Origin of the sequence: Microbacterium sp. zg-YB36, from assembly GCF_024623575.2 — a bacterium.
GTDB lineage: Bacteria > Actinomycetota > Actinomycetes > Actinomycetales > Microbacteriaceae > Microbacterium.
In genome coordinates this window covers 733,094-843,270 of sequence record NZ_JANJFD020000001.1, presented here as the reverse complement: position 1 = coordinate 843,270, position 110,177 = coordinate 733,094, and the positions used below count along the sequence as shown (strand labels likewise).

Genomic DNA, 110,177 nt, shown 5'->3' with positions numbered 1-110,177 from the left:
CCAGCTCGTCGGTCTTGGACCGGGAGCGGTTGAACACCGCCACCGTGTTGCCCTCACGCGAAGCCAGGTTGCGGGCGAGGTTCGATCCCATCACCGCAAGTCCCACCACACCGATGTTCGCCACTGCCTCGGTCACACGCACTCCTGTCGTCGGTGTGTTCCAGCCTAGAGTCTGGCGTTGCTACTGTGCTCATCGTGACCGAACCCGCCGTGCCGCTGCCGCCACTGGTGGTCATGGGCGTCTCCGGAAGCGGCAAGTCCACGATCGGCTCCCTGTTGGGGCAGCGCACCGGAGTGCCGTTCATCGACGGGGACGCGCTGCATCCGGCATCCAACGTCGCCAAGATGGCCGCGGGGGAGCCGCTGGATGACGACGACCGGTGGCCGTGGCTGCAGGCGATCGGTCACGCCATCGCCGACGGCGTCGAGGTGGGGTCGCCCACGATCGTCGCGTGCTCCGCGCTCAAGCGCCGTTACCGCGACGCGTTGCGCGCGGCAGTGCCGGAACTGCGGTTCGCGCTGCTGACCAGTTCGCGGGACGTCCTGGACGGGCGGGTGCGCGGCCGCGGCGACCACTTCATGCCGGCGACGCTGCTGGACAGCCAGCTGGACGCACTCGAACCGCTCGAGCCCGACGAGGCGGGTGTGATCGTCGACAACACCGGGGATCCCGAGGAGGTCGTGGCGCGGATCGTCCGGGCTTTCGCCCGCTGAACCGCGCTCGGCTCAGCGCTTGCCGTAGCCCTGGCGGCCCATCGACCACAGTGCGCCGACGGCGCCGATGGTGGTCGCGACAGTCATGGCGCCGACGAGCCACAGCAGTGCCTGCGAGATAAAGCCGTATTCCATGGGGTCCTCCGTCGGCGTGGGCGAGCGTTTTCATGGTACCTGGGTCGCTGGTAGACTCGACACCGAACTTCGGCGAGGGATGCAGCGCGCACTGCGCACAAGCATCCGTGATCGACGCGGTGATGCAGGCCTTGCGGCTTTCCTCACGCCCATGCGTTCGAGTCGAACCACAGACCCAGATCTGGGCTGAACAGCCCGCAAGGAGAATCACCATGTCGACTGAGACCGACACCAAGGTCACCGCATCCAAGCGCGAGAATTTCGGTAAGGGCTTCGCCCGCCGTCTGCGCGCATCCGGCCAGATCCCCGCCGTCATCTACGGGCACGGCACCGACCCGGTGCACGTCGCACTGCCCGGCCACCAGATGCTGCTGCTCATCCGCCGCGCGAACGCGGTGCTCGAGCTCGACGTCGACGGCAAGCAGCAGCTCACGCTGGTCAAGGACGTGCAGAAGGACCCGGTGACCCAGATCATCGAGCACATCGACCTGCTCGTGGTGAAGAAGGGCGAGAAGATCGAGGTCGACGTGCCCGTCACCCTGCTCGGCGAGCCCTTCCCCGGCACCATCGCGAACCTCGACGCCGTGAGCATCCTGCTCCAGGTCGAGGCCACCCACATCCCGCAGCACATCGAGGTCGACGTCGAGGGCCTCGAGGAAGGCACGCACATCACCGCGGCCGACCTGAAGCTGCCCAAGGGCGCGACGCTGGTTGCCGACCCCGAGACGCTCATCGTGGCGATCTCGGTCCCGGCATCCACCCTTGCCGCCGTCGACGAGATCGAGGCTGCCGACGAGGCCGTCGCCGAGGAGCAGTCGGACGAGGCCGAGGCCGAGGCCGAGTCCGAGTCCGAGTAAGACACTCTTCATGGCGAGGGGGCGCGGATTCCGCGCCCCCTCGCTGTATCACCGGGACGCTCGGGCAGGATGGAAGACATGGCACAGACCTGGCTGGTGGTGGGGCTCGGTAACCCCGGACCCCGCTACGAGATGACCCGACACAACATCGGGCAGCTCGTCGTCGACGAACTCGCCGCCCGGCGTTCGGAGACCTTCCGTGCGCACAAGGCGGGTGCCCGAGCGGTCGAGACGTGGCTGCGGCCGGGGGCGGACAAGCTCGTACTGGCCAAGCCGAACAGCTTCATGAACGTCTCCGGCGGACCCGTCGCCGGACTCGCGTCGTACTACGACGTGCCGCCGGAGCGGGTCGTGGTCGTCCACGACGAACTGGACATCCCCTTCGACACGATCAAGCTGAAGATCGGTGGCGGCAACGGCGGTCACAACGGCGTCCGCGATGTGGCGAAGGCACTCGACACCCCCGACTTCCCGCGGGTGCGGGTCGGGATCGGCCGGCCGACCGGTCGCCAGGATGCCGCGGACTGGGTGCTCGACCCGTTCGGCCCGACCGAGCGCAAGACGCTGCCGATCCTGGTGTCGGATGCCGCCGACGCCGTCGAGCAGCTGGTGGCCGAGGGCCTCCTCGCCGCCCAGCAGCGCCACCACGCCCCCCGCGAGTGAGTATTCGTGCCCTCGAGTGAGTATTCGTGCCCTCGAGTGAGTATTCGCGTGAATACTCACTCGGCGACGTGAATACTCACTCGGCGGCGTGAATACTCACTCGGGAGTCAGGCGAAGGGGCCGGCTCCGCCGACGCTGAGCGCGGCCACGACGGCGACGCAGAACACGACCGGGCCCGCCGCGGCGATGACCACGGCGGCGATGCTCACACCGCGACCCCGCTGCTGGACCATCGCGATGATCCCCTGCACCAGCGCCCACACCCCGAGCGCCGTGCCGATCCAGAAGCTCAGCTCGCCGACCATCACCGCCCCGCGCGCGGGGGCGAGGGCCGACCAGTCGAACGCGCCGGACGGACTGGCGAGCATCGCCGCGGCGAGGACCTCCGCGATCCGCAGTCCCGCGACCGCGGCGACGATCGACGCGCCCACGGTCGCCAGCAGCGCCAGCACGAGAGCCACGATTCCCAGGGTCGCCGGGCGCTGCGGTGCCGGGCCGGGGGCGGATGCCGGGTACACCGCACCCGGCGAGGCGTACGGTCCGGTGTAGGGCGGGGGGACGACGGGCGGCGTCGGAAATCCGGGAGGCGTCGCGGGGGCGGGTTGGTCGCTCACGGCCCCATCCTACGAGCGCCCGTGTCAGCGGCCGCACGTAGACTCGTAGGGTGACAGTTCCCGGGATCGTGCGCGCCCTCATGCAGGCCGAGTCCTTCCGGGAGGCGGTGGAATCGGCATCCGTCGACACCGACTTCTCGATCGTGGAGGGTCTCGGCGCCCCGCTGCTGGCAGGGCTCATCGAGCGCCGCCGTGAGGCGGGAAAGCCCGCCGCGTTGCTGGCCATCGCCCCGACCGGCCGCCGCGCGGAATCCCTCGGCACCGCCCTGGGTGAGCTCCTCCCCGGCGCCGTGGTGCACCACTTCCCGGCGTGGGAGACGCTGCCGCACGAGCGTCTCAGCCCCAGCGCCGAGACCGTCGGTCAGCGCCTGGCCGTGCTGCGCGACATCGCCGCGTGGGACGGCGCCGTGCCGCTGGTCATCACCGCGTCGGTGCGCAGCGCCGTGCAGCCCATTGCGGCAGGTCTGGCCGATGTCGAGCCGGTGCACCTGATCGCCGGTGGTCGCGGTCACGATCTCACCGATGTCTCCCGACGACTCGTGGAGCTGGCCTACCACCGCGTGGACATGGTGTCGCGCCGCGGCGAGTTCGCCGTCCGCGGTGGCATCCTCGATGTGTTCCCGCCGGTGGCCGACCACCCCTACCGCGTCGAGTTCTTCGGTGACGAAGTCGACCAGATCCGCGCGTTCTCGGTGGCCGACCAGCGTTCGCTGCCCGGCGAGGTGCGCGAGGTGTCGCTGATCCCGAGCCGCGAACTGCTGCTGACCGACGCGGTGCGCGAACGCGCCCGCGGCCTCGCCGGACAGTACCCCGGTCTGGCCGGCATGCTCGAGAAGATGGCGCAGGGCATCCCCGCCGAGGGCATGGAGTCGCTGCTGCCGGTGCTCGTCGACGAGATCGTCACGCTGGTGGACTATCTGCCCGCCGGCACCGCCGCCGCCCTGGTGGATCCGGAACGCTCCGTCACCCGGGCGATGACCCTCGGCGACACCAACCGCGAATTCCTCGAGGCGGCGTGGAGCGCCGCGACCGCCGGCGCCGACAGCCCCGTCGACCTCGGCGCGGGGGACTTCCTCACGCTGCCGCAGCTGGAGCAGGTCACCCGCGACCGCGGCGGGGTGTGGTGGACGCTCAGCGCCTTCGACTCCGGTGCGGTGGATGCCGCGGCCGAAGGGCTCGTCGACGTCGATGTCGCGCTGCAGGATGCCGCGGTCAAGCGGGTCGACGCGCGGTCGGTGCCCTCGTTCCACGGCAACGTGGACGGGGCGACGACCCACATCGGCACCCTGCTGGCCGACGGCTGGCGCGTCGTGGTCGCCGCCTCCGGCACCGGGCTCGTCGAGCGCGCCCGCGACGTCATGGCCGAGCGGGGGATCGCCGCTCGAGAGGTCGTCGACGTCCACGCGGTCCCGGAACCCGGGATCGCGCTGACTGTCGTGTCGCGGCTGGAGCGCGGGTTCGAAGTGCCCGATGCCAAGCTGGCGGTGCTGACGGAGTCGGAGTTCTACGGCCGCACGATCGGCAGTGACGGCCGGGTGGTCAAGAAGCTCGCCTCGCGTCGGCGCAACGTCGTGGACCCGCTGCAGCTGAAGGCCGGCGATTACGTCGTGCACACCACGCACGGCATCGGCAAGTTCGTCGAGCTGGTGCAGCGGGAGGTCTCCAGCGGCGGGCGCAAGGCGGTCAAGACCCAGCGCGAGTACCTGGTGCTGGAGTACGCCCCCTCCAAGCGCGGCTTCCCGGGCGACAAGCTGTACGTACCCACCGACCAGCTCGACATGCTGTCGCGCTACGTCGGCGGTGAGGCGCCGACCCTGTCGAAGATGGGCGGCAGCGACTGGGCCCAAGCCAAGGGCAAGGCCCGCCGGGCGGTGCGTGACATCGCGGTGGAGCTGGTGAAGCTCTACTCGGCTCGGATGGCGGCCAAGGGCCACGCGTTCGGGCCCGATACCCCGTGGCAGCGTGAGCTGGAGGAGGCGTTCCCGTTCGCGGAGACCCCCGACCAGCTGCAGACGATCGATGAGATCAAGGCCGACATGGAAAAGCCGGTCCCGATGGACCGGCTGCTGTCCGGCGACGTCGGCTTCGGCAAGACCGAGGTGGCCGTCCGTGCCGCGTTCAAGGCCATCCAGGACGGCAAGCAGGTCGCGATGCTGGTGCCGACGACGCTGCTGGTCAAGCAGCACATCGAGACGTTCACGGAGCGGTTCGCCGGATTCCCGGTGAAGGTGCGCCCGCTGTCGCGGTTCCAGACCGACAAGGAAGCACGCGAGACCGTCGCGGGTCTGCTGGACGGCACCGTCGACCTCGTCATCGGCACCCACCGCATCCTCACCGAAGGTGTGATCTTCAAGGACCTCGGGCTGCTGATCATCGACGAGGAGCAGCGGTTCGGCGTCGAGCACAAGGACCAGCTGAAGAAACTCAAGACCAACGTCGACATCCTGGCGATGAGCGCGACGCCCATCCCTCGTACGCTCGAGATGGCTGTCGCCGGCATCCGGGAGATGTCGACGCTGCAGACCCCGCCGGAGGACCGGCATCCGATCCTCACGTACGTCGGAGCGCGCAGCGACAAGCAGATCGCCGCCGCGATCCGCCGCGAGCTGCTGCGCGAAGGGCAGATCTTCTACGTGCACAACCGGGTGTCGTCGATCCAGCGGGTCGCGGCACACCTGGCCGAGCTCGTCCCGGAGGCACGCATCGCCGTCGCGCACGGCCAGATGGGGGAGCACGCCCTCGAGAAGGTCGTGGACGACTTCTGGGAGCGTCGCGCCGATGTGCTGGTGTCCACGACGATCATCGAGACCGGGCTGGACATCGCCAACGCCAACACGATCATCATCGACCGCGCCGACAAGTATGGCCTCAGCCAGCTGCACCAGCTGCGCGGCCGCGTCGGGCGAGCGCGCGAGCGCGCCTACGCCTACTTCCTCTACGACGAGCAGAAGCCGCTGAGCGAGACGGCCGCCGACCGGCTTGAGACCATCGCGGTCAACAACGACCTCGGCTCGGGCATGCAGGTGGCGCTGAAGGACCTCGAGCTGCGCGGCGCGGGCAACCTGCTGGGTGCCGAGCAGGCCGGGCACATCGCCGGGGTCGGGTTCGACCTGTACCTGCGCATGATCGGCGAGGCCGTCGCGTCCTTCCGCGGCGAGGACGTCGAGGGCGGCACCGAGCTGCGCCTCGAGCTGCCGGTGCAGGCGCGCATCCCGGAGTCCTACATCGACAGCGAGCGACTGCGCCTGGAGGCCTACCAGAAGCTGTCCGCCGCGGCGTCCGCCTCGGCCAAGGACGACGCGATCGACCTCGTCATCGAGGAGCTGACCGACCGGTACGGCGAGCTCCCGCCGGAGACGGAAGGTCTGTTCGCGGTGGCGCGGCTGCGTCGCCGGGCCGCGCAGTCCGGGCTCACCGACGTCGTCGCGATGGGTCCGAACCTGCGGATCGCCCCGGCGCACCTGCCGGATTCGCTCCGGGTGCGCCTGCAGCGGCTGTACCCGAAGGGCAAGATCCTCGCCGGCGGCGAGGCGATGGTGGTGCCGCTGCCGACGGCCGGCGGCGAACAGGTCGCCGATCGCGACCTCATCGCGTGGGCGGCGGACGTGCTGAACCAGTTCTTCCCGCTGCCGGCACCCGATGACAAGGCCGCACCGCCGGCCTGATCGCGCACCCCCTCGCTTCCGCCGCCGTGGCGTCGTACCGTGGCGGCAGGAGGTGGTCGACGATGAAGACCGCAGTGGGGGATCGCATCCGCATCCATGGCCGCACGGTGGGGGCTCCCGAGCGTCAGGGCGTCGTGAAGGAGGTCCACGGAACCGACGCATCGCCGCTGTTGACCGTCATGTTCGACGACGGTCACGAGACGATCCTCGCGCCGGGGGCGGACTGCGAGATCACGCACGCGGACTGAGGCCCCGGCACCCCTCCCCAGAACAGGAAGACTCCCGGCAACAGGACGATTCCGGCCGAAACGTCCTGTAGCGGGGAGTTCTCCTGTGTCGGGGAGACGCCGGCTTAGATGACGCCCTGGGCCAGCATCGCGTGGGCCACCCGCTCGAAGCCGGCGGAGTTCGCCCCGACCACGTAGTCGCCGGGTCTGCCGTACTGCTCCGCCGCCTGGAACGCCGCGTCGTGCACGCCCTTCATGATGGCGTGGAGCTTGCGCTCGCTGTCGGCGAAGCTCCAGCGCTGCCGCGCGGCATTCTGGCTCATCTCCAGCGCCGACGTGGCCACACCGCCGGCGTTGGCGGCTTTGCCGGGGCCGAACAGCACGCCGGCCTGCTGGAACGCGGCCACCGCGCCCGGCGTCGAGGGCATGTTGGCGCCCTCGGCCACGGCGCGCACGCCGTTCGCGATGAGCGCGCGGGCGTCGTCCTCGTCGAGCTCGTTCTGCGTCGCCGAGGGGATGGCGATGTCCACTGGCACCTCCCACGGGCGCCGATCCGGCACGAACCGTGCGCCGGGGCGCTGCGCGGCGTAGGCGAAGATGCGCTCGCGGTCGATCTCCTTCACCTGGCGCAGCAGCGCCAGATCGATGCCGGCGTCGTCGACGACGTACCCCGACGAGTCCGACGCCGTCACCGGGATCGCGCCCAGCTGGTGGGCCTTGTCGATCGCGTAGAGCGCGACGTTGCCGGAGCCGGAGACGGCGACGCGCTTGCCGTCGAGGGAGTCGCCCTTCACCGCCAGCATCTCCTGCGTGAAGAACACCGCGCCGTACCCGGTGGCCTCGGTGCGCACTTCGGCGCCGCCCCACTGCACGCCCTTGCCGGTGAACATGCCCGACTCGTGGCGGTTGGTGATCTTGCGGTACTGGCCGAAGAGGTAGCCGATCTCCCGGGCGCCCACGCCGATGTCGCCGGCGGGCACGTCGGTGTGCTCACCCAGGTGCCGGTACAACTCGCTCATGAAGGCCTGGCAGAACCGCATGATCTCGGCATCCGACCGCCCGTGCGGGTTGAAGTCGCTGCCGCCCTTGGCGCCGCCGATGCCCTGACCGGTCAGGGCGTTCTTGAAAATCTGCTCGAAGCCGAGGAACTTGATGATCGACAGGTTCACCGACGGGTGGAACCGCAGGCCGCCCTTGTACGGCCCCAGCACCGAGGAGAACTGCACTCGGAACCCGCGGTTCACCTGCAGCCGGCCGGCGTCGTCGACCCACGGCACGCGGAACAGGATCTGCCGCTCCGGTTCGACGATGCGCTCCAGGATGCCGCCGTCGACGAACTGCGGATGCCGCTCGAGCACGGGAACGATGGACGAGAGTACCTCGTGCACCGCCTGCAGGAACTCGGGTTCGTGCGGGTTGCGCGATACGACGGTGTCGTACACGTCGCTGACGGGGGCGGGAAGGGCGACGAGGGTTTCGGGCACGGTGGAGCTTTCTGGCCGACGGGTGAGGCAGGGCCGCGTGTGTCGGCCCGCTCCACTTTAGCGGCGGAATCTGGACGCTCGACGCGTACCGCGGCGGCCCCCTACGCTGGCGGGGAGAGCGCGCCCCGTCGCGCTCACCAGGAGGCGACGTGCGGTTCGAGCACCTCGGGGCCCAGCCCCGCATCCACCCCGACGCGCAGGTCGCGCCCACGGCGGTCATCAGCGGCGACGTGCACATCGGGTCTGATTGCCAGATCCTGCACGGTGCCGTCCTCACCTCCGAGGGCGGTCCGCTCACCCTCGGTGCGCATGTGATCGTGATGGAGAACGCACTGGTGCGGGCGACGTCGACCAACGCCGTGCACATCGGCGATCACACCCTCGTCGGCCCGATGGCGAGCATTTCGGGCGCGACGATCGGGGAGGAGGTCTTCCTGGCCACCGGCACCCGGGTCTTCAACGGCGCACGCGTCGGCTCCCGTAGCGAAGTGCGCATCAACGCCGTCGTGCACCTGCGCACCGTGCTGCCGGAGCGCTCGGTCGTCCCGATCGGCTGGGTCGCGGTGGGCGACCCGGCGCGCATCCTCTCGCCCGACCGGCACGAGGAGATCTGGGCGCTGCAGCAGGAGCTGGACTTCCCCGGCTACGTCTTCGGGCTCGACCGTGACACCCCCGACCTCATGGCGCAGCTCACCGAGCGGTATGCCCGCTCGCTCGCCCGCCACGAGCACGACCGCCGCGTGGTCTGAGCCGGCTCACCCGGTGTTCTGCAGGCCAGCCGCCACGCCGGACACCGACAGCAGCAGCAGGTGACGGTTGTCGGCACCGTCCGCCTCGGACAGCCGGTCGTCGCGCAGTGCCCGCAGCGCCCGCAGCTGCAGCAGCGACAGCGCGTCGACGTACGGGCTGCGCATCTTCACCGCACGCTGCAGCACCGGCTTGTTGCCCAGCAGGCCGCCGCCGGTCAGGCGCTGGACCCAGTCCCGCGTGAGCGTCATCTCCGCCAGCACGAGTTCGGCGAGGTCCGGCCGGTCACCCAGCTGCAGGTACTCCCGCGCGATGCGGGTGTCGGCCTTGGCGAGGCTCATCGCGACATTGTCCACGAGAGTGCGCAGCAGCGGCCAGCGCGTGTAGGCGCCGCGCAGCAGCTCCTCGTCGCCCACGGCCTCCAGCGCCGAGCCGAGCCCGAACCAGCCGGCCAGGTTGATGCGCGCCTGCGTCCACGCGAACACCCAGGGGATCGCCCGGAGATCCTCGAGGGACTCCACCGACAGTCCACGGCGGGCCGGGCGTGACCCGAGGGCGAGCAGCCCCACCTCTTCCATCGGCGTGACGGTGGCGAACCACGATGCGAAACCGTCGGCTTTCACGAGCGAGAAGAACCGCTCGCGTGAGGCGGCATCCATCGTCGCCGCGACATCGGCGTACTGGGCGGCGGCGGCGCTGTTGCGCTGCTCGATGGAGGGGGCGGATGCCAGCAGCACCGCCGCGGCGACCTGGTCGATGTGACGCATCGCGATGGCGGGGTCGCCGTAGCGGGCGAAGATCACCTCACCCTGCTCGGTGAGCTTGAACCGGCCGTCCACCGAATGCGGCGGCTGGGCGAGGATCGCCGAGTTCGCGGGGCCGCCGCCACGACCGAGCGCACCGCCGCGGCCGTGGAACAGGGTCAGCTCGATGCGGCTCTCCCGCGCCCACGCGGCGATCTTCGCCTGCGCCTCGTAGAGGGCCAGGTTCGCCGCGACCGGTCCGACGTCCTTCGACGAGTCGGAGTAGCCGAGCATGACCTCCAGGCGCCTTCCGGTGGCATCCAGCCGTGCCCGGAACTCGGGGTGTTCGACGATCTCGGCCAGCACCGCGGGCGCTGCCTGAAGGTCGGCGAAGGTCTCGAACAGCGGGATGACGTCCAGCACCGGGGGAGTGCCCGCAGGTCCGACGGCGTGCCGGGCCAGCCGGTGCACGTTGGCGAGGTCCTCGGCGGTGCGCGTGAAGGACACGATGTAGCGGCCTGCGGCACGCACGCCGTAGCGCTCCTGCACGAACGCGACGGCGCGGAAGGTGTCGAGCACCTCTTCGGCCTCTTCGCTGCGTGCGTCGCCCGCCTCGAGCTCGGCGAGTACGCGGGCGTGGATGTCGGAGTGCTGGCGCACCTCGAGCTCGGCCAGGTGGAAGCCGTAGGTCTCGACCTGCCAGATCAGCTGCTGCAGCGACCCGTATGCCTGGCGGGCAGCCCGGCCCTGCACGAGGGAGTCCTGCAGGATGCGCAGGTCGGCCAGCAGCTGCTCCGGGTCGCCGTAGGCGAGGTCGGCGTTGCGGGCGCCGGTCGCGGCGATGCGGCGGGCGATCAGCAGCAGTACGCGGCGGTGCGGCTCGGCGGGGGAGCGCTTGGCGATCTCGGCCGCGGCGTCCTCGTCGGCTGCCCGCAGGCGATGCCACAGGGCGATGAGGTCGTCGCTGGGCGGGGTGGTCGCGGCATCCAGCGTCAGGCTGCGGCCGATGCGGTTCGCGGCGCGTTCCAGCCCCAGCAGCACGTGCTCGCTCGCGATCGCGGCGGCCTTGCGGGTGACGGACGCCGTGACGAACGGGTTGCCGTCCCGGTCGCCGCCGACCCACGTGCCCAGGCGCACGAACGGCGCGACCACCGGAGGACGCCCGCCCGCGAGCGGGCCCTGCAGTGCGTCGTCGATGCGGCGGTACACCTGCGGGACGGCGGTGAACAGGGTGTCGTCGAAGACGGCCATCACGGCACGCACCTCGTCGGTGGGGGCGGGTTTCTCGGCGCGCAGCGGGGCGGTGCGCCAGAGCGTATCGATCTCCTCCAGCATGCGGCGCTCGACGCGGCGGCGGTCGGTGCCCTCGGGCAGGGTCGTGTCGTGCTCGCCCAGCAGGTCGGCCAGGCGACGGATGCCGGTGGACACCGCGCGACGACGCGCCTCGGTGGGGTGGGCGGTGAAGACCGGGTGGAACCGCAGCGCCTGCAGCCGGGACAGCGCCGCGTCGTCGCCGATCTCTTCGGCCAGTCGCCCGAAGGCCGCCGCGACGGAATCGACCGCGCTCTCGCGCTGCGGGCTCGCGTCACGTTCGCGCAGGATCCGCACCCGCTGGTGCTCCTCGGCGAGATTCACGAGGTGGAAGTACACCGTGAAGGCCCGTGCGACCTCTTCGGCGCGGGCCAGCGGCAGCTCCTCGGCGATCGCCGCGGCGCGCTCGTGGGCCTGGTCGGTCTCGTCGGTGTAGGCCTGGATCGTCGCGGTGCGCAGTCGCTCGACGTCGTCGTAGAGTCCCGGCGTGCCGCTCTCGCGCAGCACGTCGCCCAGCAGTCCGCCCAGCAGACGCACGTCGGCGCGCATCTGCTCGGGCAGTTCTTGACCGGCTTCGAAACGGCCGACGAGATCGATGGCCTCGGTGGGGGTGACATCACGCATGCCCTCAACGCTACGCGGCGAGGGAGCAGGCCACGTCCGGCACCCGGGTCGGTACGATGGGTCTCGGTGCGCCGGGAAGTCTGGTCGGCACGTCCCCGGATGTGGGGACGGACGCCCCTACCCGACCCCGGGAGGTCCCATGTCTCTGCTGCGCTCCGCACGATTCCCGGCGATCGTGCTGCTGCTGGCCGCCGTCGCCGGCGTGGTCATCGCGAATTCCGCATGGGCGGATGCCGCGACAGCGGTGAAGAACGCTCCGCTGGGCATCCCGGGCGTGTGGGAGCTGTCGGTGGGTCACTGGATCCAGGACGGCCTGCTGGCGGTGTTCTTCTTCGTCGTCGCCGTGGAGCTGCAGTTCGAACTCACCCAGGGCGAGCTGAACTCGGCGCGCCGCGCCCTGCAGCCGGCGATCGCCGCCGCCGGGGGAGTGCTGGTGCCCATCGCGTTGTACCTGCTGATCGCCGGAGGCGCGGTGACGCGGGATGGCTGGCCCATCCCCACCGCCACCGACATCGCCTTCGCCCTCGGGGTGCTGGCGGTCTTCGGCACCGGGCTGCCCGCCGGCATCCGGGTCTTCCTCCTCGCTCTGGCGATCCTGGACGACATCGTGGGGATCGTCTTCATCGCGGTGCTGTTCACCGCCGACGTGGACTGGGGCATGCTCGCAGCTGCCCTGGTGTCGGTCGTGCTGTTCGCGGTGCTCAGCCGCCAGCTCGACACGCGGGCGCGGGTGCCGATCGCCATCGCGCTGGTGCTCCTCGCGGTGGCCACGTGGGTTTTCGTCCACGAATCCGGCGTGCACGCCACGATCGCCGGCGTCGCGCTGGGCTTGGCTATGGCCCAGCGCCCCGCGCTACGGGTGCGGCACGCCTTGGAACCCTGGGTCAACGCCGTCGTGCTGCCCCTGTTCGCGCTGTCCGCCGCCCTCGTGGCGATCCCCGCCGTCTCCGCCGGGCCGCTGTCGCCCGCGTTCTGGGGGGTGGCCGTGGCGTTGCCGGTGGGCAAGATCGTCGGCATCGTGGCCGCCGGTGCCCTCGCGCAACGGATGATCGCTCAGCCGGGTGCGCCGCGGCTGCCGCTGGCCGACCTGCTTGCGGCGGGCGCGCTGGGCGGGATCGGCTTCACGGTGTCGCTGCTGCTGAGCGAACTGGCCTTCGCCGGGGATGCCGTCACCCGCGACCAGGCGACGCTGGGGGTGCTCGCCGGTTCGGTGGTCTCGCTCGCGCTCGCCGCCGGGCTCGTATCCTGGCGGGCATGGCACTACAGGCGGCAGACGGTGACGGCGTGACCGGGACGGACGCGCTGCGCGAGGCGGCACAGACGATGCGGGCAGTGCGCGATCGGTGCGTGTGGACGCAGCAGATCGACCACCGCGCGCTCGTGCCGTATCTGGTGGAAGAAGCCGCCGAGCTGGTGGATGCCGTCGAGGCGGGGTCCCGCGCGGACCTCCGCGAGGAACTCGGTGATCTGCTGTGGCAGGTGCTGTTCCACGCCGAGATCGCCTCGCGGGATGACTCGGACCCCTTCGACATCGACGACGTGGCACGGGAGCTGACGGCGAAGATGGTCCGGCGGCATCCGCACGTCTTCGCCGGGGCGGTCGCGACCACGCCCGAAGAGGTGCTCGTGCACTGGAACGCCGCCAAGGCGGCCGAGAAACACGCCCGCACCAGCGTGCTCGACGGAGTGTCCCCCCACATGCCCTCGCTCGCTCTCGCGCAGAAGCTGCTGGGAAAGGCCGCGTCCGTCGGCGTCACGCCCACCCCCGCGACGACCGCCCCGACCGACGAGGCAGAGCTCGGCGACGCCCTCCTGGCGCTGGTGGCCACCGCCCGCGCGCAGGGCTGGGACGCCGAGCGTGCCCTGCGGGAACGACTGCGCACGCTGGAGGCCGATGTCCGCGCGGCCGAGCAGCCGCCGGCTTCCTGAGAGAATCGTTCCGTGGCATCCGTCAATCCGCCGCGCGGCATGCGCGACTTCCTCCCCGCAGACAAGTCCCGTCGCGAGCGTGTGCTCGCCGTGATCCGTGAGCGCTACCGCGCGCATGGGTTCGACGAGATCGAGACCCCCGTCATGGAGGAGTACGGCCGGCTGCACGCCGGCATCGGCGGCGACAACGAGAAGCTCGCCTTCAATGTGCTCAAACGGGGACTGGATGCCGCTGCGCTCGCCGCCGCCGCAGACCAGTCGACCCTCGATGTCGCCGCGCTGGCGGATCTGGGGCTGCGCTACGACCTCACCGTGCCCCTGGCCCGCTTCTACGCCAGCCACCGCGCGGAGCTTCCCACCGTGTTCCGGTCGATCCAGATCGCCCCGGTATGGCGCGCGGAGCGCCCGCAGAAGGGGCGCTACCGGCAGTTCATGCAGTGCGACATCGACGTCATCGGCGACGCCACGCCGCGCGCCGAGGCCGAACTCATCGTCGCGAGCCTGGACACCCTCGACGCGCTCGGGCTCGAGGGCGGCACGATCCGCATCAACGACCGCCGCGCGCTGGACGCGATGCTCGACGTCTTCGGCTTTGCCCCCGACGAGCGCCCCGGCGTGCTCATCACGATCGACAAGCTCGACAAGATCGGCCCCGAGGGGGTGGCCGCGGAGTTGCGCGACCGCGGCGTGACGCCTGCCGCGGTCGACGCGTTCGCGGAGTTCCTGGGTCGGCCGCAGACCCTCGAATACCACCCGTACGGCGAGCGTCAGATCCGCAAGGCACTGCCGGCCGGCATCGCCGACGAGGTCGTGGCGCACCTGGTGACTCTCGGTGAGACCGTCGCGGCGGCGCGTGGCGACGCCGCAGACATCCCGCTGGTGTTCGACCCGTTCCTGGTGCGCGGGATGGGCTACTACACCGGCACGATCTTCGAACTCGCCCACCCCAGCGTCGGCTACTCGCTGGGTGGCGGCGGTCGCTACGACGGCATGATCGGCCGGTTCCTCGGCCAGGACGTGCCGGCCGTCGGGTTCTCGATCGGCTTCGAGCGGATCGTCGACCTCGTCTCGGATGCCGACGAAGCGGACGGCTCCGCCGTCGTGCTGGTGCACGACCGGGACGTGCCGATGACGCAGCTGCTGGCGCTGAAGGCCCGGCTGGTCGCCGGCGGCTCCCGGGTGCGGCTGGAACAGCGCACCAAGAACCTCAAGGCGCTGCTGGAGCGCGCCGCTGCGGACGGCTACACCTCGTTCGCGACGGTGTCCGCCGCAACGACGGCGGCCGAGCTGGAACTCAAGCCGCTGAACTGACCTCGCCGGATCGCGACGAGCCCCGCCGAGCCGGGTGGCTGAGGGTCACGCCGCCTTCATGCTGGCCGGAAGACCGATGCGAGGAACTCGCGCAGGTCCTCGGCCATCCGCGCCTCCACGGCGGGCTCTGCCGCCGTGTGCGTCATCGGGTAGAGGCGAAGGTCGGCCCGTCCGCCCTGCGCATTCATGCGCTCTGCGAGCAAGGACCCGCCGCGAGCGACCTCGTCATACTCCGCCTCCGCGACGAACGTCGGCGGAAGCGTCCCCAGCGCATCGTGGTGCGCGGGGGAAAGCCACGGGTCGTGCCGCGCGACGTCGCCGGCGTAAGCGCGCAGCAGCTGCTCCCGGTCGCCGGTGAGCGGGCCGGTGAGGTCGACGGAGGGAACGAGCAGGCCAAGCGCTGCGAGCGGACGCGCGGGGGCGCGCGCGGCGTCTGCGAGGGCGCATGCCGCGGCAGCGTTGCCGCCTGAGCTCGTGCCGACGACGGCGATGCGCGTCGGATCGAGGGGCAGGCCCGAGATGCCGCGCCGAATCGCGTCCACCACCTCGAGGGCGTCCACTATCGACGCGGGGAAGGGATGCTCGGGAGCCAGCCGATAGTCGACGTCCAGCACGAAGGCGCCCAGCTGCGAGGCGAGGAAGTCATGCAGGGGACGGCTGGTGACCGACGAGACGGTCCCGCCTCCCATCCAGTACGCGCCACCGTGCAGGACGACGATGACGGGCGCAGGCTGACGGGGGGTCTGCGGAGCTGTGACGCACACGGGGACGGCGTCCTCCGGTCGGGACGGCCCCTCCCCGCCGGGGGACCCGCTCGGAAGCAGCGCCGCAAGGCGGCCCGTGAGCGAGGCGCGGCCCGGTGTCGGGAGGTCGAGCACCTGCCGCGTCACCGGCGCCGCCGGTGCGAGGAGGTCGGCCAGCGTGGCGCCGGTGATCTCTGCAGCGGCGGCGTCCAGGGCGGCGCGCCACGCGAGCGCGTGCGCGTCGTGCGCTGCCCGCGCCGTGCGGAGGCGTGCGAGCCAGTCAGCCGCGGCCTCCGTCGCTGCCGGCGCGAACGGCCGGTCGACGGGGGCGTCGCCGACCGGGATGCGCTCGCGCGCGCGGCGGATCATCTCGGCGAGGCGGGGCGGCAGTTGCCCGGGCAGGGATGTGATCTCCTGGCCTGGAGTCAGCGCGCTCACGAGGTGATCCCTTCGGCGAGCACCGGCGCCAAGACCACGCGTTCGACTGGGGCGGTGGGGTTGTGCAGCAGTGCGACGAGGCGCTCGGCGCCCGCCCGGCCCGATTCGACGAGTGGCTGACGCACCGTGGTGAGCCCTAGCGCCTCGACGACCTCGCCGCCGTCCCACCCGATCACCCCGACCCGGTCGGGGACGGCAACACCGCGGCCGCGCAGCCCGGATAGAACACCGGCAGCGAGAGTGTCGTGCCCGCAGAGCACCCCCACGCGGCCCTCCCTCGACAGGAGAGCGACGTGCTCGGCGGCGGCCTGGCCCGCCTTCGCGTTGCCGGATGGCGCCGTTATGCAGTGGATGGCGCTCTCTGCCACGCCCCGCTCCCGCAGCGCGTTCACGAACCCGGTCAGGCGGCGCTTGCCCTGCGAGACGTAGTCCTTGGAACGCTGCCCTTCCGTGACGTAGACGAACTGCTCGAACCCGCGTCCAATGAGGTGCTCGGCGGCCAGGGTCGCACCGCGCTCCTCGTCGAGCACGACGGATGTGAATTGCGGATGCCGGGAGTCGACCAGCACCGTCGCCAGGCCGCGCGCGAGCAGACGGTCCGCGATTCCCGTGTCGATAGGCACGCCCATGATGACCAGGCCGTCGAGGTTGCCGGAGAACGGCAGGCTCGCGAGACGGGGCGAGGGGGAGCGGCTCGCGGAGGGGTGGTCATAGACGATGGCTTCGAGATTGTCGGCGCTGAGGACGGTGAGTGCACCCTGGATGCGTGTCGCAAACGAGGCGTAGGTCGTGAACGGTGCGATGATGCCGACGCGAGAAGTCGCCGTGCGCGCGCGATGCGCCGCGACGGCATGGGGTATGTAGCCCAGGCGATCGGCCACGGCCAGGACGCGGGCGCGGGTGTCGGCGGCAACCCGGCCGGGCCGGTTCATCGCGTTGGACACCGTGGCCGGTGATACTGCCGCCTCCCGGGCGACGTCGTGGATCGTCACGATAGCGCTCACGGTACCCACCGTTGCACGCTGACGGAGCGGCCGCGCTGCACCGACGGGTCGGGCACCGGCGCCGCATCCAGCAGAGATCGGGTGTACGGGTGTGCAGGGCGCGCCACGACCTCCGCGGTCGCCCCGCGCTCGACGACTTCACCCCGGTACATCACCGCGACCTCGTCACAGAAGCTACGTACGACGGACAGGTCGTGCGAGATGAAGAGGTAGGCCATACCCAGGTCGTCCTGAAGCTCCTGCAACAACTCCAGCACCTGCGCCTGGATGGACAGGTCGAGCGCGCTCACCGGCTCGTCGCACACGATGAGGTCCGGCCGGAGCACGACGGCCCGGGCGATGGCTATGCGCTGGCGCTGACCGCCTGAGAACTGCGCCGGGTACCGGCTCGCCGCAGCAGCGGGCAGGCCGACGCGCTCGAGCGCCTCGCGCACCGCCCGCTCGGCGGTGACCCGCGACATCCCGTGTGCCAGGATGAGCGGTTCGGCGAGGGTCGAGCCGACCGTGCGGACCGGGTTGAGCGATCCGTACGGGTCCTGAAAGATCATCTGGACCTTCGTGGCCAGCTCCCGACGGCGGGCACGGCCGGTGCCCACCAACTCCTCGTCACGGAGCCGAATGCTGCCTGCCGAGGGCGTCACGAGCGAGACGACCGCATTGCCGACGCTCGTCTTGCCCGACCCCGACTCGCCGATCAGCCCGAGTGTGCGGCCGGCGCGCACCGTGAGGTCGAGGCCATTCACCGCCGTGGTACGGACGGGGCGGCCGGCGGCATCCTTCGAGTTGTACGCGATCTCAAGGCCTTCGATCCTCAGGAGCGCGGGGGCAGGCGGCCGGGGGCCGCGCACCTCGAGATGGGCGGGGTCAGCGGCGAGCATCGCGCGGGTGTGGGGGTGCTCCGGTTCGGTGAACACGCGCGCGGCGTCACCTGATTCGATGAGCTGGCCGTCGTGCAGGACGACGATGCGGTCGGCGATGTCTGCGACGACGCCCCAGTCGTGCGTGATGAGCAGCAGCGCCATGGAGTCATCCGCATCGCACAGGTCGTGCAGGAGTGCGAGGATCTCGGCCTGCACGGTGACGTCGAGGGCGGTCGTCGGCTCATCGGCGATGAGGATGCGTGGCCGCGCGCTGAGCGCCGCCGCGATCACGACACGCTGCGCCATGCCGCCGGACAGCTGGTGGGGGTAGCGCCGCGCGACCATCGCGGCGTCGGGGATGCGCACACGTTCGAGCAACTCGAGGGAAATGCGCCGGGACTGCGCGACGTCGACCCCCTGATGCAGCCGCACGAGCTGGGCGAGCAGGTCGCCGACGCGCATCGACGGGTCTAGGGAAGGCTGCGGGTCCTGCGTGATGTAGCCGAACGTGTTCGACCGTAGCTGTCGCAAGGCCTCGGGGGAGAGCGCTCCGATGTCGGCGCCGTTGACGAGGACTCGCCCGCTGGTCTTGCGGAGCCCTCGGGTGAGGCCGAGCACCGCGAGCGCGGTGACCGACTTGCCGGACCCCGACTCGCCCACCAGCGCGACAGTTTCACCGGGAAGGATGCGGAACGAGACGCCCTCCACGATCGGCACCTCGCCTGTCGCGTGGTCGGCGACGATCGTGAGCCCGTCGACGACGATCACGGCATCGTCCTGCGCGGCACCCACCGTCATCGCCGCTGGCGCCGCCGGACGGGGGCGGCGCCGGCGCACCGCGGCCCCGGTCCAGCGGTCGGCCACGGCGTCGCGGATGCCGTCGCCGATGAGCATGAGCGAGAGGATCGTCACGATGATGACGCCGCCGGTGGGGATCAGGAGCCACGGGGCGCGCGTGATGTTCTCGCTCGCCGTCTGGACCATGTTTCCCCAGCTGGGGTGGGGCAGGCGCACGCCGAAGCCGAGGTATCCGAGTCCCGTCTCGGTGAGGATTACGGCACCGGAGAAGATCGTGAGCTGAACAATGATGGGGCCTGCGAGGCGGGGGAGCACGTGACGCAGCGTGATCTGGGTCTCGCTCAGACCCATGATGCGCGCCGCGCGGACGAACAGCTCTCCGCGGACGGACTTCGTCGTTCCCCGGACCACGCGCATCAGCAGGGGACTGGTGAGCACGCCGATCGTGACCATCGCAAGCGTCATGTTGCCCGGGGCGATCGACAGGGTCACGAGGAGGATGATGAACGCGGGCAGGCTCATGAGGATCTCGGCGGCCCGGACGATCGCGGTGTCGACCCAGCCGCGACCCATGCCCGCCACCAGGCCCAGCCCGGTGCCGACCAGAAGAAAGACCACCAGCGCCTGCAGTACGCCAAGCATCGTCACGCGGCCGCCGTGGAGCAGGCGGGATAGGACATCGCGGCCGAGATCGTCGGTGCCCAGGAGATGGGCGGCGGACGGTCCCTGAAGCGTCGCGGTGAGATCCTGCTCAAGTGGTGGGTACGGCGCGATGATCGGGGCGAGGGCGACCAGCGCGACGAGGATCAGGATGATCGCGGTGCACGTCGCGAACACGGGCCGGGCCAGTAACTGCCGCCAGAGCGGCACGACCGTGCGGGTGTCGCGGGCTGGGGGTGCATCGGCGGGGGCGACGACCTCGGCGGGGGTCGCGGTCACTGGGCTGCCTCCTTGACGTTGAGCCTGGCGTAGAGCATCTCCACGACGAGGTTGGTGGCGATGATGACGACGGTGAACAGGAGCGTGATCGCCTGCACGACAGGCAGGTCGTGCAGCAGCGTCGCGTTCACGGCGTAGCCGGCGAACCCGGGGATCACGAAGACGCTCTCGACGAGCACTGTGCCGCTCGTGAGCCCGATGATCTTCATCCCCAGGATCGTGACGATGGGCACCGCGGCGCCGCGGAGCGCGTGCCGCCAGAGAATGCGTCGCTCGCTCACGCCATGCGAGCGCAGCAGCACGATGTACGGCTGGGCGAGCTGCTCAGCCACGGCGTCACGGGTCTGTTTGGCCAGGAGCGCCGTTCCTCCGATGGTGAGGGTCGCTATCGGCAGGATCATGTGCGACAACCATGGCCCCAGGCCGTCGACGAGCGGTGTGTACCCGCTCGTGGGTACGAGTCGCAGCTGTACGGCGAAGACGGCCGACAGCACGAGCCCGATCCAGAAGGTCGGCACGGCGGATCCGACGACGCTCGCGAGGTCGGCGGCCTTTCCTGCCGCCCCGGGACGAGACGCGCCGATGACGCCGAGCACGATCCCCAGGATGGAGGCGCAGACGAACGTGCAGAGCATGAGGGCGAGGGTGGGTTCGACGCGGTCGGCGAGCACCTGGGTCACCGGCACCCCCGAAACGAGCGACCGGCCGAGGTCGCCCTGCAGGAGCGATGTCAGCCAGCGCAGGTACTGCTGCCAGAGGGGCAGGTCAATCCCGAGCTCGACGCGCACCTGCTGGTAGCGCTCCTCACTCGCTGTCGGCCCGACGATTGCGCGGGCGGCATCGCCCGGCGTCAGCGAAACGAGAACGAACAGGAGCGCAGAGATGACGAAGAACAGGATGACGCTCATCACGAGCCATCCGACGAGTCGGCGTCTGAGCACGGGGATTCCTCCGGTAGGTGGGACGGCCCGGGTGGGGAAGGAGCCGGGCCGGCCCCTCCCCACCCCGATCACTCGGCCGGGGCCAACTCGGTCAGCGGTGCCTGCGGGCGCGCCTCGGTGGCCTCGACCGGGGCGAGCTCCGCTGAGGCGTAGTAGAAGACCGGAGCGAAGACGGCCGGCGCGAACCACGCCTGCTCGACCAGTTCACGCTGGATTGCCTCGTACAGGGCCGTCGCCTCGGCCTCCGGCGCGACGACTGCCTTCTGGTAGTCGTCCTCGATCGCCGCGCTGGTGGACGCGAGCGGGTTGAATATCGCCGCCGGACCGAAGAGCCCGTCGTACTCCATCGGGATCGGCTGCGATCCGTACCCCACGACGGCTGCGGCGAAGGTGCCGCTCGTCATCGCCTCGAAGTAATCGGCGCTCGGCCGTGCGTCCAGTTCCACGGTGATCCCGACCTTCGACAGCTGGTCGACGAGCACCTGCGACAGGGTCGCCGCCGTCGCGGACGTGCTGGCGATGACGGGGATGGAAAAGCCGTCGGCGTATCCCGCGTCGGCGAGCAACGTCTTGGCCTTGTCGGGGTCGTAGGCGTAGTGCCCCGCCAATTCGTCGACGAAACCGGGCTCGCTCGGCACCACCGTCTGCTCGGTAGCGAAGCCGTAGTCGCCCAGGAGCGCGGTGGCGATCGTCTCACGGTCGAGCGCGTAGTTGATGGCCTGGCGTACCCGAACGTCGGCGAGCGGCGAACCGAGTGTGCCGTCGCGGTCGAGCAGGCTCAAACCGTAGAAGACCGTGGGCGCCGAGAGCACCTGCAGGCCAGCGTCGGCGGCGGCGTCCGCGGTGCCCAGATCTCCCGCGGCGTAGTCGACCTCACCAGTCTTGAGGGCGTTGAGTCGCTGCTCGGTGTTGTCCATCACGGTGATGACGATCTCGTCCCAGTGCTGCGCGTCGGGATTCCAGTAATCGTCGCGTGCGGTGTACACGTAGCGCGAGCCGGCGACCGTCGCGGATGCGTCCAGCGTGTATGCCCCCGCGCCGGCCGTCTGCGTGGCCAGTCCCGCGGCATCGGCGGCGATGGCATCCGGGGAGATGACCATGCCGGCAACCCAGCGCTGGGTGAACGCCTGTGGTGCCAGCGGATGCGGTGTCTCCCAGGTGATGCGGACCGTGTCTTCATCCCGCGCTTCGTAGGTGCCGTTGTTGACGAGGGTCACGACGTTGCTCTTGCCGGTGTCGAGGTATTCCAGGTGGGTCACCAGTCCCTCGGCGTCGAGCTCGGCGCCGTCGGAGAAAGTCACGCCGTCCCGCAGGGTGATCTCGAACACCTTGTTCTCGTCGTCGATGAAACCCCACTCGGTCGCGAGGCCCGGTTCGAGGGTTCCGTCCGTGGCGACGTTGATGAGGGCGTCGTAGGCGGGCTGCGCGAAGGGGCTCGTGGACTGCTCCATGTTGGCCGGGTCAAGGCTCGACGGCGCCGCCTCCAGGGCGACCCGTAAGGTCCCGCGGGCGGCGTCTTCATCTGCGGGCGCGTTCTGCTGTGACGCCGCGCACCCACTGAGCGCGAGCACCGCCACACTCGTCAGTACGGTGACGCTGCGTATGCGTCGGGTTCTCTCGCTCATCGGACCTCCTTGTCCAGAAACTGCGGCTCTTGCCGCGATCGGCGGTCTCGGTGAGACGCCTTCCGCAGTGAAGCACAGCGCGAACGAAGGTGTAAACAGTTTGATGTAAAACGCTTTACATGGCCGAATAGTGCGCATCGTTCGGTGCCTGAGGCGGCCGCAACCGCCATCCGTCAACAGTTCCTTGACGCCTTGGCGGTGTCAACGATATCTTGACGGCATGGAGAATTTGAGCAATCGGGCGTCCGCCGCGATCGGACGGGTCAAGTGGGTCGCGATTGTGGGCATGCTCCTCGGAGCGGTGCTTCTCATCCTCGCGATCGCGCTGGAGTGGCGCGGCTTCTGGGGCGGAGCCGTACAGGGCACCGGCATCGGCATGATCGCTGTGGGCGCGTACTTCTGGGGGTACGGCAACGGACTCGGGCGCGCGGAGCCTGTGGCCGCGTGGCTCCCCAGCAGGGATGACCGGACGTGAGCGATCTGGCCGACGCCGTCGGCCGGGCCGTCCTCGCGGCCGCGCAGGTCGACGACGGCGCCGCCCTCGGCGTGGACGACCACCTTGCCCTCATCAACGGGGCCGCGCGCGCCGAGGCGGAGGCCCGCGGGATCCTGCAGCGATCGGTCGCCGCCGCCCGCGGCGGGGGAGCGAGCTGGGCCCTCATCGGCGCGGAGCTCGGCATGTCGCGCCAGGCCGCGCAGCAGCGATTCGGGGGCTCGTCGGATACCGCCTCCGAAATCGCCGACCAGTCCGACGCCGACGAGCGCTGGCTCGGGCCGGTGACGGCCTTCGACGAGATGGCCGAGCTGGACGCCGCCGGCCGCGCCGGCTGGCGCACGGTGGAGGCGGGAATGCTCGCGCACCGGATGCAGCGCACCGACACCCAGTGGGAGCATCGCCGTGTCCTCTGGCGGACGCCACCGGCGGACATCCGCGAGGGCTGGCAGGTCGCGTGCCGGGCGTTCCCGTGGATCTACCTCGTGCGCGACCGCGGCATTCCCCCGGAGGTGTGAGTCAGCCGGATGCTGCCGCGGTGGTGCGCCGCTTCTCGCGCACGTAGACCTCGCGGCGCACGCGGGCGACGACGTCGCCGGCGGCATCCGTGACGTCGGTCTCGAACCACTCCAGCACTTTCGCGCCGCCGCGGGCGCGCTCACGCAGCTCCTCGGCCTTCTCGCGCGGCACCTCGAATTGGGCCGTCAGCACGCCCTTGCCGGGCTTGAGGAACTCGATCTCGCCGCGCGTGTCCCAGACGACGTAGTCCCGCCCGAGCTGGTGCATCACCAGCATGAAGAAGTACGGGTCGGTCATCGCCGACATCGAGCCGCCGAACGCGGTCTTGACGTAGTTGCGGGTGATCAGGTTGACGTGCAACTCGACCGTGGCACTGGTCCAGTCGTCGGAGAACCGGCGCACGCGGATGCCGCTGAACAGGTTGGGAGCCCACAGGCTCATGCCGAGGGCGAGGCGCTGGGGGGTGACACGCATGGACACATTCTGGCGGATCGCCGCCGAGTGAGTATTCGTGCCCGTGAGTGAGTATTCGTGCCCGTGCTTCCACGCGCGGGCGTGCCGGTTCTTCGGAGAACACCTCAACCTCGGATCCTCTCGCCCGCAGGCATCCGGAATGGCGCCGTTCTCCGAAATCGCGGCGGGTGGGCGGGCGGACTCAGATGCCGGATGCTGACACTCACGCGCCCTGCCGGTACGCGTCACTTGACGCCGCCCGGGGGCGCCGCGACCCTGGGTGGGTGAACGAGCCCACCGAAGAGTCCTGGCAGCGCGTCGACCGCTACCTCACCGACACCCTCGTCGGGCACGATCCCGCGCTGGAAGCAGCCGTCGCGGCCCAGGATGCCGCCGGCATGCCGTCGATCGAAGTGGCACCGGTCAACGGCAAGCTGCTGCACCTGCTCGCCCGCATGACCGGCGCGCGGCGGGTGCTGGAGATCGGCACTCTCGGTGCGTACTCCACGATCTGGCTCGCGCGCGCCCTGCCCTCAGGCGGTCGGGTCGTCACGATCGAGGCGGAACCGCAGATCGCCGCTGTCGCCCGCGAAAACCTCGAGCGGGCCGGCGTGGCCGACAGGGTCGACGTGCGCATCGGCCGCGGTGAGCACGTGCTGCCGACGCTTGCGGGCGAGGATCCGTTCGACCTGGTGTTCATCGACGCCGACAAGGAGTCCAACACGCTCTACCTCGACTGGGCCGCCCGGCTCGGCCGCCCCGGCACGGTCGTGGTCGTCGACAACATCGCGCGTGCCGGCCGCGTCGCCGACCCCGCAACCACCGACCCGCAGGTCATCGGCGTGCAACGGGGCCTCGAGATGCTGGCCCGCGATCCGCGCTTCGACGCGACCGCGCTGCAGACGCTCGATGCGAAGGGCTGGGACGGCGTCGCGATCGCGATCGTGCTCTGACCGCCCCTCTTGCACGGCGCGGGGCCTGTGGTGTCGATACCGGCCTCACTAGAGTGGACACAGCGGACCAATGACGCTCCCCAGATCCACCCTCAACAAGCAAGGAGTCATCCGTGGCACTTATCGAGGCTGTAGGCGCGCGAGAAATTCTGGATTCGCGCGGCAACCCGACCGTCGAGGTGGAGGTGTTGCTCGACGATGGAATCGTCCAGCGCGCTGCCGTCCCCTCCGGCGCATCCACCGGCGCATTCGAAGCGACCGAGCTGCGCGACGGTGACAAGAGCCGGTACGGAGGCAAGGGCGTTCTCAAGGCCGTCGCCGCCGTCATCGACGAGCTCGGCCCGGCTGTGGAAGGTGTCGAGGCGAGCGAGCAGCGCATCATCGACGAGATCCTCATCGAGGTCGACGGCACCGAGAACAAGTCGCGCTCCGGCGCCAACGCGATCCTGGGCGTGAGCCTGGCCGTGGCCAAGGCCGCCGCCGACAGCGCCGACCTGCCGCTGTTCCGCTACCTGGGCGGACCGAACGCGCACGTGCTGCCCGTTCCGCTGTTCAACGTCATCAACGGCGGCTCGCACGCCGACAACGGCATCGACTGCCAGGAGTTCTTCCTCGCGCCCATCGGCGCGTCGAGCTTCGCCGAGGCGCTGCGCTGGGGTGCGGAGACGTACCACGTGCTGCGCAGCGAGCTGAAGGCCGCCGGCTACGCCACGGGCCTGGGCGACGAGGGCGGCTTCGCCCCCGACCTGCCCAGCAACCGCGAGGGCCTGGACTTCCTGGTGAAGGCGATCGAGAAGGCCGGTTTCACCCCCGGCACCGACATCGCGCTCGGTCTCGACGTCGCGGCGACGGAGTTCTTCAAGGACGGCGTCTACCGCTTCGAGAACAAGGACTGGTCGGCCGAGGAGCTGACGGATTACTACATCGACCTCGTCGACTCGTTCCCGATCGTCACGATCGAAGACGCCCTCGCCGAGGACGACTGGGACGCGTGGAAGCACCTCACCGAGAAGCTCGGCACGAAGACGCAGCTCGTCGGCGACGACCTGTTCGTGACCAACCCGACGCGTCTGGCCGACGGCATCGCCCGCGGTGTCGCCAACTCGCTGCTGGTGAAGGTCAACCAGATCGGCACGCTGTCTGAGACGTTGGATGCTGTCGACATGGCGCACCGCGCCGGTTACACGACGATGTTCTCGCACCGTTCCGGCGAGACCGAGGACACCACCATCGCCGACCTCGTCGTCGCGGTGAACTCGGGTCAGATCAAGAGCGGCGCGCCCGCCCGCAGCGAGCGCGTGGCGAAATACAATCAACTCCTGCGTATCGAGGAGGAGCTGGGCGATGCCGCGACCTTCATCGGTCGTGCCGCGTTCCCCCGGTTCAAGGGCTGAGCGCTGATCAGACACTGACGAGAGGGGGAGCCGTGGCGAAGACGACGGCTCCCCCTTCTCGTACCCAGAGCGTCGATGTGCGCGCCTGGCTGGGCGGCATCCGCCTGTCCGGCTTCATGGTCATCATGCTGGGCCTCGTGGTGCTGGGTGCGCTCGTGCTGGTGCCGACGGTGGGCACCTACCTCGACCAGCGTCAGCAGATCGCGGCGCTGGAGCGGTCGGTGCAGTTGGGCGAGGACGAGGTCGCCGAGCTCGAGGCGGCGCGCGACCGGTGGGAAGACCCGGCCTACATCACCACCCAGGCGCGCGAGCGGCTGTACTACCACCACGTCGGCGAGGTCGTCTTCCTCGTGGACAACGATCTGCCGGCCGTCGAGGTGCCGCGGGAGCAGGCCCGGGTCAGCGCCGACGTCGAAGAGACCCAGAGCGACTGGATGACACGCCTGGTCCGCTCGGTGGCGGCAGCGGGAGTGGCGCAGACCGTCACGTATGAGATCGGCGTGCCCGACGCGCCCACCGAGGCACCCACACCGTGATCGGCATCCGCTCAGCAGCCTCACGGTAGCCTGTTCGGGTGAGCACCCCGCCGTTCGACCCCGCCGACGACGTCGACCTCGCGGTGCTCCGCGAGCAGTTGGGCCGCCCCGCCCGCGGGGTGCTGGGCATCGCCGCGCGCTGCGTCTGCGGTAACCCCACGGTGGTCGCCACCGCGCCGCGCCTGCCCGACGGTACGCCGTTCCCGACGTTCTACTACCTCACCCACCCCGGCGCCACGGCTGCGATGTCGACACTGGAGGCGGAGCAGGTGATGCGGGAGCTCTCCGATGAGCTCGCCGCCGACGATGACCTCGCCGCGCAGTACGCCCGGGCCCACGAGGCATACCTCGCCGATCGCGCCCCCCACGGGGACGTGCCGGAGATCGAGGGCATCTCCGCGGGTGGGATGCCGACGCGCGTGAAGTGCCTGCATGCGCTGGCAGGTCACGCCCTCGCCGCAGGGCCCGGCGTCAACCCGATCGGCGACCGTGCGCTGGAGCGCTCGGAATGGTCGCCGCAGCGATGCACCTGCGCGCACCCCGGCGGACGCACGCAATGAGGCGCAAGGTGGCCGCCGCCGCTCTCGTGCTGGCATCCATCGCGATGCTCGGCGCGGCACCGGCACCGGCGCCGGCACCCGAACCGGAACCGGCTACCGTTCCCGACCTGCGGGCGCTGGAGTACTGGCTCGACGACTACGGCATCCGTGAAGCCTGGCAGACGACCCGCGGCGAGGGGACCCGGATCGCCGTCATCGACACCGGTGTCGCCCGGGGCCCGGTGGAGTTCAGCGGCGTCGTCGACGGCGCCGACTTCTCGGGGCTCGGCGCCGCCGACGGACGCACCCCGGTGGGTGCCGTCGACGCCGCCCACGGCAGCTACGTGGCATCGCTGGCCGCCGGACGTGGCACCGGAGCGGACACCGGGATCATCGGCGTCGCGCCCGGTGCCGAGCTGCTGTCGGTGTCGCTGGGCTTCGGCGCGGCCGCTGCGACACCGTTCGCCGATCAGGTCGCGTCCGCCATCCGGTGGGCCGTCGACCACGGCGCCGACGTCATCAACCTCTCCTTCACCACCAATACCCTCGACTGGCCGGAAAGCTGGGATGACGCGTTCCTCTACGCATTCGAGCGCGACGTGGTGGTCATCGTGGCTGCGGGGAACCGCGGCAGCGGAACCGACCGCGTCGGTGCGCCCGCGACGATCCCCGGCGTGCTGACCGTCGGCGGCGTCGATCGGTCGGGGGCGGCGAGTGTGGATGCATCGACGCAGGGGATCACGATCGCCGTCTCGGCGCCCAGTGAGGACCTCTTGGGCGTCTCACCCGACGGCTCGCCCGTCATGTGGGACGGCACCAGCGGCGCGGCACCGATCGTCGCCGGCATCGCCGCGCTCGTCCGGGCGGCTCACCCCGACCTCGACGCCGCCAACGTCATCAACCGCATCATCAGCACCGCCCGCCCCGCACCCGGTACGACCCGGGAGCGGGACGCGCTCTACGGCTATGGCCTGGTCAACGCGGCCGCGGCGGTCACCGCGCCGGTGGCGGCGGTGACCGAGAACCCGATGGGAAGCCTCAGCGAGTGGATCCGGCTGTATCGGCGGGCGGATGCCACGCCTACCCCGGAGCCCTCGGCGCAGCCGGTGGAGGTCCCGCCGCTGCCGGCTCCGGAGGCCGTCACCCGCACCCAGTCACCCCTCCTGCCGACCGAGAACACCCTGCTGTACGGCAGCCTTCCGCTGACGGCGGCGACAGCGGCCGGTATACTGGTGGCGCTCGGTGTCACCGCTGCTACCCGGCGCATCCGATCGGCTCGGACCCCTCGCCAGCCGACCCGCCCAATCTAGGAGTTCTTCCCCGTGACTGTCACCGTGCCCAGAATTCTCGTCGTCGGCGGCGGGTATGCGGGCTTCTACACCGCGTGGAAGCTCGAGAAGCACCTCCGTAAAGGCGAAGCAGAGGTCACGATCGTCGACCCGCTGCCCTACATGACCTACCAGCCCTTCCTCCCCGAGGTTGCCGCCGGTGAGATCGAGGCGCGCCACGTGATCGTGGGCCTGCGTCGTCACCTGAAGAAGACCCGCGTCATCACCGCGAAGGTCACCGGGATCGACCACGCCAACAAGGTCGCCACCATCACTCCCGCCGTCGGCGACCCGTGGCAGGAGCAGTACGACCAGATCGTCGTGACCGCCGGTGCGGTCTCGCGCACCTTCCCGATCCCCGGCATCGCCGAGAACGCGATCGGTCTGAAGACGATCGAAGAGGCCGTCGCGATCCGCGACCGCATCTTCACCAACTTCGACCGCGCCGCCAACCTCCCCGCCGGTCCCGAGCGCGACCGCCTGCTGACGGTCGTCGTCGTCGGCGGCGGTTTCGCCGGCATCGAGGTGTTCGCAGAGATGCGGGCGCTGGCATCCTCGCTGCTGAAGGACTACCCGCAGCTGACGTTCGAAGACACCCACTTCCACCTCATCGAGGCGATGAGCCGGATCATGCCCGAGGTGTCGCTGAAGACGAGCGAATGGGTGCTGAAGGATCTCGCCAAGCGCGGCGCGAACGTGCACCTGGACACCCAGGTCAAGGGCGCCGTCGACGGCAACGTCGAGCTCTCCACGGGCGAGGTCATCCCCACCGACCTCATCGTCTGGACCGCCGGCGTCATGGCCAACCCCACCGTCGTGCGCGGCAGCGACCTGCCGGTGGAGGAGCGCGGTCGCATCCGCACCCGCGCCGACCTGCGCGTCGGCACCGAGGCCGAGGTCGTCGAGGGGGCGTGGGCCGCCGGTGACGTCTCGGCCGTTCCCGACCTCACCGGAAAGGGCGTCGGCGGCTACTGCGTTCCCAACGCCCAGCACGCGGTGCGTCAGGCCAAGCTGCTCGCGAAGAACCTCACCGCGGTGATCCGCGGCGAGCTGCCGACCGAGTACGTCCACCACAACCTGGGTGCCGTTGCGGGCCTGGGTCTGTACAACGGCGTGTTCCAGTCCGGCAACATCGCCCTCAAGGGCTTCATCGCCTGGCTCGCCCACCGCGGCTACCACGGCATGGCGATGCCCTCGTGGGAGCGCAAGTGGCGCGTCATCGGCGACTGGTGGCACAACCTGTGGCTGAGCCGCGACAACGTGTCGCTGCAGACGGTGCAGAACCCCCGCTACGTGTTCGAAGAGTTCGCGGCGCGGCCTCGTCCGGCAGCGAACGCCCCGGCGCCCGCCCCCGCGATCGACCCGAAGACGGTCGCCGCGGAAGACGCCGGCAAGGCACCGGCGCAGTCCGCCGCGTCGCGCTGAGCACCGGCCGGTCCACACGGCGCTAGGGTGGGCGGCGGCGCTCGCGCCGCGCCCCCGTAGCCCAATGGCAGAGGCAGGCGACTTAAAATCGCTCAAGTGTGGGTTCGAGTCCCACCGGGGGTACCAGCGGACGCGCTCGTCGCGGCATCCCGTCTCCCTGTCTCCGGGAGAACCCGCCCGGCGGGTCGCTTCGTCAGTGCGACTGGAGTTCCGGCAGCAGTTGGTCCACCCCGGCCGTCCACGGCGTGCCGTGGCCCGGTAGCACCCAGCTCGCCTGCAGGCAGTCGAGCACCGCGAGCGAATCCAGCGCCTGCTGCGGATCGTCGGTGAACGGCGCCGGCTGGGCACCCCGGCACCCGGTGAGCACATGCCGGGTGGTCAGGGCGTCGCCGACGAACAGCGCGTCGACGGCGGGTGAGTGCACGGCGATGCTGCCGGGGGAGTGACCGGGCAGCGCGATGATGCGCGGGTCGCCCGGAAGGTCGAGCACCTCGCCACCCTGCAGCTCGATGACCTCGCTGAGGGGGGTCGTGCGGAGGCCGCCCTTGCGGAGGCTGTACCCGATGAAGCCGAGCGTCGGACCGAGGCGCATCCCCGGCCACGGTGTCTTCGGGGGCTTCTCGCCGCGAGCCCGGGCGGCATCGGCGGCGTGGATGTAGACCGGCACGCGGTGGTCGCGGCGCAGTCGCTCGGCGAACCCGACGTGGTCGCTGTCGCCGTGTGTGAGGATCAGGCCGCGGATGTCCGCCGGCGACCGGTCCATGGCGTCGAGTTCTGCCAGCAGGTCGCGCCAATGACCGGCCAGCCCGGCGTCGATGACGGTGACGCCGGCATCCGTGGCGATCAGATGCACGGCGATGATGTCGTTGCCGATCCGGTGCAGTCCGGGCCTGAGCTTCATGGTTCGCTTCCTTCGCAGGGAGGTGTGGGTTGATGGCTACGGTGCATAGCCTACATGGCTATGTGTCATAGCGATAGGGTGGAATCCGGAAAGGAGCACCCATGCCCACCCCCGCCCGCACCTCGCTGGACGGCATCGTCGCCGCCGGCCGCGCCATCCTGGCATCCGATGGTCTGGCCGCGTTGACGATGCAGGCCGTCGCCGACCGGGTGGGCGTGCGCGCCCCGTCGCTGTACAAACGGGTCCGTAGTCGCGACCAGCTGCTCCGCCTCATCGCCACCGCCGCCGCCCACGAGCTCGGCGACCGTCTCGACGCCATCGTGGCCCGCCGCACCGGCGGCCCGGACGCGCGCGCGCAGCTCACCGAGCTGGCCCACGAGGTGCGCTCGTTCGCGCACGCGCGCCCCGAGGAATACCGGCTGGTCTTCGCCCCGACCTCCGAAGCGACCCGGCCCGACCCGGAGGCGCTCACTCACGCGGTCGCCCCGCTGCTGCACATCACCACCGAGCTTGCCGGTGCGGACGACGCGCTCGAGGCGGCCCGCACCGTCACGGCCTGGGCGACGGGGTTCATCGGCATGGAGTTGGCCGGCGCCTTCCGGCTCGGCGGGGACGTCGACCGCGCCTATGCCTTCGGCATCGCCCGGCTGGCGACGGCCCTCGCCGGCTGACCGGCCGCGCCGCTGCGGCATCCGTCTCCCGGAGACAGCGCGCACCCCGTTGACCATCGGATGCCGCGGGGGTAGCTTCCCCGGTATGCCGAGCCTCCGCCATGTGTGGGCAGAACCGGTCTTCCAGCGCGGGGGAGCGACGGTGCACTGGACGTGGGAGATGGGCGAGCGGGAGCACTACTGGGGCTTCTCGTTCCGGCCGTGGCAGGCAAACGAGCCGCGCGCGCAGATCCTCGAGCAGTGGACGTCGTCCGACAACGATCTGCACCACACCGAGCACTTCGTCACCCGCGTCGAACACGGCAACCTCTACCGGTTCAGTGCGATCTGGGTGGCGGGGCGATGAGGGTCATCGTCGTGCACGATGCCGCCGGCACGATCCTCGCCGGCGCGGTCATCGAGGAGGACGACGGCCCGGTGCCGGTGGCGGCACAAGGGCAGCGCGTGGCGATCCTCGACGTCACCACCGAGGGGCGGTTCGACCTGCGGACGGTATGCCTGCGGCACCGGATCGATCCCGACACCGGTGACCTCGTCGCGCTGGACGACGACACCCGCACCGACGCGAGTCCCGCCGGCGCGAGCTGACCGGCCGGGCGCGCCCGCGGGCCGTAGGCTGGCGTCGTGCTCGACCTTCTCGGCGATGATGCCGCCGCGCGCCCCGTCCCTGCGACCCACTGGGAGGCGATGACGTCCGCCGTCGCGCACCTGTCCGGGCCCATCGCCGCGATCAGCGTGCCTGCCCTCCGCTTCAACGCGCTCGACCTCGTGGTGCGCGCCGGGGGCGTCCCGATCCGCGTGGCCAGCAAGTCCATCCGGGTCCGCGAGGTGCTGGAGGCCGCCCTTGCGGTCCCGGGATACGGCGGCATCCTCGCCTATACGCTTCCCGAGGCGCTGTGGCTGGCCGAATCCCATCACGATGTCGTGCTGGGCTACCCGAGCGTCGACCGGGACGCGATCGCCCGGCTCGCCGGCGACGAGCGGGCCGCGGCGCGCGTGACGTTGATGATCGACGACCTCGCGCAACTGGACCTGATCGACGCGGTCGCCCCGCCCCCCACCAGGCCGACCCTGCGCGTGGCGATGGACGTGGACGCGTCGTGGCGCGCCCTCGGTCTCGGACACATCGGGGTGCGGCGGTCGCCCCTGCGCGACGCCGGCGACGCCACCCGGCTCGCGCGCGCGGTGGCCGACCGCGACGGTTTCCACCTCGTGGGCGTGATGATGTACGAGGCGCAGATCGCCGGACAGCCGGATGCCGTCGGGTCGGGGGACCGTGTGATCCGGTGGATGCAGCGACGCTCCGGCGAGGAGCTGCGTGAGCGCCGCGCCGCGATCGTGTCGGCGGTGCGCGAGATCGCCCCGCTGGAGTTCGTCAACGGCGGCGGCACCGGGTCGCTGGAGTACACCGCCGCCGACCAGTCGGTCACCGAGCTGACGGCGGGAAGCGGTCTGCTGGCCGGTCACCTGTTCGACGGCTACCGCACCTTCGCGCCGGCACCGGCCGCGGCATTCGCGCTCGAGGTGGTGCGCAAGCCCGAACCCGACATCGTCACGGTGCTCGGCGGCGGGTGGATCGCGTCCGGTCCGGCGCTGCCGTCCCGCCAGCCCGCGCCGGTGTGGCCGCGGGGCCTGGTCACGATGACGAGGGAGGGCGCCGGCGAGGTGCAGACCCCGCTGCGCGGCGAGGCGGCGCGTGGGCTGCGGGTGGGCGACCGCGTCTGGTTCCGCCACGCCAAGAGCGGTGAGCTCGCCGAGCGCGTGGACCGCTATCACCTGGTCGACGGCGCCGAGGTCGTGGGGGAGACCCCGACCTACCGCGGCGAGGGGAGGAGCTTCCTGTGACACGTCCCGGCGGCACCTGGCAGAACTGGGGGCGCAGCGAGAAGGTGCGCCCGCAACGGGTGGAATATCCCGCGACGGTTGCGGCGGTGCGCCGCGGCGTGCAGGCCGCGGCGGCGCGGGGGCTGCAGCTGAAAGCGGTGGGATCGGGGCACAGCTTCTCCGGCATTGCGGTCGCGCCCGGAGTGCTGATGGATCTGACCGACCTCAGCGGCCTCGTTTCCGTCGACCGCGACCGCGCGCAGGTGCGCCTGCTGGCCGGGACCAAGCTGCACCACATCCCGCAGCTGCTCGCGCCCTACGGCCTCGCGATGCAGAATCTCGGCGATATCGACCGGCAGTCGATCGCCGGCGCCATCTCGACGGGCACCCACGGCACCGGCGCCCGCTTCGGCGGCATCGCCACCCAGGTGGTCGGGGCGACGCTGGTCACCGCGGACGGCGAACTGCTGCACGTGGACGAGACCGACAACCCCGAACTGCTGCCGGCGGTCGCACTGGGGCTCGGCGCCCTCGGGGTGCTGGTGGACGTGACGCTGCAGTGCGTGCCGATGTTCGTGCTGCACGCGGTGGAGCGCCCCGAACCGCTGGGCGAGGTGGTCGCCGAGCTGAGCGGGCGGGCCGATGCGGCGGATCACTTCGAGTTCTACTGGTTCCCCCACACCGACGTCGCGCTCACCAAGACGAACACGCGGATGCCGGAGAGCACGCCCCGGCATCGGCTTCCGGTCGTGGGGCGCTGGATCGACGAGACGCTGCTGGCCAACGGCGTGTACCGCGTCACGTGCGCCGCCGGCACGGTCGCGCCCGGCATCGTCCCCGCCGTCAATCGCCTCGCGACGCGGCTCACCGGTGACCGCGAGTACAAGGATCTATGCCCGGTGGTGTTCACGCAGCACCGCGGGGTGCGGTTCCGCGAGATGGAGTACGCGGTGCCGGTGGGGCGCCTGGCCGCAGCGTTCGGCGAGCTGCAGGCGCTGGTGGCTGAGCGGCGCTGGCGGCTGTCGTTCCCGGTCGAGGTGCGGGTGGCGGCGGAGGATGACCTGTGGCTGTCCACGGCGCACGGACGGGCGACCGGGTACATCGCCGTGCACCGCTATTGGCGCGAGGACCCGGCGGAGTATTTCGACGCGGTCGAGGAGATCATGCTGCGCCACGAGGGGCGGCCGCACTGGGGAAAGATGCATACGCTGGATGCCGGGCGGCTGCGGCACCGTTATCCCCGGTTCGACGATTTCACCGCTTTGCGCGACCGCCTGGACCCGACCGGGATGTTCCGCAACGCGTATCTGGACCGCGTGCTCGGTGGGTAACGACTGGGAGTGCCCGAACCGGCGACGTCGGGCGGTGCGCACCCCACTAGGATGGGGAAACACTCTGAGGGGAGCCACGGACACATGTGGGAATGGTTGATCCCGGTACTAATCGTCGTCGCGCTGGTGGTCGCCGTCGGCGTCTACCTGTGGGCGACCTATAACTCGCTCGTCGCGCTGAATGTACGCGTGGATGAGGCGTGGAGCGACATCACGGTGCAACTCAAGCGCCGCGCCGATCTGCTGCCGAATCTCATCGAGGCGGTCAAGGGCTATGCCGCGCACGAGAAGGCGGTGTTCGAGAACGTCACCCGCGCCCGCGCGGAGACCCTCGCCGCTGCCGGCCCGGCCGACGCGGGCGTGGCCGAAGGGCACATGCAGCAGGCGCTCAAATCGCTGTTCGCCGTCGCCGAGGCCTATCCGCAGCTGCAGGCGAGTCAGAACTTCCTGCACCTGCAGCAGTCGATCGTCGACACCGAAGACAAGATCCAGGCTTCGCGCCGGTTCTACAACGGCGGTGTGCGGGAACTGAACACCAAGATCCGCGTCTTCCCGAACAACCTCTTCGCTCGCAACCTCGGTTTCCACGAGCGCGAGTTCTTCGAGGTCGTCGACGGCGCCGCGATCTCGGAACCTCCCCGCGTCCAGTTCTGAGTAGGGCCGCAAGGCACCACTGAGCGGAGGCACTGTGTACTCCGCGATCGCGCGCAACAAGCGCAACACGTGGTTCATCCTCATCGGCTTCGTGCTGCTGCTGGGCGGGCTCGGACTGCTGGCCGGGTGGCTTGCGGGGAACAACTGGTGGATCACCGCGTTCGTGCTCGTCTTCGCCGGCGGCTACGCGACGGTGCAGTACTTCGTCGCCGACCGTGAGGCGCTTGCGCTGTCCGGGGCCGTAGCGGTGTCGCAGCAGGACGCGCCGCGTGTGTACCGGATCGTCGAGAACCTCTGCATCGCCACCGGCACCCCGATGCCGAAGCTGTACGTCGTCGACGATCCCGCGCCGAACGCGTTCGCCACCGGTCGCACCCCGGAGCGGGCGTCGATCACCGTGACGACGGGTCTGATCGACCGATTGACCGACCGCGAGCTGGAGGGCGTGCTGGGCCACGAGCTCGCGCACATCCGCAACTACGACATCCGCGTCTCGCTCGTCGTCTTCGGGCTCGTCGTGGCCGTCGGGCTGCTGGCGGACATCGGCCTGCGCGTGGCGTTCTTCAGCCGCGGCGGGCGCGGTGGCAACAACCGGGCACAGGCGGTGCTCATGCTGTTCGGGCTCATCGCCGCCATCCTCGCGCCGGTACTCGCCGCCGTGGTGCAGTCGGCCATCTCACGGCAGCGGGAGTATCTCGCCGACGCGACGAGCGCGCTCACGACGCGCGACCCCGACGCCCTCGCGTCGGCGCTGAGCAAGCTGGACGAGTACGCCCAGCCGCTGCGCCGGGGCAACACGTCCATGGCGCACCTGTGGATCGCCGATCCGCTGCGCAAGGGCAAGGTCGACCGCCTGTTCGCGACTCACCCGCCGATCCCGGACCGCATCCAGCGCCTGCAGGCCATGGGCGGGCAGTTCTGACATGGCCGCACCGCTCCGGCTCTCGCAGCGCGACGCGCGGCGGCTGGCGGTGCGTGCTCAGCTCCTGTCCGCGCCCCGCCCCGCGGGCATCATCGAGACGGTCTATGCGCTCACCTCGGTGAACATCGAACCCACCGCGGCGATCATGCCCAGCGCCGATCATCTGCTGTGGAGCCGCCTGGGCTGGCCCTACCAGCCGGCCGATCTGCGCCGCGCGGTGGAGGTGGACCGCGATCTGTTCGAGTGGGACGGCGCCTACCGGCTGATGTCGGATCTGCCCCTGTTCCGCGCCCGGATGGCCCGGCGACCGGAATACGTCCGGGCGCGCGAATGGCTGCAGGCCAACGCCGCCTTCCACCGCGACGTGCTGGGGCGGCTCCGCGCGGAGGGCCCGCTGCACGCCGCCGACATCCCCGACACCGCCGCGGTGTCGTGGCAGTCGACGGGCTGGACTCACAGCCGCAACTCGATGCAGATGCTGGAGATCCTGCTGGCCAAGGGCGAAGTGGCGGTGTGGGGTCGTGATGCGAAGGGCCGGCTGTTCGACCTCGCCGAGCGCGTGTATCCGTCCGATCTGCCCGAGGTCGCCGACGACGACGCGCATCACGAACTGGTCGAGCGGCGGCTGGCGGCCCAGGGCATCGCCAGGCTCAAGAGCATGGACGACGTCGCAGGCGTCGTGGCGGTCGTCGAGGGCGTCGCAGGACAGTGGCAGGTGGATGCCACCGCGCTGGCGGACCCGGCACCGTTCAACGGCCGAACCGTGCTGGTCTCGCCGTTCGATCAGGTGGTGTTCGACCGCGCGCGCCTGCAGGACCTTTTCGGGTTCGAGTACCTGCTGGAGATGTACAAGCCGGCATCCGCTCGCCGTTGGGGGTACTTCGCGCTGCCGATCCTGCACGGCGACCGGTTCGTGGGCAAACTCGACGCGAAGGCCGACCGCAAGTCCGGGGTGCTGCGGGTCGATGCGGTGCACGAGGATGCCGGCTTCGACGACGGGGTGCGCGAGGCGGTGGAACAGCAGATCGGCGACCTGGCGGCGTGGCTGGGGCTGGACGTGCAGGGCCTGGCGTGAGGCGGCTCAGAAGACGGTGAGCACCATCTCGTCGCCGTGGAACGCCACCGCACCGCGCAGCGTCCAGGCGTCGGTGCGATAGGTGAAGGACTCCTCGGTGCTGGCGCGGGTCGTCCCGGTCGCGGTGGCGACGATGGTGCCGTCAACGGCCGTGAAGGTGAGCGTCGCCGGGTCGATCGACAGCCGCGGGTACGCCTCGATCCGCAGCCGCAGCGACGCCAGTTCGGCGAGGTCGGCCGGCCACGGCACCTCCAGAGCGCACCGCTGCGGCACCGCGGTCGCGGGCGCGGCGCACGCGTCGGCGTAGGCGTCCAATTGCGGTTGCGCCCGGGCAGCGGCGTCGGGGACGAGCGCAGCCTCGATGGCCGCCGACGGCTGTCCGTGGGTTGCGGCGACCGTGGCGGCGCCGTCGAGGAAGTCCACCGGCGCGGCGTGCAGCGTGTACAGCGCGGGCAGCACGTGCACGACGCCGTCGGGGGCGAGCGGCACCAGGGCGTCGCCGATCTGCACCGCGTCACCGAGGGTCGTGGCGACATCGATCGTGACGACGTGGTCGTCTCCCGCGAGCTGCCACCGGCCCGCCTCGGTGCTGAGGGCGAACTGGATGGTGCTCGCGGTGCCGTCGAGCTGCACGCTCGCCTCGGCGACCGTGCGGTCACCGTCGACGGTGGTGCCGGTCAATGCGGCATCCTCGACGTATGCATCCGCGCCGACGAAGGATGCCAGCAGCGCCTGGGTCTGCTGCCCGTCGGGCAGCAGCGGCGCCAGTGCACCGGCGTCGCCGGATTCCAGGGCCTGCAGATAACTCTCCGCGGCGTCCTGGGCCGAGGCCGGGCGGCTGAACGCCCACCAGGCGGCACCCGCGCCGATGAGCACCGCGGCGCCTGCCGCGGCGACTGCGATGACGGCGCCGCGCTTCACACCTCCACCGTAGCCGCGACCGGTTCGGCCACTGCGGGCCGATCGTGCCGGAATGCCGCGCCCAGCGCCGCGGCGACGTCGTCCGCCGCGTCGCCCCACCGGCCGATCGACACCCGCTCCAGCCCCTGCCACCGCGCCGCAGACCTCAACACCTCGGCGAGCCGGTCGGCGGCATGGCCGGGGCGGCCGTGCTCCCACCACGCCGACTGCACGAGAAGGGTGGAGCCGGCGCGGTCGGCCTTCAGATCCACCCGACCCACCACGTCGTCGCCCACGAGCACGGGCAGCGAGTAGTAGCCGTAGCGGCGCTTGTTCGCGGGGGTGTAGATCTCGATGCGGTACTCGAAGTCGAACAGACGCTCGGCGCGATCGCGGAACCACACCAGCGGATCGAACGGAGTGAGCACGGTGGCCGCCTCCACTCGGCGGGGGAGCGTCGCGTCGCGGTGGCGCCATGCCGGGAGCGCCCGGCCGGCGCGTTCCCAGCCCTCGACGGCGACCGGCTCCAGCGTGCCGGCGTCGACCAGGTCGCTCACCGCCTGCAGCACCGCCGCGCGGTCGGCGATGCGCCAGTAGTCGGCCAGATCGGTCGCCGTTGCGACGCCGTAGGCCGCGGCGGCGCGGGCGACGAGTTCGCGGATGGCATCGGCGCGGGGGACCGGGACCCGAGCGGCATCCGGGATCACATCCGCCACCAGCCCATACCGCCGCTCGAACCCGCGTCGCCCGGCAACGGCGACCTCGCCGAACAGCCACAGGTACTCCAGGGAGCGCTTCACGACGTCCCAGTCCCACCAGGCGCCCGTCGGTGCGGTCTTGGCGGCATGCTCGATCTGCGCGGGCCGCAGCGGGCCGCGTGCGGCCAGCTGCGCCCGCACATCGTCGACCACCCCGCGATGGGCGTGGAACCAGCGGTCGGCGCGCTGCCCGTAGCGGACCTGCAGATCCTCGTGCCGGAACGCGAACAGTCCCCAGTCGGCCGTCGGGATGAAGGACGCCACATGCGCCCAGTACTCGGTGTACGGCCCGCGGCGCGCGAACAGCAGGCGCTCCAGCAGCGCCGGGTCGTACGGCCCCAGGCGGGAGAACAGCGGCAGGTAGTGCGACCGCGCGAAGACGTTGACGGAGTCGATCTGCAACGTCGCCATTCGGGCGAGGGCGAGGTTAAGCTGACGGGTGCCCACGACGGCGGGCCGCGGCCTGGCGAATCCCTGCGCAGCCAGGGCCATCCGCCGTGCCTCGTCCCGGCGGAGGGTGGCGGAGCGGGGAGCGGGGCGGATCGTGGACACGGCCGAAAGCCTAGCGACGTGGCCCGACACCGGCGGGGTGGGCGTCGTGGTCGCCGGCTGGCGACTCTAGAATGACCTGGTGACCGGCTCCGAAGAAAGGCCGCGCAACGTCTTCTTCGACGCAGTGCGCCGCAAGAGCGTGACTGACGACGTCACGACCGCTCTTCCTCGCGGGCTGCGGGTCGCCACGGCATACTCATGGCGGTTCCTGGTGATCGCGGCGGCGATCGGCGTGGCGATCTGGCTCGTCATCCAGCTGAAGCTGCTGGTGATCCCGCTGCTGATCGCGATCCTCGTCTCGGCGCTGCTGTGGCCCGTCTTCGGCTTCATGCTGCGCCATCGCTTCCCCCGCTGGCTGGCCATCGTGATCTCCCTCATCGGCACAATCGCCGTCGTCGGTGGTCTGCTGTGGCTGGCGATCTGGCAGATCACCCGCCAGTGGTCTTCGGTCCAGGCCAGCACGGTGGCGGCGGCCGACCGGCTGCGGGGCTACCTGATCGCGGGGCCGCTGAACCTCACCGGTGAGCAGATCGACGGCTTCCTCGAGCAGGGGGTGGACCTGCTCGAGCAGCAGGTGCAGCTGCTGTGGACCGGCGCCCTGGCCATCGGCAGCACGGTCGGGCATGTCGCCACCGGCACGCTGCTGGCGGTGTTCATCCTGCTGTGCTTCCTCGCCGACGGTGCCGGAATCTGGCGCTGGACGGTGCGGCTGTTCCCGGAGCGCGCGCGTGCGGCCGTCGACGGGGCCGGTCGGGCCGGCTGGGTGACGGTCGTCAACTACGCGCGCACCCAGCTGCTGGTGGCCACGATCGATGCGGTGGGCATCGGCCTGGGCGCGTTCCTGCTGGGTGTCCCGTTGGCCATCCCGATCGCCGTGCTGGTGTTCCTCGGCGCGTTCGTACCGTTCGTCGGCGCCGTCGTGACCGGCGCGCTGGCGGTGTTCCTGGCCCTCGTCTACAACGGGCCGTGGATCGCCCTGTGGATGCTCGTGGTCGTCCTCGGCGTGCAGCAGCTGGAAAGCCACGTGCTGCAGCCGCTGCTGATGGGGTCCGCCGTCAAGGTGCACCCGCTCGCCGTCGTGCTCGTCGTCGCCGGCGGAGCGATGGTCGGTGGCATCCCGGGCGCGTTGTTCGCCGTGCCGCTGGCGGCGTTCGTGAACGTTTCCTGGATCTATCTGTCCCGGCGTGGCTGGGAAACCGGGGCGCCTCCGCGCCCCGACGATCTCATCTGGAGCACTGTGCCCCGCGACTGGAGGACCCCCGCGTGACCACCCCCACCCTGGCGGAGATCGAGGATGCCGCCGAGGCGCTGCGCGGCGTGATCGTGCGAACCCCCCTCGAAGAATCCGATCACCTCAGCGATCTGCTCGGCGCCCCCGTGCAGCTCAAGCTCGAGAACCTGCAGCGCACCGGATCGTTCAAGATCCGCGGTGCGACCTACCGGCTGTCGCGGCTGACGGCCGAGGAGCGCGCGCGGGGTGTGGTGGCGGCATCGGCGGGCAACCACGCGCAGGGTGTCGCGCTGGCCGCGCAGAAGCTCGGCATCGCAGCGACGATCTTCATGCCGCTCGGGGTGCCGGTGCCCAAGCTCCTGGCCACCCGCGGCTACGGCGCGGACGTGATCCTCGAGGGCGACACCGTCGAGACGCCGCTGCGGCTGGCAGCGGAGTTCGCCGAGCGCACCGGCGCGGTGCTGATCCACCCGTTCGACCACCGTGACGTCATCGTCGGCCAGGGCACGATCGGCCTGGAACTGTGGGACGACGTGCCCGACCTCGACACCGTCATCGTCGGGATCGGTGGCGGGGGACTGGCAGCCGGCGTCGCCGCCGCCGTCAAGGGGCGCGCGGCCGCCGAAGGTCGCACAGTGCGGGTGATCGGCGTCCAGGCGGCCAACTCCGCCGCGTATCCGTCGTCGCTCGCGGCGGGCCACCCGCTCGCTGTCGAGACCGTGCCCACGATCGCGGACGGCATCGCCGTCGCCCGCCCCGGAGACGTGCCGTTCGCGATCATCCGCGACCTCGTCGACGACGTCGTGACCGTCACCGACGACGACATCGCCCGGGCGCTGCTGCTGCTGCTCGAGCGGGCGAAGCAGGTGGTGGAGCCCGCGGGCGCCGCCGGCGTCGCGGCGATCCTCGCCGGCAAGGTGCACGCCACCGGCACGACGGCGGTGGTCCTCTCCGGCGGCAACATCGACCCGCTGCTGCTGCAGCGCGTCGTCTCCCACGGCCTGGCGGCATCCGGGCGTTACATGACGCTGCAGATTCCGCTGCCCGACCGCCCCGGCCAGCTCGCCAGGGTGTCCGAGCTGCTGGCGATCGCGGGCGCGAACGTGACCGAGGTGCTGCACACCCGCCACGGGCAGGGCCTGCAGATCAGCGAGGTGAGCCTGCAGCTGAGCGTCGAGACGCGGGGTGCCGAGCACCGGGCAGTGGTGATCCAGACGCTGGCGGATGCCGGCTACACCCCCACGATCCTGCCCGACTGAGTCGGGCAGGAGCTGTCACTGGCCGGTGTAGGTCTGGACTGAGACGATCTCGACGGGGATCTCGCGCCCGTTGGGGGCGGTGTACTTGGTCGAGTCGCCCTCCTTCAGACCGAGGATGGCAAGTCCGAGCGGCGATGCCTCGCTGTACACGTCCAGTTCGGAGTTCGCGGCGATCTCGCGGTTGCCCAGGAGAAAGACCTCTTCGCCGCCGGCGACGATCGCGGTGATGACCGTACCGGGTTGCACGACACCGGTGCTCTGCGGGGCTTCGCTGACCGTCGCGGTCTTCAGCAGGTGCTGGAGTGTGCGGATGCGCGCCTCCTGCTTGCCCTGCTCGTCCTTGGCGGCGTGGTAGCCGCCGTTCTCCTTCAGATCGCCCTCTTCGCGCGCCGACTCGATGCGCTTGGCGATCTCTTCGCGGCCCGTGGTCGACAGGTGCTCCAGCTCGGCGACGAGGCGGTCGTAGGCGTCCTGGGTGAGGAAGGTCTCGGGGGCGTCGGTGGACACAGCGGCTCCTTCATGGGGCGGTGATGGCGCATGGGCCTAAGCCAAAACGCCCCGGCGACAGCCGGGGCGCGATGCGTGTGGGAAATGCTACGCGAACCAGCAGGAGTTGAGCAAACCAGTCGTCGCGCCCGCGACGGTGGGGATGGTGTCGGTGAACGCCTGCGCCTGACCGGCCTGCACCGCGTGCTCCACGACCCGCCAGCCCACTACGCCGTGTTCGACGTCCTGCGCCTCCAGCGCACACGCGACGGTCGCGTCGGTGGGTGCGACCACCTGGTAGGTGACGGTGACGGTGCGCTCGTCGACGACTTCGTACCCGGTGGCATCCGCGTCAACCGATGCCATGCTCGTGGCGACCGTGGACCAGCCCAGCGCCGTGGTGGCGGCCACGGCGACGACGGCGACCGTGATCCACCAGGCCCGCGTGGCGCGGCGGGAGGTGCGACGTCCGTATCGCTCGTCCAGCAGTTGCTGCGTCGTCATGTCGGGCTCCGTGAGATTAGGCTTGATTCAAGGTTAGGCGCTGCGGCGCGGAACGAGGTTCTCCATGCATGCTGCCGTCGACGCTTTCGCTGTGATCGTGGCATTCGTGCCCACTCCGGTCTCGACGGTCGACCCCGATCTGGTCACCCCGGGGCCCTGGGGCTTCGCCGCGATCCTGTTCATCGCGTTGGCCGTGACGCTGCTGGTGTGGGACATGCTGCGCCGAGTGCGCCGTGGCCGGTACCGTGCCGAGGTCCGCGAGGAGCTCGACGCGGAGCAGCACCAGCAGCAGCAGGATGCCGCGGACGCGGAGCGTCCCGATGACACCGGAACGTCCCGCTCGTCCTGATCAGCCCTGGCGGAACGCCGGCTGCAGTGCGATGAGCAGGCAGGCGGTCCAGTGGCACAGGAATGCCAGCACGGTGCACACGTGGAAGATCTCGTGGAACCCGAAGTGCCCCGGCCACGGGTTGGGTTTCTTGATCGCGTAGACGATCGCCCCGCCGGTGTAGAGCAGCCCGCCGATGATGACGAGCACCATCATGGCGACGTTGGCATGCAGCAGGTCGCCGAGGTACATCACCGCTGCCCACCCCAGCACCAGGTACAGCGCGACGTACAGCCACCGGGGTGCGTCGATCCAGAAGACGCGGAACAGGATGCCGAGCACGGCGCCGCCCCACACCACCGACAGCAACAGCACTGTCTTGGGCGTCGGCAGTGCCAGCACGGCGATCGGGGTGTAGGTCCCGGCGATGAGCAGCAGGATATTGGCGTGGTCGATGCGCTTGAGCATCGCCATGGTCCGCGGTTCCCAGTGGAAGCGGTGGTACAGCGCCGAATTGCCGAACAGCAGCAGCGACGTGAGCATGAACACCGCCGATGCCCACTTGGCCGGCGCGCCCTGTGCCAGTGCGATCAGCACGATCCCGGCGACGATGGCGACAGGGAACGTGGCGGCATGGATCCAGCCGCGCCATGTCGGCTTGAGTTCCGCGTGCGCGCTGGCAGCGGCAGCGTCGATGAGCGGGAGTTCGGGCATCTCGGCGCCCTCGGTTCTGATGCGTCGGGCCACGTGTTCAAGCGTACGCGCGCTCACATGCGGCTTCGCACATGTTCCCCTCGGGCAAGAGCGCTAGCGTAAGAGCGTGACGATGCGCGGGGCGAACGAGGGGCGTGGCCTTCTCTACCGGTTGTACAGTTCCCGCTTGCGTCGTCAGTTGGCCGGTGCGACCGTGCCTCACCATGTGGCGATGATGATCGACGGCAACCGTCGCTGGGCGCGCCAGCTGGGATATCCCAGCGCGGCGCAGGGCCACCGTGCCGGAGCGGCGAAGATGCACGAGTTCCTGCGCTGGTGCGACGAGCTGAAGATCCCGGTGGTGTCGCTGTACCTGCTGTCCACCGACAACCTGAAAAAGCGCGATTCGCAAGAACTTTCCGACCTCATCGAGATCATCGCCGAACTCGCCGAGGAACTCTCCCACGAACCCGGGTGGCGGGTGCGACCGGTGGGACGCACCGACCTGCTGCCGCCGGAACTGGCCCGAGTGCTCGCTGACGTGGACGCACGAACGCGCGACAACACCGGACTGCACGTGAACCTCGCGGTCGGGTACGGCGGTCGCAGCGAGATCGTCGACGCGGTGCGCAGCATCATCGCCCAGCACGACGACAACGGCGGGTCGCTGGAGGAGTTGGCGGCCAGCCTCACGCCGGAGCAGATCGGCGAGCACCTCTACACCGGGGGACAGCCGGACCCCGACCTGGTGATCCGCACGTCGGGCGAGCAGCGGCTGAGCGATTTTCTGCTGTGGCAGTCCGCCCACAGCGAGTTCTACTTCGTCGAGGCGCTCGGCCCGGATCTGCGCGAAGTGGACTTCCTGCGAGCCATCCGGGACTACGCCACGCGCGACCGCCGCTACGGCGGGTGAGCGGGTGCCCGTTCTCACACCGGGCGGCGTGAGAGGATGTCGGGATGACCGGGCTGGAGTCGTTTCTGGATTCGTTCGACGCGGAGCCGGGGTATCTCGACTGGGCCGCGTTCGGGCCGCTGTCCCCGTCGGTGCGCGCAGAGGCGCACGCCGATGCCGAGCTGCTGAGCGCGGGGCGCCCCAGCGGCATCGATCTGGTTTTCTCGCGCGCCGACGAGGCCCGCGCGCTGCTGGCGGATCTGCTGGGCACGACCGCTGAGCGCGTGACGCTGCAGCCGTCGACCACCCACGGTCTGCAGCAGGCCATGTACGGGCTGTCCGGTGCGGTGCTGATGTCGTCCCGCGAGTTCCCGAGTCTCACGGTTACGGCGCAGCGCGCGAGCGCGCTCGGCGGTGCACAACCCCAATGGCTCGACATCCCGGACGGATTCGTCACGCCCGAGGCCATCCGCGACGGGCTCACCGACGACACCACCGCGGTCGCCGTCAGCGTGGTGGATTACCGCACCGGCTATCTCGCCGATCTGACCGCGCTGCGCGATGTGATCGGGGACCGGCTGCTGATCGTGGATGCCATGCAGGGCTTCGGCGTCGTCGACGCCGACTGGGGTGCCGCGGACGTCGTGGTCGCCAACGGCTACAAGTGGCTGCGGGCCGGGCGGGGCACCGGCTTCGCCGCATTCTCCGATCGCGCCCTGGAGCGGATCACGCCGGTGCTGTCGGGGTTCGCCGCGGCCGGCGGTGTGCTCGGGACCTTCCCGGTCTCGTCCCCTGTGGAGGGCGCGCAGGCGTTCTCGGTGACCTTCCCCGACCACCTCGCGACCGCGCGGCTGGCGACGGCCGTGCGCGATGTGCGCGACGTCGGGGTCGCGCAGATCGCCGAGGTCGTCCGCCAGCGGGCGGATGACATCGCGACGGTCGCCGAGCAGTTCGGTCTGCCGATCGTCACGCCGCGCAACCGCCAGCGTCACGCCGGCATCGTGTCGCTGGCGCCGTCGCCCGATGACACCGCGCCGCTGGCCGCAGCGCTGGCCAACCACGGCATCGCGGCGTCGCTTCGCTCCGGGCTCGTGCGCATCGGCGCGCACGCCGGAACCGGTGCCGAGTCGGTGCGCCTGCTCACGGACGCGCTGGCGGAGTTCGCCGGCTCCCGCAGACACGGGTGAACATCACCTCAACGTCACAGTGTGCGGGCGTGTCGGAAACGTCCTGGTGACACACGCGACGTACCTTGATGCCATCGGGCAAGGCGCCCGTTCGGGTCGGCCTCCAGGATCGCGACTCGTGACCCCTGGTCGACTCGCGACTGCCGGGAAAGCACCCGGGTCGGGAGTGGGTTGTGACCACACGAGCACCACACAAGCAGCAGGGCCGGATCGCACACACCGCCATCGCGGATGATCAGGATCTTCGTACCTACGTGCTCGACACGTCGGTGCTCCTGAGCGATCCGCGAGCCTTCTTCCGTTTTGCGGAGCATTCGGTCGTCATCCCTGTCGTCGTGATCACCGAGCTCGAGGGCAAACGCCATGATCCGGAGATCGGCTATTTCGCCCGGCAGGCGCTGCGCCACCTCGATGAGCTGCGTGTCGAGCACGGCCGGCTCGACTTCCCCGTGCCGGTCGGCACCGGCGGCACGTTGCGGGTCGAACTGACCAACACCGACCCGTCGATCCTGCCGGTGGGCATTCGCCTCGGCGACAACGACACCCGCATCCTCGCCGTCGCACTGCATCTCGCACATGCGGGGCAGGAAGTGACGGTGGTGTCCAAGGACCTGCCGATGCGCGTGAAGGCCGCGTCCCTCGGCATTCCCGCCGAGGAATACCTCGCCGAGCAGGCCGTCGACTCCGGCTGGACGGGCATCTCCACACTCGATGTCTCGGGTGACGATATCAGCGACCTGTACGAGACGGAGATCGCCACGAGCGACGAGGTGGCGGGGCTGCCGGTGAACACCGGCCTGATCATCCATTCCGAGCGGGGCTCGGCGCTCGGCCGCGTCACCGGCGACGGCGGATACCGGCTGGTGCGCGGTGACCGGGAGGTGTTCGGCCTGCACGGCCGCTCCGCCGAGCAGCGCATTGCGATCGACCTGCTGCTGGACCCGGAGGTCGGGATCGTGTCCCTGGGCGGCCGGGCAGGCACGGGCAAGTCGGCGCTCGCGCTGTGCGCGGGGCTGGAGGCGGTGCTCGAGCGACAGCAGCAGAAGCGCATCATCGTGTTCCGCCCGTTGTTCGCTGTGGGCGGACAAGAGCTCGGCTACCTGCCGGGGGACCAGCAGGAGAAGATGAACCCGTGGGGGCAGGCGGTGTTCGACACCCTCGGCTCGATCGTCTCGGGCAACGTCGTCGAAGAGGTCATCGCCCGCGGCATCCTCGAGGTGCTGCCGCTGACCCACATCCGCGGCCGCTCGTTGCATGACGCCTTCGTGATCGTCGACGAGGCGCAGTCACTGGAGCGCAACGTGCTGCTGACGGTGCTCAGCCGGGTGGGACAGAACTCCCGCGTCGTGCTCACCCACGATGTGGCGCAACGCGACAACCTGCGCGTGGGCCGCCACGACGGCATCGCGTCGGTGATCGAGACGCTGAAGGGGCACGACCTGTTCGGTCACGTCACCCTCACCCGCTCGGAGCGCTCCGCGATCGCGGCCCTCGTGACAGACCTGCTGGAAGCGGCGGAAATGGGCTGAATCGAGGGCACCGCATGAGAATAATCTCATCGCTGAGGACTCCCATCGAGCGCCCGCATGCGTGAACATAGGGTTACCGCTTAAGCGGCAAGCGCGAAGACCCCCAGCTTCGCCTCACGAGAACCCTCGGCGCTCAACGCCCGAGGGTTCTCGGCTGCCCGGGCCGCGGTTCACTCCCAGCGGTAGCCGGCGCCGCGCACGGTACTGATGCGATGGGCGCCGAACTTCGCCCGCAGGTACCGCACGTACACGTCGACGACGTTGGAACCGGGATCGAAGTCCAACCCCCACACCCGGCTGAGGAGGGTCTCGCGGCTGAGGACATCGCCGGCGTGACGCAGGAACTGCTCGGCGAGGGCGAATTCGCGTGCCGACAGGTCCACTTCGCGGCCGTCGATCGTGGCCCGCCGGGCCAGCACGTCGAGGGTGACCTCGCCGCGGACGATGACCCCGGCCGCTGCGGCGCTCTCGCGCAGCCGTGAGCGCACCCGCGCCAGTAGCTCGGCCACGACGAACGGCTTGGAGACGTAGTCGTTCGCCCCGGCATCCAAGCCGTCCACGGTGTCGCGGGTGCCCGACCGCGCGGTGAGGATGATGACCGGGACCGTCGACCCGGACGCACGCAGTCGCCGCAGCACCTCAATCCCGTCCATGCCGGGCAGGCCCACGTCGAGCACGACGAGATCGACGTCGGGGTCGACGGCGCGCACCAGCGCGTCAGGCCCGTTGTCGGCGACCTCGACGTCGTGCCCCTCCGCGGTCAGGGCGCGCCCGACGAGCGCGGCTATGTGAGGCTCGTCGTCGACGACCAGGATGCGGGTCATGCGCTTGCCTCTCTCTGGAGCACGACGTCGCCGGCGCGTACGGGTGCGGGTGGGGCGGCGCCGGTGCCCAACGGCACGGCGATGGTGAACGTCGCGCCGCCACCGGGTGTGTCCGCCACCGTACAGTGCCCGCCGTGCGCGCGGGCGATCGTGTCGACGATCGCCAGCCCCAGCCCCGACCCGCCGACGCTGCGTCTGCCGGCGGCGCGGTCGAAGCGGCGGAAGATCCGGTGGCGGGAGGCCGGGGGGATGCCGGGGCCGTGATCGCGCACCCACAGCTGCGCGCCGCTGGAGTGCATCGCGCTGCCGATCTCGACGGGGGTGCCGTCGGGGGTGTACTTGGCGGCGTTGTCCGCCAGCTGCAGCCAGGCCTGCAGCAGCCGGTCGTGATCGGCGCGGATGCGGCCGGTGCCGCGATGCTCGATGGTCCAGGAGTGGTTCGGGATCACCGAGACGAGCTCGCCGACGCGCTGTGTGAGGGCGGCGAGGTCGATGAAGGAGAACGAGTAGGAATCCCCATCCACCGCCGCCAGCAGGTCGATGTCGTTGACGAGCCGGGTCATGCGGTCAAGCTCGGCGATGCCGATGTCGCGGACAGCGACGACATCGGCGGGATCGGCGGGGTTCATCGTCTCCAGATGTCCTCGCACGATCGTGATCGGCGTCTTCAATTCGTGGCGCACATCGTCCAGCAGGCGCCGCTGCGCGTCGAAGGATGCCTCCGACTGCTCGGCCGCGTCGCCTTCGGCCGGCGGCGCATCGGCATCGGGCTGCACCGCCAGCCAGTACGCGGTGCCGATGGCGGCGAGGGCGAGGAGTGCGGCCAGCAGGTAGACGCCGCCGGCGATCAGCAGCCGGGTGGGCTCGGTCGCGCCGTCGGCCGCGAGGATGACGGCCCCCACGGCGCCGGCCATCACGAAACCGGCACCGCCGACCCCGAGGACGATCCCCAGGATGCGACGCTGCGCGCGGCCGTGCCGTGGCGTGCGGTTCACCCTCCGATTATCAACCCGGGCGGGTCATCGAGAGCAGGTCGAGTTTTTCGTCGAGCTGCGCTTCGGTGATCTCACCACGCTCGACGTATCCGAGTTCGATGACCGCCTCGCGGACGGTGATGCCCTGCGCCACCGCGTGCTTGGCGATCTTGGCGGCTGCTTCGTACCCGATGAGCTTGTTCAGCGGGGTGACGATCGACGGTGACATGCCCGCGAACGCCGCGGCACGCTCGACGTTGGCCTGAAGGCCGTCGATGGTCTTGTCGGCGAGCACGCGCATCGCGTTGGACAGCAGCCGGATCGACTCCAGCAGCGCCGTTCCCATGACCGGGATCGCGACGTTCAGCTCGAACGAGCCGGATGCGCCCGCCCACGCCACGGTCGCGTCGTTGCCGATCACCCGGGCGCACACCATCAGCGTCGCCTCGGGCACGACGGGGTTGACCTTGCCGGGCATGATCGACGAGCCGGGCTGCAGGTCGGGGATGTTCAGTTCGCCGAGCCCGGTGTTGGGGCCCGAGCCCATCCAGCGCAGGTCGTTGTTGATCTTCGTCAGCGACACCGCGATGGTGCGCAGAGCACCGGATGCCTCGACGAGGGCGTCCCGGTTGGCCTGGGCCTCGAAGTGGTCTTTGGCCTCGGTGATGGGAAGCTCGGTTTCGGATGCCAGCAGCGCGATGACCTGCTGCGGGAACCCCAGCGGGGTGTTGATGCCGGTGCCGACCGCGGTGCCGCCCAGCGGCACCTCGCCGACGCGGGGGAGCACCGACTGCACGCGCTCGATGCCGAGGCGGATCTGGCGGGCGTAGCCGCCGAACTCCTGTCCGAGGGTGACGGGCGTGGCATCCATCAGGTGGGTGCGGCCGGCCTTGACGACGTCCTTCCACAGCTCGGCCTTGGCCTCGAGTGCCACGGCGAGGTGGTCCAGCGCCGGGATGAGGTCGTCGATGAGCGCCTGGGTGACAGCGATGTGCACCGAGGTGGGGAAGACGTCGTTGGATGACTGTGACGCGTTGACGTGGTCGTTCGGGTGCACCGGTGCACCGAGCTTTGCCGTCGCCAGCGTCGCGAGCACCTCGTTCATGTTCATGTTCGACGACGTGCCACTGCCGGTCTGGTAGGTGTCCACCGGGAAGTGCTCGTCGTACTGGCCGGTGATGACGTCATCCGCGGCAGCCGCGATCGCGTCGGCGATGGCACCGTCGAGCGTGCCCAGCTGCTTGTTGGCCAGCGCTGCGGCCTTCTTGATGCGCGCCAGCGCGGCGATCTGCGTCGACTCCAGACCGCTGCCGGAGATCGGGAAGTTCTCGACAGCTCGCTGGGTCTGCGCGGCGTACAGCGCGTGCTTGGGCACGCGCACCTCACCCATCGTGTCGTGTTCGATCCGGTATTCGATGTCTGCCATGGCGGTCACGTCCTCGTTTCCTTGCTTTGAGAGTTCTGGTCAGGCGTCGGCGACGACCGCGCCGACGATCACGTCGGGGATGGCGGTGCCTTCGGCCAGTCGGTAGTTCGCGCCGACGACGGCGACGCGGCCCTCGGCCACGGCCTCGCTGATCAGCTCGGACGACTTCAGCAGCGCCGCGATCGTTTCCCGCAGGTGCTCGCGTCCCACCTGTTCGGCGTCGACGGTGGCGGGCGTGACGCCCGCGTCGGCACCCTGCAGCAGCACCCGACGCGCGATGGGCACGATCGGGGCGATGTGTCGCCACACATGCACCGGGAGCAGGGGCGCGTCCAAGGCTGTGGAGTCGATCGCGGCGCGCACCGCGCCGCACGCGTCATGGCCGAGCACGACGATCAGCGGCACCTCGAGCACGGCGACGGCGTATTCCAGGCTCCCGACGACGGACTCGGAGATGACCTGACCGGCGTTGCGGATGACGAACAGGTCGCCCAGGCCCTCGTCGAAGATGATCTCGGCTGCGAGCCGCGAATCGGAGCAGCCGAACAGCGCGGCGCGGGGGAATTGCGAGCCTGCCGTCTCGTGCCGGCGCTCGACGTCCTGACGCGGATGCCGCGGCTCACCGGCCACGAAGCGCGCATTGCCCCGCTGCATCTCCTCCCAGGCCTCCTGCGGAGCCGGCCGGGCGGATTCGGCGGTCACGGTGCGTCCTCACGGAGTCGGCGCACGTCGTCGGTGAGGCTCTCGGCGACCTCGGCGGCGGTGCCGGCGTCGGTCGCGCCGTAGACCATGACCGTGTCCGTTCCGGCAGGCGTGCTCAGCGCATAGGAGATGTTCGCCGTTTCGTCCGGGTCGGAGATGTCGTAGACGGTCCACTCGACGCCGTCGATCGTGGCTTTCCCGGTCGCGGAACTGCCGGCGAGCACGCGGGTCGGCCAGGATTCGTCGGCGTCGAACCCCTGAGCCACGTTGACGAAGCCCTGCGGCGGGGCGTACACGACGGTCCACGCCTGCACGCCGTCTTCGCCGTCGACGGTCGCCCGGTTGACCGACCAGTCGTCGGGGGTGTCCGGGGCGATGACCGGTCGATCCAGCGCGGTCTGCGCTTCGGCGGCCTCGGCGGCGACATCGATCGGTTCGGCCGGCGGCGCCGTGCCTCGCGGCACGCCGATGACGACCACCAGCACCACCCCGAGGGTGACCAGGAGCGCGGCGACGCCGTTGCGGATCGTGCGGCTGTTGCGGTGGAGGCGTGAGGACTCCGCCTTGCGGGCGGCGGTCTCTTCCGGCGTTTCGGGTCGCCCGAGTTCGGCGACGATGCGGGGGGAGGCGGCCATCAGGACGCCTCGGGTGCCTGAACCTCGGCGCGTGCCGCGTCCAGACGGCGCTTCGCGCCGAGCAGCCACTGCTCGCAGTGGGCGGCGAGGGCTTCGCCGCGCACCCAGAGGGCAAGCGACTGTTCGAGGGTCGGCGCGCCCTGCTCCAGTTCGGCGACGACGCGGACGAGTTCGTCACGCGCCTGCTCGAACGAGAGGGCGGCGACGTCGGTTGCGTCGTCGCTGGCTGTCATGCGTTCCATCTTAGTTCGCCCCTTCCGGCAGGCCTGCCGTGGCCGACTCGAGCACCTCGCCCTGCGAGTCGGCGGTGAACGAACCCCGGCCGACGGTCACGGTGACCTCGGTGCCCGCCGGTGCCTGCGCCGCATCCCGCACGATCACGCCGGCCGGCAGGTGCGCGATGGCGTAGCCGCGGGACAGCGTCGCGGCGGGGGACAGCGCGCGCAGCGACGCCCGCAGCTCCGAGGTGGCGCGCATCGCGGCATCCACCCGACGCTCGACGATCTCGCGGCCACGAGACGTGTGGAACCACAGCTCCTGCGCGCGGCTGGTGAGCATGGTCTCCGGCTCCCGCAGCACCGGGCGCGACCGCAGCTGCTGCAGCTGCGCGATGTCGTGGCCGATGCGCTGGGTCAGCCGGCTGCCGGCGCGCGAGCGCAGCTGGCGCACGACGGCGCGCTGTTCGGCGACGTCCGGCACGATGCGCTTGGCGGCATCGGTGGGCGTCGACGCGCGCAGGTCGGCCACGTCGTCCAGCAGCGGGTGGTCGTTCTCGTGCCCGATCGCGCTGACGACGGGGGTGGATGCCGCAGCGACCGCCCGCAGCAGCGCCTCGTCGCTGAAGCCGAGCAGCGTCTGCGGGTCGCCGCCGCCGCGGGCGATGACGATGACGTCGACGTCGGGGTCGGCGTCGAGCTGCTGGAGGGCGGCGACCGTCTCCGGGACGCACCGCTCACCCTGCACGGCGACGTGGATGGTGCGGAAGCTCACCGCCGGCCAGCGCAGCTCGGCGTTGCGGTGCACGTCCTTCTCGGCGTCGCTGCGCTCCCCGGTGATGAGGCCGATGCGGTGCGGCAGGAACGGCAGCGGCCGCTTGCGGGACGCGTCGAACAGACCCTCGGCGCGCAGCTTGGTGCGCAGGCGCTCGAGCTTCTCGAGCTGATCGCCCAGGCCCACGTGCTTCATCGCCGAGACGATGAAGCTGAAATCGCCCGTCTTGACGTAGAACTCGCTCTTGACGCACGCCACCACGTGGTCGCCCGACTTGATGTCGGACGGGATGCGCTGCCGGGTCGTGGACCACAGCCGGAACGACAGCGAGGCGTCGGAGGAGACGTCCTTGAGGCGACCGAACACGTTGCCGCCGCGGACGTTCCACGAGGTGATCTCGCCCTCGACCCACACCGCGCCCCACTTCTGCACGAAGTCGCGGATGGTCTCGTTCAGCCGCGACACCGACGTGGGCGCCTCGGGTGAGGACGAGCCGGGATGCACGGCATCGGCCGGTGGTGTCTGCCCCGGTGCGGGTTCGAACGTCGTCATGTGCCTCTTCCGTCGCGGTGACCGGCCGATGCTCAGGCGCTGACTCCTAGAATCAAGGGGTGAGCACCTCAGCAGTTCGACTGCCCATACCCCGTGTGCCGGGGCGGCGTGGCCTTCTCCAGGATAGGCCGGTGGCCGGACGCAAGCGGGTGCTGCTGGCATCGCCCCGCGGCTATTGCGCGGGAGTGGACCGCGCCGTCATCGCTGTGGAGAAGGCGCTGGAGCGCTTCGGCGCGCCGGTGTACGTGCGCAAGCAGATCGTGCACAACATCCACGTCGTCACCGAACTCGAGTCCAAGGGCGCGATCTTCGTCGAGGAGGTCGACGAGGTGCCGCCCGGGTCTCACGTCGTCTTCAGCGCCCACGGTGTGTCGCCGGCGGTGGTGTCTGCGGCATCCGATCGCGGTCTGCAGGCGATCGATGCGACCTGTCCGCTCGTGACGAAGGTGCACCGCGAGGCGGTGCGCTTCGCCCGCGACGACTTCGAGATCCTGCTGATCGGTCACGCCGGCCACGAAGAGGTCGAGGGGACCGCCGGTGAGGCGCCCGAGCACGTCACGATCGTCAACTCGCCCGACGACGCTGACCGCGTCCAGGTGCGCGACCCGTCGAAGGTCGTGTGGCTGTCGCAGACGACGCTCTCGGTCGACGAGACGATGGAGACGGTGCGACGCCTGCGCGAACGGTTCCCCGAGCTGCAGGATCCGCCCTCGGACGACATCTGCTACGCGACGCAGAACCGCCAGGTGGCGATCAAGAAGGTCGCCGTCGGTGCGGATCTGGTGATCGTGGTGGGTTCGGCGAACTCCTCCAACAGCGTGCGCCTGGTCGAAGTGGCGCTGGAGTACGGCGCCAAGGCGGCCTACCGCGTCGACTACGCGCACGAAGTGAAGCAGGAATGGCTCGACGGCGTCGAGACCGTCGGCGTGACCAGCGGCGCATCGGTGCCGGACGTGCTGGTGCAGGAAGTGCTCGAGGACCTCGCCGGTGCGGGCTACCGCGACGTGGAGGAAGTGCGCACCGCCGAGGAGGACCTCATCTTCTCGCTGCCGAAGGAACTGCGTCAGGATGCCTCGGGCAAGCGCGACGAGCGCGCTCTGGGTGGACGGAACCGACCGTGAGTGACGTCGATCCGCGTCCGCGCCCGCAGTACGGCGAGTACGCGACCCCCGAAGAGCAGCGCGCGCGCATCGCGCGGCCGGATGCCACCGACGCTCTGGAAGCCGGCGTGTCGCCGGAGGCCGTCGCGTCGGACCACGCCGTGCCCGCGGCACCGGCGGCCACCTCGGCCGCGCGCCCGACGCGCACCGCCGACCGCATCATCACGGTCATCCTGCTCGGCTACGGACTGCTGACGGTACTGGTCTCTGCACCGCAGATGATCGATGTCGGCACGTTCGCGCAGACGCTGTTCCAGACCCTCGGCGTCGACGCTCAGCTGGCCGAACCGGAGGGCGTGCGCGCCTGGGGGATCGCCGGTGCGTCGGTGCTGGTCATCGGGTGGCTGCTGACGGCGTGGGTGTCATGGCGGAGCCTGCGGGCAGGCCGCCTCACCTGGTGGATTCCGCTGGTCGGCGGCATCGTCTGCAACCTCGTCTCGGGCATGCTCATGGTGATCCCGATCATGAACGACTCCGCCGCGTGGGAGGCACTGCAACGCACCGTCTCGGGCTGACGCCGAGGCTCTAGGCTGAGCCGATGCCGAGCCTTGTCGCCGTCTGCTCCGTTCACGCCCTGCGCCCCGACGCCGGACCGGTGGGGGTCACCGCGATCGACAAGCGTCCGGCGGCCGGCGCGGTGCGCATCGGCCTGTACGGCGTCTACGCCGATGTGCAGGCCAGTCGCAAGCATCACGGCGGGCTGGACAAGGCCGTCTACGCGTACGCGCAGGAGGATGCCTCCTATTGGGAAGGCGAACTGAATCGGCCGCTCGCCCCGGGCTTCTTCGGTGAGAACCTGCGCACCGAGGGCATCGACGTCAACGCCGCACGCGTCGGCGAACGGTGGCAGATCGGCCAGGACGTCGTGCTCGAGGTGACCATGCCCCGCACCCCCTGCCAGACGTTCGCCCGCTGGGTGGGCGGCGAGGAGGAATCCGGGTGGGTGAAGCGCTTCGCACAGGCCGAGCGGCCGGGTCCGTACTTCAAGGTCGTCAAGACCGGGCGGGTGCAGGCCGGCGATGAGATCACCGTGGTGAGCGTGCCGGCTGGGGCACCGACGATTGTGGACGTGATCCGCGGCATCCGCTGAAAACACGGATGCCCCGACCCGGCAGGGTCGAGGCATCCGTGGTGGTGAAGAAGCAGCGGTGTTACGCGCCGAGCGACTTGCCGGCGGAGCCGAGCTGACGCGTGGCCTCGACGACGCGCACGGCCATCGCCGACTCGGCGACCTTGCCCCACGCACGCGGGTCGTAGGCCTTCTTGTTGCCGACCTCGCCGTCGATCTTCAGCACGCCGTCGTAGTTCTGGAACATGTACCCGGCAACCGAACGCGTGAACGCGTACTGCGTGTCGGTGTCGATGTTCATCTTGACCACACCATTGGCCACGGCCAGGGCGATCTCCTCGGACGTCGAGCCGCTGCCGCCGTGGAAGACGAGGTCCAGGGGCTTGGGGCCGGTGCCGAAGCGGGCGGCGATGCCCTCCTGGATCTCACCGAGCAGTTCGGGCTTGAGCTTGACGTTGCCGGGCTTGTAGACCCCGTGCACGTTGCCGAAGGTGAGCGCGGCGATCCAGCGGCCGGCGTCACCGAGACCGAGGGCCTCGACGACCTGCGCGACGTCGCCGGTGGTGGTGTACAGCGCGTCGTTGGTGCCCTCGTGGGCGACACCGTCCTCTTCGCCGCCGACGACGCCGATCTCGACCTCGAGGATGGCGTTGATGTTCTTCATGCGGGGGAGCAGGGACTTGGCGATCTCGATGTTCTCCGCGAGCGGCACAGCCGACCCGTCCCACATGTGGGACTGGAAGATCGGGTTGCGGCCGGCCTTGACCTCTTCTTCGGAGGCGGCGATCAGCGGCAGCAGGAAGTCGTCCAGCGCGGGCTTGGGGCAGTGGTCGGTGTGCAGCGCGACCGTGATCGGGTAGTTCTTGGCGACCTCGGTCACGAACTTCGCCATGGCGATCGCGCCGGTGGCGCGGCCCTTGACGGTGTGGCCGGCGAAGTAGTCGGCGCCACCGGTGGTCACCTGGATGATGCCGTCGGATCCGGCCTCGGTGAGCCCCTGCAGCACGGCGTTGATCGACTGCGAGCTGGCGGCGTTGATCGCCGGGTACGCGAAGCCGCCGGACTTCGCGCGGTCCAGCATTTCGGCGTACTGGTCGGGGGTTGCGACGGGCATGTCTGCTCCTAAAAGTCGGCGGGTGTTCACGTCCACTCTAGCGAAGGGGGTCCTCGCGGTCCTGGGGAGCGCCGTGCGAATAGGGCCGGCGGGCGCAATTGCCGGGGGCGAAAGAACCCCACTTCCTTCGTGCGCCACCCCACCGGAGGGGCCTGTGCGCGAGGACCTGCGGCAATAGGCTGGCCTACATGGTGAGTCTTACCGCGGATATGAGTCCTTTGCACCCCGACCGCAACCTGGCGCTGGAGTTGGTGCGTGCCACGGAGGCTGCCGCGATCCGGTCCGTGCCCTTCATCGGCCGCGGCAAGAAGGAACTCGCCGACGGTGCCGCCGTCGATGCGATGCGCGCGTTCCTCACCACCGTGAACTTCGACGGCGTGATCGTCATCGGCGAGGGTGAGAAGGACAACGCGCCCATGCTGTTCAACGGCGAGCACGTCGGCACCGGGCGTGGCCCGCAGTGCGACGTCGCCGTGGACCCCATCGACGGCACGACCCTGACGGCCGCCGGCCGCAACAACGCGCTGTCGGTCCTGGCCGTCTCCGACCACGGCACCATGCTTGACGCGTCCAGCGTGTTCTACATGGACAAGCTGGTCACCGGGCCTGCCGGTGTCGGCGTCGTCGACATCCGTCTCCCCATCGGCGAGAACATCCGGCTGCTGTCCAAGGCGCTGGGCAAGCCGGTCGACGAGATGGTGGTGTCGGTGCTGCACCGCCCCCGTCACGACGACCTGATCGAGCAGATCCGCGAGGCCGGCGCCGGCACCCGCCTGATGAGTGACGGCGACGTCGCCGGCGGCATCAACGCTGCCCGGCACAACGCGAGCACCGACATGTGCGTCGGGATCGGCGGCAGCCCGGAGGGCATCGTCACCGCGTGTGCCATCAAGGCGCTCGGCGGTCACATCCAGGGACGGCTGTGGCCGCGGGACGACGACGAGAAGCAGAAGGGCGCGGATGCCGGCCTGAAGGTGAACGGCGAGGTGTACGAGGCCGACGATCTGGTGCGCGGCAAGAACACCATCTTCGTCGCCACCGGCGTGACCAACGGTGAACTGGTCGCAGGCGTCCGCCGCGAGGGCGGATTCATCTACAGCGAATCGGTCGTGATCCGCGGCGCATCGGGGACGCTCCGCCGCATCAACTCGGAGCACCTCACCTCGAAGTGGCTCTGACGTCGGTCGGCGCCGCGCCGCAGCTGTGACCTCTCTGTGACCGTTCTTTCAGCAACGTCTCTGGCAGAATGAGAAGCGGTGTCGACGATGATGCAGATCATCGTTCCGAGTCCCGAGGGGATCCCCGCATGAGCACTCAGGCACACGGCCGTCCGGCCACCCAGCCCCATGTCGTGGTCACCACCGACCCGTCTCGTCGCCCCGACGTGCTGTTCCGGCGCCGCACGCCGGACGGTCACCAGGTGAGCGCATGGTGGATGATCGGTGCTTTCCTCGGTGTCTCCTTCGGAATCATCGGCCTCATGACGCTGTTCCCCGGCGGGTTCTGACCCGAACCGGCTGTCACTACGGCTGTCAACAGGCCTCGCTACAGCGAAGCGTCGGGGGCCACGCGCTCCCGCACGTCGCCGAGGTCGGCGGTGAGGTGGGCTTCCGCGGTGATGGCTGCGTCGTCCGCGACGAACTCCGGTGCGGTGAGACGCCGCGGAGTGCTCGTGATCGCGGCGGGGCCGGCGACGGCATCCAGCTTGGTCTCGTCGATCCCCGGGAACCGGCGGGCAGTCACCAGCACCCGGCTCTCCAGCGAGCCGACGAGCTTGTTGTAGGTGTCGACGGTGCGCTCGATCGCCCGGCGCAGGTCGTCGGCGTGTCCGGTGAGGGAGCCGAGCCGCTCATACAGCTGCGTACCCAGCGCCAGCAGCTCCCGCGCCTCCTGCGAGACGTCCTGCTGCGTCCAGGTGTACGCCACGGTCTTGAGCACCGCCCAGAGGTTCACCGGGGAGGCCAGCGCGACCCGCTTGCCGAACGAGTAGTCCAGCAGTGCGGGATCCTGCGCGAGCGCCGCCGAGAGTAGTGACTCGCTCGGGACGAAGCAGATGACGAACTCGGGGCTGGCATCCAACCCCGCCCAGTACGCCTTCTTCGACAGCGCGTCCACATGCGCGCGGACCGCCTTGACGTGCCGGTCCAGCAGCGACTGGCGGCGTGCTCCCTCTTCGCCCTGCGCGGTCTCGGGGATGGCGCTGGCTTCGAGGTAGGCATCCAGCGGCACCTTGGCGTCCAGGGCGAGGGCCTTGCCGCCCGGGAGCCGGATGATCATGTCGGGCCGGCCCGCCCCGGCATCCGAGGTGATCGAGGCCTGCAGGTCGAAGTCGACGTACCGGGTCAGCCCCGCGGACTCCACGATGCGCCGCAGCTGGGTCTCGCCCCACACCCCGCGGGTGGAGTTGGACCGGAGGGCCCCGGCGAGGGACTCGGTGGTGGAGCGCAGCGCCTCGTCGGATTCCTGCGCGCGGCGCAGCTGCTCGGCGAGCGAGCCGTACTGGTGCTGCCGTTCGCGTTCGAGCTCTTCCACCTTCTGCTGCATCGACGACAGCGACTCCTGCACCGGGGCGAGGGCGCGCAGCACCGACTGCTCCCGCCGCTCGCGCTCGTCGCGCGCGGCCTGCTCGGTGCGCGCCTGCAGGCTCAGTTCGCGCTGCAGCGCACGCTGCTGCTCGAGCTGGCCGGAGAGGGTGTCGCGTGCCGTCTCTGCGGCGGCCACGCGCGCAGCGAGCTCCGACCGCTCGCGGCCGGCTCGCTCGCTCGCGCGGGCGGAACCGGCGAACCAACCCGCCAGCACGCCGACCATGACGGCGGCGAGGAGGAAAAGGGGGAGGGTTGCGGCATCCATGTTCCGAGGATGTCACCGGCCGCCGACATCGGCGGCGCGACGCTCAGGCGACGGCAGCCACGGCTGCGACGGGGACGGCAACCGGCACCGGGGCGGGAGCCGGGATCTGGCCCACCCGCAGGCCGAGGGCCGCGGCGAGCTCGGTGATCTCGGTGACGCCCGCACGTGCGGCGGCGTCGATCATGATGTGGGCGCAGGCGAGGGCGTCGGCGGTCGCATCGTGGTGCGGGAAGTCGAGGAAGCCCACTGCGGCGGCCACCGACGGCAGCCGGTACGAGTCCAGTTCGTAGGTCTTGCGGGCGACCTGCAGGCTGCAGACGTACCGGTAGGGCGGGCACGAGTCGCCGGTGACCTCGCACGCGCGGCGCATGACGGTCATGTCGAATCCGGCGTTGTGGGCGACCATCACGTCGGTGCCGGCGAACGCGGCGATGTCGGCGAGCTGGGCCGACCAGCTCTTGGCACCGATGACGTCGTCGGCGCAGATGCCGTGGATGCCGGTGTTGAGGCTGAAGAACCGGTCGTGACCGGCGGGCGGCTGGATGAGCCAGCCGGCCGAGGCGACGACCTGGCCACCGCGCACCCGGGTGAGTCCGACCGCACATGCCGAGGCGCTGGAGGAGTTCGCCGTCTCGAAGTCGATCGCGGTGAAGTCCAAGGGCACGGCTCCACCTTCACCTGTGGTCCCGGCGGGGCGGGGGAGGGCGCGCCGCGGGCGGGGGAATCAGAAGCGGCGCGTGCCTAGTGTGGAGGCATGAACCGCGACCAGGCGACCTCGTTCGGATCGGCGGCGGGCACGTACGAGGCCGGCCGCCCGGACTACCCGCTGGAGGCGGTGCAGTGGCTGCTGCCGTCGATCGTCGGGCGAGCCGTGCGCGTGGCCGATGTGGGCGCCGGGACCGGCAAGCTCACGCGGGGCCTGCGGGACCTGGGCGCCGATGTCGTGGCGATCGACCCTGATCCGGCGATGCTCGAGGCGCTCCGCGCGGCCAGCGGCGGCATTCCCACCTTCGTCGGCAGCTCGGAACGGCTACCGCTGCCCGACGCGAGCGTCGATGCCGTCGTGTTCGGGCAGGCGTGGCACTGGGTTGAGCCGGATGCTGCCTCGGCCGAGGTCGCCCGCGTGCTCCGGCCCGGCGGGGTGCTGGGACTGGTGTGGAACATCCGCGACGAGAGCGTCGACTGGGTGCGGCGGCTGACCGAGATCATGCGGGGCAGCAACGCGGAGGAGATGCTCGCCGCGGGGGAGCCGCCGGTGTCGGCGCCGTTCGGCGCGCTCGAGCGCGCGAGCTGGCGGTGGACGCGGCCGATGACCCGCGACGGGCTACGGGCGATGGCGTTCTCGCGCAGTTACATCATCACCGCTTCCGAGTCCGAGCGGGCGCGCATCGACCGCGACCTGGCGGAACTGTTCGACGAGATCGGCGCCGTGGGGGACGCGGTGGTGTCGCTGCCGTACGTCACGTGGGCCTTCCGCGCGTCGATCTGACTGCTTGCGAGGTCAGGGCCTGACGCGGGCGCGTCCGGGGCATGTCGGAATTCAGGCTCACAGGCACAAACCCACCGCCGGAGCCCCGTCACGTCCCCTCAGCCTGAATTCCGACCGTCCTTGGGGTGTGCCACCCCCACGTAGACTCGAGTCCCGTGGCTCTTACCATCGGAATCGTCGGACTGCCCAATGTGGGCAAGTCCACCCTGTTCAACGCCCTGACCAAGAACCAGGTGCTCGCAGCGAACTACCCGTTCGCGACGATCGAGCCCAACATCGGGGTGGTGAACCTTCCTGACAAGCGCCTCGAGGTGCTTGCGGAGATCTTCCACAGCGAGCGGATCCTCCCCGCCGCGGTGTCGTTCGTCGACATCGCCGGCATCGTCCGCGGCGCGAGCGAGGGGGAGGGGCTGGGCAACCAGTTCCTCGCCAACATCCGCGAGGCCGACGCCATCGCGCAGGTCGTGCGCGGGTTCGCCGACGACGACGTCATCCACGTCGAGGGCAAGGTCGACCCGAAGAACGACCTCGAGACCATCAACGCCGAGCTGGCCCTGGCCGACCTGCAGACCCTCGAGAAGGCGATCCACCGCTACGAGAAGGAAGTGCGCGGAAAGAAGATCGACCCCAGCGTGCTCGAGTCCGCACTCGCCGCGAAGGATGCCCTCGAACGCGGCAAGCTGCTTTCGGGTGCCGACATCGACGTGGAACCCATCCGCGAGCTGGGGCTGCTCACTGCCAAGCCCTTCATCTACGTCTTCAACGTCGACGAGGCCGTGCTGACGGATGCCGCGCGCAAGGCGGAGCTCGAAGCGCTCGTCGCCCCGGCGAAGGCCGTGTTCCTCGACGCGAAGATCGAGTCCGAGCTGATCGACCTCGACCCCGAGGATGCCGCCGAGCTGCTGGCATCCACCGGTCAGGAAGAGTCGGGCCTGGACCAGCTCGCCCGCATCGGTTTCGACACGCTCGGTCTGCAGACCTACCTGACCGCAGGTCCCAAGGAAGCGCGCGCCTGGACGATCGGCAAGGGCTGGAAGGCGCCGCAGGCCGCGGGCGTCATCCACACCGACTTCGAAAAGGGCTTCATCAAGGCCGAGGTGATCTCTTTCGACGACCTCGTCGCCACCGGCTCCGTCGCCGAGGCCCGCGCCAAGGGTAAGGCGCGGCTCGAGGGCAAGGACTACGTCATGCAGGACGGCGACGTGGTGGAGTTCCGCTTCAACGTCTAGATCTTGACCGGGAAAGGGCTGGTTTGGCAGTGCGTAACTGCTGAACCAGCCCTTTCTTTGTACCTAACCGCTGTGGGATTTCCGGGCGGTATTTTCTGTGGCTGTGTCTCCGAGTCTCGTGAGGGTCACTCGCTGACCTGCGATTCGATTGATCGTGGCGAGAAGAGCTTTGAACGTCTTCTTTCCCTCCGGTGTGAGCCTGACCAAGGTAGTGCCGTAGCGGGAGCGGCGTTTCTTGGTCACCTCGACCAGTCCCCGCTCCTCGAGGTCACGGATGATTTTCGAGAGGTCGTGCGTCGACAGGCCGGTTGTTTCTTGCAGCGAAGAGTAGTCGGCCTGCTCTACTTGGTTTAGATGCGCCATCGTGACGAAGCCCTTTGGGGCGACCAGGTGCGCGTCGAGTTCGGTGTGGACCATGCGTGCCTCAGCGTCGGATCAGCAGGATGATATAGAACGCCAACCAGAATGCCGGCGCGAGACCGGCGAAGAGGAAGGCTTCAGGGAAGGGGATCGTCTCCCCATGAGTGATGCCTCTCCAGACGGGGATGAGTAACCATGCGGTGAAGGCCGCGATGACGATGGCCAGTTTGAGGCGAGGCTCGTTCGCTCGTGACAGGCGGCTTGCGATCCAGTGATGTGAAGTGATTAGTGCGCAAAGGGTGGGAACGATTGCCCACCAAGGATGTCCGCTCAGCGCAATCAGCCCTGCAAGAAACGAACAAGCTACTGTTGCTGCGGTGCTTAAATGGTCACTGATCGAGAACTGTCGCCGCGGTCTTTTCGGCACGGCAGCGAGGAGCCGCCGAGCCTGATCGGGTGTAGTGATTTCTTGGTCTTGAGGATCAGTGGGGAAATGAGCCTTCATCCGTTAACGCTTGCGACTACTTGCAGTATTTGCAAGTAGAGGTTTCAGGAGAGTGTGCTTCTGCGCTTCCTCGCATCGCTCAGACGTTGCTCTGTTTCGGAACGTGGTGGAGTTCCGCTTCAACGTCTGACACGGCGTGAGCGCTCGCGGCAGCCGGGCCCACCGACCTTCGCCTGCCACGCTCGCCCGCCGTGTGACGATGGGGGTATGACTCTGCACGTTCTCACCGGGGCCGGCTCCGGCATCGGCGCCGCCCTCGCCGCGCGCCTGCATGCGCGCGGCGACGACCTCATCCTGTTCGCACGCAGCGACGCCCGTGCGACTCAGCTGCGGGAGCGGTTCCCGGGCGCGTACACCGTCGTGGCAGACCTGGCGGCTCCGCGCGATCTGGCCGCCGCGCTCGCACGACACGATCTTCCCGCCCGCCTGGACTCGCTGCTCCACGTCGCGGGTGTGGTCGACCTCGGCCCGGTCGCCGAACTCACCGTCGACGCATGGTCGTCGCAGCTTGACGTGAATCTCGTCGCGCCGGCCGAACTGACGCGGCTGCTGCTGCCCGCGCTGCGCGCGGCGAAGGGACAGGTGCTGTTCGTCAACTCCGGCGCGGGCCTGCGTGCGGCACCCGAGTGGGCGGCCTACGCGGCATCCAAGCACGGGCTGAAGGCGCTCGCCGACAGCCTGCGCGCCGAGGAGGCCGCGCACGGCGTGCGGGTGTCGACGGTGTACCCCGGGCGCACCGCGACGGCGATGCAGGAGCGCGTGCATGCGCAGGAAGGGCGGGATTACGACCCGACCGCCTTCATCGACCCTGCGTCGGTGGTGACGAGCATCCTCACCGTGCTCGATCTGCCGAGGGACGCGCAGATCCCCGATCTGACGATCCGTCCAGGCTTCTGAGGCTCAGGAGCGACTCGCACAGAGTCACCCCTCTGGCACCGTGCTCACCTGCTTCGCCGGCACCCCGACGACCACCGCGCGCGGCGGCACGTCCTTGGTGACCACGGCCCCCGCACCCACGACCGCCTCGTCGCCGATCGTCACGCCAGGCAGCACCGTCACGTTGGCCCCGAACCACGCGCCGCGCCCGACGATCACGGGAGCCGGGTGCATGTCGGCCCGCCGCTTGGGCGAGAGGTCGTGGTTCAACGTCGTGATGACGGCGTTGTGGCCGATGAGGGATCCATCGCCGATGTCGATCCCACCCTGGTCCTGGAACCGGCAGCCGCTGTTGACGAACACATTCTCGCCGAAGCGGATGTTCTTGCCGAAGTCCGCGCTGAACGGCGGGAAGAGGGTGAAGGATGCCGGGACCTTCATCCCGGTCAACTCGCTCATCAGGGCACGTACTTCCTCGGGGGAGTGATAGCGCCCGTTGAGCTCGGCGGTGATGCGTAGTGCCTCCTGGCTCGCGGCGTGCATCGCGGCGTGGTGCGGCGAACCTCCGGGGATCGTCTGTCCCGAATTCAGGGCCTGAAGAAGTGCGTCGAGTCCTTCGATCTCAGCCATGCAGCCACGGTATCTCGGCGTGCAACCCGCCGAAGGGGACACGAGGTGTTCTTGGCCGCGCCGCCCGGCATCGACATCACCCCGCGGTGATTCGCTGCGGCAGCGCCGGCGCCGGTGACGCGCTTTGCGGCCTCAGTCCCACAGTGATGAGGGTGATCGCGAACCAGATCTCGAAGGCGAAGATGGGCACGGCGCACAGCCCCGCGATCGTTCCGCCCTGCGGGATCAGCCCGAAGAGCTGCGCCGTGTTGCTGGCCAGCACCAGCGCGCCGCCGACCACGCCGAGCGCCGCCAGCGCGCGCGGAACGGCGCGCGCGTCCAGAAGCAGCCAGCCCAACACGATCGTGTTCACGCTGATCACAAGTCCCTGCCCGACGAGGAAGGCGGCGGTGTGCAGCGCGAGAAGCACTTCGGTCGCGGGGGCAGTCACTCCCGACGTCAGCGCGAGCATCGGGAGGGTGCCCGCCGCGATCACCGCTGCTTCGAGCGCGCGCAGCCCTGCGAACGTCGCAGCACGCGCCGGACCCATCGACCGCAGCAGCAGCGCCAGCAGGATGCCCGTGCCGAGACATCCGGCGGCGAGCGTCAGCTCGAGTACGACGCCGAGTGCGATCGTGCCGCCGGCGTAGGCGGCAACCGCTGTGACAGAGGTCACGTGTGTGACGAGGTAAAGGATGCCGGCCGTGCGGGCGTAGGAGTGCGGGCGTCGAGTCATGGCGTTCCCATCGATAAGGGTATACGCCGTACACCGACGCGGTATCACTTTAGGTATACGCTGTACACGTGTCAACCGCCGTTCCGCGCCGCCCACTCGATCGCGAGCGGGTGCTGGATGCCGCGATCACCTTTGCCGACCAATTCGGGCTCGAGGGTGCCAGCATGCGCCGCGTCGCGGACGTGCTCGGGGTGACCCCGATGGCGCTCTACAAGCATGTCGCGAACCGTGATCAGCTGATCGACGGGATGCTTGACCGGCTCGTCGCAAGCATCGATGCTCCAGCGACAGGCCTGCCGTGGCAGGAGGCGTTGCGCGCCCGCATACGCTCCGCCCGTGCCGTCATGAACGCGCACCCGTGGGCGCAGACCGCGATCGAGACGCGGGCAACGGCGAGTCCTACGGTGCTGGCATACATGGATTCGCTGATGGCGATCATGTTCGAGGGCGGGTTATCCGCGGACCTCGTGCACCACGCCATGCACGCTCTGAGTACGAGGATGTGGGGCATCACTCGGGACGTGCTTCCTACACCGGCGGTTCCGGAAGATCCGATCGCGCGTGCCCAGGCGATGGCGGCATTCGCCGGGGCGTACCCGGCGATCGTGCGTATGGCCTCGACGGCGCCGCACGCGGGCGCAGCGTGCGACGACGACGCCGAGTTCGCGTTCGCGCTCGACCTGTTGATCGACGGATTCGCACGGCTCCACGAGCAGGGCTGGGCGTCCACCTCCGCGCCGGGGTCGGGACACCGTATTCGCTGAACCGCGATTCACTGCGAGCGTGGTCGAGCCTCGCGGGCGGCCATGATGTATTCATGTCAGCAGCGGGAAACACCGTGAGCCCGATCCCGCATGTCGTCCGTCGCGGCGCCGGCACGCCGGTGCTGTTCGTCCATGGCAACGGCGTGGACCACCGGATGATGCTCGCGCTGGATGCCGCCTTCGACGCGTCCGGGCCGTGGGAACGCCTCTACGTCGATCTGCCTGGATTCGGTGCCACCCCTGCGCTGGATGCCCCGGGCGGTCTGCCGGAGGTCGCGGACTGGCTCGACGCGGCGGTCGCAGACATGCTCGGCTCGACACCGTTCGCGGTGGTGGGCACTTCGCTCGGCGGGCTGCTCGCCCGGGACCTCGTCGCACGCAGGCCGCAGCAGTGCCTCGGCATGGCGCTGCTGGCTCCGGTCGTGGACTCGGTGCGTGAGCACCGGCTGACGCCGCAGCATGTCGTGCTGGTCGAGGATGCCACGCTCGTCGCCGGTTTGAGTGATGCCGATGCCGAGGCATACACGGAGCTGACCGTCGTGCAGTCACGGGACAACTGGGAACGTTTTCGACAGTTCGTGATGCCGGGGCTTCGGGCGGCGGATGTGCGCGCCATGGCGCGGTTGGCGAAGAACTACGCGCTGCCGGCGCTGCCCGACGACCGCCTGTCCGGCTTCGACCGCCCGGTGCTGATCGTGGCCGGTCGGCAGGACGCCGTGGTCGGCTACCAAGACCAATGGGCGCTCGCGCAGCGGCTTCCCCGCGCGACGTATGCCGTGCTCGATGCGGCGGGCCACAACATAGAGATCGACCAACCCGACCTCGTTCATGCGCACCTGGCACGGTGGGCGCAGCAGATGACAGACCAGGCGACCTGCGACCGAGCGCACCAGCAGCAGCGCAATCGCCCCGAGCATCCCTGAGCCATGCCATTCACCCTTGCCGCGCCCGTCCACAGCGAGCTGGTCATCAAGAAGAGCCGGTTCCTCGGGTGCGTCGAGCCCGTCTCCGGCCGGGAGCAGGCCGTCGCCCGCGTCGATGAGCTGCACGCCGAGCATCCTGACGCGCGGCACGTCTGCTGGGCGCTGATGGCCGGCGGACACTCCGCCGCCAACGACGACGGCGAGCCGAGCGGCACCGCAGGGCGCCCCATGCTCGAGGTGCTCCGTCACCAAGAGCTCGAAGGCGTCTTGGCGACGGTCGTGCGCTACTTCGGCGGGGTGAAGCTCGGCGCGGGGGGACTCGTCCGCGCCTACACGGATGCCGTGGCTCAGGCGCTCCTGGGTGCCGAGCGCGTGCCGCTGATCCGGATGCAGGCGATGCGATTCACGGTGCCGTACGCGTTCGAGGGGGCCGTCCGCCGCGAGCTCGACGCGCATGGCGCGGTGCTCGATGACGTGCACCACGGCGTGAACGTGGAGATGAACCTGCAGGTGCCGGAGGACCGCACCGACGCGCTCGTACAACGGGTCGATGACGCATCCCAGGGCCGGGCGGTGTGGCTGTGAGCGAGGAGAGGGCGCGCGAGCACGACTCGCGGACTAGCGTGGGACCCATGAGACCAGAAGCATCGAAGATGATCGGAATGGCCAAGTCCAAGGTTGAGCTCGCTGTCGGTGCCAAGATCGCGCTGGGACTGCTGAGCGTGGTGCAGGTGGCGTTTGCCTTCCTCGCGTTCTGGGATCTCGCCTGGCGTGACAAGGACGACGTGCGCGGCCCGAAGCCCGCATGGATCCCGGCGATCCTGGTCAACTGGATCGGCCCCGCGGCATACTTCCTCTTCGGCATCCGTCACCAGCGCTGAGACGCGCAGATCGGACCGATCGGTGCATCGACGGCATCCGCTAGCGTGATCGGATGCCTGTTTTCGATCACCTGGGCGTCACCGTCGACGACGTTCCCCGTGCTGTCACGCAGTTCGATCCGGTGATGTCGGCGCTCGGTTTCACCCGGCAGGACGGCGACGGATCGGTCTCGTGGTGGACCGAAGGGGAGCCGGAGTTCATCCTCATGCCGGCGCGCGAGCCCGGCACCGGTCCGCATCGTCATGGACGGGTCGGTTGGCAGCACCTGGCGTTCGCCGTCGAGTCCCGCGAAGACGTCGATCGCCTGCATCGCATCGCGACGGATGCCGGGTGGGCCGTCGTTCGCGAGCCGAAGGAGTACCCGCGGTTCACCGACCGGTACTACGCCTCGTTCCTCGAGGACGACAACGGGATCCGGATCGAGCTCATGCACAATCCGCCGGCCGACTCCGTCCCGACAGATAGCGTCGACGGATGACTCCCGACGAACACCGCTACAACGCGCTGGTCCAAGCCAGTCGGTGAGCGAGGCCGACGTGGCATCCGTCCCTCCGATCGTCGATTACCTGCAGCGCGAGCTGCCCTCCCGCGCCCGAGGAGCATCACCATGCCCGAAACCGACCCCAGCGACCTCGCCCGGCTCGAGCGCCTTCTCTTCGAGGAGGACCCCGTCGGGATCAACCTCGGATTCAACACCGACGAGTACCGCTCCGAGGCGCGGACCATCACGGCGCGACGAGGTGAAGCGCGATCGGTGGAAGACGTGCTGACGATCGTGCACGAGGAGTGCTGCCACTGGTTCGGCACCGACACCGCCGGCCCCCGCGAGACGTATCGGCCGATCGCGGAGCGGGTCTGGGAGATCTGGCATCCGCAAGACTAAACGCCCGTGACGGGGCGCGAGTCCGATGCCGGATTCGCGCCCCATACCCCCGATGTCACGGGTTCGGGGAACGATACGCGCCCCAAACCCCCGATTTCACGGGTTCGGGGAACGATACGCGCCCCAAACCCCCGAACTAGGCCCCGGCGCGCTTGCGGTCGCTGCGCTTGCGGGTGTACCGGGCGATCAGGAACAGCACCGACCCGACCGCGACGTACGCGGCCGCGGCGATCCAGACGGTCCAGGACTGCTGGGCAAGCAGCACGATGCAGGCGAGGATGCCGATCACCGGCACAACCCGCGGCACCCTGAAGTGGGCGTGATCGACCTTGTCCTTCTTCAGCACCAGCACGCTGACGTTGGCGGAGAGGAACACCAGCAGCAGCAACAGCACCGTCGTCTCGGCGAGCGTGGAAATGTCTCCGACCACCGTGAGCACCATCGTGATGCCGGCGATCACCAGAATCGACACCCAGGGCGTCCGGCGCTTGGGCAGCACGCGGCCGAAGGTGTCGGGCAGCAGCCCCGCCTCGGCCAGCCCGTAGCCGACGCGGCTGGCCATGACCATGAAAAGCAGCGCACCGTTTGCGATGGCGACCAGCGCGATGAGGCTGAACAGCCACGACGGGATGCCGACGCCGCTGGCGGCGACCACCGCGAGCAGTGGTCCGGTCGACTCCGCGAGTTCCTCCGGAGGCAGCACGATGACGGCGCCGACCGCGATGAGCAGGTACACCACGGCCGCCGTGAAGATCGCGCCGAACAACGCCCGCGGGTAGGCCTTGGAGGGGTTGCGCACTTCCTCGGCCATGTTCGCGGCGGCCTCGAAGCCGAGGAAGGAGAAGAACGCGATGATGGATGCCGCGAACGCCCCTTCGATCGGGGGAACGTCGGGTGCGAACTCGAAGATGCGGGCCGGCTCCCCGCCGCCGCTGCCGAAGACGATCGCGCACACGACGATGACGATCACCAGACCGGTCACTTCGATGACCGAGGCGACGAGGTTCGCGCCGAGCGACTCGCGCACACCGCGCAGGTTGATCAGGGTGAGCAGGGCGATGAACACGATCGCCGCCGGGATCGGTGGCACGTCGATGAGGGCGGTCAGGTAGTCACCGGCGAACGCATTGGCCAGGGCGGCGGCGGTGGTGATGCCGGATGCCATCATCAGGAACCCGACGAGGAACGACACGTACGGGATGCCGAAGGCACGGTCGACGTAGCGCGCGGCACCACCGGCGTGCGGATATTTGGTGATCAGTTCCGCGTAGGTGCCCGCCGTCAGCAGCGCCACGACGAGCGCGATCAGCAACGGCAGCCAGATGACGCCGCCGACGTCGTTGGCCATCGTGCCGACGAGCGTGTAGATGCCCGCCCCGAGGGTATCTCCCACGATGAAGGCGAAGAGCAACGGCGTGCCCACCGCCCGCTTCAGTCCGATCGGTGCTGTCGGCGCCACCGCCGCGATCTCTTTGCCCATCGCACCACTCCAGTGCACCACCGCTCGTGACGCAAACCCTGTCGCACCCCACGCCACATGACTTATGCTGTCGTCGACGCGCCCCGGCCCGGGCGCGTTCGGCATGACAGGCTGGGGGGATGAGCGGTTCCCGCGATCCCCACACCTACGACCTCGACGAGTTGCGCGCGCGAATGCTTGCCCACGAGGGCGGCACCGTGAACGACAGCATCCCGGAGCTCGCCGCAGCGGACCCCGACCTGTGCGCCGTGGCCCTCGTCCTGCCCGATGGGACGGTGCGCACGAGTGCGCAGGCCGACGTGCCGTTCAGCGTGCAGTCAGCGGTGAAGCCGTTCCTCTTCGCCCTCGCCCTGCTCGACACCGACGGCGAAGCGCTGGAGCGCATCGGGATCGAACCGACGGGCGAGGCATTCGACGCCATCAAGCTCGAAAGCGACACCGGTCGGCCCCCGAACCCCATGGTCAACGCCGGTGCGCTGCTGACCGCGTCGCTGGTGGACGGGGAGAGCGTCGACGAGCGGAACGAGCGCATCATCCACGGCCTCTCCGCCTTCGCCGGACGACCGCTCGAGGCCGACGAGGGTGTTGCTCACAACGAGCATCTGCTGGGCGACCGTAACCACGCGCTGGCGCACCTCATGCGCGCCGAGGGAACGATGCAGGTCAGTGCGGACGACGCGGTAGCGGTCTACGCCCGCGCCTGCGCGGTGCTCGTCGATGCCGAGGCGCTCGCGGTGATGGGTGCCACCCTCGCGTGCGGGGGCGTGAACCCCCTCACCGGCGAACGGGTCGTGCCGGCGGATGTGGCACGAGATGTCGTGTCGGTCATGGCGACCTGCGGCGTGTACGACGGTTCCGGCAGGTGGATGCGCCGGGTGGGCGTGCCGGCGAAGTCGAGCGTGTCGGGAGCGATCGTGCTGTCGGCGCCCGGCATGCTCGGGGCCGCCGTGATCAGCCCGCCCCTCGACGACCGGGGCACCAGTGTGCGCGGCGCTGTGGCCAGCGAATGGATGAGCGCAGAACTCGGCCTCCACGTCTTCGGGACCACGCCGAACGGCTGAGTGCTCCGGATGGCACGGGCAGCTCAGCCGGCGGGCGTCACGGCCTGGGGCGACGGGTGTCGTAGGACCAGAGCGTCCGCATCGGCGGGAACGAGTCGTGGGCGGCTGCCAGGGCCGTACCGATCACGCCGGCCACGCAGAGGATCACGATTGCGAATACGAGAATCATGGCGGCATGCTGCTAACCGCGTGTTCCAGTGACGAGGAGGTACTCCCACGGCATGACGCCGTCGGCGAGGAACCGGTCGCCCAACGCCGCCAGGTCGGCGTCGAGGGCAGCCACCTTCTCCGGGTCGTCGGCGATGAAGCGGTAGACCGCGATCGCCGGGCCGTAGTTGGTCTTGAAGAAGTCGCGGAACTCCGCGCCGGCCGCGAACCGGTCGACCGCCAGCGTCTGCTGGTGGGCGACGAAGGCCTCGACGCGGTCGCCGAACAGTTCCCGGACGTGCTCGACACTGCCCCAAAGGGGTGCGGGTGACGCACCGGCCGGGGGCGGTGGCGCGTACGGCTTCATCGTCGCGAACAGCTGCCCGATGAACCCGTTCGGGGTCCAACTGAGCACGCCGATGGTGCCGCCGGGACGGCACACCCGAAGGAGCTCGTCCGCCGCCAACTGGTGGTGCGGGGCGAACATCACGCCGATGCTCGAGATGACCACGTCGAAGTCCGCGTCAGGGAACGGCAGGTCCTCGGCATCCGCTGTCTGCCAGGTCAGTGCGATCCCCTCCGCGTCGGCGGCGGTGCGCCCGACGGCAAGCAGTTCCGGGGTGAGATCAGTGGCGACGACGTCGGCACCGCGTCGCGCCGACGGGATCGCTGAGGTTCCGGTGCCGGCAGCGACGTCGAGGACGCGCTGCCCGGGTCGGACATCGACCGCGTCGACGAGGATGCCGCCGAGGGAGTGGACCACGTCGTCGACGACGGCGGGGTAGTTCCCGCTGGCCCACATCGCGGCCTGCTTCGCCTTGAGCGCGCGGTCTGCGTCCGTGCCGGTCACGGTGCGGGTGGTGCTGGTAAAGGATGACATCTGGTTCCTCCGGTTGTGGTTGGTACCCCCACGGTAGGAATCACGCGCCCGCGTCACATCGGCGCCGGCGCGTAACGAGCGCGCTCGGTCGGAAGGCTGCTGGCGGCTGACGCGTACATGGTCACGTGCGGGAAAGCAGCCGCGCGACGGCGGCGGTGCGGGCGGTGCGGCCGCTCAAGCCGAGCTTGGCGTAGGCATTCTGCAGGTGCCGCTCGACGGTGCGCACCGAGAGGAACAGCTCGGCGGCGATGGCGTCATTGTCATAGCCGCCGGCCGCGAGTCGCAGGATGTCGAGTTCGCGGGGCGAGATCTGCCCGGCGACGTCGTCCGCGACGGTGTCGGGGGAGAGGTGCCTGTCGGGTGCCATGAAGCTCGCGACCTCGTGGAGGAACACCGGCCACGCCGGCTCATCGGCGAGGACCACATGGTTGTTGCTGTCGAGGGCGACCAGGTGCGCGCCGCGGATGTTCGCCGCCAGGTGCCGGGCGTGATGGAACTCGTTCATCTGGTCGCCGCGGCTGTGGATGACGAGGGTCGGAAGATCCAGTTCGGGCAGGCGCCACGTCGAGTCGGACACCTGCCGCTGCGCGCGGGAGATGACGGCGGTCTCTGTGTCGCAGGCGCGCAGCTGTAGATCGTCGATCCACCGCATCTGCTCTTCGGTCCCACCGGGGATCATCATGCTGCTGAAGACGCGGCGGAATTCCGACGTGGGGCGGGCCCACCCCACCTTGATGAGGGCCTCGAATGCCGCGAGCAGCTGCAGCTCCTCGGGGGTCGCGGCGGCCTCGGCGCCGGAGTAACTGCCGTAGAACATCAGGCGCGTGAGGTGCTCCGGATGCCGGGCGGCGTACTCGATCGCGACGGGGCCGCCCTGCGCCATCGCCATGAGGGCGAAGCGGTCGAGACCGGCATCCGCCACCACCGCTTCGAGATCGCCGACCCGCGCCCGGAGGCTGTGGTCAGTGACGCCGCGGTCGGAGAGGCCGTGCCCGCGCTCGTCGTAGCGGATGACGGTGGCGATCTTGCCGAGCTCGACGAGGTAGTGCCTCCAGACCGGGCTCTCCCAGTCGAACTGCAGGTGGCTCAGCCAGCAGGCGTCGATCAGCAGCGGTGGCCCGGATCCGTGTACGGCGTACGCGATCCCGACCCCGTCGGCCGAACGGGCGAAGCGGATGTCTTGCACGACATCCGCCCTGGGTGTCTCCACGCCCACATCATAGGAGCGCCCGGCCGCCGGTGCACCGGGGTGCGCGTCAGCGGTGCGGCATCTCCGGTGTGGCACCCAGCCGAATACGCCCGCGCCCGAACTGCAGCGCGGGGGCCCGGTACTCCAGCGACGGCGCATCACCCGGCTCGATCGCGAACTCGGCCTGCCCGAAGCGCCAAATCCGGTTGAACAGGAACACGCCGAGCACGACGGTCTCGTCGGCGGGAACCTGCCAGGTGCCGACGCCCCACTGCGTCGGCTGACCGCGCCCGGCGATGACCAGCGTCGGCCGGATACGTGCGTACAGCGCGAACCACGGCTTGCGGAGGGTCAGTTCAACGCGGCGGGACGCGTCGATCGGTGCGGCCGGTGAGGCATGCACCGTGGGCGCGTCTGCGGCGCCGGCAGCACCATGTAGCGATTCGGGCATTTCTTGACGGTAGCGCGCCGCTGTGGCTGAGGTGAACCGACGCGGCATCCGCGCCGGTCACGCCAGCCCAACGACCAGCTGCTGGCGGCACTGGACTCCTCGTCGCGATGACAGGATTGAAGGATGACCGCCACACTCGTCGCCCGCAACCTGGCCGGCGGGTACGGCCACCGCACGCTTTTCGACTCGCTTGACCTCACCGTCGCCCCGGGCGACGTGGTCGGTGTCGTCGGTGCCAACGGCGCCGGCAAGTCCACGCTGCTCCGATTGCTCGCCGGCATCGACGAGCCGCAGGCCGGAACGATCACGCTGGCACCGGCGGATGCCTTCGTCGGCTGGCTGCCGCAGGAGCACGAGCGCATCGTCGGCGAGACCGTCGCCGAGTACATCGCGCGTCGCACCGGGTGCGCCGAGGCCACCAGAGACATGGATGCCGCAGCGGCTGCGCTCGGCGACCCGGCGCTCGCCGAGGGCACCGGTATCGACCCCGCCGACGCGTACTCCACCGCACTGGACCGCTGGCTCGCCAGCGGTGCGGCCGATCTGGACGAACGCCTCCCGATCGTGCTGGCCGACCTGGGCCTGGACCTCGGCGACGCGCCGGAGGAGACCCTGATGACGTCGCTTTCGGGCGGTCAGGCGGCCCGCGTGGGACTCGCCGCGCTGCTGCTCTCGCGCTTTGACATCGTGCTGCTGGACGAACCGACCAACGACCTCGACCTGGACGGTCTCGAGCGTCTCGAAGCGTTCGTGCGGGGATTGCGCGGCGGGGTGGTGCTGGTCAGCCACGACCGCGAGTTCCTGGCACGCTGCGTGACCCGGGTGCTGGAACTCGACCTGGCCCAGGGATCCAACCAGGTGTTCGGCGGCGGCTACGACGCCTACCTGGAGGAGCGCGCGACGCTGCGCCGGCACCAGCGGGAGAAGTACGACGAGTTCGCCGACAAGAAGGCCGACCTCGTCTCGCGCGCGCGCACCCAGCGGGAGTGGTCGAGTCAGGGCGTGCGCAACGCGATGAAGAAGGCGCCCGACAACGACAAGATCCGGCGCAAGGCGGCGACGGAGTCCAGCGAGAAGCAGGCGCAGAAGGTGCGGCAGATGGAAAGCCGCATCGCGCGGCTCGACGAGGTGGAGGAGCCCCGCAAGGAGTGGCAGCTGCAGTTCACGATCGGGTCGGCGCCGCGCTCGAGCTCCGTGGTCTCGACGCTCAGTGGTGCCGTGTTCCGGCAGGGCTCGTTCACGCTCGGTCCGGTCTCGCTGCAGGTGAACGCGGGGGAGCGCATCGGAATCACCGGCCCCAACGGAGCGGGCAAATCCACGTTGCTGCGCGCGCTGCTGGGTCAGCAGGCGCCGGACGAGGGCGTCGCGAGCCTCGGCGCGAGCGTGCAGATCGGCGAAGTCGACCAGGCACGCTCGCTGTTCACCGGGACCGAGCCGCTGGCGGATGCCTTCGAAGCCCTCGTGCCCGAACTGGCATCCGGTGAGGTGCGCACGCTGCTGGCCAAGTTCGGGCTCAAGGCCGATCACGTGAACCGGCCCGTTGATGAGCTCTCGCCGGGGGAACGCACGCGGGCAGGTCTCGCGCTCCTTCAGGCCCGCGGTGTGAACCTGCTCGTGCTCGACGAGCCCACCAACCATCTCGACCTGACGGCGATCGAGCAGCTCGAAGAAGCCCTGGAGACCTACGAGGGGACGCTGCTGCTGGTGACCCACGACCGGCGGATGCTCGCCACCGTGCACACCGACCGCCATTGGCGGGTCGAAGCGGGCCAGGTCACGGAGCTGTAGCGGGCGCTAGCGACCCTGACGCTTCTTGTAGGGCTTCGGCTGCCCCTTCACCACCGGGGTGCGGCCCTTGCCCTTGGACGCCTTGGCCTTGCCGCCTGCGGGCACGACCGGCTTCGGCGCAGGCGCGGGCGCCGTAGCGATCTGCTCCTTCGCTTCGTCGAGGAACAGGGCGCCGACCTTGGTCAGCCGGGTTCCGTCGTTGTCCCGGGTGAAAAGCGGGTGTCCCACTTCGGCTTCGAGTTTCTCGATCGAGGTGTACAAGGATGCGAGCGGGATGCCGAGGGCGTTCGCGGCACGCGGGAAGTGCAGCTCTTCGGCCACCGCGACAAACCGTTCAAGGTGGGTGACGTTCACTGGGAGCCTTTCGTCGGCCGCACGAATCGCGGCCGAGTCCATTGTCTCAGGCCTCTGCAGGCATTGCGGTTGTCGCCGATCCGCTGCGGCCCACTACGCTCACTCGACCACCCGCGCCGCGCTCACCGGACGGGGGACGTGGGCAGGGCGGCCGCGACGGTGAATGCACCGTCCTGCGCCGTCCATGTCAGATCCCCACCCGCGACCCGTGCCCGTTCCCGAGCGCCGATCAGGCCATAGCCACCCCCGAGCGCGAAGGAAAGCGGCGCTGCGACCTTCGCTGATGGGGTGCTCGTGACCTGGAGTCGGACACGATCGTCGCCCCAGCGAACCGCGATCTCCACCCGAGCGTCGGGACCGGCATGCTTCGCTGCGTTCGTCAGCGCCTCTCGGATGACGTAGTACGCGGCGAGGTCCACGCTCGGCTCCAGTCGCTGCGGATCGCCGACGCTCGTGCGCTCGATCCGCCCGAGCGACGACCCGTTCTGCGCGATCAACGCGTCGATATCGGCCAGTCCGGCAGACGGGTGCGGCGGATCGGACGTATGCCGCGCCGAAGCGCCCTGGAGCAGTCCCACGAACTGTTCCAACTCCCGCATTGCGGCAGCTCCGGCGGACTCGATTTCGGGCAGCGCCGCGGCGGCACGCTGCGGATCCTGGGCGAGGATGCGGCGGGCACCGGCGGCCTGGAGAATCATCCCGGTGATCGAGTGTCCGATCACGTCGTGCAGATCGCGAGCGAGCCGCGCGCGGTCCCGATCCGCGGCGGCCTCCGCGGCCTGTCTCACCGACTCCAGTCGCGCGATGCGCCGCCGTCGTCGACCTGCGAGCAGGCCGCCGACCCACACCGTGACAGAGATCACGCCGATGACGACGAGGTTCTGGGTCAACACCCTCGGGTATGCCAGCGCGGGCACAGCGAGGTAGATCCACGCGATGAGCAGGGCGGGGACCGAGGCCCACACCGGCGCACCGCTGGACACGGCGAACAATGAGAGCAGGACGGGCAGGAGCGAGATCGATGTCTCCCACACGAAGTCGCCCGCGTTGAACAGCAGGACGGCGCTCGCCAGGCTGACGAGGACGAGCGCGAACACCGTGACCGGGAACCTGTTGCGCCACATGAGCACGCAAAGGGTGACGGCGAGGAACGCGCTCGCGCTCCACCGGGCGTCGCCCCACAGCGAGAGCGCGGCGACGGCGGCGCTGAGCAGGGCGGCCCCCGCTCCGATGATGACGTCGGAGCGGTCCAGGTGCAGGAGCCGGTGACGGATCGGCCCGCGCCCGATCGATTCGGCTGTGGCCGGTTCGGCGTGGAACGAGAACGCAGGGCTGTCCCGGAGCACTCCCATGAGCCGCCGGACGTCGCTCAGTGCTTCGACCCCCGTCGACTCGATCGCCGCAAGGGCGCGAGCGGCGCGCTGTGGGTCCTGCTCGATGGTCTGGGTCGCCATCCCGGCATTGCCGAGCATCCCCGTGACGGCGCTCGCGATGATGCGGTTGAGCTCCGATGCGATCTGACCGCGTTGGGCCTGCACCATCTCGGTGACCCGCTTCTGCTCCGCCTGCAGGTGCGCGATCCGTGCGTTGTGCACGCGCGCGAGGCTGCCGAGTCCCCACGACAGGCAGCAGACCGCTCCCGAGGAGAAGAACGCCCACGGCGCGCTGCTCGGAGGGTAGCCGTCCAACAGGAAGAACGCGATGCACGAGCTGGTGAAGACCAGTGCAGCGACCGAGACCCAGAAAGAACAGCGGGATGCGACGGTGCCCAACGCGACGGACGTCGCGATCAGGGCCGCCTCCGAAGCGTCCGCAATCGGCGGCTCAAGGAACACGAACAGCACGGTCTGCATGCCGAGAACCAGCGCGAGCGCCGGCACCGGTGCCCGCGTGCGCCACAGCACCGGCACCGTGCTGACGATCAGCAGCAGAAGCTCGACCCAGCGGCGCGGCAACACCGGGGAGTCGAGGATCGTTGCCGCGAACATGAGCAGTGCGACGCCGGCCACGGTCGCCTCGCCGAGCACATCGCGCGGAGGCATCACGCGCGGGGGTGTCGTCGTCGTGCGTGACAGGGTCGTTTGTCCGCTCATGACGGACATCCTTCCCTCTCGGTCCGCCCGCGGCATCCAGCGGCGGGTTCACCTTTGTCCTCCACCCGCCGGCGTACTGGCGTGTCACCGGCATCCGGCGTCACACTGGGGCGGTGATGGCAGGTGCAGCGTCCACCGGCAGCGTCGACTCCGTGCGGGTCGTGCTGGTCGACGACGAGGCCCTGATCCGTGCCGGGCTGCGCATGCTGCTCGACGCCGAGCCCGGCATCGAGGTCGTGGGCGAGGCATCGGACGGTCAGGCCGCGATCGACCTCGTGGCGCGCGCCAAACCGGCTGTCGTGGTCATGGATGTCCGTATGGCCGGGATCGACGGGGTCGCGGCAACGCGAACCCTGGCATCCGAGGAGTTCTCCCGAGCCACCGGTGCGCGAGCGGAGGTGCTGATCCTCACGACGTTCAGCGACGACGACGCCGTGCGTGACGCGATCCGCGCCGGTGCCGCCGGCTTCATCCTGAAAAGCTCTGCTCCCGCGGTGCTGCCCGCCGCCATTCGCGCGCTGGCCTCCGGTGAGGGCTGGCTCGACCCCGCGATCACGCGCGCCCTGCTCAACGAGTACGCCTCGTCGCCGGAACTGTCGCTGCCCGCTGCGGCAGCGCTGCACCAATTGACCCCCCGTGAGCGAGAGGTCCTCGCGGCGATCGCCACTGGACGGACCAACCCGCAGATCGCGGCGGACCTGTTCCTCAGCGAGGCGACCGTCAAAACGCATGTGCACCGGATCTTCATCAAGCTCGGCCTCAACGACCGGGCGCAGGCGGTGGCGTTCGCGTTCCGGACAGGGATCGTCCGGGCAGGTCCCGTCGAGCGGGGTGCAGCACCGCAGTGAACTCTGCGGTCCCGCGCACACAGCGGATGGTGTGAACGCCGCGCCCCATCGTGAGCCCGCAGGTCACACCGGCGACCTCGTCGCCGGTGCCGGCACGGGGGACCGTCGCGTGGGCGGGCGAGATCTGCGACGCGATGACCAGTGTGATCGCGGCCCCGATGAGGCGCCGTGATCCCGTGACAGGTTCCATGACACTCCCAGAACGAGATCTCGTCGCCAGTGTGCGCCGCGTTCCACGCCGACACATCACCCTGCGGGGGTCAGTTCCGCGTACATCCCAGGGTGCAGTGGCTCGTGTGCGCCCGCCCGTGGGCGGACTGCGGGAATACGCCCCGACGGCGATGCGCAGGGTGCCGGGAATGCGGGATCGTCGCGGTTGAAAATCAATGCCGAGTCGCAAGGGAGAGAAGGACATGACCACCTCAACGTCCCCGAATCAGGAACGCTCGCTTTGGCTGGTCTCCGGGGCCGCAGCCGCGATCGGTGGAACCCTGGCGGTCTTGGCCGCCTGTCTGCTTGCCCTCGAGCCGCCGGGATGCGTCCTCGCGGAGTGCAATACGCGATCGATGCGGACGGCGCCCCCGCTGATCACCGCGCTCGGGATGGCCGCGGCCGGCCTGATCCTGGCCGGATGGGGAGGGATCGTGCTGATCGCGCGTCGTGCCGGCGCGCGTACACGTTCGCTCATTACCGGCTTCGCGCTCGCGGCCGGCGGTCCTGCGCTCATTGTGGTCTTCGTTGCGATTCAGGACTGGTACTTCTCCGGCGACCTTCCCTGGATGCCGGTGGTGGTCGGTGTGGGACTGCTGTGCATCGTGGCGGGGTTGGCGACGCTGCTGTGGACCGTGGTGCGAGCCGGCGTGCTGCCCCGATGGCTCGGCATCGTCGTGGTGGTCAGCGTCGTTCCAGGCGTGCTGTTCAACGACCAGAACGCCGCAGTCCTGCTCATCGTCCCCTTCGGGCTTGCGATGCTGCTCGTGGGTGTCGTGACCTACGTGAGCGGGGCCGGTAGCCGAAAGACCGCGGGCGCGGCATCCTTGGCTCATGACTGAACCCCGACCAGTCGTACGCATGTGGACGGGTGCGGTGCGCACCGAGGACCGGGATGCGTACGTCGACTACATCAAGGGCACCGGAATGGATGCCTATCGTGCGACGCCCGGCAACCTCGATGCCTGGCTCCTCACCCGAGACCGAGGCGACGGACGCACCGAGGTCACCACGGTCTCCCGCTGGGACTCCCTCGAAGCCATCGCCGCGTTCGCCGGCTCCGACATCGAGCGAGCGGTGTTCTACCCCGAGGACGACCGGTACCTGGTGGAGCGGGACGAGCGTGTGCGCCATTACGTCGAGCACGGCTAGAGGCAGCCTGACCCGATCGGAGTGATGCCGCGCACGCGGGGCTCTCTTAGGTTCGCCTGAAGCCTTAAGGGATCGGGGGATCACGGCAGTACCAGCGACCCGACCTGCGCAATCACCGCAAGCTCGTCGTGGGGGACGGCCGCAGCGGATTCACCGGGTCGCAGAACCTGATCGATCGCACCTACCGCTCGGAGAAGAACCTCACACGCAAGGAGCCCGCGTCGGCCACGTTCGTCGACGGCATCGCCCGGCTCACCTCCGCGCTGCAGTAGCGCAACGCGCGTGGGTCACGCGCGCAACGCCTCGCTCAACCAGCGCGCGTACAGCTGCCAGGGGTCGCCGACCGCCCGCAGGGCCGCGATATGAGTGGCGAGCTCGTCGGTGAGCGTGAACCATTCGCCGCCTTCACGGATGCCGGCGAACTCGCGGTGCCGCTGCTGCTCGAGAGGCCTGCCACCCTGCTCGAACGCGAGCAGCTCCTCGTGCCAGATCGCGGCGAGCCGCTGCCGCGGACGTGCGCTCGTGCCGATCTTCACCCTGCGGTCGAACCGCAGGTAGTAGACGACCTGGATGCGGGGGAGGGGAAGGTCCGCGTCGGGCACATCGCCGTATCGCCAGCCGCACGCTGCGCACTCCCACCCGCCGCCGACCCGGGATCCTCGGTCGCCGCCGCACAGCATGCATGGCCCGGGCAGGGCACCGCTTGTCACCACGGCGCGAGACTACGCGCGGCCGACGACACGGATGCCGGGGCGGCGGTGATCAGGCCGGCCGGGGCGCTCGCGTGCGGGGCGTGGTGCGCGCGGCATCCAGAGCCGACAGGGCCTCCGTCCAGACGAGCGTCTGGCTGACCTCCACTGCGCGGCTGTAGCGGGACCCGGCGAGGGCGACGTAGACGGCACCGACGACGTCGATGAACCCGATGGTCACGTCGTGCGCGGTGACCTCGTAACGCTCGGGTGCGAGCTGACGCCACTGCAGCCGAGACGTGTGAGGAGCCGCGGCCACGGGCAGCCGGGTCGGCAGTTCGCGCAGTGCCGCAGCGACAGCGGAGGCGCGCGGAGAGGCACGGCGCGGGGAGACGGGTGCGGCTTCGACGGTCACGGTGCTCTCCCTCGCTCTGCTTCGGTTCAGATTGCCCGGGAGTGGCGGCCGTCGGCGCGGGGTTGACTGCGGCCTGTCGCATCCGGTATAGCCGCGCCGGTCAGCCCCGCTTGACCTCGCCGTCTTCGGCGTCGGCGACGGGCGCCTGTGGCGCGTCCATGGCGGGACCGACGCCGACGGGCACGCCCGCCTCCGGATGGTTGACGTCGAACGCGGGGCGCTCGCTGCGGATGCGCGGGATCGACGTGAAATTGTGGCGCGGCGGCGGGCAACTGGTGGCCCACTCGAGCGAACCGCCATAGCCCCACGGATCGTTCACGGTGATCTTCGGCGCCTTGCGCGCGGTGATCCAGACGTTGAGCAGGAACGGCAGCATGGAAGCGCCCAGGATCATCGCCCCCACGGTGGAGAGCTGGTTCTGCCACGTGAACGCATCGAGCGCCGAGTAGTCGGCGTAGCGGCGGGGCATGCCCTGCACGCCCAGCCAGTGCTGGATGAGGAACGTCATGTGGAACCCGATGAACACCATCCAGAAGTGCACGTAGCCGAGACGCTCGTTGAGCATCCGACCCGTCCACTTCGGCCACCAGAAGTAGAACCCGGCGAACATCGCGAACACGACCGTGCCGAACACCACGTAGTGGAAGTGCGCGACCACGAAGTAGGTGTCCGAGATCTGGAAGTCCAGCGGCGGCGACGCCAGGATCACGCCGGTCAAACCGCCGAACACGAAGGTGACCAAGAACCCCAGGGCGAAGGCCATCGGCGTTTCAAACGTGACCGACCCGCGCCACATCGTGCCGATCCAGTTGAAGATCTTCACCCCGGTGGGCACCGCGATGAGCATCGTCATGAGCGCGAAGAACGGCAGCAGCACCGCTCCGGTGACGTACATGTGGTGCGCCCACACGGCCACCGAGAGTGCGGCGATCGCGATCGTGGCGTACACCAGGGTCTTGTACCCGAAGATCGGCTTGCGACTGAAGACGGGGATCACCTCGGAGATGATCCCGAAGAACGGCAACGCGATGATGTACACCTCGGGGTGACCGAAGAACCAGAACAAGTGCTGCCACAGCAGCACACCGCCGTTCTGCGGATCGAAGATATGTGAGCCCAAGACGCGGTCGGATGCCGCGGCGAACAGGGCCGCGGCGAGCACCGGGAACGCCATGATCACGAGGATGCTGGTGACCAGGGTGTTCCAGGTGAAGATCGGCATGCGCCACATCGTCATCCCGGGGGCGCGCATCGTGATGATCGTTGTGATGAAGTTCACCGACCCGAGGATCGTGCCGAAGCCGCTCATGCCGAGCCCCAGCATCCACAGGTTTCCCCCGACCCCGGGCGAGAATGTGGCATTGGCCAGCGGCTGATACGCGGTCCACCCGAATGCGGCTGCGCCCTGCGGTGTGAGGAACCCGGACAGGGCGATGACGGACCCGAAGAAGAACAGCCAGAACGACAGGGCGTTCAAACGGGGGAACGCGACATCGGGCGCACCGATCTGCAACGGCATGACCGCGTTGGCGAACCCGGCGAACAGCGGCGTCGCGAACATCAGCAGCATGATGGTGCCGTGCATCGTGAACAGCTGGTTGTACTGCTCTCTGGTGGGCACGACCTGCATGCCCGGTTCGAACAGCTCGGCGCGGATCATGAGCGCCATGAGCCCGCCCAGCAGGAAGAACACCATCGAGGCGATGATGTACATGTAGCCGATCGTCTTGTGGTCGGTGGAGGTCAACCACCGCACCAGGATGTTGCCCTTCTGCTCGATGCGCGTCGCGCTCAGCAGCGCGGCCTGGCGCGGCGGCAGCGTGTCGACCCCGCGCGCGGGTGCGACTGATTGGGACGTGGATTGCGACACCGTGGCGCCTCCTCACCGATGGCAGTCGAACGTTGCTGGCACCGTACGCACTCGCCACCCGCTTACGGCACCCGATTGCACGGATGCCGGTGGCGGAGTATAAGCAGCGCGCTGGTGTCACCCGGCCGTGCTCGGGCGCACGTGGCAGGGCTCCGGATGCACATACACCTGCACGCGCACGTTCCGGGAGACAGAGTTGTCGCGTCGGGCGGGCACCTGCACGATGCGCCACGTCGTGGCTGTGGCATCTACGGGCGCGCCGATGACGGCGCTGCCGTCGGGATCCCGCCGCAGCACGCGCCACCCGTCGGTGGGAGCCGCGGTGGCCGACCCGGCATCCAGGCGCGCGCCGAACTCGGCGAGGACGGCCTCGATCCCACTGCCCGAGGCACGCAGAGACTCCGGTTCGACATCCAGCCAGCCGAGCCGCGCGTGACCCTCGTGCGCGTGCATGACGCGATGGTCGCATACGAGTGCGTGCGGTGCCACCGGGGGAGCGAACCGACGCCGACGTTCAGTGGCGACGTTCGTGGCGCCGCGGCTTCAGGCGCGGGGGAGCGTCGCTTGCGGGAATCCAATCGCACGTGAACGAGCCTCGGTAGCCGAAAAGGAAGCCGAAGCGATCGTTGTGCACTTCCAGATCGATGTGGAAACGGCCGTCCCGTTCATCGAACCGCTCGCGCAGGCGGGCCCTGCCGCTGAAGAGCATCGGGAATCGGAACGCGATCGGACCCTCGTAGAAGCGTTGCGCGTCCGAGGTGAGAACCAGCCCGCCCTCGTCGTCGACGGTCAGGTCGAGGTCGACAGCGAGGTGCTGATGGGTCCCCAGGTAGTCCACGATGCGGTCGCCGACGAGGATCATGGTCGCGTCGAATCGGCGCTGCCTGCCGTGGATGTCGTAGCCGCGCACGAAGGTGACCGTCTCACGGCCGAAGGGATCCCGGTACGGGAAGTTCTCGATGCGGAAGGGCACCTGGGTACCCACATCGGGGATGAGGATGTTGCGCAGCCGCCCGATCTGCAGGAACGGCACGGTCCACCACGGGCCACGGCGGATGATCGCCATCTCGCCGGTGCCGATGCACGCCTCGCCGGAGGACAGTCCCACGCCGAAGCGTCGTTGCATCATCGGATGCAGCCGCGCGAACTCCGCCCCCAGTGCGCGCTCGAAGATCGAGGTCATCGAGCGGGCTCCGGGTCGGGGAGCGCGGCGAGCGTGGCCGGCGCTGTGCGCAGATGATCGTCACGGCGGGAACCGCCGAGCGGGGCGCGGCGGCACCGCGCCGCGCGAGGTCGGTCGGAGCGCCAGAACCACAGCACGCTGCGCAGCGGCCAGCGCTCTGGGGCTTCGCCGTGCTCGAGCCAGATGCGAAGCCGGTCGAAGCTCCACGCAGTGGCCCAGCCCAGCACCGGGCGCACGAGCAGGTCCGGGAGATGCCCCCAGCCGGGCGCGTAGTCGTACCCGGTGATGAATCGCGTACCACCTGCCACCGGCGTGTACCGCCAGTATCCGCGGCCGGTGCGGATGGGGGAGAGCCGGTCCTCGGTGGCGAACCGCAGCGCTGATGTGCGCGACCCATCTGGTCGCGAGGTCTCGCCGAGACTGACACCCGTGCCCGCCACGGTGTGCAGCGGGACCCGCCGGGTATAGGCGAAACGGGTCGCCCCCGCGGGTGTGTGTCCGGTGGGCCGGATCTCCGAGAAACGCACGTCCCAGCGGCCGTGCTGGGCGGCATCCTGCGTCAGTGTCCAGACGTCCGCGATGGGCGCGCCGATGGTGATCTCGACATAGATGCCCCGGCGCCCCACGCTCAGAGCGTAGCCACACCACGAGGGGCGGAGCCCGCGACGCGCGGTCTCCGCCCCTCGGATGAACCGCTCAGCTGCCGGAGAGGTGCTCCCGGCCCTGCTGCGCCTGGTCCTTCACGTCGGCCGTGGCGGTCTGCGTCTCGGCCTTTACCGTTTCCGCGGAGTCCGTAGCGGCATCCTTCACCGCCGTCGCGGCATCCTGCGCAGGACCCTTCAGGTGCTCGCCCATGTCCTGAGCGACCTGCGTCGCCTCATCGACGAGCGGCTGCGCCTTCTCCTTGACGTCTGCTGCGACCTGCTTCTCCTTCTCGGATGCCGGAATGAGGGAAGCCACCAGCAGGCCCGCCCCGAAGGCGATCAGCCCCACGGCGAGAGGATTGCCCTCGGCCTTGGCGACGACGCGATCCTTGGCATCGCCGACCTGGCCGATTGCCGAGGAACCTGCGCCGGAGATCGATGATCCGGCGTCGTCGGCGGCGCCCATGACGCGCTCACGCACTGATCCGACCGCGGTTCTGACCTTGTCGGTCTGGCGGTGCACAATCTTGGACGGGGACACCTTGTCTGCCAGGGCATCGACGTCGCCGCCGAGTTCTGCTCTGGTCTGTTCGATGTCTGCGCGGATCTGCTCCGGTGAGTCGCTCATCGGTTCTCCTCATTCCTCTTCAACGTTTCGGGTATCTCTTTGAGGGTCTCCACGGTCTGCGGCGCCCCCTCGACTTCCTTGAGCTTGCGGCGGCCGATCACGTACAGGATCCCCGCGATGATCGCCCACAGCACGGCGACGATCACGGCGGACCAGCCGCCGCCGACGAGTGTTCCCAGCGCCCACCACAGCGCCACGGACAGGAAGAAGATCGCCATCAGCGCCGCGTAGCCGGCACCGCCGAGCAACCCTGCGCCCTTGCCGGCCCGGCTGGCCGACTGTTTGATCTCCGCCTTGGCCAGCTCCACTTCCTGACGCATCAGCGTGGAGATGTCCCGGCTGACCTCGCCGAGCAGGTCTCCCAGCGACGTGGTCGCCGCCTTCTGCTCAGACGGTGTCGGATCGGACATCCCGCACACCCTCCCCGGACAGTGCGCCGCCACGCGTGGTCGACTGATCGAACAGCGGGGTCTCCGCCGCTGCGACGACCGGTGCGGGCGTCGACGGGACCACCGGTGCGGCGGTGCGGGCCGCGGCGGGCGCCGCGGGCGCGCTCTGGCGAGCGTCGGCCGCGTCGGACGCGTTGGCGGCGAGGGCGCGCGTGAGGCGGCCCACCACGACGCCGGCGATGGCCGCGCCGATGATGAAGGTGCCCGGCTTGCGTCGCGCGTACCGCTTGACCTCGGTGACCACGGCGGCGGCGTCTCGGTCGCCCAGCCACGATGCGGCGCCGGAAAGTCGTCCCGCGACCTGGCGGACGAGGTCGGCACCGACGCCCGGGTTCTCGGCGTTCGCCGACATCGACTCCAACTCCGAACTCACTGACTGCAGGCCGGATGCCACGCGCTGTCGCTGCGCGTTGGCCTGATCCTGCACCTCGCGCTGCGTCTGTGCGTAGAGCTGCTTGGCCTGTGTCCCCGCTTCGCCGATCACGGTGGACGCTTCGTCCTTGACGGTGTGAGCGACGTCCGACGCCTTGGTGGCGGCGGTGTCCTTCAGGTCGCTCGCTTCCCCCTTCGCGGTGTCGAGCTTGCTCGACGCGTCGCCGCGGGCGGCGTTCGTTCCGGTCGGCGAACCCGACCCATACATCTCCGACATGGTTGCCCCTCTCGAGCCGGCGGATCTCCCGGCTTGTGCCCTTCCTACGTCGTTCGACGCAAGGAGACAGCCCTCTTGCCAGATCGGGCGAAGCATGCACACCGGCGCGCTGTCAACAGACGCGGGCGCGTAAATAGCACGGTCGCCGTGGGGGCAAGATAGAGACATGTCGAGCAACCTCTTCCAGTCGCGACCCTGGCTAGCCGCTTATGCAGAGGGTGTCCCCGCTGAGATCGACGAGCCGACGCAGACGCTTACGGAGATGATCGAGGTTGCCGTGAAAGCGCACGGTCGCCGCCCCGCGCTGGAGTTCTTCGGCGAGGTGACGACCTACTCCCAGCTGGGTGAGCAGATCCAGCGTGCTGCCGAAGGTCTGCGGCGACTGGGCGTGGGCAAGGGGGATCGCGTCGCGATCGTGCTGCCCAACTGCCCGCAGCATGTTGTGGCGTTCTATGCCGTGCTGCGGCTGGGCGGGATCGTCGTGGAGCACAACCCGCTGTACACGGCCCGGGAACTGCGCCATCAGTTCGAAGACCACGGCGCGTCCGTCGCGATCGTCTGGGACAAGGTCGTCGACACGGTCGCCGAATTCCCGTCCGACGTGCGGCCGGCCCGCATCATCAGCGTAGACATGACCGCCGCGCTGCCGCTGGTCAAGCGCCTCGCCCTGCGCCTGCCGATCCCGAAGGCGCGGGAGTCCCGCGCGCAGCTGAGCAGCCCACCGAAGCTGCGGCATCCGATCACCTGGAAGCGGCTCCTGGATCATCCCCGACTGTCGCACCGCGTCGCCGGCCCGGCGCTGGAGGACATCGCGGTGCTGCAGTACACCAGCGGCACGACAGGCACCCCCAAGGGGGCGATCCTCACGCACGCGAATCTGCGCGCCAACGCGATGCAGGGCCGGGCGTGGGTGCCGGGCCTCGTCGATGGCCAGGAGACCTTCTACGCGGTGCTCCCGCTGTTCCACGCGTACGGCATGACGCTGTGTCTGACCTTCGCTATGAGCATGGGCGCGAAGCTGGTGCTCTTCCCCAAGTTCGACGTCGGCCTGGTGGCGGATGCCGCGCGCAAGAGTCCGCCCACGTTCCTGCCTGCTGTGCCGCCCATCTACGATCAGCTGTCACGCGCGGCGTCGCGGGGCACCGTGGACCTCTCCAAGGTGCGGTTCGCGATCTCCGGCGCCATGAGCCTGCCGGTGGCCACGGTGCGGCGTTGGGAAGAGGCCACCGGAGGGCTGCTCGTCGAGGGCTACGGCATGACCGAATCATCGCCGGTGGCGCTGGGCAACCCCATGGGCCCCACGCGCCGACCGGGCACGGTCGGGGTTCCCTTCCCGAGTACCGAGATGCGGATCGTCGACCCGGACAATCCCGACACCGACCGGCCCCTGGGCGAGACCGGCGAACTGCTCGTGCGCGGCCCGCAGGTCTTCCAGGGATACTGGGGTCGTGCGGAGGAGACTGCGGCGACGCTTCTCCCCGACGGCTGGCTGCGCACCGGGGACATCGCCTCGGTGTCACCCGACGGGTTCGTGACCATCGTCGACCGCATCAAGGAACTCATCATCACCGGCGGCTTCAATGTGTCTCCCAGTGAGGTGGAAGACACGCTCCAGTCCCACCCGGACGTCGAGGAGGCCGCCGTGGTCGCGCTCCCGCGTTCACACGGTGGCGAAGACGTCGCCGCTGCCGTCGTCCTGCGCGACGGGGCCAAGCTCGATCCCGAAGCCCTGCGGGACTACTGTCGCACCCGGCTCGCCGCGTACAAGGTTCCCAAGCGCATCGTGCAGATGACCGACATGCCCCGTTCGCTCATCGGAAAGGTGCTGCGACGCGAGGTGCGCGAGCGGATCGTCTCGCCGTAGCACCGGAAGGCCGGGAGGCGGCGACGACCCGAACGTCGCCGCCTCAACCGGGGTCTTTAGCGGGTGTTCCCAGATTAGACGGGGCGCAGTGTGCGGGGTACTGGATTGACCTGACGGCCACGCTCTGCTAGGCCGAATATATACCCTGGGGAGGTATGTCGGCAGTAGACTGTGTTGGTACCCCTCTGGGGTATCAATCACGTCGACAGCGAGGACGGATGATGACGAGCGAATTCCAGGTGACGGGCATGTCGTGCGGCCACTGCGAGGCCGCCGTGCGCGGCGAGGTCGCGAAGATCGCGGGCGTGGACGTTGTTGAGGTGAGCGCGCAGAGCGGCAGACTCCTCGTCTCATCTTCGGCAGCGCTGGATGACGCCGACATCATCGCCGCGGTCGACGAGGCCGGCTACGTCGCCACCCGCGTCTGATCGGGGCCGCATGACGACCTTGGGCGGTGACCTGCAGCGGTTCGAGCTCGAGATCGGCGGGATGACCTGCGGGTCGTGCGCCGCCCGTATCGAGAAGAAGCTCAACCGCCTCGACGGAGTGTCGGCGACGGTCAATTACGCCACCGAGACGGCGCAGATCACCGGTCCTCGCGCGCTGGATGCCGCAACCGTGATCGCCGAGGTGGAGCGCACCGGTTATACCGCGACGCTGCCCGCGGCGCCTGAGAGCGACGCCGAGGCCGCCGACGAGGACCCCGACCTGCGCTCACTGCGCCACCGGCTGGTCGGCTCGATCGTGCTGTCCGTGCCGGTGATCCTCATGGCGATGATCCCTGCCCTGCAGTTCCCGAACTGGCAATGGCTCTCGCTGGTGCTCGCCGCTCCCGTGGTGGTGTGGGGTGCGTGGCCGTTCCACCGCGCCGCGGGGATCAACCTGCGCCACGGTGCGGCCACGATGGACACGCTCATCAGCCTCGGCACATCCGCGGCGCTGCTGTGGTCGCTGTACGCGCTGTTCTTCGGCACCGCAGGCATGACCGGGATGACCCACCCGTTCTCCTTCACCGTAGGTACGGCGGATGCCGCCGGCGACATCTACCTGGAGGTGGCCGCCGGGGTGACGATGTTCGTCCTCGCCGGGCGCTACGTCGAAAAGCGCGCGAAGCGCAGCGCCGGTGCGGCACTGCGGGCACTGCTCGAGCTCGGCGCGAAGGATGTCGTGGTGCGCCGCGGCGGCGTCGAGGTGCGCATCCCGGTGACCGATCTGCGCGTGGCTGACGAGTTCGTGGTGCGACCAGGCGAGAAGATCGCCACCGACGGCGTGGTGGTGTCCGGGTCCTCCGCGGTGGATGAATCGATGCTCACCGGCGAGTCGTTGCCCGTCGAGGTGACCGAGGGTGATGCGGTCACCGGAGCCACCGTGAACGCCGGCGGCCGCCTGATCGTGCGCGCCACCCGCGTGGGTGCTGACACGCAGCTCGCGCAGATGGCGCAGCTGGTGCAACAGGCGCAGTCCGGCAAGGCCGAGGTGCAGCGCTTGGCCGACCGCATTTCGGCGGTGTTCGTGCCGATCGTCATCGTCCTGGCGCTGCTCGCCCTGGCGGGCTGGATCATCGCGGGCGCTCCGCTGGGCAATGCCTTCACCGCCGCCGTCGCGGTGCTCATCATCGCCTGCCCCTGTGCGCTGGGGCTGGCCACCCCCACGGCGCTGCTGGTCGGCACCGGCCGCGGCGCGCAGCTGGGTGTGCTGATCAAGGGACCCGAGGTTCTCGAGTCCACCCGCCGCGTCGACACGATCGTGCTCGACAAGACGGGCACCGTCACGACGGGACGCATGAGCGTGATCGACGTGGTGCCGGCGGACGGGGAGGATGCCGACACCGTGCTGCGGTTGGCAGGTGCCGTCGAGCACGCCAGCGAGCACCCCATCGGCAGGGCGATCGCGCAGGCCGCGGCGGACCGACTCGGGGAGCCGGCAGGGGTCACCGACTTCCGCAGCACTGCGGGCGAGGGCGTCACCGGCATCGTCGACGGGCACGCCGTGCTGGTCGGGCGTGCGTCGCTGCCGGCGGAGCGGCTGCAGCCAGATGACCGGATGTACGCGGTCGTGGCTGCGGCGGGCGAACGAGGTCAGACCGCGGTCCTCGTGGCCTGGGACGGGCAGCTGCGTGGGGCGATCGTCGTCGCCGACAAGCCCAAGCCCACGAGCGCCGCCGCCGTCGCGCAGCTGCGCCGGCTCGGCCTCACACCGATCCTGCTCACCGGCGACAACCAGGCCGTCGCCACGCACATCGCCGCCCAGGTCGGCATCGACCAGGCGATCGGTGACGTGCTGCCCGCCGACAAGGTGGCGGTGATCGCCCGGCTGCAGGCCGAGGGGAAGGTCGTCGCGATGGTCGGTGACGGCGTCAACGACGCTGCGGCGCTCGCGCAGGCCGACCTGGGCATGGCGATGGGCACCGGCACCGACGCCGCGATCGAGGCGGCAGACATCACCCTCGTCCGCGGCGACCTGCGTGCCGCCGCCGATGCCGTGCGGTTGTCGCGACAGACTCTCCGCACGATCAAGGCGAACCTTTTCTGGGCGTTCGCGTACAACGTCGCCGCGATCCCGCTGGCTGCGCTTGGTTTGCTCAATCCCATGATCGCCGGCGCCGCCATGGCCTTTTCCAGCGTCTTCGTCGTGGGCAACAGCCTGCGGCTGCGTCGCTTCCGATCGCTCGTGGCCGCGCCGGCGAGCACCCCGCATTGAAGGGATGGATGCCATGTCCACCACCGCACACGACTCACACACGCACGGTTACATCACCGACAAGGACAAGTACCTCAACCGTCTCAAGCGCATCGAGGGGCAGGCCCGGGGGGTGCACAAGATGATTGCGGAGGAGAAGTACTGCATCGACATCCTCACGCAGATCAGTGCGCTCACCAGCGCCTTGAACTCCGTCGCGGTCGGTCTGCTCGATGACCACCTGAAGCACTGCGTGGTCGACGCGGCGCGTCTGGGAGGAGACGAGGCGGATGCCAAGGTGGCCGAGGCCACGGCGGCGATCGCCCGGCTCGTGCGGTCCTGACTTCTCAGCGTGCCGCGAGCACGCCGACGCCGTCGCGCCGCTCGAAGACGAGATGCGTCTCGGTGGATCGCACGCTCGGATGCACAGTGATGTGCTCGAGCACGAGGTCGCGAAGGGCATGCGCGTCGGCGGCCGCCACGTGCAGTACGAAGTCGTCCTCACCGGCGACGTGGAAGACCTCGATCACCCCGGGGATCTCGGTGAGCGCCTGGAACAGCTGGGTGACACCCGCCTTGGTGTGGCTTCCCAGGCGGACGTTGATGACGGCGCGCAGGGGGAATCCCAGGGCCGCGGTGTCCACACGCGCTCGTGTGTCGACGATGAGTCCCCGCCGCCGCAGGGTGCGCACGCGATGCGCGCACGTCGACTCGGCCAGGTGCAGACGGCGGGCGAGGGCCTTGTTCGTGATGTCGGCGCGGTCGCTGAGAAGGGCGAGGATCGCGAGATCGATGTCGTCGATGTCGTGGGCATCGGCTTGTGATCTGGGCAACGGCGCGCCTCCTCGAGCAACGGACGCCGCACGAATCGCGGCATCCGGGGGTGGCAACAGCGTAGTGTGCGGACTTCGCGCCGACCTGCCGCGTTCCGAGCATCATGGTGGCATGCACCCGCACTGGCATCCCGACACCGTTGCCGTACACGCCGGACGTGACGACCTCGCCGCGCTGGGCGTGCACGCCCCGCCCATCGACCTGTCCACCACCAACCCGCTGCCGGGCATCGAGCGGGGCGGCGACTCCTATGAGACCCTCGCCACCGGTGGCCGCCCGCCCGAGGACGGCAGCATGGTCTACGCAAGACTGTGGAACCCCACCGTCGCCCGCTTCGAGGACGCCCTCGCTCGCCTGGAGGGCGCCGAGGCCGCCGTCGCGTTCGCCTCGGGCATGGCCGCGGTGACAGCGGCGATCCTGGCGCACACGCGAGCCGTCGGGCGGCCGCACATCGTCGCGGTGCGCCCGCTCTACGGCGGAACCGATCACCTGCTGGCCAGCGGTCTGCTGGGCACCGAGGTGACCTACTGCACCGAGGCGGGCGTTGCGGCGGCGATACGAACCGACACGGGGCTGGTGGTACTGGAAACCCCCGCGAACCCGACGCTCGACCTCGTCGACATCGCGGGCGTCGTCGCTCAGGCACAGGACGTGCCGGTGCTCGTGGACAACACGTTCGCCACCCCGGTGCTGCAGCAGCCGCTCGCCCTGGGCGCAGCGATGTCGCTGCACAGCGGCACGAAGTACCTGGGTGGTCACGGCGATGCCATGGCCGGTGTCATCGCGTGCTCGGAAGCGACGGCAGAGGGGTTGCGCCGCGTGCGCGCGATCACCGGTGCGCTGCTGCATCCGCTCGGCGCCTATCTGGTGCACCGCGGCCTCGCGACGCTCCCGGTACGGCTGCGCGCCCAGCAGGAGAGCGCGCGTCAGCTCGCCACCTGGCTCGACGCGCACCCCGCGGTCGCGCGCGTGCACTACCCGGGCCTGCACGGCGACCCCCGCGGCCTGCTGCGCAGCCAGATGCACGGCGGCGGCGCCATGATCGCCATCGAGCTGGAGGGCGGCTCCCCGGCGGCCGCGGCGGTCGCCGGGGAGGTGCGCTTGTTCACCCACGCCGTGTCGCTGGGCGGGGTGGATTCCCTCATCCAGCATCCGGCGGCCCTCACTCACCGTCCGGTCGCGGCGACGGCGCGGCCGTCAGCGGCGCTGCTGCGCCTGTCGATCGGACTGGAGGACGTGCAGGATCTCCGAGGCGACCTGGATGCCGCACTGCACGGCGCCGTCGCACCGTCCCCCGTGACGCAGCGTCAGCCGCTGGAGGTGTGACCCTGTGCGGGAGCGGCCATATCGCGGCCGCCCCGCACCGGGCTCACGCCGAGGCGTACCGCATGACGATGCGGCCCTCGATCTTGCCCTCCTCCATGCGGTGGAAGATGTCGTTGATGTCGTCGAGGCTCTCCACCTTGATGGTGGGGTGGATCTCGCCGCGGGCGAAGAAGTCCAGCGCCTCCACCATGTCCTGACGGGTGCCCACGATCGAGCCGCGGATGGTGAGCGCGCGCAGCACGGTGTCGAAGATGTCGGCGGGGAACTGCCCCGGGGGCAGACCCACGAACACGACGGTGCCGCCGCGGCGGGCCATGCCAGTGCCCTGTGCGAATGCCTTCGGGTGCACCGCGGTCACCAGCACGCCGTGGGCGCCGCCCACCTGCCGCTGGATCTCCTCGGCGGGGTCGGCGGTGGCGGCGTTGACGGTCACCTCGGCACCGTGGTGCCGGGCGAGGGCGAGCTTGTCGTCGTCGATGTCGACGGCGGCGACGCGCATGCCCATCGCCCGCGCGTACTGCACCGCGATGTGCCCGAGACCGCCGATGCCGGAGATCACGACCCACTCGCCGGGCTTCGCCTCCGTCATCTTCAGCCCCTTGTACACGGTGACGCCCGCGCACAGGATGGGGGCGACCTCGTCGGGGTCCACGCCCTCGGGGATGCGGGCGGCGAAACGCTCGTCGACGAGCATGTACTCACCGAAGCTGCCGTCGACGGAGTAACCGCCGTTCCGCTGCTCGGGGCACAGGGTCTCCCACCCGGTGCGGCAGAACTCGCACACGCCGCAGGCGCTCCACAGCCACGCGTTTCCGACCTTGTCGCCCACCGCGAGGGTCGTGACACCTTCGCCGAGTGCGACCACTTCGCCGTACCCCTCGTGGCCGGGGATGAGGTCAGCCTTCGGGGGCACCGGCCAGTCACCGCGGGCGGCGTGCAGGTCGGTGTGGCAGACACCACTGGTGATCACACGCACGAGCGCCTGGCCGGGTCCCGGAGTGGGGGTGGGGACCTCGGTCACCGTCAGCGGCTGGTCGGGGGCGGTAACGACGGCGGCACGCATCATGCCGCCGGGGACAGAGCCGCGGTCGGTGGTCCCGGCCGCGTTCGTCATCGGGTTCATGACAAGTCACTTCCTTCGGACGGACGGTCGCCGTCCCTCGACCCCTCAGTATACTCGCGTGGTCAGACCACAGCAATGGATGCCCACGAGACAGTGGACTCGGTGCCGGGACGCGAAAGCGGCGGCCCACCCGTGGCCGCCGCTTTCCGAGGTACGCGTCGGGTCAGGCGGTCTGACCCGAGTGCGCGCCCTCTGCGATCTCTTCGACGACCTTCGCGGTGAAGGCGGGGAGGTCGTCGGGCGTGCGGCTGGAGACCAGTCCGGCATCCACCACGACCTCCTCGTCGAGCCACGTCGCGCCGGCGTTGCGCAGGTCGGTCTTCAGGCTGGGGTAGCTGGTGATGATGCGTCCGTCGAGCACGGCGGCGTCGGCGAGGATCCAGGCGCCGTGGCAGATGACTCCGACGGGCTTGTGCTGCACGAAGAAGTCACGGGCGAACGCGACAGCCTTTTCGTCCATGCGCAGGTGGTCGGCGTTCACCACACCGCCCGGGAGCACCAGCGCATCGAACTCCGCGGCGCTCGCGTCTGCGACAGGCAGGTCGACGTCCTGCTCATGGCCGTTCTTGCCCGCGATGCTCCCGGTTGCGGGGGAGACCAGCACCGCGGTTGCTCCGGCATCGGTCACCGCCTGCCAGGGGGCGGTCAGCTCGCTGTCCTCGAATCCGTCGGTCAGCAGGAACGCCACGCGCTTGCCGGTGATGTCAGTCATCTCGTCGTCCTCTCGTCGGATGGCCGGGCGTTTCCCGGCACCGCCACGGTAGACACGGGACGCCTCGGATGCCGAGGGGTTGCGTGCGGCGAGCCGGTGGCCTACGCCGGGACTAGCATGAGGACATGACCACCACGAACCCTTCCACCACGCAGCCCCTCCAGCCCGTCAGCGACGACAAGAACCTGCTTGCCCCCGCACAGGAGAGCACGTGCGCCTGCGGTGGAAACGGTGGCGGCTGCGGCGGCAACTGACCCGACAGGTCAATGCCCGACCGGCACCTCCTCGAGCGTGTCGGCGGGCTTGCGGATCAGCACCGCCCCCACGAGCAGGGGCAGGGCGATGATCGCCGCGACGAGGAACGCCGCCCGTGATCCGGCCGCGCCCGCTGCGGCATCGGTCGCGCCTGCCTGAGCGGCGGCGGTCGATGCGGCGGACATCGTGGTGATGAGCACGGCGATCCCAGCCGCTCCGGCCACTTGCTGCACGGTGGCCCCCACCGCACTGCCGTGCGAAAAGAGGCGCGGCGGGAGCGAACCCAGCGACGCGGTGAACAGCGGCGTGAACGACAGCGCCAGTCCCAGCGACAGCGCGGTCTGACCGATCGTCAGCAGCCACACCGGCGTGGTCTGCGACAGCAGTGTGAACAGCCACAGGACAGAGACGACGATCACCGCCCCCGGGATCAAGAGCACCCGGGTTCCCCAGCGGTCGTAGATGCGGCCGATCACCGGTCCCGCCAGGCCCATCGCGAGCGCGCCGGGAAGCACGACGAGCCCCGATTCCAGTGCCGACAGCCCCAGCACGCCCTGCGCGTACAGCGGCAGCACCGTGATCACGCCGAAGAACGCCATCGCCATGATCGCCAACTGCGCGATCGACAGCGAGAAATTCGCCGAACGGAAGACCCGCAAATCCAGCAGGGCGTCGTCCACGCGCTGCAGCCGCAGCTGGCGCCAGACGAACAAGCCCAGCGCGCTCACACCGATCACCAACGAGACCACGAGGGTCACCGTCGATGCCGCTGCGGCGGCCGCGGCATCCGCACCGTGCCCGCCGCCGCCGATCCGGCTCAGGCCGTAGACGAGTCCGCCGAAGCCGAACGCCGACAGGATCACCGACAGCACATCCAGGGGAGCCGCGGTCGGCTCGCCGAGGTTGTGGATCCAGCGCGCCCCGACCGCGAGCGTGATCAGGGCGATGGGCAACACGACGCCGAAGTTCCATCGCCAGGACAGCGCGTCCAGCAGGAAGCCGGACAGCGCGGGACCGATCGCGGGGGCCAGCGCCGTCACGACGGTCACCCGCCCCATCATGCGGCCGCGCTGGTTCGCCGGGACGACCGTCATGATCGTGGTCATCAGCAGCGGCAGCATGATGGCCGTACCGGATGCCTGGATGACGCGCCCGAGCAGCAGCACCGGGAACCCGGGTGCGATCAGGGCGACCGCGGTGCCCGCGGAGAAGAGGCTCATCGCCGTGACGAACACGGCGCGAGTCGTCAGTCGCTGCAGCAGGAACCCGGTCGTGGGAATGATGATCGCCATCGTCAACATGAACGCCGTGGTCAGCCACTGCGCCGCGACCGCGGTGATGCCCAGATCCGCGATCAGGTGCGGGATGGCCACGCCCATCGTGGTCTCGTTGAGGATCGCGACGAATGCCGCTGCCAGCAGCAGCCAGATCACTCGCTCCGCGCCTGCCTGCGCCCGAGCGGAAGTTGCCGCAATGGCCGCGGTCATATGGCTACTCGGTGGTATCCAAGTCCTGGGAGCCGGGCGCGTCCGTGGGTGTCGGCTCGGGGGCATCCTCGTTGAGCTTGGCCGGCGAGGGACTGACGAGTTCCTCTTCCGGGATCTGCTTCAACGCGTCGATCTCCGCGCGGAGTTCCTCGAGGGCCGACCGGTCCGCTTCATCGGGGGTGGAGGTCATGCCGACACCCTAGTCCTGCAGCGTGCGTCGTAGGCTGGACGGATGAGTATGGGCGGCGGCGGAGGCAGACCAGGCGGCCCAGGCGGCGGATTCCGCGGAGTCGACGAATCGGCCCAGCGCAGGCTCAACGCCCAGGCACCCCGCATCCCCGGGTTGGGTAATCGCGTGCTGGCGCTGTTCCATCCCTATCGCGGCCGCATCGCGGTCACCGGAGTGCTCGTGGTCCTCGGAGCCGGGTTGGCCGTGGTGCCCCCGCTGCTGGTGCAACGGGTCTTCGACGACGCGCTGTTCCCGGTGGACGGCAGCGGGCCGGATCTGTCGCTGCTGCTGCGGCTCGTTGCCCTCATGATCGCGCTGTTCCTCGCCTCGGCGGGACTCGGAGTGGTGCAGACGTGGCTGACCGCCACCGTCGGCAACAAGGTCACCGGCGACCTGCGGGTGCGGCTTTTCGACCACCTGCAGGCGATGGAGCTGGCGTTCTTCACCCGCACCAAGACCGGGGTCATCCAATCCCGCCTGCAGAACGATGTCGGCGGGGTCTCCGGGGTACTCACCAACACCGTCACCAGCATCCTGGGCAACGCCGTCACCGTCGTCGCATCGCTGGTGGCGATGATCCTCATCGACTGGCGCCTGACGATCATCGCCGTCGTGATCATGCCGGTGCTGGTGCTCGTGCAGCGCAAGATCGGGCAGGTGCGGGCGCGGATCGCCGGTGAAACGCAGGAGTCCTTGTCGGAGCTCACCTCGATCACGCAGGAGACCCTCAGCGTTTCCGGCATCCTGCTGTCGAAGTCGTTCAACCGCCAGCGCACCGAGTCGGCCCGCTACCGCACCGAGAACCTCAATCAGGTGGGACTGCAGGTGCGGCGCGCGATGAGCGGCCAGGGGTTCTTCGCCGTCGTGCAGGTGCTCATGTCAAGCGTGCCGGCGGTGATCTATCTCGTCGCCGGTTACCTCATCGTCGGCGGCAGCCCCGACATCACGGCGGGCACGATCGTGGCGTTCACCACGGTGCAGGCTCGGCTGCTGCAGCCGCTGATCGGGCTCATGCGCGTCGCGCTGGACCTGCAGACCTCCGCGGCGCTGTTCGCGCGCATCTTCGAGTACCTCGACCTCAAGCCCGCCATCCGCGACGCCCCCGACGCGATCGACGTCGCCGCGGCGCCGGGACCGGCCGGGCGGGTGGAGTTCCGCGACGTGGTGTTCCGCTACCCGGATGCCGCCGGCGATAGCCGCCCGACGTTGGACGGGGTGTCGTTCGTTGCCGAGCCGGGCCAGCACGTCGCGTTCGTCGGGCCGTCGGGGGCGGGCAAGACCACGGTGCTGTACCTGGCGCCGCGGCTGTACGAGGCATCCGCCGGCGCGGTGCTGTTCGCCGGGGCCGACGTGCGGCGGCTGCGGCAGGAGTCCCTCATCGACCAGGTGGGCATCGTCTCGCAGGAGACCTACCTGTTCCACGCGACGATCCGCGAGAACCTGCGCTACGCCAAGCCCGACGCCACGGATGAGGAACTGACCGCCGCGTGCACCGCGGCGAACATCCACCACATCATCTCCGGGTTCGCCGACGGCTACGACACGATCGTGGGGGAGCGGGGCTACCGCCTCTCCGGCGGCGAGAAGCAGCGCATCGCGATCGCGCGGGTGCTGCTGAAGGACCCGCCGGTGCTGCTGCTGGACGAGGCGACCTCCGCCCTGGACACCGTGTCCGAGCGCGTCGTGCAGGACGCGCTGGATGCCGCGGCGCGCGGGCGCACGACCCTGTCGGTGGCCCATCGCCTCTCCACCGTGATCGGCGCCGACGTCATCCACGTCGTCGAGGCGGGCCGGATCGTGGAGTCGGGCACGCATGCACAGCTGCTGGAGGCCGACGGGCTGTACGCCAAGCTCGCCGAAGAGCAGGTCGCCGCGTCCCGCGTGCTGCAGAGCGAGCAGGCGCTGAGCCGGGAAGCGGGCTCAGAGCAGCAGCGCGGCCCCCGCCAGGTGCGATGACCGCTCGTCCAGGTCGGTGTGCGCGCCGCCGCGCGACCACACTTCGCGGGTGAACGCACCCAGCGCGCGGCGGTACGCGTCGTCGGGGTGGATGCGGGCGATCTCCACCAGCGGCGGCAGGTCCATCGCGAGGATCAGTCGCACTCGCGAGCGCACCGCGGCGGCGTGACCGGCGGCATCGAGCACATCCAGACCCTCGACCATCGCGGCCAGGTAGTCCCGCAGCACCGGCAGCGCGCTCTTGCCCTGCGTGATCGAGGAGCCGTCGGCGCGTTCGCGCCACTGCACCACCACTTCGGGTACGGTGTCGAATCGGCGGGCGCGGCTGTACATCTGCTGCGCGACGATCTGGTCCTCGTACAGGCGCCCGTCCGGGAAACGAAGTCCCGCGCGGCGCCAGAAGTCGGTGCGGCTCACCTTGGACCACGCCACGATGTTGCCGGAGGCCTCCGGATGCTCGTCGATGGTGGTGCCGTGGCGGGCCGGATCGGTGGCAGCGCTCACCCACGGCTGCACCGGGCCGGGGGCGTAGCCGCCGGTGGCATCCGGGCTCAGGCGCACATACGCTCCCACGGCGAAGTCGCTGCCGGTCTGCTCGAGAACGCCCACCAGCCGCTCCAGCGCGGTGGGGGCAAGCACGTCGTCGGCGTCGAGGAACCCCAGGTAGGGCGTGTCGACGTGGGCGAGCCCGGTGTTGCGGGCGGCAGCGAGGCCGCGGCGCTCGTCGTGACGCACGAGCCGGAAGCGCGGGTCGGATGCCGCGGCGGCGGCGAACACGTCGCCGGTGGCATCCGTCGACGCGTCGTCGACGAGGATCGCCACCCAATCCGGCAGGGTCTGCGCGCGCAGCGAATCAAGGGCCTCGATGGCGTACTCGGCCACGTCGAAACCGGGCACGATGACCGTGATCGCTGCGTTCACGAGCCCGATCGTACCGCCGCGACGGCGGCGGCCACCGCGGCGCCGAGCGTCGCGGGGTCGGGGAGCGGGCCGTGGCCGAAGGTGAAGCGCACCGCGGTGCGGGCGAGGTCCGCGGGGACGCCCAATGCCTGCAGCACGTGGGAGGGCTCGTCGCTGCCGGCAGCGCACGCCGACCCGCTGGAGGTCACCACGCCGCGCCGCTCCAGTTGCAGCAGCACCGCCTCGCCACTGGTCCCGGCGAAGGTGAAGCTCGCCGTGCCGGCAAGACGGTGCGTGGCGTGGCCGGTGAGCCGGGCGGCGGGGACGGCGGCGAGCACCGCGGCGATGAACGCGTCACGCACCGCGGTGACGCGCGCCGCGGCATCCGCCCGCTCGGCCTCTGCCGACTCCAACGCGTGGGCGATCCCCACGGCGCCGGCGACGTTCTCGGTGCCGCTGCGCCGACCCCGCTCCTGCCCGCCGCCGTGTACGAGGGGCTCCAGCGGGATGCGGCCGCGCACCGCGAGCACGCCGATGCCCTTGGGGGCGCCGACCTTGTGGCCGGCCAGCGACAGCGCATCCGCGCCGGTGCCCGCAAGCGGCAGCCAGCCGGCGGCCTGCACCGCATCGAGGTGCAGCGGCACCCGGTGGGTGGCGCAGGCGGCGGCGAGGGCGGCGGCATCCTGCACCGTCCCGACCTCGTTGTTGGCGTAGCCGATCGACACCAGCGCGGTCTGCGGCCCCAACTCGGCGGCGAGCCGGCCCGGGTCGACGCGGCCGGTCGCGTCAACGGGGAGCAGGGTGAGGTCGAACCCGTGCAGGCGCCGGAGGTAGTCGCACGAGGCCAGCACCGATTCGTGCTCGATCGGGGTCGTGATGAGCTGCGTCCTGCCGGGGTGCGCTGCCCGGGCGGCCAGAGCGATGCCCTTGATGGCGAGGTTGTTGGCCTCGGTGCCGCCGGCGGTGAAGACGACGTCGCCGGCGCGCATGCCCAGCGCTCGCGCCACCCGGGCGCGCGCATCGGTCAGAGCGGCGGCGGCGTCCTCACCCACGGTGTGGTGGCTCGACGGGTTGCCGTAGGACTCGGTGAGGTACGGCATCATCGCCTCGAGCACATCGGCACGCACCGGCGTCGTGGCGGCGTGATCGAGGTACAGCAGCGGCATGTCAGTCCTCCAGGCTCACATCCAGGCCCAGGTCCAGCGCACGGGCGGAGTGGGTGAGCGCGCCGACCGAGATGACATCGACGCCGGTCTCGGCGATCGCCCGCACCGTGTGGAGGTTCACCCCGCCGGAGGCTTCGATCGTGGCGCGGCCGGCGACGGCGGTGACCCCTTGCCGCAACTGCTCGAGCGTGAAGTTGTCGAGCATGATCGTGCCGACCCCCGCCGCCAGTACGGCTTCGATCTGGTCGAGACGGTCCACTTCGACCTCGACATGGGTGGTGTGCGGCAGTCGCGCGATCGCGCCCTGCAGCGCCGCCGTCACCGACATGCCGTTGCGGGTGAGCACGGCGAGGTGGTTGTCCTTGACCATGACGGCATCCGACAGCGAGAAACGGTGGTTGTGGCCGCCGCCGTTACGCACGGCGTAACGCTCGAACGCCCGCAGCCCCGGCGTGGTCTTGCGGGTGTCTGCGATACGAGCCCCGGTGTGGGCCACTTCGGCGACGTACAGCGCCGTGAGGGTGGCGATCCCGCTCATGCGCTGCGCGAAGTTGAGCCCCACCCGCTCGGCGGTGAGCACGGCACGCGCCGGTCCGGTCACCAGTGCCAGGGGGTCGCCGGCCCGGAACGCCTCGCCGTCCTCCACCAGCAGCACGACGTCGCAGCGCGGGTCGGTGAGGCGGAACGCCGCCTCGAACACGTCGCCGCCGGAGAAAAGGCCGTCTTCCCGGGCGACCAGGGCGCCCCGGGCTTTCGCGGTCTCGACGATGAGGGTGTCACTGGTGATGTCGCCCCACGGGGCGTCCTCATCGAGGGCGGCACGGACGGTTCGGTCGATGACGGTGCGAGTGAGCATCAGGCGCTTCCTTCCAGGGCGGGGATGGGGTCGGGTGCGGTCACGCCGTCCCGGCGGAAGTGCGCTCCCACCGATGCGGCGCGGGCGCGGGCGGCGGCGACGACGAGTTCGGCCACGAGCAGCAGGTTCGCGTCCTCGTGCTCTGAGACGGTGCGGGGTGCGGATGCCGCGTCGCGCCACGCGGCGATGACCGCGGCGGCGCGGGCCAGCCCGGCCTCGTCACGCTCGACCCCGGCATCCGTCCACATCACCCGCTGCAGCGCCGCCCGTGCGAACGGCTCGCCCCCGGGCTGCGGCTCCTGCGGCTCCGGGAGCGGTTCGGGCGCGGGGGCGGCGGGCGCCGTCGCGGGCCAGGCGAGGAGGGCATCGGCGGCCATCACGTCACCGGCACGCGCGCCGAACACCGCGCCCTCCAGCAGCGAGTTCGAGGCGAGCCGGTTCGCGCCGTGCACGCCGGTGCGCGCGGCCTCGCCGACGGCATACAGCCCGGGCACGCCGGTGCGCCCGCACAGGTCGGTGTCGATGCCGCCCATGAGGTAGTGCGCCGCCGGGGTCACCGGGATGGGTTCGCGCGCCCAGTCCCAGCCGCGGGCACGCACGGCGGCGTCGATCGTGGGGAAGCGCTCCGCGAGGAATGCGGCGGTGGCAACGGGGGTGGCGCGGATGCCGGTGGCATCCAGCCTCACCGGACGCCCACCCTGCGCCGCCATCTGCCGCACGATCGCGCGGGCGACGACGTCCCGCGGCGCGAGCTCGCCGTCGGGGTGGGCGTCGAAGGTGAACCGGCGGCCGGTGTCGTCGATGAGCACGGCGCCCTCACCCCGCACCGCTTCGGAGACGAGGAACGCCTCACCTCCGGCCAGGACGGTGGGGTGGAACTGCACGAACTCGAGGTCGCTGACGGCGGCGCCGATCCGCAGCGCCGCAGCGATGCCGTCGCCGGTGGCCACGAGGGGATTGGTCGTGTGCGCATACAGCTGACCCACCCCGCCGGTGGCGATCACCACTGCTCCGGCGTGGATGCGCACCTGTCCGCCGTCACCCTTCAGCACGTCGACGCCGGTGACGCGGCGGGAGGTCACCACGAGGTCCTCCAGGAACGCGTGCTCGATCACCCGGATGTCGGCGGCGCGCACCGCCGCGACCAGGGCTTGTTCGATCTCCAGCCCGGTGGCGTCGCCGCCGGCATGCACGATGCGCGGGTACGAGTGGGCCGCTTCCAAGCCCTTGAGGTAGGTCCCGTCGGCGGCGCGGTCGAAGGCGACGCCGAGCTCCGCGAGCTCGCGGATGCGCTGTGGGCCTTCCGTGGCGAGCAGCAGCACCGCCGCGGGGTCGGCCAGCCCGGCCCCGGCGGCGAGGGTGTCCTGCACATGCGCGTCGACGCTGTCGTCGTCGAACAGCACCCCGGCGATGCCACCCTGCGCGAACCGCGTGTTGGCGTGCCCGAGGGTGTCCTTCGTGACGAGAGTCACCCTGCATCCCGCCGCCGTCGCGTGCAGCGCGGCAGCCAGCCCGGCGATGCCGGAGCCGACCACGACGACGCTGGTCACGACCCCGCCCCGGGTCTGGCGGCCAGCATGCGCTCCAGCGCCACGCGGGCGGGGTCGGCGACCTCCGGCGGCACCGTGATGCGGTTGACGATCTGCCCGGCAACGAGCGATTCCAGCACCCAGGCGAGGTAGCCGGGGTGGATGCGGTACATCGTCGAGCAGGGGCACACGACCGGGTCGAGGCAGAAGATCTCGTGCTGCGGATGCTCGGCCGCCAGCCGCTGCACGAGGTTGATCTCGGTGCCGATGGCGAAGGTGGACGGTTGCGTGGCGGCTTCGATCGCCTGGCGGATGTAGTCGGTGGATCCCGATTCGTCGGCGGCATCCACCACCGGCATGGGGCACTCCGGGTGCACGATCACGCGCACGCCGGGGTGCTCGGCGCGGGCCTTGTCGATCTGGTCGACGGTGAACCGGCGATGCACCGAGCAGAACCCGTGCCAGAGGATCACCCGGCTGCCGGTGAGCGTCGCGGCATCCGTCCCGCCCCACGGCTTGGTCGGGTTCCACATCGGCATCTGCTCCAGCGGCACGCCCATCGCCTTGGCGGTGTTGCGGCCGAGGTGCTGGTCGGGGAAGAACAGCACCCGGCGGCCCCGCGCGAACGCCCACTCCAGCACGGTGCGCGCATTCGACGACGTGCACACGATGCCGCCATGGCGCCCGACGAATCCCTTGATGGCCGCGGAGGAGTTCATGTACGTCACCGGGATCACCGGTACCAGCCCGTCGGTGCCGGGGGTGTCCATGTCGCCGAACAGCTCCTCGAGCTGCTCCCAGCACTCCTCGACCTGGTCGATGTCGGCCATGTCGGCCATCGAGCACCCGGCGGCGAGGTTCGGCAGGATCACCGCCTGGTCGGGGCCGGAGAGGAGGTCGGCCGTCTCGGCCATGAAGTGCACGCCGCAGAAGACGATCGCCTCCGCCTCGGTGCGGGCCTTGGCAGCACCGGCCAGCTGGAACGAGTCGCCCACATAGTCGGCGTGACGGACGACCTCTTCGCGCTGATAGAAGTGGCCGAGCACCACCACGCGGTCGCCCAAAGCGTCCTTGGCGGCGCGGATGCGCTCGTGAAGTTCGATGTCGGGTGCGTCGCGATACAGCTGCGGCAGTTCGCCCTGGCGGGGTGCGCCGGTGGGGATGACGTCGCCCATGGACGCGCCGGGCCCGTAGCCCGGGCGGGTGTCGAAAGTCCACGGGCCGGCGGCCAGGTCGGTGTTGCAGGTCGAGCCGGCACCCGTGCCGGCGACGATCGACTGGATCTCATGGTCGACGCTCGGGTCGGCCGGCGGTCGGGGCTGCAGCGTCAGGATGGTGGCGGTCATGACGGTTCCTTCAGCGGGGGAGCGGGCCGCGGTCGGCCAGCTCCAGGTCGTGGTTGGAGCGGTACAGCCGTGCCGGCCGGTGGCTGCCGGTGCGGAACTGCTCGGTGGGGATGAGGGTGGCGGAGTTCTCCACTTGGCGGCGGAAGTTGGCCGGGTCCAGCCGGCGCTCCAGGATCGCCTCGTACACCTCGCGCAGCTCGGCGAGGGTGAACTCCTCCGGCAGCAGACCGTGGGCGATGCGGCTGTAGCCCACCTTGTTGCGCAGGCGCCACAGTGCGTACTCGACGATCTGGCTGTGGTCGAACGCCAGCGGCGGGAGGGATGCCGCGTCGAACCAGGCGACGTTGTGCTGTGCCTGGGCCGCCTCGGCCTCGTCGGGGCGCACCAGGGCCCAGTACACGATCGACACGACGCGGCTCGGGGATCGATCCACCGCGCCGAACGCGTAGAGCTGCTCCAGATAGCTGGGGGCAAGACCGGTGGTCTCGGCGAGGGTGCGGGCGGCCGCGGCATCCAGATTCTCGTTGACGTCGAGCCACCCGCCCGGCAGGGCCCACCGGCCCTCGTAGGGGTCGCGGGTGCGCCGCACCAGAGGCAGCACGACGCTCGCGGCGTCCGCGCCGGGGAGGCGGCGCAGGCTGAAGATCACCGTGGAGACGGCAACGCGGATGTCCGATGTTTGTGTCATGTTGACCCTAAGCCTCTAACGGATCTTAATGTCACTTTGACCTGAAGTGCAACCCCTCCGCCTGCGTCGCGATCACAGTTGCGTCGCCTACGCTGGCGCGACGAGGGAGGTCGTGCCGATGGTCATCGACATCGTGGTGGTCGCGGTACTGGTCGTAGCGCTGGCACTGGGGCTGCGCAGCGGCCTGCTGGCGGCGCTGGGCGCACTCATCGGCCTGACGCTGGGCGCCCTCCTGGCGTACTGGGTGGTGCCGATGGTGCTTCCGGTGCTCAGCGACGTGCTGCCCTCGGCGGGGTGGCGCAGCGTCGCGATCGTCGTCGGATCGATCGCGCTGGTGGCCGGTGCCGCCCTGGCCGGCTCCGCCGTCGGTGCCGCCGGCCGCCGCGGCGTCGAGCGCATCCGCCTGGGGTGGCTCGAGCGCATCCTCGGGGGCGCGCTGAGCGTGGTCGTCGCGGCCCTCGCGGTGTCGCTCATCGCCCAGACGCTGGTGGTCGCCGGCATCCCTCATCTGTCCGCCGCGGTGTCCTCCTCACGGGTCGTGCGCGCCATCGACTCGCTGACCCCCGCACCCGTCGACGCCGCGCTCGCGCAGGTGCGCGGCGCGTTCCTGGAGGAGGGCCTGCCGAGCCTGGGCGACCTGTTCGGACCCGGAGTCATCGTCGACCCCGGGCAGCCGGCGCCCGACGTCGCGCTGGACGACCCCGCACTGAACGAGGCGGCGCAGTCGGTCGCCCGGATATCGGGAGTGGCGTATGCGTGCGGCACGAGTTCCACCGGCACCGGGTTCGTCGCCGCAGCCGACCGCATCGTCACCAACGCGCACGTCGTGGCCGGGGTGACCGATCCCGTCGTGGAACTGCCGGGGGGAGCCGCCCGCCAGGGCCGCATCGTGTACTTCGACGCCGTCGACGACCTCGCCGTCATCGCCGTGGACGATCTGGACGTCGCCCCGCTCGCGGTCGCGCCGACCCTCGCGACCGGCGACGAGGGTGTGGTGCAGGGGTATCCGTACGGCGGCCCCTTCACGATGACCGGCGCCCGGGTGCTCTCGGTCGGGGTCGTCGAGGTGCCCGACATCCACGACGCCACCAGGGCGCCGCGGGAGATCTACGCGCTCGCCGCCGCCGTGCGGCCGGGAAACTCCGGCGGGCCGCTGCTGACGGCGACGGGAGACGTCACCGGGGTGGTCTTCGCCCGCGCTGATTCGGGGGAGGACATCGGGTACGCGATGACCCCCGCTGAGCTCGCGCCCGTCGTCGCGCAGGCCCCGGCGCTGACGGCGGCGGTGTCGTCGGGTTCCTGCGCCGACTGACGCGCCGCTATGCTGTCCGGACAAGTCGATATCGGCCCGACGACCCCCGCGGGAGAGCTCCGGCACCACGTGTGCCGGGCACCGAAGGAGCAAGCCTCCCCGCCAATCTCTCAGGTACGCGTACCGCGCAGGTCTGGGCCACTCTGGAAAGCGATCCGCGCGCGCATGCTGGCGCGGGTCCGCCGACGGTGAAAGCGCCGACATCCCGCTCGTGGATGGCGACGTGAAACTCTCAGGCCGATGACAGAGGGGGAGTTCTCAGGCGTCGGTCCCGGCGTCTGCCCGTTCCATCTCGGGAGAACTCATGACCGGACCCCGCTATACGACACTCCGTGACCGGCACGATGCGCTGGGGGCGGCGTTCACCGACTTCGGCGGGTGGATGATGCCGGTGCGCTACTCGTCCGACCTCGCCGAGCACCACGCGGTGCGGCACGCTGCGGGACTGTTCGACATCTCCCATATGGCCGAGTTCATCGTCGAGGGCGATGATGCAGGGGCGTTCCTGGACTACGCGCTCGCCGGACGCGTATCGACGCTGCCGCTGGGCAAGGCGAAGTACTCGCTCGTGCTCACCGAATCGGGCGGCATCGTCGACGACGTCATCGTCTACCGCCTCGACGATGGCTGGTATCTCGTGATCGCGAACGCGGGCAACCGCGTCGCCGTCGCGCAGGCGTTCGCCGAGCGCGCCGAGGGCTTCACCGTGGCGGTGGAGGATGCCACCGACAGTTTCAGCCTCATCGCGGTGCAGGGCCCGGCCGCCCGCGGCATCCTCGAAGCCACCGCGGGCATCTCGGGGCTGGACCGGCCGCTGTCGGAACTGCCGTACTACGCCGCCGCCCGCGGGGAGTTCACCGGTGAGCCGCTGCTGGTCGCCCGCACCGGCTACACCGGGGAGGACGGCTTCGAGCTGCTGGTGCCGAACGCCGTCGCCGGCGACCTGTGGGATGCGCTGCTGGCGGCCGGCGCGCCGCACGGCCTGGTTCCGGCGGGCCTTGCCGCCCGCGACACGCTGCGGCTGGAAGCGGGCATGCCGCTGTACGGCCACGAACTCTCGCTCGACATCGTGCCCGCCCAGGCAGGGCTCGGTCGCGTCGTCGCGGCCGACAAGCCCGCGTTCGTCGGAAAAGCGGGCCTTGCCGCCGTGGTCTCCGCCGACGCGCCGGTGCTGGTCGGCCTCACCGGCGACGGCAAACGCGCGGGGCGCGCCGGCTACGCCGTGTACGACGGCGACCGCGCGGTCGGAGAGATCACCAGCGGCGCGCTCAGCCCCACACTCGGGCACCCGATCGCGATGGCGTTCGTCTCACCCGCCGTGAGCGCCTCCGGCACCGACCTGACCATCGACGTGCGAGGCACGCGCCTCCCCGCCACCGTGACCGCCCTGCCGTTCTACCGGCGCGCCCAGTAACACCGAACCCTCGGGAGCACACCATGGCCGACCTCGCCAGCCTGCACTACACCGCCGAGCACGAGTGGATCGCCGTCGACGGCGACACCGCGACGATCGGCATCACCGACTACGCCGCCGATCAGCTCGGCGACGTGGTCTTCGTCGACCTGCCCGCCGTCGGCGCCACCGTCACCGCCGGGCAGGTGTGCGGCGAGATCGAGTCGACCAAGTCCGTCGGCGAGCTCTACGCGCCGCTCGCGGGCGAAGTGATCGAGATCAACGACGCCGTCGTGGCGGACCCGTCGGCGGTCAATGCCGATGCGTTCGGAGATGGCTGGCTCATCAAGCTGCGCGTCGACGCGGCATCCCTTGACGGCACGCTCGACCGCGCCGCGTACCTCGCCCTCACCGGCGGCGAGGCGTGAGCGCGGCCTTCGCCGACCGGCACATCGGCACCGACGCGGCCGCCCAGCGGCAGATGCTCGACGCGCTCGGCTACGACAGCCTGACCGCGCTGGTCCAGCGCGCCGTGCCCGCCTCGATCCACGTGCAGCCGCGCACCACGAGCGCCATCCCGGACGCTGCGACCGAAGACGAGGCGCTGGCGGAGCTGCGGGAGCTCGCGGCATCCAACCGGCCGGCGAAGGCGATGATCGGGCTGGGGTACTACGACACCCACACCCCCGCGGTCATTCAGCGCAATGTCTTCGAGAACCCGTCCTGGTACACCGCGTACACCCCGTACCAGCCGGAGATCTCGCAGGGGCGCCTGGAGGCGCTCATCAACTTCCAGACGATGGTCACCGACCTCACCGGCCTGGCTACGGCCAACGCGTCGATGCTCGACGAGGCGACCGCGGTCGTCGAGGGGATGCTGGTGGCGCGGCGGGCGTCGAAAGGCGCGTCGAACGTGTTCCTCGTCGATGCCGATGCGTTCCCGCAGACCAAGGCGTTGCTGGCTCACCGCGCCGAGGCGCTGGGGATCACGATCGTCGAGACCGACTACGCGTCGGGGGTTCCGGATGCCGCTGACGCGGCCGCCGCCGCGTTCGGCGCGTTCGTGCAGTACCCGGGAGCC

General features: G+C 70.0%; 120 protein-coding genes, 1 tRNA gene and 1 riboswitch (2 of these 122 running past the window's edge). Of the genes, 63 read left to right on the top strand and 58 right to left on the bottom strand.

Translation table 11 applies throughout. The annotated features are described in order from the left end of the window. A protein-coding gene (gene gnd / locus NQ151_RS04240; RefSeq protein ID WP_257527102.1) for an NADP-dependent phosphogluconate dehydrogenase crosses the window boundary here: on the bottom strand, positions 1-136 show its start. Its footprint begins 1,313 nt before the window's first position; only the first 136 of its 1,449 coding nucleotides appear in the window; the start codon lies at positions 134-136; the stop codon falls past the left edge of the window. Between the two features lie 59 nt (positions 137-195). Here gnd and NQ151_RS04235 point away from each other — a divergent pair, with 59 nt between their 5' ends. Beyond that, positions 196-714, top strand: coding sequence for a gluconokinase (locus NQ151_RS04235; RefSeq protein WP_257508449.1), 519 nt, complete (start codon positions 196-198; stop codon positions 712-714). A 12-nt stretch (positions 715-726) separates the two neighbouring features. Here NQ151_RS04235 and NQ151_RS04230 read toward each other — a convergent pair whose 3' ends face one another. Beyond that, a complete protein-coding gene (locus NQ151_RS04230) occupies positions 727-849 on the bottom strand; it encodes a hypothetical protein (protein ID WP_257508450.1) in 123 nt (40 codons plus the stop codon). A gap of 212 nt (positions 850-1,061) precedes the next feature. Between NQ151_RS04230 and NQ151_RS04225 the strand changes: the two genes are divergently transcribed. Continuing rightward, positions 1,062-1,706 carry a 50S ribosomal protein L25/general stress protein Ctc gene (locus NQ151_RS04225; RefSeq protein ID WP_257527101.1) on the top strand — a complete coding sequence of 215 codons (645 nt, stop codon included), beginning with the start codon at positions 1,062-1,064 and terminating at the stop codon, positions 1,704-1,706. Between the two features lie 78 nt (positions 1,707-1,784). Continuing rightward, the gene (pth, locus tag NQ151_RS04220; RefSeq protein ID WP_257508452.1) at positions 1,785-2,369 is read left to right on the top strand and encodes an aminoacyl-tRNA hydrolase; all 585 of its coding nucleotides are present in this window, start codon (positions 1,785-1,787) and stop codon (positions 2,367-2,369) included. Between the two features lie 107 nt (positions 2,370-2,476). Here pth and NQ151_RS04215 read toward each other — a convergent pair whose 3' ends face one another. After that, a complete protein-coding gene (locus NQ151_RS04215) occupies positions 2,477-2,983 on the bottom strand; it encodes a hypothetical protein (RefSeq protein ID WP_257527100.1) in 507 nt (168 codons plus the stop codon). A gap of 50 nt (positions 2,984-3,033) precedes the next feature. Between NQ151_RS04215 and mfd the strand changes: the two genes are divergently transcribed. Then, positions 3,034-6,648, top strand: a complete 3,615-nt coding sequence (mfd, locus tag NQ151_RS04210) for a transcription-repair coupling factor (protein ID WP_257508454.1) — start codon at positions 3,034-3,036, stop codon at positions 6,646-6,648. Positions 6,649-6,710: 62 nt separating this feature from the next. Beyond that, positions 6,711-6,896, top strand: coding sequence for a DUF1918 domain-containing protein (locus NQ151_RS04205; RefSeq protein ID WP_257508455.1), 186 nt, complete (start codon positions 6,711-6,713; stop codon positions 6,894-6,896). A gap of 104 nt (positions 6,897-7,000) precedes the next feature. Here the strand turns inward: NQ151_RS04205 and gdhA are convergent, their stop codons facing one another. Continuing rightward, positions 7,001-8,359: an NADP-specific glutamate dehydrogenase gene (gdhA, locus tag NQ151_RS04200; RefSeq protein WP_257508456.1), complete on the bottom strand. Its 1,359-nt coding sequence runs from the start codon at positions 8,357-8,359 to the stop codon at positions 7,001-7,003. Between the two features lie 149 nt (positions 8,360-8,508). Here gdhA and NQ151_RS04195 point away from each other — a divergent pair, with 149 nt between their 5' ends. Next, a complete protein-coding gene (locus tag NQ151_RS04195) occupies positions 8,509-9,108 on the top strand; it encodes a gamma carbonic anhydrase family protein (protein WP_257527099.1) in 600 nt (199 codons plus the stop codon). A gap of 6 nt (positions 9,109-9,114) precedes the next feature. On the opposite strand, the gene NQ151_RS04190 is transcribed toward NQ151_RS04195, so the two are convergent. After that, the gene (locus NQ151_RS04190; protein WP_257527098.1) at positions 9,115-11,784 is read right to left on the bottom strand and encodes a phosphoenolpyruvate carboxylase; all 2,670 of its coding nucleotides are present in this window, start codon (positions 11,782-11,784) and stop codon (positions 9,115-9,117) included. 139 nt (positions 11,785-11,923) lie between these two features. Between NQ151_RS04190 and NQ151_RS04185 the strand changes: the two genes are divergently transcribed. The 3 genes from NQ151_RS04185 to hisS are packed head-to-tail and all read left to right on the top strand — an operon-like array spanning position 11,924 to position 15,024. Next, positions 11,924-13,072, top strand: coding sequence for a Na+/H+ antiporter NhaA (locus NQ151_RS04185; RefSeq protein WP_257527097.1), 1,149 nt, complete (start codon positions 11,924-11,926; stop codon positions 13,070-13,072). Further along, positions 13,039-13,713, top strand: coding sequence for a MazG nucleotide pyrophosphohydrolase domain-containing protein (locus NQ151_RS04180; protein ID WP_257508460.1), 675 nt, complete (start codon positions 13,039-13,041; stop codon positions 13,711-13,713). The genes NQ151_RS04185 and NQ151_RS04180 overlap by 34 nt, the downstream gene beginning before the upstream one ends. 39 nt (positions 13,714-13,752) lie before the next feature. Then, positions 13,753-15,024 carry a histidine--tRNA ligase gene (hisS, locus tag NQ151_RS04175; protein ID WP_257527825.1) on the top strand — a complete coding sequence of 424 codons (1,272 nt, stop codon included), beginning with the start codon at positions 13,753-13,755 and terminating at the stop codon, positions 15,022-15,024. 56 nt (positions 15,025-15,080) lie between these two features. On the opposite strand, the gene NQ151_RS04170 is transcribed toward hisS, so the two are convergent. From NQ151_RS04170 to NQ151_RS04150, 5 genes are all read right to left on the bottom strand, one after another. Then, a complete protein-coding gene (locus NQ151_RS04170) occupies positions 15,081-16,205 on the bottom strand; it encodes an alpha/beta hydrolase fold domain-containing protein (protein WP_257508461.1) in 1,125 nt (374 codons plus the stop codon). Next, complete coding sequence (locus NQ151_RS04165; RefSeq protein WP_257527096.1) at positions 16,202-17,209, bottom strand: LacI family DNA-binding transcriptional regulator; 1,008 nt, start codon at positions 17,207-17,209, stop codon at positions 16,202-16,204. The genes NQ151_RS04170 and NQ151_RS04165 overlap by 4 nt, the downstream gene beginning before the upstream one ends. Next, complete coding sequence (locus NQ151_RS04160; protein WP_257527095.1) at positions 17,206-19,806, bottom strand: dipeptide ABC transporter ATP-binding protein; 2,601 nt, start codon at positions 19,804-19,806, stop codon at positions 17,206-17,208. Before NQ151_RS04160 ends, NQ151_RS04165 begins: the two co-directional genes overlap by 4 nt. Then, positions 19,803-20,747: an ABC transporter permease gene (locus tag NQ151_RS04155; RefSeq protein ID WP_257508464.1), complete on the bottom strand. Its 945-nt coding sequence runs from the start codon at positions 20,745-20,747 to the stop codon at positions 19,803-19,805. The genes NQ151_RS04160 and NQ151_RS04155 overlap by 4 nt, the downstream gene beginning before the upstream one ends. Positions 20,748-20,815: 68 nt before the next feature. Continuing rightward, positions 20,816-22,372, bottom strand: coding sequence for an ABC transporter substrate-binding protein (locus NQ151_RS04150; RefSeq protein ID WP_257527094.1), 1,557 nt, complete (start codon positions 22,370-22,372; stop codon positions 20,816-20,818). A gap of 220 nt (positions 22,373-22,592) precedes the next feature. Between NQ151_RS04150 and NQ151_RS04145 the strand changes: the two genes are divergently transcribed. Next, positions 22,593-22,847 (top strand): hypothetical protein, encoded by a 255-nt coding sequence (locus NQ151_RS04145; RefSeq protein WP_257527093.1) that lies wholly within the window; start codon positions 22,593-22,595, stop codon positions 22,845-22,847. Next, positions 22,844-23,383, top strand: coding sequence for a hypothetical protein (locus tag NQ151_RS04140; RefSeq protein ID WP_257527091.1), 540 nt, complete (start codon positions 22,844-22,846; stop codon positions 23,381-23,383). Before NQ151_RS04145 ends, NQ151_RS04140 begins: the two co-directional genes overlap by 4 nt. Before the next feature lies 1 nt (position 23,384). On the opposite strand, the gene NQ151_RS04135 is transcribed toward NQ151_RS04140, so the two are convergent. Next, positions 23,385-23,858, bottom strand: coding sequence for a DUF4442 domain-containing protein (locus tag NQ151_RS04135; RefSeq protein ID WP_257508468.1), 474 nt, complete (start codon positions 23,856-23,858; stop codon positions 23,385-23,387). 263 nt (positions 23,859-24,121) lie between these two features. Between NQ151_RS04135 and NQ151_RS04130 the strand changes: the two genes are divergently transcribed. The 7 genes from NQ151_RS04130 to NQ151_RS04100 all read left to right on the top strand — a co-directional run bounded on the left by NQ151_RS04130 (position 24,122) and on the right by NQ151_RS04100 (position 30,138). Then, complete coding sequence (locus NQ151_RS04130; RefSeq protein WP_257508469.1) at positions 24,122-24,790, top strand: O-methyltransferase; 669 nt, start codon at positions 24,122-24,124, stop codon at positions 24,788-24,790. A 113-nt stretch (positions 24,791-24,903) separates the two neighbouring features. Further along, positions 24,904-26,184 (top strand): phosphopyruvate hydratase, encoded by a 1,281-nt coding sequence (gene eno / locus NQ151_RS04125; RefSeq protein WP_257508470.1) that lies wholly within the window; start codon positions 24,904-24,906, stop codon positions 26,182-26,184. Positions 26,185-26,216: 32 nt separating this feature from the next. Next, positions 26,217-26,720 carry a septum formation initiator family protein gene (locus NQ151_RS04120; protein WP_257508471.1) on the top strand — a complete coding sequence of 168 codons (504 nt, stop codon included), beginning with the start codon at positions 26,217-26,219 and terminating at the stop codon, positions 26,718-26,720. 38 nt (positions 26,721-26,758) lie between these two features. After that, on the top strand, positions 26,759-27,280 hold the full coding sequence (locus NQ151_RS04115) for a DUF501 domain-containing protein (protein WP_257508472.1): 522 nt from the start codon (positions 26,759-26,761) through the stop codon (positions 27,278-27,280). Continuing rightward, positions 27,277-28,569 carry a S8 family serine peptidase gene (locus NQ151_RS04110; protein ID WP_257527090.1) on the top strand — a complete coding sequence of 431 codons (1,293 nt, stop codon included), beginning with the start codon at positions 27,277-27,279 and terminating at the stop codon, positions 28,567-28,569. The genes NQ151_RS04115 and NQ151_RS04110 overlap by 4 nt, the downstream gene beginning before the upstream one ends. Positions 28,570-28,593: 24 nt before the next feature. Further along, positions 28,594-30,012 carry an NAD(P)/FAD-dependent oxidoreductase gene (locus tag NQ151_RS04105; protein ID WP_257527824.1) on the top strand — a complete coding sequence of 473 codons (1,419 nt, stop codon included), beginning with the start codon at positions 28,594-28,596 and terminating at the stop codon, positions 30,010-30,012. 50 nt (positions 30,013-30,062) lie between these two features. Further along, positions 30,063-30,138 (top strand) — tRNA-Leu (locus NQ151_RS04100). Between the two features lie 67 nt (positions 30,139-30,205). On the opposite strand, the gene NQ151_RS04095 is transcribed toward NQ151_RS04100, so the two are convergent. After that, positions 30,206-30,913: an MBL fold metallo-hydrolase gene (locus NQ151_RS04095; protein WP_257527089.1), complete on the bottom strand. Its 708-nt coding sequence runs from the start codon at positions 30,911-30,913 to the stop codon at positions 30,206-30,208. 101 nt (positions 30,914-31,014) lie between these two features. On the opposite strand from NQ151_RS04095, the gene NQ151_RS04090 reads away from it, so the two are divergent. The 8 genes from NQ151_RS04090 to NQ151_RS04055 all read left to right on the top strand — a co-directional run bounded on the left by NQ151_RS04090 (position 31,015) and on the right by NQ151_RS04055 (position 37,390). Continuing rightward, complete coding sequence (locus NQ151_RS04090; protein WP_257508475.1) at positions 31,015-31,584, top strand: TetR/AcrR family transcriptional regulator; 570 nt, start codon at positions 31,015-31,017, stop codon at positions 31,582-31,584. An 85-nt stretch (positions 31,585-31,669) separates the two neighbouring features. Further along, on the top strand, positions 31,670-31,930 hold the full coding sequence (locus tag NQ151_RS04085; protein WP_257508476.1) for a hypothetical protein: 261 nt from the start codon (positions 31,670-31,672) through the stop codon (positions 31,928-31,930). Further along, a complete protein-coding gene (locus tag NQ151_RS04080) occupies positions 31,927-32,172 on the top strand; it encodes a hypothetical protein (protein ID WP_257527088.1) in 246 nt (81 codons plus the stop codon). The genes NQ151_RS04085 and NQ151_RS04080 overlap by 4 nt, the downstream gene beginning before the upstream one ends. A 99-nt stretch (positions 32,173-32,271) precedes the next feature. Beyond that, on the top strand, positions 32,272-33,429 hold the full coding sequence (locus NQ151_RS04075) for a type III PLP-dependent enzyme domain-containing protein (RefSeq protein ID WP_257527823.1): 1,158 nt from the start codon (positions 32,272-32,274) through the stop codon (positions 33,427-33,429). Continuing rightward, complete coding sequence (locus tag NQ151_RS04070) at positions 33,426-34,739, top strand: D-arabinono-1,4-lactone oxidase (RefSeq protein ID WP_257527087.1); 1,314 nt, start codon at positions 33,426-33,428, stop codon at positions 34,737-34,739. The genes NQ151_RS04075 and NQ151_RS04070 overlap by 4 nt, the downstream gene beginning before the upstream one ends. An 84-nt stretch (positions 34,740-34,823) precedes the next feature. Then, positions 34,824-35,393 carry a LemA family protein gene (locus NQ151_RS04065; protein WP_257508479.1) on the top strand — a complete coding sequence of 190 codons (570 nt, stop codon included), beginning with the start codon at positions 34,824-34,826 and terminating at the stop codon, positions 35,391-35,393. A 34-nt stretch (positions 35,394-35,427) separates the two neighbouring features. Further along, the gene (locus NQ151_RS04060; RefSeq protein WP_257527086.1) at positions 35,428-36,315 is read left to right on the top strand and encodes a M48 family metallopeptidase; all 888 of its coding nucleotides are present in this window, start codon (positions 35,428-35,430) and stop codon (positions 36,313-36,315) included. A gap of 1 nt (position 36,316) precedes the next feature. Further along, positions 36,317-37,390 carry a DNA glycosylase AlkZ-like family protein gene (locus NQ151_RS04055; protein WP_257527085.1) on the top strand — a complete coding sequence of 358 codons (1,074 nt, stop codon included), beginning with the start codon at positions 36,317-36,319 and terminating at the stop codon, positions 37,388-37,390. Positions 37,391-37,396: 6 nt separating this feature from the next. Here NQ151_RS04055 and NQ151_RS04050 read toward each other — a convergent pair whose 3' ends face one another. Next, positions 37,397-38,311 (bottom strand): hypothetical protein, encoded by a 915-nt coding sequence (locus NQ151_RS04050; RefSeq protein ID WP_257527084.1) that lies wholly within the window; start codon positions 38,309-38,311, stop codon positions 37,397-37,399. Next, positions 38,308-39,540, bottom strand: coding sequence for a winged helix-turn-helix domain-containing protein (locus NQ151_RS04045; RefSeq protein ID WP_257508760.1), 1,233 nt, complete (start codon positions 39,538-39,540; stop codon positions 38,308-38,310). Before NQ151_RS04045 ends, NQ151_RS04050 begins: the two co-directional genes overlap by 4 nt. A 139-nt stretch (positions 39,541-39,679) precedes the next feature. Between NQ151_RS04045 and NQ151_RS04040 the strand changes: the two genes are divergently transcribed. Next, positions 39,680-40,867 (top strand): AI-2E family transporter, encoded by a 1,188-nt coding sequence (locus tag NQ151_RS04040; RefSeq protein ID WP_257508483.1) that lies wholly within the window; start codon positions 39,680-39,682, stop codon positions 40,865-40,867. Then, positions 40,864-42,090: a threonine ammonia-lyase gene (ilvA, locus tag NQ151_RS04035; protein WP_257508484.1), complete on the top strand. Its 1,227-nt coding sequence runs from the start codon at positions 40,864-40,866 to the stop codon at positions 42,088-42,090. Before NQ151_RS04040 ends, ilvA begins: the two co-directional genes overlap by 4 nt. 15 nt (positions 42,091-42,105) lie before the next feature. On the opposite strand, the gene greA is transcribed toward ilvA, so the two are convergent. Together greA and NQ151_RS04025 are read right to left on the bottom strand one after the other, a co-directional pair. Further along, positions 42,106-42,597, bottom strand: coding sequence for a transcription elongation factor GreA (gene greA / locus NQ151_RS04030; RefSeq protein WP_257508485.1), 492 nt, complete (start codon positions 42,595-42,597; stop codon positions 42,106-42,108). Positions 42,598-42,684: 87 nt separating this feature from the next. Continuing rightward, positions 42,685-43,080 (bottom strand): DUF4307 domain-containing protein, encoded by a 396-nt coding sequence (locus NQ151_RS04025; RefSeq protein WP_257527083.1) that lies wholly within the window; start codon positions 43,078-43,080, stop codon positions 42,685-42,687. Between the two features lie 64 nt (positions 43,081-43,144). Here NQ151_RS04025 and NQ151_RS04020 point away from each other — a divergent pair, with 64 nt between their 5' ends. Further along, positions 43,145-43,429, top strand: a complete 285-nt coding sequence (locus NQ151_RS04020; RefSeq protein ID WP_257508487.1) for a hypothetical protein — start codon at positions 43,145-43,147, stop codon at positions 43,427-43,429. On the opposite strand, the gene trhA is transcribed toward NQ151_RS04020, so the two are convergent. Next, the gene (gene trhA / locus NQ151_RS04015) at positions 43,430-44,122 is read right to left on the bottom strand and encodes a PAQR family membrane homeostasis protein TrhA (protein WP_257527822.1); all 693 of its coding nucleotides are present in this window, start codon (positions 44,120-44,122) and stop codon (positions 43,430-43,432) included. A gap of 112 nt (positions 44,123-44,234) precedes the next feature. On the opposite strand from trhA, the gene NQ151_RS04010 reads away from it, so the two are divergent. The 3 genes from NQ151_RS04010 (at position 44,235) to phoH2 (ending at position 47,709) form a co-directional block, all read left to right on the top strand. Then, a complete protein-coding gene (locus tag NQ151_RS04010) occupies positions 44,235-45,014 on the top strand; it encodes an isoprenyl transferase (RefSeq protein ID WP_257508762.1) in 780 nt (259 codons plus the stop codon). 44 nt (positions 45,015-45,058) lie between these two features. After that, positions 45,059-46,180: an aminotransferase class V-fold PLP-dependent enzyme gene (locus NQ151_RS04005; protein ID WP_257508488.1), complete on the top strand. Its 1,122-nt coding sequence runs from the start codon at positions 45,059-45,061 to the stop codon at positions 46,178-46,180. 173 nt (positions 46,181-46,353) lie between these two features. Further along, positions 46,354-47,709, top strand: coding sequence for an RNA 5'-3' helicase PhoH2 (gene phoH2 / locus NQ151_RS04000; RefSeq protein WP_374113805.1), 1,356 nt, complete (start codon positions 46,354-46,356; stop codon positions 47,707-47,709). Between the two features lie 170 nt (positions 47,710-47,879). Here the strand turns inward: phoH2 and NQ151_RS03995 are convergent, their stop codons facing one another. From NQ151_RS03995 to xseA, 7 genes are read right to left on the bottom strand one after another with little or no spacing between them, the layout of a single operon-like run. After that, positions 47,880-48,533 (bottom strand): response regulator transcription factor, encoded by a 654-nt coding sequence (locus tag NQ151_RS03995; RefSeq protein ID WP_257508489.1) that lies wholly within the window; start codon positions 48,531-48,533, stop codon positions 47,880-47,882. Then, the gene (locus NQ151_RS03990) at positions 48,530-49,528 is read right to left on the bottom strand and encodes a sensor histidine kinase (protein ID WP_257508490.1); all 999 of its coding nucleotides are present in this window, start codon (positions 49,526-49,528) and stop codon (positions 48,530-48,532) included. Before NQ151_RS03990 ends, NQ151_RS03995 begins: the two co-directional genes overlap by 4 nt. A gap of 10 nt (positions 49,529-49,538) precedes the next feature. Further along, complete coding sequence (locus tag NQ151_RS03985; RefSeq protein ID WP_257527821.1) at positions 49,539-50,933, bottom strand: class II fumarate hydratase; 1,395 nt, start codon at positions 50,931-50,933, stop codon at positions 49,539-49,541. A gap of 39 nt (positions 50,934-50,972) precedes the next feature. Further along, complete coding sequence (locus tag NQ151_RS03980) at positions 50,973-51,587, bottom strand: carbonic anhydrase (RefSeq protein ID WP_257508765.1); 615 nt, start codon at positions 51,585-51,587, stop codon at positions 50,973-50,975. A gap of 44 nt (positions 51,588-51,631) precedes the next feature. Continuing rightward, complete coding sequence (locus NQ151_RS03975) at positions 51,632-52,270, bottom strand: DUF4245 family protein (protein ID WP_257508491.1); 639 nt, start codon at positions 52,268-52,270, stop codon at positions 51,632-51,634. Then, the gene (locus NQ151_RS03970) at positions 52,270-52,503 is read right to left on the bottom strand and encodes an exodeoxyribonuclease VII small subunit (RefSeq protein WP_257508492.1); all 234 of its coding nucleotides are present in this window, start codon (positions 52,501-52,503) and stop codon (positions 52,270-52,272) included. Before NQ151_RS03970 ends, NQ151_RS03975 begins: the two co-directional genes overlap by 1 nt. A 10-nt stretch (positions 52,504-52,513) precedes the next feature. Beyond that, positions 52,514-53,812: an exodeoxyribonuclease VII large subunit gene (gene xseA / locus NQ151_RS03965; protein ID WP_257527082.1), complete on the bottom strand. Its 1,299-nt coding sequence runs from the start codon at positions 53,810-53,812 to the stop codon at positions 52,514-52,516. A gap of 131 nt (positions 53,813-53,943) precedes the next feature. Here xseA and NQ151_RS03960 point away from each other — a divergent pair, with 131 nt between their 5' ends. From NQ151_RS03960 to NQ151_RS03950, 3 genes are read left to right on the top strand one after another with little or no spacing between them, the layout of a single operon-like run. Further along, entirely contained in the window at positions 53,944-54,933 is a 990-nt protein-coding gene (locus tag NQ151_RS03960) for a 4-hydroxy-3-methylbut-2-enyl diphosphate reductase (RefSeq protein ID WP_257508494.1), read from the top strand. Further along, on the top strand, positions 54,930-55,487 hold the full coding sequence (locus tag NQ151_RS03955; protein ID WP_257527081.1) for a DUF6264 family protein: 558 nt from the start codon (positions 54,930-54,932) through the stop codon (positions 55,485-55,487). The genes NQ151_RS03960 and NQ151_RS03955 overlap by 4 nt, the downstream gene beginning before the upstream one ends. 23 nt (positions 55,488-55,510) lie before the next feature. Beyond that, positions 55,511-56,062, top strand: coding sequence for an MOSC domain-containing protein (locus tag NQ151_RS03950; protein ID WP_257508496.1), 552 nt, complete (start codon positions 55,511-55,513; stop codon positions 56,060-56,062). Positions 56,063-56,123: 61 nt separating this feature from the next. Here the strand turns inward: NQ151_RS03950 and fbaA are convergent, their stop codons facing one another. Beyond that, entirely contained in the window at positions 56,124-57,155 is a 1,032-nt protein-coding gene (gene fbaA / locus NQ151_RS03945; RefSeq protein ID WP_257508497.1) for a class II fructose-bisphosphate aldolase, read from the bottom strand. Positions 57,156-57,343: 188 nt separating this feature from the next. Between fbaA and glpX the strand changes: the two genes are divergently transcribed. Continuing rightward, positions 57,344-58,333 (top strand): class II fructose-bisphosphatase, encoded by a 990-nt coding sequence (glpX, locus tag NQ151_RS03940; RefSeq protein WP_257508498.1) that lies wholly within the window; start codon positions 57,344-57,346, stop codon positions 58,331-58,333. Positions 58,334-58,461: 128 nt separating this feature from the next. Next, positions 58,462-58,662: a UDP-N-acetylmuramyl pentapeptide phosphotransferase gene (locus NQ151_RS03935; protein ID WP_257508499.1), complete on the top strand. Its 201-nt coding sequence runs from the start codon at positions 58,462-58,464 to the stop codon at positions 58,660-58,662. A gap of 38 nt (positions 58,663-58,700) precedes the next feature. On the opposite strand, the gene NQ151_RS03930 is transcribed toward NQ151_RS03935, so the two are convergent. Next, positions 58,701-60,005: a DNA recombination protein RmuC gene (locus NQ151_RS03930; RefSeq protein WP_257527080.1), complete on the bottom strand. Its 1,305-nt coding sequence runs from the start codon at positions 60,003-60,005 to the stop codon at positions 58,701-58,703. Between the two features lie 43 nt (positions 60,006-60,048). Then, positions 60,049-60,669 carry an exonuclease domain-containing protein gene (locus tag NQ151_RS03925; RefSeq protein WP_257508501.1) on the bottom strand — a complete coding sequence of 207 codons (621 nt, stop codon included), beginning with the start codon at positions 60,667-60,669 and terminating at the stop codon, positions 60,049-60,051. 90 nt (positions 60,670-60,759) lie between these two features. Between NQ151_RS03925 and NQ151_RS03920 the strand changes: the two genes are divergently transcribed. Both NQ151_RS03920 and ychF read left to right on the top strand, forming a co-directional pair. After that, positions 60,760-61,494 carry a class I SAM-dependent methyltransferase gene (locus tag NQ151_RS03920; protein ID WP_257527079.1) on the top strand — a complete coding sequence of 245 codons (735 nt, stop codon included), beginning with the start codon at positions 60,760-60,762 and terminating at the stop codon, positions 61,492-61,494. A 155-nt stretch (positions 61,495-61,649) separates the two neighbouring features. Then, complete coding sequence (ychF, locus tag NQ151_RS03915) at positions 61,650-62,723, top strand: redox-regulated ATPase YchF (protein ID WP_257527078.1); 1,074 nt, start codon at positions 61,650-61,652, stop codon at positions 62,721-62,723. A gap of 63 nt (positions 62,724-62,786) precedes the next feature. Here the strand turns inward: ychF and NQ151_RS03910 are convergent, their stop codons facing one another. Both NQ151_RS03910 and NQ151_RS03905 read right to left on the bottom strand, forming a co-directional pair. Next, positions 62,787-63,140 carry a transcriptional regulator gene (locus NQ151_RS03910; RefSeq protein WP_257527077.1) on the bottom strand — a complete coding sequence of 118 codons (354 nt, stop codon included), beginning with the start codon at positions 63,138-63,140 and terminating at the stop codon, positions 62,787-62,789. A 7-nt stretch (positions 63,141-63,147) separates the two neighbouring features. Continuing rightward, positions 63,148-63,588: a hypothetical protein gene (locus NQ151_RS03905; RefSeq protein ID WP_257527076.1), complete on the bottom strand. Its 441-nt coding sequence runs from the start codon at positions 63,586-63,588 to the stop codon at positions 63,148-63,150. Between the two features lie 207 nt (positions 63,589-63,795). Between NQ151_RS03905 and NQ151_RS03900 the strand changes: the two genes are divergently transcribed. Beyond that, on the top strand, positions 63,796-64,485 hold the full coding sequence (locus NQ151_RS03900; protein ID WP_257527075.1) for an SDR family oxidoreductase: 690 nt from the start codon (positions 63,796-63,798) through the stop codon (positions 64,483-64,485). 24 nt (positions 64,486-64,509) lie between these two features. Here NQ151_RS03900 and NQ151_RS03895 read toward each other — a convergent pair whose 3' ends face one another. Next, entirely contained in the window at positions 64,510-65,094 is a 585-nt protein-coding gene (locus tag NQ151_RS03895; RefSeq protein WP_257527074.1) for a DapH/DapD/GlmU-related protein, read from the bottom strand. A gap of 76 nt (positions 65,095-65,170) precedes the next feature. Then, positions 65,171-65,809, bottom strand: a complete 639-nt coding sequence (locus NQ151_RS03890) for a DUF4386 domain-containing protein (protein WP_257527073.1) — start codon at positions 65,807-65,809, stop codon at positions 65,171-65,173. Between the two features lie 68 nt (positions 65,810-65,877). On the opposite strand from NQ151_RS03890, the gene NQ151_RS03885 reads away from it, so the two are divergent. From NQ151_RS03885 to NQ151_RS03860, 6 genes are all read left to right on the top strand, one after another. After that, on the top strand, positions 65,878-66,573 hold the full coding sequence (locus NQ151_RS03885; protein WP_257527072.1) for a TetR/AcrR family transcriptional regulator: 696 nt from the start codon (positions 65,878-65,880) through the stop codon (positions 66,571-66,573). 53 nt (positions 66,574-66,626) lie between these two features. After that, positions 66,627-67,496 carry an alpha/beta fold hydrolase gene (locus NQ151_RS03880; RefSeq protein WP_257527071.1) on the top strand — a complete coding sequence of 290 codons (870 nt, stop codon included), beginning with the start codon at positions 66,627-66,629 and terminating at the stop codon, positions 67,494-67,496. A 3-nt stretch (positions 67,497-67,499) separates the two neighbouring features. Continuing rightward, positions 67,500-68,081 (top strand): IMPACT family protein, encoded by a 582-nt coding sequence (locus tag NQ151_RS03875; RefSeq protein WP_257527070.1) that lies wholly within the window; start codon positions 67,500-67,502, stop codon positions 68,079-68,081. A gap of 47 nt (positions 68,082-68,128) precedes the next feature. Continuing rightward, positions 68,129-68,377: a PLDc N-terminal domain-containing protein gene (locus NQ151_RS03870; RefSeq protein ID WP_257508510.1), complete on the top strand. Its 249-nt coding sequence runs from the start codon at positions 68,129-68,131 to the stop codon at positions 68,375-68,377. A gap of 53 nt (positions 68,378-68,430) precedes the next feature. Further along, positions 68,431-68,856: a VOC family protein gene (locus NQ151_RS03865; RefSeq protein ID WP_257508511.1), complete on the top strand. Its 426-nt coding sequence runs from the start codon at positions 68,431-68,433 to the stop codon at positions 68,854-68,856. A gap of 129 nt (positions 68,857-68,985) precedes the next feature. Then, on the top strand, positions 68,986-69,261 hold the full coding sequence (locus NQ151_RS03860; protein WP_257527069.1) for a hypothetical protein: 276 nt from the start codon (positions 68,986-68,988) through the stop codon (positions 69,259-69,261). Positions 69,262-69,397: 136 nt separating this feature from the next. On the opposite strand, the gene NQ151_RS03855 is transcribed toward NQ151_RS03860, so the two are convergent. Next, a complete protein-coding gene (locus tag NQ151_RS03855; RefSeq protein WP_257508513.1) occupies positions 69,398-70,741 on the bottom strand; it encodes an APC family permease in 1,344 nt (447 codons plus the stop codon). A 119-nt stretch (positions 70,742-70,860) separates the two neighbouring features. On the opposite strand from NQ151_RS03855, the gene glsA reads away from it, so the two are divergent. Beyond that, the gene (gene glsA / locus NQ151_RS03850; protein WP_257527068.1) at positions 70,861-71,802 is read left to right on the top strand and encodes a glutaminase A; all 942 of its coding nucleotides are present in this window, start codon (positions 70,861-70,863) and stop codon (positions 71,800-71,802) included. A gap of 37 nt (positions 71,803-71,839) precedes the next feature. On the opposite strand, the gene NQ151_RS03845 is transcribed toward glsA, so the two are convergent. From NQ151_RS03845 to NQ151_RS03830, 4 genes are all read right to left on the bottom strand, one after another. Continuing rightward, the gene (locus NQ151_RS03845; RefSeq protein WP_257508515.1) at positions 71,840-71,971 is read right to left on the bottom strand and encodes a hypothetical protein; all 132 of its coding nucleotides are present in this window, start codon (positions 71,969-71,971) and stop codon (positions 71,840-71,842) included. Between the two features lie 12 nt (positions 71,972-71,983). After that, complete coding sequence (locus NQ151_RS03840) at positions 71,984-72,829, bottom strand: class I SAM-dependent methyltransferase (RefSeq protein ID WP_285891681.1); 846 nt, start codon at positions 72,827-72,829, stop codon at positions 71,984-71,986. A gap of 121 nt (positions 72,830-72,950) precedes the next feature. Further along, positions 72,951-74,039: an alpha/beta fold hydrolase gene (locus tag NQ151_RS03835; RefSeq protein ID WP_286130179.1), complete on the bottom strand. Its 1,089-nt coding sequence runs from the start codon at positions 74,037-74,039 to the stop codon at positions 72,951-72,953. Positions 74,040-74,085: 46 nt separating this feature from the next. After that, the gene (locus NQ151_RS03830) at positions 74,086-74,469 is read right to left on the bottom strand and encodes a hypothetical protein (protein ID WP_257527067.1); all 384 of its coding nucleotides are present in this window, start codon (positions 74,467-74,469) and stop codon (positions 74,086-74,088) included. Positions 74,470-74,592: 123 nt separating this feature from the next. On the opposite strand from NQ151_RS03830, the gene NQ151_RS03825 reads away from it, so the two are divergent. After that, entirely contained in the window at positions 74,593-76,257 is a 1,665-nt protein-coding gene (locus NQ151_RS03825) for an ABC-F family ATP-binding cassette domain-containing protein (protein ID WP_257508519.1), read from the top strand. 6 nt (positions 76,258-76,263) lie between these two features. On the opposite strand, the gene NQ151_RS03820 is transcribed toward NQ151_RS03825, so the two are convergent. Beyond that, positions 76,264-76,611: a LysR family transcriptional regulator gene (locus NQ151_RS03820; protein WP_257508520.1), complete on the bottom strand. Its 348-nt coding sequence runs from the start codon at positions 76,609-76,611 to the stop codon at positions 76,264-76,266. Between the two features lie 122 nt (positions 76,612-76,733). After that, complete coding sequence (locus NQ151_RS03815) at positions 76,734-78,704, bottom strand: sensor histidine kinase (protein ID WP_257508521.1); 1,971 nt, start codon at positions 78,702-78,704, stop codon at positions 76,734-76,736. Positions 78,705-78,820: 116 nt separating this feature from the next. Between NQ151_RS03815 and NQ151_RS03810 the strand changes: the two genes are divergently transcribed. The 4 genes from NQ151_RS03810 (at position 78,821) to NQ151_RS03795 (ending at position 81,186) form a co-directional block, all read left to right on the top strand. Beyond that, on the top strand, positions 78,821-79,552 hold the full coding sequence (locus NQ151_RS03810) for a response regulator (RefSeq protein WP_257508522.1): 732 nt from the start codon (positions 78,821-78,823) through the stop codon (positions 79,550-79,552). Between the two features lie 566 nt (positions 79,553-80,118). Beyond that, on the top strand, positions 80,119-80,604 hold the full coding sequence (locus NQ151_RS03805) for a hypothetical protein (protein ID WP_257527066.1): 486 nt from the start codon (positions 80,119-80,121) through the stop codon (positions 80,602-80,604). Next, on the top strand, positions 80,597-80,914 hold the full coding sequence (locus NQ151_RS03800; RefSeq protein WP_257527065.1) for a hypothetical protein: 318 nt from the start codon (positions 80,597-80,599) through the stop codon (positions 80,912-80,914). Before NQ151_RS03805 ends, NQ151_RS03800 begins: the two co-directional genes overlap by 8 nt. Positions 80,915-81,042: 128 nt before the next feature. Next, complete coding sequence (locus NQ151_RS03795; protein WP_257527064.1) at positions 81,043-81,186, top strand: hypothetical protein; 144 nt, start codon at positions 81,043-81,045, stop codon at positions 81,184-81,186. A 15-nt stretch (positions 81,187-81,201) separates the two neighbouring features. Here NQ151_RS03795 and NQ151_RS03790 read toward each other — a convergent pair whose 3' ends face one another. The 9 genes from NQ151_RS03790 to NQ151_RS03750 all read right to left on the bottom strand — a co-directional run bounded on the left by NQ151_RS03790 (position 81,202) and on the right by NQ151_RS03750 (position 87,441). Then, positions 81,202-81,627 carry a GIY-YIG nuclease family protein gene (locus NQ151_RS03790; RefSeq protein ID WP_257527063.1) on the bottom strand — a complete coding sequence of 142 codons (426 nt, stop codon included), beginning with the start codon at positions 81,625-81,627 and terminating at the stop codon, positions 81,202-81,204. 49 nt (positions 81,628-81,676) lie between these two features. Then, positions 81,677-82,018, bottom strand: a complete 342-nt coding sequence (locus NQ151_RS03785) for a hypothetical protein (protein WP_257527062.1) — start codon at positions 82,016-82,018, stop codon at positions 81,677-81,679. Positions 82,019-82,118: 100 nt separating this feature from the next. Next, on the bottom strand, positions 82,119-83,837 hold the full coding sequence (gene ctaD / locus NQ151_RS03780; RefSeq protein WP_257527819.1) for an aa3-type cytochrome oxidase subunit I: 1,719 nt from the start codon (positions 83,835-83,837) through the stop codon (positions 82,119-82,121). 168 nt (positions 83,838-84,005) lie between these two features. Beyond that, positions 84,006-84,341, bottom strand: coding sequence for a hypothetical protein (locus tag NQ151_RS03775; protein WP_257527061.1), 336 nt, complete (start codon positions 84,339-84,341; stop codon positions 84,006-84,008). A 61-nt stretch (positions 84,342-84,402) separates the two neighbouring features. Beyond that, the gene (locus tag NQ151_RS03770) at positions 84,403-85,071 is read right to left on the bottom strand and encodes a DUF4166 domain-containing protein (RefSeq protein ID WP_257527060.1); all 669 of its coding nucleotides are present in this window, start codon (positions 85,069-85,071) and stop codon (positions 84,403-84,405) included. After that, complete coding sequence (locus NQ151_RS03765) at positions 85,068-85,697, bottom strand: SRPBCC family protein (RefSeq protein WP_257527059.1); 630 nt, start codon at positions 85,695-85,697, stop codon at positions 85,068-85,070. The genes NQ151_RS03770 and NQ151_RS03765 overlap by 4 nt, the downstream gene beginning before the upstream one ends. A gap of 70 nt (positions 85,698-85,767) precedes the next feature. Then, the gene (locus NQ151_RS03760) at positions 85,768-86,343 is read right to left on the bottom strand and encodes a DUF3618 domain-containing protein (RefSeq protein ID WP_257527058.1); all 576 of its coding nucleotides are present in this window, start codon (positions 86,341-86,343) and stop codon (positions 85,768-85,770) included. Then, a complete protein-coding gene (locus NQ151_RS03755) occupies positions 86,340-86,753 on the bottom strand; it encodes a phage holin family protein (RefSeq protein ID WP_257508533.1) in 414 nt (137 codons plus the stop codon). Before NQ151_RS03755 ends, NQ151_RS03760 begins: the two co-directional genes overlap by 4 nt. Further along, positions 86,731-87,441 carry a hypothetical protein gene (locus NQ151_RS03750; RefSeq protein WP_257527057.1) on the bottom strand — a complete coding sequence of 237 codons (711 nt, stop codon included), beginning with the start codon at positions 87,439-87,441 and terminating at the stop codon, positions 86,731-86,733. Before NQ151_RS03750 ends, NQ151_RS03755 begins: the two co-directional genes overlap by 23 nt. 166 nt (positions 87,442-87,607) lie before the next feature. Between NQ151_RS03750 and NQ151_RS03745 the strand changes: the two genes are divergently transcribed. From NQ151_RS03745 to NQ151_RS03730, 4 genes are all read left to right on the top strand, one after another. Beyond that, entirely contained in the window at positions 87,608-89,305 is a 1,698-nt protein-coding gene (locus NQ151_RS03745; RefSeq protein ID WP_257527055.1) for a long-chain-fatty-acid--CoA ligase, read from the top strand. Between the two features lie 218 nt (positions 89,306-89,523). After that, on the top strand, positions 89,524-89,733 hold the full coding sequence (locus NQ151_RS03740; RefSeq protein ID WP_257527053.1) for a heavy-metal-associated domain-containing protein: 210 nt from the start codon (positions 89,524-89,526) through the stop codon (positions 89,731-89,733). A gap of 10 nt (positions 89,734-89,743) precedes the next feature. Continuing rightward, on the top strand, positions 89,744-92,005 hold the full coding sequence (locus NQ151_RS03735; protein WP_257527052.1) for a heavy metal translocating P-type ATPase: 2,262 nt from the start codon (positions 89,744-89,746) through the stop codon (positions 92,003-92,005). A gap of 4 nt (positions 92,006-92,009) precedes the next feature. Beyond that, positions 92,010-92,327 (top strand): metal-sensitive transcriptional regulator, encoded by a 318-nt coding sequence (locus NQ151_RS03730; protein ID WP_374113806.1) that lies wholly within the window; start codon positions 92,010-92,012, stop codon positions 92,325-92,327. A 4-nt stretch (positions 92,328-92,331) separates the two neighbouring features. On the opposite strand, the gene NQ151_RS03725 is transcribed toward NQ151_RS03730, so the two are convergent. Then, positions 92,332-92,817 (bottom strand): Lrp/AsnC family transcriptional regulator, encoded by a 486-nt coding sequence (locus NQ151_RS03725; RefSeq protein ID WP_257508539.1) that lies wholly within the window; start codon positions 92,815-92,817, stop codon positions 92,332-92,334. A gap of 112 nt (positions 92,818-92,929) precedes the next feature. On the opposite strand from NQ151_RS03725, the gene NQ151_RS03720 reads away from it, so the two are divergent. Next, positions 92,930-94,144, top strand: coding sequence for a trans-sulfuration enzyme family protein (locus NQ151_RS03720; RefSeq protein WP_257508540.1), 1,215 nt, complete (start codon positions 92,930-92,932; stop codon positions 94,142-94,144). A 43-nt stretch (positions 94,145-94,187) separates the two neighbouring features. Here the strand turns inward: NQ151_RS03720 and adhP are convergent, their stop codons facing one another. After that, entirely contained in the window at positions 94,188-95,207 is a 1,020-nt protein-coding gene (adhP, locus tag NQ151_RS03715) for an alcohol dehydrogenase AdhP (RefSeq protein WP_257527818.1), read from the bottom strand. A gap of 223 nt (positions 95,208-95,430) precedes the next feature. Beyond that, positions 95,431-95,979: a type 1 glutamine amidotransferase domain-containing protein gene (locus NQ151_RS03710; RefSeq protein WP_257508541.1), complete on the bottom strand. Its 549-nt coding sequence runs from the start codon at positions 95,977-95,979 to the stop codon at positions 95,431-95,433. Between the two features lie 125 nt (positions 95,980-96,104). Here NQ151_RS03710 and NQ151_RS03705 point away from each other — a divergent pair, with 125 nt between their 5' ends. Further along, positions 96,105-96,233: a hypothetical protein gene (locus NQ151_RS03705; RefSeq protein ID WP_257508542.1), complete on the top strand. Its 129-nt coding sequence runs from the start codon at positions 96,105-96,107 to the stop codon at positions 96,231-96,233. A gap of 9 nt (positions 96,234-96,242) precedes the next feature. On the opposite strand, the gene NQ151_RS03700 is transcribed toward NQ151_RS03705, so the two are convergent. Both NQ151_RS03700 and NQ151_RS03695 read right to left on the bottom strand, forming a co-directional pair. After that, on the bottom strand, positions 96,243-97,721 hold the full coding sequence (locus NQ151_RS03700) for a DHA2 family efflux MFS transporter permease subunit (RefSeq protein WP_257527051.1): 1,479 nt from the start codon (positions 97,719-97,721) through the stop codon (positions 96,243-96,245). Positions 97,722-97,725: 4 nt separating this feature from the next. Beyond that, positions 97,726-97,911, bottom strand: a complete 186-nt coding sequence (locus NQ151_RS03695) for a hypothetical protein (protein WP_257508544.1) — start codon at positions 97,909-97,911, stop codon at positions 97,726-97,728. Between the two features lie 42 nt (positions 97,912-97,953). Here NQ151_RS03695 and NQ151_RS03690 point away from each other — a divergent pair, with 42 nt between their 5' ends. Continuing rightward, the gene (locus NQ151_RS03690) at positions 97,954-99,906 is read left to right on the top strand and encodes an ABC transporter ATP-binding protein (protein ID WP_502883552.1); all 1,953 of its coding nucleotides are present in this window, start codon (positions 97,954-97,956) and stop codon (positions 99,904-99,906) included. Here the strand turns inward: NQ151_RS03690 and NQ151_RS03685 are convergent. Genes NQ151_RS03685 through NQ151_RS03660 form a run of 6 tightly spaced genes read right to left on the bottom strand, consistent with a single transcriptional unit; the run spans position 99,871 to position 106,391 of the window. After that, the gene (locus NQ151_RS03685) at positions 99,871-100,827 is read right to left on the bottom strand and encodes a glycosyltransferase family 2 protein (RefSeq protein WP_257508545.1); all 957 of its coding nucleotides are present in this window, start codon (positions 100,825-100,827) and stop codon (positions 99,871-99,873) included. The two genes, NQ151_RS03690 and NQ151_RS03685, sit on opposite strands and share 36 nt — an antisense overlap. Beyond that, positions 100,824-101,966, bottom strand: a complete 1,143-nt coding sequence (locus NQ151_RS03680) for a cysteine desulfurase family protein (protein WP_257527816.1) — start codon at positions 101,964-101,966, stop codon at positions 100,824-100,826. Before NQ151_RS03680 ends, NQ151_RS03685 begins: the two co-directional genes overlap by 4 nt. A 7-nt stretch (positions 101,967-101,973) precedes the next feature. Continuing rightward, positions 101,974-102,828, bottom strand: a complete 855-nt coding sequence (gene nadC / locus NQ151_RS03675; RefSeq protein WP_257527050.1) for a carboxylating nicotinate-nucleotide diphosphorylase — start codon at positions 102,826-102,828, stop codon at positions 101,974-101,976. Further along, a complete protein-coding gene (gene nadB, locus NQ151_RS03670; protein WP_257527049.1) occupies positions 102,828-104,378 on the bottom strand; it encodes an L-aspartate oxidase in 1,551 nt (516 codons plus the stop codon). Before nadB ends, nadC begins: the two co-directional genes overlap by 1 nt. After that, positions 104,375-105,703 (bottom strand): quinolinate synthase NadA, encoded by a 1,329-nt coding sequence (nadA, locus tag NQ151_RS03665; RefSeq protein ID WP_257527048.1) that lies wholly within the window; start codon positions 105,701-105,703, stop codon positions 104,375-104,377. Before nadA ends, nadB begins: the two co-directional genes overlap by 4 nt. A 10-nt stretch (positions 105,704-105,713) precedes the next feature. Next, positions 105,714-106,391, bottom strand: a complete 678-nt coding sequence (locus NQ151_RS03660; RefSeq protein ID WP_257527047.1) for an NUDIX hydrolase — start codon at positions 106,389-106,391, stop codon at positions 105,714-105,716. A gap of 118 nt (positions 106,392-106,509) precedes the next feature. On the opposite strand from NQ151_RS03660, the gene NQ151_RS03655 reads away from it, so the two are divergent. From NQ151_RS03655 to gcvP, 4 genes are all read left to right on the top strand, one after another. Then, on the top strand, positions 106,510-107,703 hold the full coding sequence (locus tag NQ151_RS03655; protein ID WP_257527815.1) for a MarP family serine protease: 1,194 nt from the start codon (positions 106,510-106,512) through the stop codon (positions 107,701-107,703). Between the two features lie 39 nt (positions 107,704-107,742). Continuing rightward, positions 107,743-107,839, top strand: a riboswitch (glycine riboswitch). Positions 107,840-108,007: 168 nt separating this feature from the next. Next, the gene (gene gcvT / locus NQ151_RS03650; protein WP_257527046.1) at positions 108,008-109,117 is read left to right on the top strand and encodes a glycine cleavage system aminomethyltransferase GcvT; all 1,110 of its coding nucleotides are present in this window, start codon (positions 108,008-108,010) and stop codon (positions 109,115-109,117) included. 23 nt (positions 109,118-109,140) lie between these two features. Further along, positions 109,141-109,524, top strand: coding sequence for a glycine cleavage system protein GcvH (gcvH, locus tag NQ151_RS03645; protein WP_257508551.1), 384 nt, complete (start codon positions 109,141-109,143; stop codon positions 109,522-109,524). A 53-nt stretch (positions 109,525-109,577) separates the two neighbouring features. Next, positions 109,578-110,177, top strand: the beginning of a protein-coding gene (gene gcvP, locus NQ151_RS03640) for an aminomethyl-transferring glycine dehydrogenase (RefSeq protein WP_502883565.1). The gene runs 2,226 nt beyond the window's last position; the window shows 600 of its 2,826 coding nt (coding positions 1-600); the start codon lies at positions 109,578-109,580; its stop codon lies off the right edge, out of view.

What these genes read in the sequence shown, in the direction of transcription:
- gcvH (WP_257508551.1), top strand. Translation starts at nt 109,141, where the DNA reads ATGGCCGACCTCGCCAGCCTGCACTACACCGCCGAGCACGAGTGGATC.
- NQ151_RS03890 (WP_257527073.1), bottom strand. Translation starts at nt 65,809, where the DNA reads ATGACTCGACGCCCGCACTCCTACGCCCGCACGGCCGGCATCCTTTAC.
- NQ151_RS03935 (WP_257508499.1), top strand. Translation starts at nt 58,462, where the DNA reads ATGAGCACTCAGGCACACGGCCGTCCGGCCACCCAGCCCCATGTCGTG.
- NQ151_RS04230 (WP_257508450.1), bottom strand. Translation starts at nt 849, where the DNA reads ATGGAATACGGCTTTATCTCGCAGGCACTGCTGTGGCTCGTCGGCGCC.
- gcvT (WP_257527046.1), top strand. Translation starts at nt 108,008, where the DNA reads ATGACCGGACCCCGCTATACGACACTCCGTGACCGGCACGATGCGCTG.
- NQ151_RS04025 (WP_257527083.1), bottom strand. Translation starts at nt 43,080, where the DNA reads ATGACGACGCAGCAACTGCTGGACGAGCGATACGGACGTCGCACCTCC.
- NQ151_RS04090 (WP_257508475.1), top strand. Translation starts at nt 31,015, where the DNA reads ATGCCCACCCCCGCCCGCACCTCGCTGGACGGCATCGTCGCCGCCGGC.
- NQ151_RS03810 (WP_257508522.1), top strand. Translation starts at nt 78,821, where the DNA reads ATGGCAGGTGCAGCGTCCACCGGCAGCGTCGACTCCGTGCGGGTCGTG.
- NQ151_RS03995 (WP_257508489.1), bottom strand. Translation starts at nt 48,533, where the DNA reads ATGACCCGCATCCTGGTCGTCGACGACGAGCCTCACATAGCCGCGCTC.
- glpX (WP_257508498.1), top strand. Translation starts at nt 57,344, where the DNA reads ATGGTGAGTCTTACCGCGGATATGAGTCCTTTGCACCCCGACCGCAAC.
- NQ151_RS04075 (WP_257527823.1), top strand. Translation starts at nt 32,272, where the DNA reads ATGACGTCCGCCGTCGCGCACCTGTCCGGGCCCATCGCCGCGATCAGC.
- NQ151_RS04185 (WP_257527097.1), top strand. Translation starts at nt 11,924, where the DNA reads ATGTCTCTGCTGCGCTCCGCACGATTCCCGGCGATCGTGCTGCTGCTG.
- NQ151_RS03855 (WP_257508513.1), bottom strand. Translation starts at nt 70,741, where the DNA reads ATGGGCAAAGAGATCGCGGCGGTGGCGCCGACAGCACCGATCGGACTG.
- NQ151_RS04135 (WP_257508468.1), bottom strand. Translation starts at nt 23,858, where the DNA reads ATGCGTGTCACCCCCCAGCGCCTCGCCCTCGGCATGAGCCTGTGGGCT.
- pth (WP_257508452.1), top strand. Translation starts at nt 1,785, where the DNA reads ATGGCACAGACCTGGCTGGTGGTGGGGCTCGGTAACCCCGGACCCCGC.
- xseA (WP_257527082.1), bottom strand. Translation starts at nt 53,812, where the DNA reads ATGACGACGTTCGAACCCGCACCGGGGCAGACACCACCGGCCGATGCC.
- NQ151_RS03870 (WP_257508510.1), top strand. Translation starts at nt 68,129, where the DNA reads ATGAGACCAGAAGCATCGAAGATGATCGGAATGGCCAAGTCCAAGGTT.
- NQ151_RS03970 (WP_257508492.1), bottom strand. Translation starts at nt 52,503, where the DNA reads ATGACAGCCAGCGACGACGCAACCGACGTCGCCGCCCTCTCGTTCGAG.
- NQ151_RS03860 (WP_257527069.1), top strand. Translation starts at nt 68,986, where the DNA reads ATGCCCGAAACCGACCCCAGCGACCTCGCCCGGCTCGAGCGCCTTCTC.
- NQ151_RS03950 (WP_257508496.1), top strand. Translation starts at nt 55,511, where the DNA reads ATGCCGAGCCTTGTCGCCGTCTGCTCCGTTCACGCCCTGCGCCCCGAC.
- NQ151_RS03760 (WP_257527058.1), bottom strand. Translation starts at nt 86,343, where the DNA reads ATGAGCGACTCACCGGAGCAGATCCGCGCAGACATCGAACAGACCAGA.
- NQ151_RS04085 (WP_257508476.1), top strand. Translation starts at nt 31,670, where the DNA reads ATGCCGAGCCTCCGCCATGTGTGGGCAGAACCGGTCTTCCAGCGCGGG.
- NQ151_RS04020 (WP_257508487.1), top strand. Translation starts at nt 43,145, where the DNA reads ATGCATGCTGCCGTCGACGCTTTCGCTGTGATCGTGGCATTCGTGCCC.
- NQ151_RS03985 (WP_257527821.1), bottom strand. Translation starts at nt 50,933, where the DNA reads ATGGCAGACATCGAATACCGGATCGAACACGACACGATGGGTGAGGTG.
- glsA (WP_257527068.1), top strand. Translation starts at nt 70,861, where the DNA reads ATGAGCGGTTCCCGCGATCCCCACACCTACGACCTCGACGAGTTGCGC.
- NQ151_RS04055 (WP_257527085.1), top strand. Translation starts at nt 36,317, where the DNA reads ATGGCCGCACCGCTCCGGCTCTCGCAGCGCGACGCGCGGCGGCTGGCG.
- NQ151_RS03880 (WP_257527071.1), top strand. Translation starts at nt 66,627, where the DNA reads ATGTCAGCAGCGGGAAACACCGTGAGCCCGATCCCGCATGTCGTCCGT.
- NQ151_RS03705 (WP_257508542.1), top strand. Translation starts at nt 96,105, where the DNA reads ATGACCACCACGAACCCTTCCACCACGCAGCCCCTCCAGCCCGTCAGC.
- NQ151_RS04205 (WP_257508455.1), top strand. Translation starts at nt 6,711, where the DNA reads ATGAAGACCGCAGTGGGGGATCGCATCCGCATCCATGGCCGCACGGTG.
- NQ151_RS03740 (WP_257527053.1), top strand. Translation starts at nt 89,524, where the DNA reads ATGATGACGAGCGAATTCCAGGTGACGGGCATGTCGTGCGGCCACTGC.
- NQ151_RS03690 (WP_502883552.1), top strand. Translation starts at nt 97,954, where the DNA reads ATGAGTATGGGCGGCGGCGGAGGCAGACCAGGCGGCCCAGGCGGCGGA.
- NQ151_RS03660 (WP_257527047.1), bottom strand. Translation starts at nt 106,391, where the DNA reads ATGACACAAACATCGGACATCCGCGTTGCCGTCTCCACGGTGATCTTC.
- fbaA (WP_257508497.1), bottom strand. Translation starts at nt 57,155, where the DNA reads ATGCCCGTCGCAACCCCCGACCAGTACGCCGAAATGCTGGACCGCGCG.
- NQ151_RS03980 (WP_257508765.1), bottom strand. Translation starts at nt 51,587, where the DNA reads ATGCAGCGGGGCAATGCGCGCTTCGTGGCCGGTGAGCCGCGGCATCCG.
- NQ151_RS03895 (WP_257527074.1), bottom strand. Translation starts at nt 65,094, where the DNA reads ATGGCTGAGATCGAAGGACTCGACGCACTTCTTCAGGCCCTGAATTCG.
- NQ151_RS03865 (WP_257508511.1), top strand. Translation starts at nt 68,431, where the DNA reads ATGCCTGTTTTCGATCACCTGGGCGTCACCGTCGACGACGTTCCCCGT.
- NQ151_RS03910 (WP_257527077.1), bottom strand. Translation starts at nt 63,140, where the DNA reads ATGGTCCACACCGAACTCGACGCGCACCTGGTCGCCCCAAAGGGCTTC.
- NQ151_RS04010 (WP_257508762.1), top strand. Translation starts at nt 44,235, where the DNA reads ATGCGCGGGGCGAACGAGGGGCGTGGCCTTCTCTACCGGTTGTACAGT.
- NQ151_RS03845 (WP_257508515.1), bottom strand. Translation starts at nt 71,971, where the DNA reads ATGATTCTCGTATTCGCAATCGTGATCCTCTGCGTGGCCGGCGTGATC.
- NQ151_RS04145 (WP_257527093.1), top strand. Translation starts at nt 22,593, where the DNA reads ATGGAGAATTTGAGCAATCGGGCGTCCGCCGCGATCGGACGGGTCAAG.
- NQ151_RS03735 (WP_257527052.1), top strand. Translation starts at nt 89,744, where the DNA reads ATGACGACCTTGGGCGGTGACCTGCAGCGGTTCGAGCTCGAGATCGGC.
- NQ151_RS03840 (WP_285891681.1), bottom strand. Translation starts at nt 72,829, where the DNA reads ATGTCATCCTTTACCAGCACCACCCGCACCGTGACCGGCACGGACGCA.
- NQ151_RS03770 (WP_257527060.1), bottom strand. Translation starts at nt 85,071, where the DNA reads ATGACCTCGATCTTCGAGCGCGCACTGGGGGCGGAGTTCGCGCGGCTG.
- NQ151_RS03730 (WP_374113806.1), top strand. Translation starts at nt 92,010, where the DNA reads ATGGATGCCATGTCCACCACCGCACACGACTCACACACGCACGGTTAC.
- NQ151_RS03710 (WP_257508541.1), bottom strand. Translation starts at nt 95,979, where the DNA reads ATGACTGACATCACCGGCAAGCGCGTGGCGTTCCTGCTGACCGACGGA.
- NQ151_RS04065 (WP_257508479.1), top strand. Translation starts at nt 34,824, where the DNA reads ATGTGGGAATGGTTGATCCCGGTACTAATCGTCGTCGCGCTGGTGGTC.
- NQ151_RS03920 (WP_257527079.1), top strand. Translation starts at nt 60,760, where the DNA reads ATGAACCGCGACCAGGCGACCTCGTTCGGATCGGCGGCGGGCACGTAC.
- NQ151_RS04150 (WP_257527094.1), bottom strand. Translation starts at nt 22,372, where the DNA reads ATGAGCGAGAGAACCCGACGCATACGCAGCGTCACCGTACTGACGAGT.
- NQ151_RS03825 (WP_257508519.1), top strand. Translation starts at nt 74,593, where the DNA reads ATGACCGCCACACTCGTCGCCCGCAACCTGGCCGGCGGGTACGGCCAC.
- NQ151_RS04045 (WP_257508760.1), bottom strand. Translation starts at nt 39,540, where the DNA reads ATGGCCCTGGCTGCGCAGGGATTCGCCAGGCCGCGGCCCGCCGTCGTG.
- NQ151_RS04180 (WP_257508460.1), top strand. Translation starts at nt 13,039, where the DNA reads ATGGCACTACAGGCGGCAGACGGTGACGGCGTGACCGGGACGGACGCG.
- NQ151_RS03975 (WP_257508491.1), bottom strand. Translation starts at nt 52,270, where the DNA reads ATGGCCGCCTCCCCCCGCATCGTCGCCGAACTCGGGCGACCCGAAACG.
- adhP (WP_257527818.1), bottom strand. Translation starts at nt 95,207, where the DNA reads ATGCGTGCCGCCGTCGTTACCGCCCCCGACCAGCCGCTGACGGTGACC.
- NQ151_RS03900 (WP_257527075.1), top strand. Translation starts at nt 63,796, where the DNA reads ATGACTCTGCACGTTCTCACCGGGGCCGGCTCCGGCATCGGCGCCGCC.
- trhA (WP_257527822.1), bottom strand. Translation starts at nt 44,122, where the DNA reads ATGCCCGAACTCCCGCTCATCGACGCTGCCGCTGCCAGCGCGCACGCG.
- NQ151_RS04225 (WP_257527101.1), top strand. Translation starts at nt 1,062, where the DNA reads ATGTCGACTGAGACCGACACCAAGGTCACCGCATCCAAGCGCGAGAAT.
- NQ151_RS04110 (WP_257527090.1), top strand. Translation starts at nt 27,277, where the DNA reads ATGAGGCGCAAGGTGGCCGCCGCCGCTCTCGTGCTGGCATCCATCGCG.
- NQ151_RS03700 (WP_257527051.1), bottom strand. Translation starts at nt 97,721, where the DNA reads ATGACCGCGGCCATTGCGGCAACTTCCGCTCGGGCGCAGGCAGGCGCG.
- NQ151_RS03750 (WP_257527057.1), bottom strand. Translation starts at nt 87,441, where the DNA reads ATGTCGGAGATGTATGGGTCGGGTTCGCCGACCGGAACGAACGCCGCC.
- NQ151_RS03830 (WP_257527067.1), bottom strand. Translation starts at nt 74,469, where the DNA reads ATGCCCGAATCGCTACATGGTGCTGCCGGCGCCGCAGACGCGCCCACG.
- NQ151_RS04095 (WP_257527089.1), bottom strand. Translation starts at nt 30,913, where the DNA reads ATGAAGCTCAGGCCCGGACTGCACCGGATCGGCAACGACATCATCGCC.
- NQ151_RS04005 (WP_257508488.1), top strand. Translation starts at nt 45,059, where the DNA reads ATGACCGGGCTGGAGTCGTTTCTGGATTCGTTCGACGCGGAGCCGGGG.
- NQ151_RS03800 (WP_257527065.1), top strand. Translation starts at nt 80,597, where the DNA reads ATGACTGAACCCCGACCAGTCGTACGCATGTGGACGGGTGCGGTGCGC.
- NQ151_RS03745 (WP_257527055.1), top strand. Translation starts at nt 87,608, where the DNA reads ATGTCGAGCAACCTCTTCCAGTCGCGACCCTGGCTAGCCGCTTATGCA.
- nadC (WP_257527050.1), bottom strand. Translation starts at nt 102,828, where the DNA reads ATGCTCACTCGCACCGTCATCGACCGAACCGTCCGTGCCGCCCTCGAT.
- NQ151_RS03930 (WP_257527080.1), bottom strand. Translation starts at nt 60,005, where the DNA reads ATGGATGCCGCAACCCTCCCCCTTTTCCTCCTCGCCGCCGTCATGGTC.
- NQ151_RS03695 (WP_257508544.1), bottom strand. Translation starts at nt 97,911, where the DNA reads ATGACCTCCACCCCCGATGAAGCGGACCGGTCGGCCCTCGAGGAACTC.
- nadA (WP_257527048.1), bottom strand. Translation starts at nt 105,703, where the DNA reads ATGACCGCCACCATCCTGACGCTGCAGCCCCGACCGCCGGCCGACCCG.
- NQ151_RS03875 (WP_257527070.1), top strand. Translation starts at nt 67,500, where the DNA reads ATGCCATTCACCCTTGCCGCGCCCGTCCACAGCGAGCTGGTCATCAAG.
- NQ151_RS03755 (WP_257508533.1), bottom strand. Translation starts at nt 86,753, where the DNA reads ATGTCCGATCCGACACCGTCTGAGCAGAAGGCGGCGACCACGTCGCTG.
- NQ151_RS03815 (WP_257508521.1), bottom strand. Translation starts at nt 78,704, where the DNA reads ATGAGCGGACAAACGACCCTGTCACGCACGACGACGACACCCCCGCGC.
- NQ151_RS03720 (WP_257508540.1), top strand. Translation starts at nt 92,930, where the DNA reads ATGCACCCGCACTGGCATCCCGACACCGTTGCCGTACACGCCGGACGT.
- NQ151_RS04190 (WP_257527098.1), bottom strand. Translation starts at nt 11,784, where the DNA reads ATGCGTGATGTCACCCCCACCGAGGCCATCGATCTCGTCGGCCGTTTC.
- hisS (WP_257527825.1), top strand. Translation starts at nt 13,753, where the DNA reads ATGCGCGACTTCCTCCCCGCAGACAAGTCCCGTCGCGAGCGTGTGCTC.
- NQ151_RS04080 (WP_257527088.1), top strand. Translation starts at nt 31,927, where the DNA reads ATGAGGGTCATCGTCGTGCACGATGCCGCCGGCACGATCCTCGCCGGC.
- NQ151_RS03775 (WP_257527061.1), bottom strand. Translation starts at nt 84,341, where the DNA reads ATGCACGCGCACGAGGGTCACGCGCGGCTCGGCTGGCTGGATGTCGAA.
- NQ151_RS03805 (WP_257527066.1), top strand. Translation starts at nt 80,119, where the DNA reads ATGCGGACGGCGCCCCCGCTGATCACCGCGCTCGGGATGGCCGCGGCC.
- NQ151_RS03905 (WP_257527076.1), bottom strand. Translation starts at nt 63,588, where the DNA reads ATGAAGGCTCATTTCCCCACTGATCCTCAAGACCAAGAAATCACTACA.
- NQ151_RS03655 (WP_257527815.1), top strand. Translation starts at nt 106,510, where the DNA reads ATGGTCATCGACATCGTGGTGGTCGCGGTACTGGTCGTAGCGCTGGCA.